The organism is Pseudomonas sp. TE36184, from assembly GCF_054060055.1.
The window spans coordinates 2344483-2459825 of sequence record NZ_JBSSCU010000001.1 but is presented as its reverse complement, the minus strand read 5'-3'; the positions used below and the strand labels follow the sequence as shown (position 1 = coordinate 2459825).

Here is a 115343-nt window from a genome sequence, read left to right as displayed (position 1 = left end):
TAGAACTTGGCCAGGGTCAGTTTCAGCTCGCCATGGTTCAGCGGCTGGATGGTCTGCACGGTGCCTTTGCCGAAGGTCTGGCCGCCGATGATCAAGGCGCGGTGATAGTCCTGCATGGCGCCGGCGAAAATCTCCGAGGCCGAGGCCGACAGGCGGTTGACCAGCAACGCCATCGGGCCTTTGTAGAAGGCGCCCGGGTTCTCGTCTTCGAGCACGTCGACACGGCCGTCAGCGTTGCGCACCAACACGGTCGGACCCTTGTCGATAAACAGGCTGGTCAGCTCGGTGGCTTCCTGCAGGGAGCCGCCGCCGTTGTTGCGCAGGTCGATGACCACGCCGTCGACTTTTTCTTTCTGCAGCTCGGTCAGGATCTTCTTAACGTCGCGCGTGGTGCTCTTGTAGTCCGGATCGCCGGCCCGGAAGGCCTTGAAGTCCAGGTAGAAGGCCGGGATTTCAATCACGCCCAGCTTGTAGTCCTTGCCATCCTGCTTGAGGTTGAGGACTTTCTTCTGCACGGCCTGGTCTTCGAGTTTCACCGCTTCACGGGTGATGGACACGATCTTGCTGGTCTGGTCGTTCGGCGCATTGGTGTGCGGAATCACTTCCAGGCGCACCACGCTGCCTTTCGGCCCACGGATCAGCTTGACCACTTCGTCCAGGCGCCAGCCGACCACATCGACCATCTCTTTGTCGGCCTGGGCCACGCCGATGATCTTGTCGGCAGGGGCGACCTGCTTGGTCTTGTCTGCCGGACCGGCCGGTACCAGACGCACGATTTTCACCTGGTCATTGTCGCTTTGCAGGACGGCACCGATGCCTTCCAGCGACAGACTCATGTTGATATCGAAATTTTCCGCGTTATCCGGCGACAGATAATTGGTGTGCGGATCGTAGGACATCGCGAAGGTGTTGATGTAGGCCTGGAAGATATCTTCGGCACGGGTCTGGTCCAGACGTGCCAGCTGATTCTTGTAGCGCTTGGTCAACAGCTCTTGAATGGCCTTCGGCTCTTTGCCGGCGATCTTCAGGCGCAGCACTTCGTCCTTGACGCGTTTGCGCCACAGGTCATCCAGGGCGGCGGTGCTGGTCAGCCAAGGGGCGTCCTTGCGATCCACCAGAAGGCTTTCCTTCTCGGTGAAGTCGAACTTGTCGATGCCTTTGTCCAATTCACCCAGGGCGAAGTCCAGACGCGCTTTGACGCGGTCCAGGTAACGCTTGTAGATGGTGAACCCGGGCTGCAGGTCGCCGCTCTTGAGGAAGTCGTCGAACTGGGTCTTCCACTTGTCGAACTCAGCGATGTCGCTGGCCAGGAAGTAGCTGCGCGACGGGTCCAGCAGCTTGAGGTAGCTGTCATAGATGATCACCGAGCGAGCGTCGTCCAGCGGCGGCTTGCTGTAGTGATGACGCTTGAGCAACTCGACGACGTTAAGGCTGGCAATCACCTCATCGCGATCAGGCTGAAGATTGTCCCAGCTGTTGGCTGCGAACGTATTGGTCGACATCGACGACAAGCCGAGACCAATGAAAAGAGCTAGGGCGGTGCTGGGGAACAAATGCTTCATGCTGATTCGACGCGGGGGCAATTGATAACGCATATTAGGCCGTCTTTGAAGTCGCCGGTTCCATTTGGGCCGGTCGCATAATGCAAAAAGCCCGGCGATACAGCTACGGGCTCAGTCCAGACTCACTATGGAGGCACTGTGAAAGCATTGCAAGGCGTTGAAGGTCATGTGGAGTGGTTGGAAGAGCCAAGTCCTACATGCGATGTAGGTCAGGTTCGCATTCGGGTGGCGGCTGCGGGCCTCAATCGTGCCGATTTATTGCAGCGTGCGGGGCTGTATCCGCCGCCGCCGGGCGTCAGCAAGGTGTTGGGCCTGGAGTGTTCCGGGGTGATCAGCGAGGTCGGCGCGGGTTCGTCCTGGCAGGTCGGCGACCGCGTCTGCGCGCTGCTGGCCGGCGGCGGCATGGCCGAGGAAGTGGTGGTGGACGCCCGTCACGTGCTGCCGGTGCCGGAAGGCCTGTCGTTGATCGAAGCGGCGGCATTGCCCGAGGTGTATAGCACCGCGTGGTTGAACCTGTTCCAACTGGCGGGCGTCAAGCCCGGCGAGAAGGTGTTGCTGCATGCCGGCGCCAGTGGCGTGGGTTCGGCGGCGATCCAGTTGTGCAAGGCATTCGGCAGCCCGTGCTGGGTCAGTGTCGGCTCGGCGGATCGGTTGGCCTACTGTGAAGCCCTCGGCGCCCAGGGCGGCGTGGTCCGCACGGACGGTATCGAAGGGCTGCGGGATTTCGGGCCGTTTGACGTCATCCTCGACCCGGTCGGCGCCAGCTACGCGGCGCTGGACCTCAAGTTGCTGGCCCTGGACGGTCGTTGGGTGCTGATCGGCCTGATGGGCGGGCGCGAGGCGCAACTGGACCTGGCGCAGGTGCTGGGCAAGCGAGTGCAACTGCTGGGCTCGACCCTGCGCAGCCGTGACGATCAGTTCAAGGCCGACCTGTTCAGTGACCTGAGCCAGCATGTCTGGCCGTTGTTTGCCGAAGGCCGCTTGAGCCCGCAACTGGCCAAGACCTTCCCGATCAACGATGCCGAGGCGGCGTTTGCGGAGCTGGCGACCAACCAGATTTCCGGCAAGTTGGTGTTGGTGATCGACGACAGCCTGACCTGATCCCGAATTGGAATGTGGTCAATGTGGGAGGGGGCTTGCCCCCTCCCACATTTGGATCTTGGTCGAATCAGGCCCAGCGGTGGACCGGCCAGCCGGCTTTTTCGGCGTGCTCGCGCAATACCGGGTCGGGGTTCACCACCTGCGGGTTATCCACCTTCAGCAGCAGCGGCAGATCATTGCGCGAATCCGAATAGAAGTACGCGCCTTCCAGGGTTTCTCCTTCCTGCTCCAGCCATTCGAGCAAACGGGTGATCTTGCCTTCGCGGTAGGTCAGGACGCCGACAGTACGGCCGCTGTACACGCCGTGGCTGACATCCAGCTCGATCCCCAACACTTCGTCGATGCCGATACGCGCCGCAATCGGCGTGACCAAGTGGGTGCCCGACGCGGAAATCACCAGCACCCGGTCGCCGTTCGCGCGGTGGCGGGCGATGGTGCGGGTGGCGTCGCTGTAGATCAGCGGTTCGATCACGTCCTCGACCCAGGGCTCCACCAGGTGCTCGATCTCCTCCGGCGTGCGGCCGATCATCGGCTCCAGGCTGAAGTCCATGAACTCTTCCATGGCCAGCTTGCCCTGGCTGTAGGCGTCCATCAGTTCGTTGTTCTTGCGCATGAACGACTCGGGGTCGACCCAGGCCAGGCGGCCCATCTGCTCACTCCACAGGGTGGCGCAGTCGCCGTGGATCAGGGTGTCGTCCAAATCAAAAATTACCAATGCCATCCGTCACACTCTCTTAAAAAATCACTGCTGCTCAGGCTACTTCACACAGTGCGCTCGGGTCGATGGAAAGTGCCAGGCGCTGGCCGTCGGGGTGCAGATCGTCCGCCGAGCGGTTGAGCACGTCCACCACCAATTCCACGCCGCGCGCTTCGATACGGTAGCGAATCACGTTGCCCAGCAGGCTGTGGCTGCGCACCAGGGCGTCGAGTTCGCCGCTGCGGCTCAGTTCGATGGCTTCCGGGCGAATCGCGATGCGCCCGCTGATCGGCCGTTGCAGCAGTTGGCTGGCCTTGTCCGCGTCGAGCAGGTTGTAGTTGCCGATAAACCCGGCGGCAAACACATCCACCGGCGCGGTGTAGAGGGTTTCGGCATCGCCGCTTTGCACGATCTTGCCCTGGTTCATCAGGAAGATCCGGTCGGACATGGTCAGCGCTTCTTCCTGGTCATGGGTCACGAAAATCGTGGTCAGGCCCAATTCGCGCTGGATCTGGCGGATCTGCTCGCGCAGGTGCTTGCGGATGCGTGCATCCAGCGCCGACAGCGGTTCATCCAGCAGCAACAGGCGCGGGCGGGTCACCAGGGAGCGGGCGAGGGCCACGCGCTGGCACTGACCGCCGGACATCTGGTGCGGGTAGCGCCCGGCCAGCTCCTTGAGCTCCACCAGTTGCAGCACGTCCTGCACGCGTTTGTGGCTGTCGTCGGCGTTGACCTTTTGCATGCGCAGGCCGAAGGCGACGTTTTGTTCCACGGTCATGTTGGGGAACAGCGCATAGCTCTGGAACACCATGCCGATCTGCCGTTTCTGCGGGCTCAAGGGCACGATGTCGTGGCCGTCGAGGAGGATCTGGCCACTGTCGACCGAGGTCAGGCCGGCGATGCAGCGCAGCAAGGTGGACTTGCCGCAGCCGGACGGGCCGAGCAGGGTGACGAATTCGCCCTTGGCGATCTCGCAGTTGATGTCACTGAACACCGGGGTGCCGGCGTAGCCTTTTTGCAGGTGTTGGACGCTGACGAAGCTCATTGGCTTTTGTCCTTGTTCAAGATGTTGGCGGCCCAGGTCAGCACCAGCACAAAGAAGAAATAGGAAATGACCACGGCACTGGTGAAGTGGCCGCTGCTGTTGCGCATGTTGTTCAGGTACACCTGCAGGGTTTCGTAGCGCGTGCCGACGAGGATATTGGCGAACACGAACTCACCGAACAGGAACGAAAACGACAGCAGCAACGCCACCATCAGGCCCTTGCGCAGGTTGGGCAGCACCACCAGGATCGCTGCCTGCCAGGTGCTGGCGCCGAGCAGTTGCGCGGCGTCCATCAGGTCGCGCAGGTTGATGGCTTGCAGGTTGTTGGTGATCGCGCGGTACATGAACGGCAGCGCCACGGTGAAGTAGCAGCCGATCAGAATCCACGGCGTCCCCACCATCGCCAGCGGCCCGGAGCCATAGAGTTGCAGCAGGCCCACCGACGACACCACCGGCGGCACCGCGAACGGCAGCAGGATCAGGATGTTCATCAACGCGTCGAGCCTGGGGAAGTGGTAATGCACCACGAACAGCAGCGGCAGGATCAGCACCACCGACAAAATCAACGCGCCCACGCACACCAGCAGGGACTGGCCGAAAGCCATCAGAAAGCGCGGGTCGCTCCACAGTTGCACGTACCACTTCACGGTAAAGCCGGCCGGCAAGATCGTCGCCGACCAGCTGCTGGCAATGGAGTAGACAAAGGTGCCGATCAGCGGCAGCACCAGGATCGCGAACAACAGGTACACCACCACCCGGTGGTAGAGAGAGGCCGGGCCGGCTTCAGCGCGAGACATGGTAGCTCCTCTTGAGCAGCAATTGATGGACCACGGTGACCACGGTCATCAGCGCCACCAGCACCACGGCCAGGGCGCTGGCCATGTTCGGGTCCAGGGAGATGTCGCCGGACACCATCGCCGCGATCCGGATCGGCAATACGTTGAAATTGCCGGTGGTCAGCGCGTAGACCGTGGCGTAGGCGCCGAGGGCGTTGGCCAGCAGGATCACGAAGGTGCCGAGCAGCGCGGGGGTCAGCACCGGCAGGCCGATGTGGCGCCAGAACTGCCAGCCGTTGGCACCCAGCAGGGCGGCGGACTCGCGCCAGTCTTCGCGCAACGCATCGAAGGCCGGGTAGAGCAGCAGCACGCCCAGCGGGATCTGGAAGTAGGTGTAGAGAATGATCAGGCCGGTCTTGGAGTACAGGTTGAAGTCCTGAATGATCCCGGCCTGCTTGAGCATGATGGTGATGCTGCCGTTGAAACCGAGCAGGATGATGAAGGCAAAGGCCAGGGGCACGCCGGCGAAGTTGCTGGTCATGTTGGCGAAGGCTGTGACGAAGTTGCGCAGCGGCGAGTCCACGCGGCGCAACGAGTAGCTGCCGAGCACCGAAATGATGATGCCGAACACGCTGGAGTAGAAGCTGATCTCCAGGCTGTACTGGATCGCCTGCAGGTAGAACTTCGAACTGAAGATTTTGCTGAAGTTGGCCAGGCCCCAGCCGAACTCTTCCGATTGCAGGCTGTTGATCATCACCCACGCCAGCGGGGCAATTTCAAACACGATGAAGAACAGCGCGAAGGGCATCAGGCAGAGGATCGCCAGCCATTTGCTGCGGGTCATGGCACTCACTTCAACAGCTCCCGGCAGACAGGTTTGTCGTGGGGCACGCCCAGCAACGCGCAGACGGTGCCGCACAGCTCGGTTTGCCTGGGCGTGGCGTCGGGATCGAAGGTGAAGGCCGAGCCGATCACGAACAGCGGCACTTCGCGTTCTTCCGGCAGCAGGCCGTTGTGGGAGCGGTCGTTGTTCATGCCGTGGTCGGCGGTCACCAGCACCTGATAGCCGGCGTCGAGCCAGCCTTGCAGGTAGTCGGCCAGGAGGATGTCGGCCGAGCGTGCGCTGTTGCGGTATTGCGCGCTGTCGAGGCCGTGCTTGTGGCCGGCGTCGTCGATGTTCATCGGGTGGACGACCAGCAGGTTCGGCGCGTGTCTGCAGCGCAGGCTTTCGGCGTCGGCGAACAGGTGCGAATCCGGGTAGTGGTCCTGCCAGTAGAAGTGCCCGTGCTGGATCGCCAGGGTCTTGTCGTCGGTATGCCGGTCACGGGCGGCGATAAAGGGCGTGCGGTTATACAACTCGCTGACCCAGTGATAGGCCGCCGCGGCGGTGGTGAGACCGGCGTCGCGGGCGTAATGGAACAGGCTGCGCTGGTTGGACAGGCGCGACACATGGTTGTGGGTGATGCCGCTGTCGATCGGCGGCACGCCGGTGAAGATGCATTCGTAGAGCGGCCGGGAGAGTGACGGCAGTTCACATTCGAGTTTGTAGAGGGCTGCGCGTCCTGCGCCGACGTAGGCTTGCAGATGCCCCATGGCATGACGGGCAACCTCGAAGTTCAGGCCGTCGAGCACCACAAGGATGACGTTGTGCTTCATAGGGGGAGACGCTCCGCAACAGATGGGTTTGGATCGGGTTTGCGGTTGGGACCGGAACAAATGTGGGAGCAGGCAAGCCTGCTCCCACACTGACCGCATCTACAGCTCAGGCATTACTGCATATTGATGATGACTTCTTCCTGCCACTTCTGCGGCAGTGCCTTGGAGCTCTTCTCCCAGGCGGCGGCATCCTTGATCGGGGTGACGTGCTTGTATTGCTCGTTCGGCAGCAGCTTGTCCTGCACTTCCTTCGGCAACGTCAGGTGTTCGGCGCGAATCGGCCGCGCATTGCCCTTGGCCAGGTTGATCTGGCCGGCGTCGCTGAAGATGTATTCGCGGGCCAGTTTGGCGGCGTTCGGGTGCTTGGCGTATTTATTGATGATGGTGGTGTAGCCGGAAATCACCGAACCGTCCGATGGGATCAGCACCACGTAGTCATCCGGGTTGGCCATCTTGGCTCTGTAGCTCAAACCGTTGAAATCCCAGACTACGCCGACTTCCACTTCGCCCTTTTCCATGGTGGCGATGGTCGGGTTGGCGAGGGACAGGCGACCTTGCTTGGCGATGTCGGCGAACATCAGCAGGGCCGGCTGCAGGTTTTTCTCGTCGCCCTTGTTGGCGATGGCGGCGGCCAGCACACCGTTGGCGGCTTGGGCGGCGGTGCTCACGTCACCGATGGAGACCTTGTATTTGCCGCTCTTCAAGTCAGCCCAGCTGGTTGGTACGTCCGAGCCGTGCAGCAGCTTTTTGTTGACGATAAAGGCGATGGTGCCGGTGTAGGCCAGCGCCCAGTTGCCGTCTTTATCTTTCGCCCAATCCGGGACCTGGGCCCAGGTGCTTGGTTTGTAAGGCTGGACCACGCCCTGTTTCACCGCGATCGGGCCGAAGGCCGCGCCGACGTCGCCGATATCGGCACTGGCGTTGTCTTTCTCGGCGGCGAACTTGGCGATTTCCTGGGCCGAGCTCATGTCGGTGTCGATGTGCTTGAGGCCGTAGGTCTTGGCCAGGTCATCCCAGGTGCCTTTCCAGTTGGCCCAGTCATCGGGCATGCCGACGCTGTTGACGGCGCCTTCCGCTTTTGCGGCGGCTTCGAGCGTTTTTAGATCGGTATCAGCGGCCATGGCGGCGGTGCACATGGCAATGGTCGAGCCTAACAGTGATGCCAGGAAAAGCTGTTTCATCCGAAGCTCCTTTGGGCGTTTTCAACGCGGCGTTTTATATGAACGTTAGCGGTGGTGTTGGTCTAGGTCAGCAATACCTGAGCCAATCTAGGCGGGATGGATGACAGTTTCATGTCGATGTCGTTTTTGAAGCGCCGATGTCGCTCGGCGCAGGTTTAGCGTAGACCATGCCCAAGCGCCCGCAGGCCTTGGACTTGGCCGACGGATTGCAGGGTTTGTCACGAGGCTCGACCGGGGTTGTCATCTGTCGGTCATCTGCAATGCCTAGGCTGGCATGCAGTAATACAAGCCCATTTAATGAGCGGTTTATGCACCTGAACGGTGCTGGTCTAGTCCAGATAGGTAACGTTGATGCGTGATGAGGCAATCAAGGCGGTGACATCCATCGGCCTGGCGCTGCAAGAGCAGATCGACCATGGCCTTTTGCCGCCAGCCAGCAAACTGCCCGCCGAGCGCAAGCTCAGCGAGTTGTTTGGTACCACCCGGATTACGGTGCGGGAAGCCTTGTTACAACTGGAGGCCCAAGGCCAGATCTATCGCGAGGAGCGCCGTGGCTGGTTTGTCTCGCCGCCGCGCCTGGCCTACAACCTGATGCAGCGCAGCCACTTTCACGCAATGGTCAACGATCAGGGCCGCGTGGCGTCGACCGAGGTGATCAGCGCGCGGCTGCAACCGGCATCGGCGGCGGTGTGTGCGTGGCTGCAATTGCCGGCGCTGTCCAGCGTGATCCAGATCTGCCGCCGGCGCAGGATCGATGAGCGCCTGGTGTTGTATGTGGAGCACTACCTGAACCCGCAGTATTTCCCCGGGATTCTGGCCTGCGACCTGAACCAGTCGATGACCGAGCTGTATGCGCGCAAGTACGATTTGCACTACGGGCGGGTACGCTTCGAGATTGTGCCGACCTCACTGCCGGTGGAAGCCGCCGCCGCGTTGCGCGTGTCGGTGGGCAGCCCGGGCTTGCGTATCGCCCGGGTCAACTATGACCAGCATCAGCGTTTGATCGACTGCGACCTGGAGTTCTGGCGGCATGATGCCATCCACGTGGGCGTGGATGTCATGGGCTCAGCGTCTTGATCAGTTGATCCACATTGCTTTCCAACGCCGTCACCGGGTCGGCGCCGTCGACGTTCAAGACCAGCAGTTGCGCGCCGCCGGCCGTCACCGCGGTTTGCACCGCCGCGCTTGGCGGGCGATGGTGCAGCACCACGGCCACCTCGTTGTCCTTCAGGCGGGTGCTCAGTTGCTGTAAGGCCTCGGGCGTCCAGTCGGCATCTGGGCGTGCGTCGGTGTCGAGCACTTCCAGGTTCAAGCTGCCGAGCAGATACGCAAAGTGATCACTCAGGCTGACCACGCTCAGGTTATCCGCCTGGGCCAGCCGTGCTTCGCTGTCGGCGGTGAGCTTGAGCAGGCGCAGCTTGAGGGCGGCCAGGTTGGCGTCGATTTGCGCCTTCGCGCCCGGTGCCAGGCGGCTCAGGTCGGCGGCCATCACATCGGCCATGCGCCCCATATTGTTGCTCGATTGCCACGGCTGGCTGTTCAAGCCATCGCTGACGCCCGGTTGCACGGCGATCCCCGGCAGGCCACCGTCCACCGGGCGCGCGGCGTCCACTTCGACGATGCGGATATTGCTGCGTCGCGCCACCGGGTACAGCGGGTCGTCGGCCCACAGCGAACGCAAGCCGATGACGGCATCGGCATCCATCGCCAACGTGCTCAAGGCCGGCGCGCCACGGCCGGTGAAGTAGGACACCTGCCGCGAACCGGGCAGGTTGGCCGGCGCGGCGCGTTCGAGCTGTACGTCGCTGCCTTTAAGCAGCAGCTCCGCCAGGCCATAGGTAATGGGCAACGAGGCGAGGACCTTCACAGGCTTTTTCGCTTTGGTCAGCGCGGCGTGGCCCAGGCCTTGGTTGACTTTGAAACTCTTCGGATCAAAACCGTCGACGGCCAGCGCTGACGCGCTGGTCAGGCAAGCGATGGCCAAGGCCAGTGAGCGAAAGACAGGGTGCATTATCCAAGATTCCCTTTGAGGCTGGGCACGGTGCCGCGCGCGATGGCGGCGAGGGCGAAGGCGATACCGGCGACCAGGATGATCGCGGCGCCGGAGGGGATGGGCAGGTCGAAGATGATCGGCAGCAGGATGCCGCACAACGTGCTGACGGTGGCAATCGCCACGGAGACCCAGAAGAAGCCTTTGAGCGACTGGCTCAGCAAGCGTGCCGCCGCCGCCGGAATCACCAGCAGCGCGCCCACCAGGATCGCCCCGATGACCTTGACCGCTGCGACGGTGATCAATGTCACCAGGATCACGAACAGGTAATCCAGGGTCTTCACCGCCACCCCGCGTACCGCCGCCAATTGCGGGTTGAAGCTGGCGAGCATGATGCGGTTGTACAGCGGCAGGGCGAGGGCCATCACCAGCGAACCGACAATCGCCAGCACCAGCAGATCGTTGCCATTGACCGTCAACACCGAACCGAACAGCACGTTTTCCAGGATGTGAACGTTGATCTTGCCCGCCAGTATCAACAGCAGGCTTGCGCCCAACGCCAGGGACACCGAGAGGAACACGCCGATCAAGGTATCCGGCGCCAGGCCGGTGCGGTTGCGCAGGTAATTGAGCAGGATGCCGAACAGCAGGCAGTAGCCGAACAGCGCGCCATAGGGCCCGGTGTAGGGTTCGCCGAGCAGAATGCCCACGGCCACGCCGGTCAGCGCGGCATGGCCGACCGCTTCGGAGAAAAACGCAAAGCGCTTGACCACCACCAGCGTCCCCAGGCCGCCCAGCACCGGGCCGATCAGCAGGCCGGCGAGCAGGGCGTTGACCACAAAACCATAGGCCAGCGCCTCCGGCAGGTAACCGGAAGAGGCCCAGCCCTGGACCATCAGGCGAAACGCTTCATAACTCATGGCGCCAGGCTCCGAGGATGGGTGGAGAACAGGGTCAGCAGGCGATCCGGGGTCAGTGCCGCTTTGGGTGTGGCGTCGAACAGCACGCGGCGGTTCAGGCCGGTGACGCGGTCGGCGAGGCGGCCCACGGCGTCCAGGTCGTGCTCGATCCACAGCACGGTGATCCCGGCGCGGCGCCAGTCATCGAGCAGACGTTCGAACACCTGGATACCGGCTTCATCGAGGGCCGACATCGGCTCATCCAACACCAGCAATTGCGGGGCCGGGATCAGCCCCTGGGCGAGCAGCACGCGCTGACGTTCACCGCCCGACAACGCGCCCATGCGCCGTTTGCGTTTGTCCTGCAGGCCGACCCGTTCCAGGGCCTCGCCGATGGCGCCGGCGTAATGCCTGGACAGCCCGAGAAACGCCGGGCGCCGCTGACACATCGCCGCCATGAAGTCATCCACGGTCATCGGCAGGCCGCGGTCGAACTCCAGCGCCTGGGGCACATAACCAATGGTGCCGGGCGTGTCCGGCCACGTCAGGCGCAGTTGCCCCTGGTGCGGCGTTTGCCCCAGCAGCGTTTTGATCAGCGAGCTTTTCCCACCACCGTTCGGGCCCACCAGTGCATGGATGCTGCCCGGCTGCACCTGGAAGCTCACGTCATCGAGGATCACGGTGCGGCCCAGGGTCAGCGACACCTTGTCGAAGTCGATCGTCGGGCCGACGCTGACCATGCTCAAGCGTTGCGCCGCCGTCATGCCCCCGACTCCTGAATCGCCCGCACCACCGTGTTGAGGTTGCCGGTCATTTCCACTTCGTACTTTTCAGCGCTGTATTCGCCGTAGGAGATATGCGACAGCGGGTATAGCCGGACCCCGGATTCACGCTGGATGGTCTCGACGTAGGTGGACGGGAAATCCATCTCCGAGAAGATCACTTTCACATCCAGGGCGCGCAATTCATCGATGGTTTTCTTCAACTGGCTCGGGCTGGGTTCGATGCCGTGGGCCGGCTCGACCACGGCGGTGACTTCCAGGCCGAACTCGCGCAGCAGGTAGTCGTAGGCTGCGTGGACCGTGGCCACGCGCAGGTCCGGGTTGGGCGCGCGGGTCAGCTTGGCCAGGGCCTCGGCGCGCATCTGCCGCAGGCGCTTGCCGTAGGCGCGGGCGTTCTGGGTGTAGGTCTTGGCGTTGTCCGGGTCGAGCTTGCCCAGTTCGCGGGCGATGTTGTTGACCTGGGCAATCGAGGCACTGATCGACAGGAAGGTGTGCGGGTTGACCACCTTGCCGGCGCCGCGCGCGGCGTTGCCGGTGGCGGCCAGCAGCGGCACGTTGGCGTTGGCTTCGATCACCGGGATGTGCGGCCGCTCGCTGGTGGCGATCATGCGGTCGGCGAAATCGTCGTGGCCGACCCCGTTGAGCACGATCACATCCAGGGTGCCGATGCGCTTGATGTCGTCGGCGCGCGGCTCGTAGGCATGTGGGTTGAAACCGGCCGGAATCAGCGGCACCACCTCGGCCTTGTCGCCGACGATGTTGGCGACGTAGCTGTAGTAAGGATGCAGGGTGATGCCGATCCGCAGGCGCTTGGCTGCCTCGGCGTTGGCCAGCGGAGCGAGCAGCAGGCTGATCAGGCTGACCAGCAGCAGGCGTACAAGGGGCGATGAAATAGACATGGGCAATCGGTCTTCTCGGTCTTCTCGGTCAGTGACGGTGCTGGCGGGTCACGCCGGCGTCGAATTGCGCGACCACTTGCTGCCAGCCGGCCGCGATCAGCGCCTGGTCGGTGAGGTCGGCGGGGGCGGCCAGGTCTGGGCGGCGGTTGAGCCAGATGTCCGGCTCGGCGCCCGTTACCCGCATCAGCAGCGAGCCGCTGGTGGCCGGTGTCTGGCTCACGCCGAGGTAGGCCGACGGCGCCAGCAACTGCCAGCGATGATCGCCACGGCTGACCGAGCTGGCGTCCTGGGCAAAGGGCGCAAAGCCTTCTTCGGCCAGTTGCGCGGGCGTCGGCAGCACGCTGTGTGCCTGCTGCAGCCAGTGGATTTCATCCAGGGTCACGCGCAGGTCGGCGTAGATGCCTTGCTCGGCGGCGCTGAGGTCGCGGCGCGCGTCCAACTGGTGGCTGGGCACGGCAACCACGGCCTGGGTTTCACCGTGCAGGGCCACCACCGTACCGGCCACCGCCAGAATGATCAGGCACAGCAGCAGGACATAGAGGGTTTCGTGCCCGGCCCCGGCTGGGCGTACCACCTGTGTCGTACTCATTGGGACGGGATATCCGCTTGGTCGATTTCAACGACGTGACCGGGGCCGGCATCGAACAGCACGTAGAACTCGGCTGAGGGCTTCTTGAAGGTCAGGGTCGAGTCCGCGCCGAGCTTGCCGGGCACGAGGATGGTTTCGTCGTAGCCGATCACATCCAGGGTCACGCCGGGGGCGCCGCTGCCGTCGGAAAAACCGCCGGTGCATTGGATCTGTTCGCCGGGGATTTCCTTGCATTCGCACATCGGGTTGTGGGCCACGGCTGTGGGACAGAAACCGACGCACAGCAACAACGTGGCGCAGGCGCGGCTCAGGCGTATCAATGTCATGGTTTGACTCCTTGCTTGTTCAGCCAGGCAATGGTGGCAGGCGAGGCCTGGCTCAGCGCAATGGAACCCTGGTGCATCGTGCCGTCCCAGCCTTCCATGGTGACCCACAGTTCGGCGTCGGCCGGCGTGCGCTCGGGCACCGGCAGCAGCGCGCCCATGCGGTACGGCGTGCCGAAGAAGATCACCCCGGCGGCGCGCAGGCTGCGCGGTTTGCCGATACGCAGGTAGGTTGCCTTGACCTGCTCGGCGCAGTTGGCGCACAGGGCGGCATTGAAAAATTTCATCGGGCCGGCCGGGTCCGGGCGCGGGCCTTCGTTGCGGAACTCGGCGAGGGTCAGGCTCCAGGGCCCGACCTGCACCTCGCCGGCCACCCGCTCGCCGATGCCGCTGTCACCGCGAAACAGCGCGGCGTCGGCAAAGTACTTGGGCATGAAGCCCAGGGGCACCAGCAACAGCAGGACGTTAAGGTGGAACCGCCATTTCAGCCACACGGCGCGCAGTGGCGAAGGCGTTGCGGCAGCGACCTTGCTCATTGGTTGCCCTCCGTCATTTCAGCCTGCAGGGCCACGACCGCTGCCGCCTGGCGCGGCGCCTTGTGGCTGCGCTTGAGGGCATGGAGGGTGGCCAGGGCGGTGCGTTTGGTCCAGATCAGCAGGCCGCTCAACACCATCATGCTCAACACCAGGCCGAAGAATGCCCAGATCAGCTTGATCCACAGCCCGCCAAAGTCGCCGGTGTGCAGCGGGCGCATGGATTCGGTGACGAACTCCAGCGTCGAGCGGTTGGACAGCAGGTGCGAAACCGCCACTTCGCCGGTGTAGGGGTTGATCTGTGCGGTCTGGAACATCAACGGGTACCAGCCCCGCCCGCCGATCTGCAGATGGCTGTAGGCATTGAGTGGCAGGAACACGAAGCTGGTCTCCAGCCCCGGAATCCGTTGGCTGGCGATTTCGATCGCGTCGTCCAGGGCAATCATCGGCGCCGGCACGCCGGGGGCGGACGTCGGTACGTTCTCCCGGGCGATCACCGGCACGATAGGCTCGCTGGAGATGGAAATCTGGTTATCCCCCAGGATCGCCTGAATCAGGAACCAGGTGCCGGTGATGGAAATGACCGCGATGAACCAGATCGACCAGATACCGCTCAGGCGATGGAAGTCGCCCCAGAAGATCCGCGCGCCATGGCGGATTCGCAGGGTCGGGCGCAAAAAGCCCTTCCAGAAGCGCTTGTACACCACCAGCCCGGTGATCAACGACGCCAGCAACGGCAGGCCGAGCGCGGAGACCAGGTACCAGCCCCAACTGAACCCATTGGTGAATGGCACCAGCCACCAGCCGTGCAGGGCGCGGGTGAATTGTTTGAAGTCGAACGCCGGGCTGATGCCCTGGATCGCCCCTGTGTAAGGGTTGACATAGACCTCCACCGAGCGCCCGTCGGGGTAGCTGAGGGTGACACTCAGGGCGAAGTGCGACTCGTCCGGGCGGATGATGGATTGCACGATCACCAGGGGCTCTGCGCGTTTGATGGCGTTGATCACCTGGTCATAGCTCAACGGTTCGGCGTCGTCCGACGGCTTGCTGGCGCGGATTTCCGGGTTGGCCAGCCAGACGATTTCCTGGCTGACCACGGCCAGGGTGCCGGTGACGCAGACGATCAGTACAAAAAACCAGATGGGTAATGCCAGCCAGCTGTGTACGAGAAACCAGAGTTTTGAGCGCGACTTCTTCGACATGTGAATGGGAGTCTTGATCGGAGGGGGGCAATGAGGGCCCGGAAAAGGCCAGTCGTAGCTTTTGCTGACGCGACAGGCTGTATCTAAGTTAAGACGGATGAGAATGAGAAATCCCTAACCCAGATATGAAAGCAAATGTTTCAGGTTCACATTCGGGGCGCTGAGGCCTCGGTGCTGGGCAGCCCCCGTCTCAAGCCGACCCTCGATCAAACAGTGGCAGCGGGCCTGCCCGCGATGGCGCTCGGTCAGGCACCGCCCGACATCCCGCCATCGCGAGCAAGCCCGTTCCCAGGCTCAGCCTTGCTTGAACAGCGCTTCGGCGCGCTGGCGGATTTGTGCTTCGTTCAGATTCTCCTTGCGGGAGGCCAGGAACCACACATGACCGAACGGATCTCTCAGCGTGGCGGAGCGGTCGCCGTAGAACTGGTCCTTGGGTTCGGAAATGGACAGGCCGCCGGCTGCGACCGCTTGTCGATACTGCGCGTCGACATCGTCCACATATAAATGCAGGCCGACGCTGGTGTGGCCATCGCGCGGGCTGCCGAAGGCCATTTCACCGCAGGGCGAGGCGAGCATGATCGCCGAGTCTCCGATACGCAGTTCAGCGTGGCCGACCTTGCCGTCGGGCATGTCCAGGCGCATGACTTGCGTGGCGTTGAAGGCTTTTTTGTAGAACTCGATGGCTTCGGCGGCTTTTTTCGACGCCCAGGTAGGGCGTGATGCTGTGATAGCCCTCGGGGATAGGTTTTACGCTCATATCATTCTCCCTGAATTGTGTTTATGAAGGGACAGCCCTTTCACTATAGGCCACGCCGGCCGTGGCTTGCGGGCAACCGACGAGGTGTTGCCCAGGCAACAGTGAACAGGCAGATCGTTCCGCCATCAGTGCTGCGGCGGGCGCCAGCCGCAGCGACACCACGGGGTTCAGGGCGCGGCGCTGTCCCAGGGGGTTAAGGTGAACATTTCCCACTGGGAGCGGTTTTTCAGCTGGGCTCCAACAACTGAGCCCCCGGCCCACGCTCACCGAGCAGGTCGCCCTGATTGCGCAACGGGCAGGCTTCCAGCGACAGACATCCACAGCCAATACAACCATTGAGCTTGTCGCGCAGGAGCATCAGCTTGTTGATGCGCTCGTCCAGATCTGCCCGCCACGATGCCGACAAACGCTGCCAATCTTTAGCCGTCGGCGTGCGTCCATCCGGCAGGGCCTGCAACGCTTCACCAATCGTCGCCAGCGGAATCCCCAGGCGCTGGGCGATCTTGATCACCACCACCCGGCGCAGTACATCGCGCGGGTAGCGCCGCTGGTTGCCGGCATTGCGATTGCTTTTGATCAGCCCCTTGGTTTCGTAGAAATGCAGGGCCGTGACCGCCACGCCGCTGCGGGCCGACAGTTGGCCAACAGTAAGCTCCTTGGTAACCATGAAAAACTCCGGATTAACCCTTGACCTTGACTTAACTAGAGGTTTTACCCTGCGTGGTATCGAATCACAAGATTCTGCCTACAGAGAAAGGGGAGTGTTCATGCAAGTATCAGAGAAGAATCGCAGTTTCACTCAATTGATCGAGTTTCAGGTCGAGCCCCAGCAACAGCTCGCCCTGGTCGCGGCGTTGTCCATCCAGAGCGAGCGCCTGGCCCAAGGGCACGGCGGCTTTCTCAATGCGAGTGTGCAGGTCAGCGATGACGGGCGGCGGGTACTCAATTACCTGCAATGGCGCTCACGCGAGGACGGCGAGGCGGCCTTCCAGTGCGTTGAGCACGGCGAGGAAGATTTCTGGACACTGATACGCGCCCACCAGGCCACGGCCGTGACCTTCGGTTCGTTCCAGGTGCTGCACAGTTTCGAGCGCAGCCATGACAATGCGTTGCACTGCCGTTTAAATGGATAGGTGCAGCATGCGCTCACCCTGAACGTTTTCCCCCGGGCGGCGCTTGTTCACCGCCAGTTCGCCGATCTTGATCAGGCGCGTGCGTGTGACGTTGCGGCTCAGGCCCAACAGGTTGGCGGTGTGGACCTGGTTGTAGTGGCTGAAGCGGTAGGCGGCACGCAGCAACGCGTCCTCGACTTTTTCATGCAGGGCACCGGCCTGTTCCTCGAACAGCTTTTGAAATGCCCGTTCCAGCAAGGCTTCGGCACTGTTGTCGGTGCCGTGCGGGCTGTCGTCCTGACGCTCGATGCGCAGGTTCGACAGGCGTAGATCGTCGCGTTCGATCACGCCATTGCGGCAGATCAGCAAGGTGTGGTGAATCACGTTTTCCAGCTCGCGGATATTGCCTGGCCAGCTGTAGTTTTTCAGCTTGTGTTCGGCCTCGCGGCTGATGGTGACCGGGCCGTAGCCCAGGCGCTGGCTGTAGGCTTCGATGAAGTGTCGGGTCAGCGGCAGGATATCGCCGGGACGCTCGCGCAACGGGCTGAGTTCCAGGCTGACCACGTCGAGACGGTAGTAGAGGTCTTCACGGAAGTGCCCGGCGTTGATGGCTTTTTCCAACTGCACGTTGGTCGCCGCAAGCACGCGCACATCGATGGGAATGCTCTTGCGCGAGCCCAGGCGCACCACCTCCCGCTCTTGCAGTACGCGCAATAACTTGACCTGGATCGCCATCGGCAAATCACCGATCTCATCGAGGAACAAGGTGCCGCCGTCGGCCTCTTCGAACCAACCGGCCTTGGCGCTGAGGGCGCCGGTGAAGGCGCCTTTTTCATGGCCGAACAGCTCGGCTTCCACCAGCGATTCGGAAAACGCCCCGCAGTTCACCGCCACGAAGGGCCGGTTGCGTCGTGCGCTGAGGTTATGAATGTGGCGCGCCACCAGCTCTTTACCGGTCCCGGTTTCGCCGATGATCAACACGCTGGCTTCGCTGGGCGCCACTTGCTGGATATGGTCGAGCAGTGCCTGGGATTTCGGGTCTTCGAAGACCTGGGCCGTGGCGCGGATCGAGGTGGCGAGGGCGGGCGAGGGCGGTAAGGTTAAAAGCTGCATGGGCACCTCTTTATGAATAGAACGTAGGAGTCGGCAGGGACTGGTTCAACGCCCAGTCCCCCAGTTCGTGGAGTTTGTAGTCCACCGGGTCGTGCAGGCTTTGCGTGCGCAGGTTGCGCCAGTGCCGGTCCAGGCGCAGTGACGCATGGGTGGAGCGCGCGCCGGTGACTTCAAACAGGCGGCTGCACAACTCCAGGCCCTGGCGGCTGGCGGCGACCTTGGCGGTGGCGATGGCGATGGCCAGTTGGCCGCGTGCGTTTTCGCTGAGGTTCGGCCCCTGGGCCCAGGCTTGATCGAGCAGCGCGGCGGCGCGTTCCACCAGCAGGCGCACACCTTGCAGGGCCACCCAGAATTCGCCGTAGTGGTGCAGCACGTAAGGGTCTTGGCGCACATCCTCGGCGGTGGATTTATGCCACGCACGGGTTTCGGTGAGGGTGTAGTTGCGCGCTTCATCAAAGGCACCTTCGGCTATGCCGAGGAACATGTGCGTGAAGGTCAACTGCGCGATCAGTGGGCGCAGGCAGGCGAACGGTGTGCTCAGAGGGCCCGGGTCGAGCAGCAATTCCGACTCCTCGACGCGCACCCGTTCGAAACTGGCGCTGCCGCTGTCGGTCTGGCGCTGGCCGATATTGTTCCAGTCGTTGTGCAAGGTGATGCCGCTGCGCCCGCTGGGGATGGCGGCGATCAGCAACTTGCCGCCGGCGCTCTCATCCACCGCCGAGGCGATCAGCATTTCCGAGTCGCTGGCGCCGGAGCAAAAGCTCTTCTTGCCGGAGAACTCACGCCAACCGCCGAAATCCTTGACCTGCGTGCGCGTGTCCAGCGGGTTGAGGGCGTTGCCCCAGAACCAGTTTTTGCGTGCGGTCTGTTCGAACCACGGCTGCCATTGGTCCGGCCGCGAAAACAGGCGCACCGTAGCGAGCATCAGGTGGTGAAAACCGAAGACATGAGCGATGGAGCTGTCGACCTTGGCGAATTCACGCACGATGGCCAGGGTGTCGCTCCAGCGCGCACCAAGGCCGCCGTATTGAGTGGGAATGCTCAGGGCCAGCAGACCGCTTTGGCGCAGGGCATCCCGTTCGGTTTTTGGCGTGCCGCCGCGCTCGTCGCGTTCGACGGCGGTGAGGGCGAATTCGGCGGCGAGCTGTCTGGCGGTCTGCAAAGGTGAGGGCAGGACGCTGTGGGGGTTGGCTGTCACGCGGTGTTCCTCATAGGGCTCTAATGCCGTGTGCTGTCTATTGGGCAATGCAGATCAACGGTGCGATCTCAGCATTCTCAGGCCTTGGCCGGCAGCACATCATTGGCAATCATCTCGCCAAACGGTCCGGTGAGATTGGTGACACCGCGCCCGGCCAGGCTGGCGTAGGGTTCCGGCAATAGCGGGAACACCAACTCGGCGAAGCGATAGGCTTCTTCGAGGTGCGGGTAGCCGGAAAAGATGAAACTCTCGATGCCCAAATCCGCGTATTCCTTGATCCGCTCGGCCACTTGCCGCGGGTTGCCTACCAGCGCCGTGCCGGCACCGCCACGGACCAGGCCGACACCGGCCCACAGGTTGGGGGCGATTTCCAGGTTGTCGCGGCGCCCGTCGTGCAAGGCGGCCATGCGGCGCTGGCCTTCGGAATCAAAGCGCGAGAAGGATTTTTGCGCGGCGGCGATGGTCTCGTCGCTGATGTGTTCGATCAGTTTGTCGGCGGCTTTCCAGGCGTCTTCTTCGGTCTCGCGCACGATCACATGCAGGCGGATGCCGAACTTCACGGTCCGCCCGTGGCGCGCGGCCCGTTCACGTACATCCGCGAGTTTTTCGGCGACGGCGGCGGGTGGTTCGCCCCAGGTCAGGTACACGTCCACCTGTTCGGCGGCGAGGTCGTGGGCGGCGTCGGAGGAACCGCCGAAGTACAGCGGTGGATAAGGCTTCTGCACCGGTGGGTAAAGTGCCTTGGCATTCTGCACACGCAGGTGTTTGCCTTCGAAGTCCACCGATTCGCCCTGCAATACGCGGCGCCAGATCTTGAGGAATTCGTCGGAGACTTCATAGCGTTCGCGGTGGTCGAGGAAGCTGCCGTCGCCGCGGTTTTCGTCGGGGTCGCCGCCGGTCACGACGTTGATCAGCAGGCGGCCGTTGGACAGGCGATCCAGGGTCGCCGCCATGCGCGCCGACACTGTGGGCGAGATGATGCCAGGGCGAATTGCCACCAGGTAGCGCAAGCGTTCTGTCAGCGGCACCAGCGCCGAGGCGATTACCCAGGAGTCTTCGCACGAACGCCCGGTAGGAATCAACACGCCGTAGTAGCCAAGGCTGTCAGCGGCCTGGGCGACTTGCTTCAGATAATTGAGGGTGACCGGACGGGCACCTTGGGTGGTGCCCAGGTAATGACCGTCGCCATGAGTGGGCAGAAACCAGAAAACATCCATGACGAATCCTTAAGCGATTTTCAACAGTGAGGGGACGTGCGCGGCGAACAAAGGGGCTGCGCGTTCTGCCGCAAGGCGAATACGGCCTTTCAAGGCTTCGTTGGTGATTTGGTAATCGGTGAAATCGGCTTCGGTGGCATATACGCCGATCGGCAAGGTCAGGGCCTGGAAGAAGCTGAACAGCGGGCGCAACTGGTGATCGAGTACCAGCGCGTGACGTTCGCTGCCGCCGGTGGCGGCCAGCAGCACAGGGGTGTCGATCAGCGAGTTAAGGCCAACCAGGTCGAACAGATGCTTGAGCAGGCCTGGATAAGAACCGCGATAGACCGGTGCGGCGACGATCAGCAAGTCGGCCTGTTCGATGGCCAACAGTTGGGATTCGACCTCGGCCGGCAACTCATCGCGCGACAGTGCGCCGCCCAGTGGCCGGGCGATGTCACCGAGTTCGATCAGGGTCGTCTGGATCGGCAACAACGTTGCCAGTTCGGCCAGCACGGCCTGGGTCAACACCAGGGTACGGGACGGGCGCCAGGTTCCGCCGGAGAGGGCAACGACATTCAGGGGACGGGTCATCAACAGTTCCTTTTTCAACAGTGGCATAGCAGGGGAAGTGAGCCGGTCTGAGCAAGAGCTGTACCAACGGCTGCAGGCCTTGATCCGCCTGGGCTGCGGGCTCACTGCTGAAAAACGTTGCTGTTGTCTGCCTGGTGTTTTGTTGAATGGCTGTTGCCTGCGCAACAGTTGCCTGGCGAACAGTGTCGAATTCGCGTGGAGCCATTTATAGAGGGTTATGTTTATTCCGTAAATGAACGTATTTCCATATTTATAGATCTTAAAGGAATATAAGGGTGGCGCTGATGAGGATGTGGCGACGGGTGATAGCGACTATCACGGATGGTGATTTTTCACTGTCCAGGGTCGGGAGTAGCCTGTGTTCATTGACTTGAGACCTTCTTCGCAGAGCCGTCGCCATGAACCGATTTTTTGCTGTTTCCTTATTACTCGTCACTTCTGTCGTTGCCGGTTGTGCGACCCATCCTTCGCCTGAATTACGTCCTTACACGGCGCAAGAAACCCGGGAACTGGCGCTGGAGGCGTTGAGCCGTCGCGGCTTGTCGTTTGACGAATATCAACGCCAGCGGGCTGCCCTGACCGGTCAGGCACAACAACCTTTCAGTTTTGCTCACCAGGGCGAAATGAACGCCGAACGTAATGTGACCCTGCATGGCCGCCCCAGTTGAGCCGGTGCTCAGTGGCAAAAAGCCCGAGGTTTCTCAAGAAGCCTCGGGCTTTTTGTTTGCCATGGCGCTATGTCAGCCTGTTAAGCTGAATTTCAGGAGCGTTCCTACGCACATTTACCTCAAGTGGTCCTTTTTTAATGGCATTCGATCGGGTAAACCTGACGACCTCTGTTCCGGTCGATGCCCCTGAGACGTTGCTCTCGGGAACCTGCTCTGCGAGTCCCTAAGGTTATGAATAAACGTCCGTTGTATTTCGACTACGCCGCCACCACCCCGGTGGACGAGCGGGTCATCCAGGTGATGGTCGAGTGTCTGGGCTTGCACGCCAATTTCGGTAACCCTGCGTCCAGTTCCCACGCCTTCGGCCAAGCGGCCCGGCAAACGGTTGAACAGGCGCGTCGCCAGGTGGCCGAGCTGGTCGGTGCCGAGCCGGAGCAGATCGTCTGGACGTCCGGCGCGACGGAGTCCAACAATCTCGCGATCAAGGGGGTGACTCAAGCGCGGGGCTTGGCGGGTGGGCATATCATCACCAGCCAGATCGAGCACAAGGCTACGCTGGACACCGCGCGGCAGATGCAGGAGGCCGGAGTGGCGGTGACCTACCTGGCGCCGGACGCCGATGGGTTGATCAGTGCCGAGGCGGTGAGTGAAGCACTGCGTGAGGACACCTTCCTGGTATCGCTGATGTTGGTGAACAACGAGTTGGGCACCCTCAACGACATCCCCGCCATTGGCGCGCGGGTGCGTGACCACGGCGCGTTGTTGCATGTGGACGCGGCACAGGGCGCGGGCAAGGTGGCGATCGACCTGGCGCAATGGCCGGTGGATTTGATGTCGTTTTCCGCGCACAAGGTGTATGGCCCCAAGGGGATCGGCGCGCTGTATGTCGGGCCGCGGGCGCAGCGGAAGGTGTTGGCGCAGATTCACGGCGGTGGCCACGAGGGCGGCTTGCGCTCCGGTACACTGGCAACCCACCAGATTGCGGGCATGGGCGCGGCGTTCGCCTTGGCGGCGCAGGCGTTCAGTGAAGAGCAGGCGGCGATCGTGGCCTTGCGCCAGCGCCTGCTCGATCAACTGGCGTCGGTCGTCGGTGTGCGTCTCAATGGCAGCGCCACCCAGCGCATTCCCCACACCCTCAGCCTCACCTTCGGTGAAGGCGAGTTCAACGCCGCGGCCTTGAGTGCGGGCATTGCTTTTTCCGCCACCTCGGCCTGCAATTCGGCGAGCAATGCGCCCTCCCATGTGCTGCTGGCGCTGGGGCATGATGCCCGCAGCGCCGGTCGAACCATTCGCTTGAGCCTGGGGCGGTTCACCACCGAGCAGGATATCGACCAGGCCGTGCAGTTGATCAAGGCCGCCCTTGCCAGTGCGCCGGCGTTCTGGGCGGTCTGATTCTTCATTCGTAATCCATAACAATTATTCGTGGTTAGCAGGAGACACAATGAGTACGCAGCCTTTGACCCATGGAACGGTTCCCCAGCGCCTGGCGCATACCCGTGAATTGATGCGCCGCGAAGGCATTCATGCCTTGCTGGTGCCGTCCGCTGACCCGCACCTGTCCGAATACTTGCCGGGCTACTGGCAGGGGCGTCAATGGTTGTCGGGCTTCCACGGCTCGGTGGGGACGCTGATCGTCACCGCGGATTTCGCCGGTGTCTGGGCCGACAGCCGCTACTGGGAACAAGCGACCAAGGAACTCAAGGGCAGCGGTATCGAGTTGGTGAAGCTGCAGCCGGGTCAACCTGGCCCGCTGGAGTGGCTGGCCGAACAGACGCCGCAGGGCGCCGTGGTGGCGGTCGACGGTGCGGTAATGGCCGTGGCGTCGGCGCGTACCTTGGGCGGCAAACTGGCGGAGCGCGGTGCTCGCCTGCGTACCGACATCGACCTGCTGAATGAAGTCTGGAGCGACCGCCCGGCGTTGCCGAATCAGCCGATCTACCAGCACCTGCCACCGCAGGCCACCGTCAGCCGTGGCGAAAAACTCGCTGCACTGCGCGCCAGCTTGAAAGAAAAGGGCGCCGACTGGCACTTCATCGCCACCCTGGATGACATCGCCTGGTTGTTTAACCTGCGCGGTGCCGATGTATCGTTCAACCCGGTGTTTGTGTCCTTCGCCCTGATCAATGCGCAACAGGCCACGCTGTTTGTGGCGCTGAGCAAAGTCGATGCCGCGCTGCGGGCGGTGCTTGAGCAGGATGGCGTGACCTTGCGCGATTACAGCGAAGTCGCCGATGCCCTGCGCGCGGTGCCATCGGGCGCGAGTGTGCAGGTTGATCCGGCACGCGTGACCGCCGGTTTGCTGGAACACCTGGACGCCAGCGTCAAGCTGGTGGAAGGGCTGAACCCGACGACGCTTGCCAAATCCCGCAAGAGCCTGGCCGACGCGGAACATATCCGCCTGGCCATGGAGCAGGATGGCGCGGCCTTGTGCGAATTCTTCGCCTGGCTGGAGAGTGCGCTGGGCCGTGAACGCATCACTGAACTGACCATCGACGAACACCTGACTGCCGCACGTACCCGCCGTCCCGGTTATGTGTCGCTGAGTTTCAACACCATCGCTGCGTTCAATGCCAATGGCGCGATGCCGCATTACCACGCCACCGAAGAAGAGCATGCGCTGATCGAAGGCGATGGCCTGCTGCTGATCGACTCGGGTGGCCAGTACTTGGGCGGTACTACCGATATCACGCGGATGGTGCCTATCGGAGCGCCGAGTGATGAACAGAAGCGTGATTGCACCCGCGTGCTCAAGGGGGTGATCGCCCTGTCCCGTGCTCATTTTCCCAAGGGCATTATGTCGCCACTGCTCGATGCCATCGCGCGCGCGCCGATCTGGGCCGAAGGTGTGGACTACGGCCATGGCACGGGGCACGGTGTAGGTTATTTCCTCAATGTGCATGAAGGTCCGCAGGTCATCGCCTACCAGGCCGCTACTGCGCCGCAAACCGCGATGCAGCCGGGCATGATCACCTCCATTGAACCGGGTACTTACCGTCCGGGGCGTTGGGGCGTGCGTATCGAGAACCTGGTGTTGAATCGCGAAGCGGGCAAGACCGAGTTCGGTGAGTTCCTCGAGTTCGAAACCCTGACCTTGTGCCCGATCGACACCCGTTGTCTGGAGCCGTCGTTGCTGACGGCGGAGGAGCGCCAGTGGCTCAATGCGTACCATGCCGAGGTGTGTCAGCGTTTGAGCCCATTGCTCAGTGGCGCTGCGCTGGAGTGGTTGCAGGTACGCACCGCGGCTATTTGATCGGTCGCTGCTCGGCAAGTGCCGCTTGCGATTTACGCGCAGGCGGCCGGTCGCAGCGTCGCGAAGGGCTGCGCGGGGTCGAGGCGTTCGGTGGGCGCTGCGGAGCAGTCGGAAGTGGACTGCTCGGGCCGCTATTTACAGATGACGATCATGCTCCGGCTGGTGTAACCAGCAGGGTTGAGGCCGAAGGGGTAGTCCCCAGGCTCCTCGGAGTTGTCACCGGACTTGGCGATAACCCGGTAGCCCTTGGCGCCGCATGAGTTGACTGCACTGATGTAGCACTGGTCCCAGGAGGAGGACAGCCCGGAACAGTTGATATGCAACCCTTTTTTGCCCCGTTTCACTTCTGTCTTGGTGGTCGCGGCACAGCCAGCAATGGCCACGACCATTAACAGTATCAAAATTCGCTTCATTCCCATCCTTAATAGCCGCTTCGAAAAAATTGCCTGAAGCTGGCTTTACTCGCTCTCGATTGTAGCGTTCGCGCTGTCCTTGTCGAAACTCTCCATGAATGACATTTGTTTGCGGCCTAAACATGGCCCAAATGAGCGGCAAATACCAGAGTTACCGTCAAAGATGATTAATCGGCTGGTACTAGAGGTTTGGCCTCGTTTCGCATGGTCAGCGTGGCGCCAACGGAGGCCAGGATAATGCAGGAGATGGCCAGCCACTGTGCGAGCGACAAATGCTCCTGCAGGAAGAACAGGCCCGAGAGCGCACCGAATGCGGGCTCGATGCTCATCAAGGTGCCGAAAGTACGGGCGGGCAGGCGAGTCAGCGCGACCATCTCCAGGGTGTAGGGGAGCGCCGTGGACAGGATGGCGACGCCGATGGCAACTGGAATCAGCGCAGGCGTCAGCAATGCCGCGCCCGCATGAACGATGCCGATCGGTGCGACGAACAAGGCGGCGATCATGACGCCGAGGGCAGCAGTTTGCACGCCGTTGTCATTCCCTGCCTTTTGGCCGAACAGAATGTAGAGCGCCCAGCAAACACCTGCGCCTAGTGCATAAGCCGCACCGACCAGGTCGATCCCCGTGCTGGCTTCTCCCGTGGGGATCAATAGCAGAAGACCGACAACTGCGAGGGCGATCCACAGAAAGTCCACCGCGCGGCGCGATGCATAGAGGGCGACGGCGAGCGGCCCGGTGAACTCCAGGGCTACCGCAATACCAAGAGGGACTGTGCGCAGCGACATATAGAAGAGGAAGTTCATGCCGCCTAACGCCATTCCGTAAACAATCACGGTGCGCAGGGATTTGGCCGTCAGCGTCGCCCGCCATGGGCGCAATATCAGCAACATGATGATGCTGGCGAAAATCAGGCGCAGCGTGGTGGTGCCTTGAGCGCCGACGATAGGGAACATGGTCTTGGCCAGCGAAGCGCCGGACTGGATGGAAGCCATGGCGATCAACAGCAGGCCGACAGGAAACAGTGCCGAGGCCAGGCTGCGAGGGGAGGTGGTCATTGGGGTGTTCGTCCGAGGTCATATTTGAGTAGCAAAGAGCCCTATGATGCTTAAGTGTGTGTCGCTGAGCAATATATTGCTCAATTATCAGTTTTCTACCTTCTATATAGAGTGGATTGGGAGGTTTTCCGCTGTTTGATAGAAAAACCAAATTAAAGGTTGACGGCAAATCCTGGACGTCTATAATTCGCCCCACTTCCGGCGCAGTCGAAACGGAAAACTCCTTGGTAAACAAAGAGTTACACGAGATTCGACAGCGACCTGCTTCAGTTCATCGAAGCCTGGAAGGAGTTGGTAGAGCAGGGTTGTTTGGCTCTATTAACGTTTCGATCTTCTCGGTCGAAAGCGGAGAAAAAGAGGTGTTGACAGCAGCGTGTAACGCTGTAGAATTCGCCTCCCGCTAACGAGAGATCGGAAGCGCAAGTGGTTGAAGTTACAAAGGAAACTTTGAAAACTTCTGAAAGTAATCACTTGACAGCAAATGAGGCTGCTGTAGAATGCGCGCCTCGGTTGAGACGAAAGATCTTAACCAACCGCTCTTTAACAACTGAATCAAGCAATTCGTGTGGGTGCTTGTGGAGTCAGACTGATAGTCAACAAGATTATCAGCATCACAGGTTGCTACGCGAGAAATCAAAGATGTAACCAACGATTGCTGAGCCAAGTTTAGGGTTTCTTAAAAACCCAAAGATGTTTGAACTGAAGAGTTTGATCATGGCTCAGATTGAACGCTGGCGGCAGGCCTAACACATGCAAGTCGAGCGGTAGAGAGAAGCTTGCTTCTCTTGAGAGCGGCGGACGGGTGAGTAATGCCTAGGAATCTGCCTGGTAGTGGGGGATAACGTTCGGAAACGGACGCTAATACCGCATACGTCCTACGGGAGAAAGCAGGGGACCTTCGGGCCTTGCGCTATCAGATGAGCCTAGGTCGGATTAGCTAGTTGGTGAGGTAATGGCTCACCAAGGCGACGATCCGTAACTGGTCTGAGAGGATGATCAGTCACACTGGAACTGAGACACGGTCCAGACTCCTACGGGAGGCAGCAGTGGGGAATATTGGACAATGGGCGAAAGCCTGATCCAGCCATGCCGCGTGTGTGAAGAAGGTCTTCGGATTGTAAAGCACTTTAAGTTGGGAGGAAGGGCAGTTACCTAATACGTGATTGTTTTGACGTTACCGACAGAATAAGCACCGGCTAACTCTGTGCCAGCAGCCGCGGTAATACAGAGGGTGCAAGCGTTAATCGGAATTACTGGGCGTAAAGCGCGCGTAGGTGGTTAGTTAAGTTGGATGTGAAATCCCCGGGCTCAACCTGGGAACTGCATTCAAAACTGACTGACTAGAGTATGGTAGAGGGTGGTGGAATTTCCTGTGTAGCGGTGAAATGCGTAGATATAGGAAGGAACACCAGTGGCGAAGGCGACCACCTGGACTGATACTGACACTGAGGTGCGAAAGCGTGGGGAGCAAACAGGATTAGATACCCTGGTAGTCCACGCCGTAAACGATGTCAACTAGCCGTTGGGAGCCTTGAGCTCTTAGTGGCGCAGCTAACGCATTAAGTTGACCGCCTGGGGAGTACGGCCGCAAGGTTAAAACTCAAATGAATTGACGGGGGCCCGCACAAGCGGTGGAGCATGTGGTTTAATTCGAAGCAACGCGAAGAACCTTACCAGGCCTTGACATCCAATGAACTTTCTAGAGATAGATTGGTGCCTTCGGGAACATTGAGACAGGTGCTGCATGGCTGTCGTCAGCTCGTGTCGTGAGATGTTGGGTTAAGTCCCGTAACGAGCGCAACCCTTGTCCTTAGTTACCAGCACGTCATGGTGGGCACTCTAAGGAGACTGCCGGTGACAAACCGGAGGAAGGTGGGGATGACGTCAAGTCATCATGGCCCTTACGGCCTGGGCTACACACGTGCTACAATGGTCGGTACAGAGGGTTGCCAAGCCGCGAGGTGGAGCTAATCCCAGAAAACCGATCGTAGTCCGGATCGCAGTCTGCAACTCGACTGCGTGAAGTCGGAATCGCTAGTAATCGCGAATCAGAATGTCGCGGTGAATACGTTCCCGGGCCTTGTACACACCGCCCGTCACACCATGGGAGTGGGTTGCACCAGAAGTAGCTAGTCTAACCTTCGGGGGGACGGTTACCACGGTGTGATTCATGACTGGGGTGAAGTCGTAACAAGGTAGCCGTAGGGGAACCTGCGGCTGGATCACCTCCTTAATCGACGACATCAGCTGCTCCATAAGTTCCCACACGAATTGCTTGATTCATTGAAGAAGACGATAAAGAAGCAGCCCGAAATTGGGTCTGTAGCTCAGTTGGTTAGAGCGCACCCCTGATAAGGGTGAGGTCGGCAGTTCGAATCTGCCCAGACCCACCAATTTTGTGTGGGAACCTGTAGAAATACGGGGCCATAGCTCAGCTGGGAGAGCGCCTGCCTTGCACGCAGGAGGTCAACGGTTCGATCCCGTTTGGCTCCACCACTACTGCTTCTAGAAGTTGAAAGCTTAGAAATGAGCATTCCATCGTGATGATGGTGAATGTTGATTTCTAGTCTTTGATTAGATCGTTCTTTAAAAATTTGGGTATGTGATAGAAAGATAGACTGAACGTTACTTTCACTGGTAACGGATCAGGCTAAGGTAAAATTTGTGAGTTCTCTTAATTGAGAAATTCGAATTTTCGGCGAATGTCGTCTTCACAGTATAACCAGATTGCTTGGGGTTATATGGTCAAGTGAAGAAGCGCATACGGTGGATGCCTTGGCAGTCAGAGGCGATGAAAGACGTGGTAGCCTGCGAAAAGCTTCGGGGAGTCGGCAAACAGACTTTGATCCGGAGATGTCTGAATGGGGGAACCCAGCCATCATAAGATGGTTACCTTACACTGAATACATAGGTGTAAGGGGCGAACCAGGGGAACTGAAACATCTAAGTACCCTGAGGAAAAGAAATCAACCGAGATTCCCTTAGTAGTGGCGAGCGAACGGGGACTAGCCCTTAAGTGGCTTTGAGATTAGCGGAACGCTCTGGAAAGTGCGGCCATAGTGGGTGATAGCCCTGTACGCGAAAATCTCTTAGTCATGAAATCGAGTAGGACGGAGCACGAGAAACTTTGTCTGAATATGGGGGGACCATCCTCCAAGGCTAAATACTACTGACTGACCGATAGTGAACTAGTACCGTGAGGGAAAGGCGAAAAGAACCCCGGAGAGGGGAGTGAAATAGATCCTGAAACCGTATGCGTACAAGCAGTGGGAGCCTACTTTGTTAGGTGACTGCGTACCTTTTGTATAATGGGTCAGCGACTTATTTTCAGTGGCGAGCTTAACCGAATAGGGGAGGCGTAGCGAAAGCGAGTCTTAATAGGGCGTCTAGTCGCTGGGAATAGACCCGAAACCGGGCGATCTATCCATGGGCAGGTTGAAGGTTGGGTAACACTAACTGGAGGACCGAACCGACTACCGTTGAAAAGTTAGCGGATGACCTGTGGATCGGAGTGAAAGGCTAATCAAGCTCGGAGATAGCTGGTTCTCCTCGAAAGCTATTTAGGTAGCGCCTCATGTATCACTGTAGGGGGTAGAGCACTGTTTCGGCTAGGGGGTCATCCCGACTTACCAAACCGATGCAAACTCCGAATACCTACAAGTGCCGAGCATGGGAGACACACGGCGGGTGCTAACGTCCGTCGTGAAAAGGGAAACAACCCAGACCGTCAGCTAAGGTCCCAAAGTTATGGTTAAGTGGGAAACGATGTGGGAAGGCTTAGACAGCTAGGAGGTTGGCTTAGAAGCAGCCACCCTTTAAAGAAAGCGTAATAGCTCACTAGTCGAGTCGGCCTGCGCGGAAGATGTAACGGGGCTCAAACCATACACCGAAGCTACGGGTATCACGTAAGTGATGCGGTAGAGGAGCGTTCTGTAAGCCTGTGAAGGTGAGTTGAGAAGCTTGCTGGAGGTATCAGAAGTGCGAATGCTGACATGAGTAACGATAATGGGTGTGAAAAACACCCACGCCGAAAGACCAAGGTTTCCTGCGCAACGTTAATCGACGCAGGGTTAGTCGGTCCCTAAGGCGAGGCTGAAAAGCGTAGTCGATGGAAAACAGGTTAATATTCCTGTACTTCTGGTTATTGCGATGGAGGGACGGAGAAGGCTAGGCCAGCTTGGCGTTGGTTGTCCAAGTTTAAGGTGGTAGGCTGGAATCTTAGGTAAATCCGGGATTCTAAGGCCGAGAGCTGATGACGAGTCATCTTTTAGATGACGAAGTGGTTGATGCCATGCTTCCAAGAAAAGCTTCTAAGCTTCAGGTAACCAGGAACCGTACCCCAAACCGACACAGGTGGTTGGGTAGAGAATACCAAGGCGCTTGAGAGAACTCGGGTGAAGGAACTAGGCAAAATGGCACCGTAACTTCGGGAGAAGGTGCGCCGGTGAGGGTGAAGGACTTGCTCCGTAAGCTCATGCCGGTCGAAGATACCAGGCCGCTGCGACTGTTTATTAAAAACACAGCACTCTGCAAACACGAAAGTGGACGTATAGGGTGTGACGCCTGCCCGGTGCCGGAAGGTTAATTGATGGGGTTAGCTAACGCGAAGCTCTTGATCGAAGCCCCGGTAAACGGCGGCCGTAACTATAACGGTCCTAAGGTAGCGAAATTCCTTGTCGGGTAAGTTCCGACCTGCACGAATGGCGTAACGATGGCGGCGCTGTCTCCACCCGAGACTCAGTGAAATTGAAATCGCTGTGAAGATGCAGTGTATCCGCGGCTAGACGGAAAGACCCCGTGAACCTTTACTATAGCTTTGCACTGGACTTTGAATTTGCTTGTGTAGGATAGGTGGGAGGCTTTGAAGCGTGGACGCCAGTTCGCGTGGAGCCAACCTTGAAATACCACCCTGGCAACTTTGAGGTTCTAACTCAGGTCCGTTATCCGGATCGAGGACAGTGTATGGTGGGTAGTTTGACTGGGGCGGTCTCCTCCTAAAGAGTAACGGAGGAGTACGAAGGTGCGCTCAGACCGGTCGGAAATCGGTCGTAGAGTATAAAGGCAAAAGCGCGCTTGACTGCGAGACAGACACGTCGAGCAGGTACGAAAGTAGGTCTTAGTGATCCGGTGGTTCTGTATGGAAGGGCCATCGCTCAACGGATAAAAGGTACTCCGGGGATAACAGGCTGATACCGCCCAAGAGTTCATATCGACGGCGGTGTTTGGCACCTCGATGTCGGCTCATCACATCCTGGGGCTGAAGCCGGTCCCAAGGGTATGGCTGTTCGCCATTTAAAGTGGTACGCGAGCTGGGTTTAGAACGTCGTGAGACAGTTCGGTCCCTATCTGCCGTGGACGTTTGAGATTTGAGAGGGGCTGCTCCTAGTACGAGAGGACCGGAGTGGACGAACCTCTGGTGTTCCGGTTGTCACGCCAGTGGCATTGCCGGGTAGCTATGTTCGGAATAGATAACCGCTGAAAGCATCTAAGCGGGAAACTAGCCTCAAGATGAGATCTCACTGGGACCTTGAGTCCCCTGAAGGGCCGTCGAAGACTACGACGTTGATAGGTTGGGTGTGTAAGCGCTGTGAGGCGTTGAGCTAACCAATACTAATTGCCCGTGAGGCTTGACCATATAACACCCAAGCAATTTGCGAACTCGAAAGAGACCAGATTGCGGTGTGTGAAGACGAAACGAACCGAAAGTTCGACTCTTACAAAACACCGAAAGCTATCACATACCCAATTTGCTGAAGCGAGGCCAGCTGGCCACGACTCAGTACCCGAATTTCTTGACGACCATAGAGCATTGGAACCACCTGATCCCATCCCGAACTCAGCAGTGAAACGATGCATCGCCGATGGTAGTGTGGGGTTTCCCCATGTGAGAGTAGGTCATCGTCAAGATTAAATTCCAGAACCCCTGTTTGCTCGCGCAGACAGGGGTTTTGTTTTGGGCGGTCGGAAAGGGTCAAGTGGCTCGCCCCCCCTCGGTACTCGACAAAATTGCGCAGTTATTTCTGAACCAGACCACTAGAATAGGTACCTAACTTTGTTTTGGGCGGTCGGAAAGGGCGCCTCATTGCGGTGGTCTTCAGTGCTTCCTTGGCAGTGTCTACTAAAGGCTTTTGTATCGCTCTCCTCAAGCTGCAAGATCGTACAAGAGCGCTCGACCCTTCCTTCGATAGTCTGACAACTCTCACCTACCAGAGGATCTGTCATGACTCAGCAGCACCCAGCACAACCTGTCAATCTCGCGCAAAAGGCTTCGCTCATCAGTGAACAGTGGAGCCCGAGAGTCGTCGCCGAGATGAACGACTACCAGTTCAAGGTTGTACGCATCGAAGGCGAGTTCATCTGGCACTCACATCCAGAAACCGACGAGGCGTTTTTCGTGCTTGAAGGGACACTGCGCATCGACCTTCCGGACGGTCCCGTGTATGTGGCACCGGGTGAGCTGTATGTCGTTCCTCGCGGAATAGAGCATCGGACGGCCGCCGAAGGCGAAGCCAAATTGATGATGATCGAACCACGCGGCATCTTGAACACCGGCCATGAAGGGGGAGACCGCACCGCCATGAACGACCTGTGGATCTGAAATCCCCCTGCTGTTCGAGGCCACCGTTGCCATCTGGTAACAGTAGCCTCATCCCCTGATGCTCGGTGCCGTCTGACTCAACGGCACCACACGGCTCTTCCCAGGTACCGTTGGGGAAATCGATGCAAAGTGTTTCTGCATTTTTGTTATGGTGCAGCACATTTTCACAAGGATTGAGCTTTTATCCGCAGGACGCGGCGTCGACCTTTTTCAACGAGATGCTGTAGAAATGCCTCAACCAATACCGATCAAAGACCACGAAAACGAAAACCGCCTGGTCAACAAGCGCCTGCTCGCCTGCGCCTTGTTGGTGATCGGCATCACCTGCGCCCTGGTGGGCCGCCTGTATTTCCTGCAGGTCGTGCAATTCGAGTATCACTCGACGATTTCTGAAAACAACCGTGTCCACGTACTGCCCATCACACCGACTCGCGGCTTGATCTATGACCGCAATGGCGTCGTGCTGGCCGACAACCGTCCAAGCTACAACCTGACCATCACCCGCGAGCGCACCACAGACCTCAAGGGCGAACTGGACGCGATCGTCAGCCTGCTGCACCTGCCGGCAGAAGACCGTGCCGTATTCGACAAGGCGCTGAAGCAGGCGCGGCATCCTTTTGTTCCGGTTACGTTGTTTTATGAGCTGACCGAAGAACAGATCGCCGAACTCGCCGTCAACGAATTCCGCCTGCCCGGTGTAGACGTCGAACCGCAATTCGTCCGCCACTACCCCCTGGGCGCGCATTTCGCTCACTCCATCGGTTACGTTGGCCGCATCAACGAAAAAGAATCCAAGGCCCTCGACTCGGTGGAGTACCGCGGCACGCAGTCCATCGGCAAGACCGGCATCGAGCGTTTCTACGAGTCAGAACTGCATGGTCATGTCGGCTATGAAGAAGTCGAGACCAATGCACAGGGGCGCGTACTGCGTGTGCTCAAGCATACCGACCCGATCCCCGGCAAAAACATCGTGCTGAGCCTCGATGTCAAACTCCAGGAAGCGGCGGAAGAGGCGCTGGGCGATCGTCGTGGCTCCGTGGTAGCCCTCGACCCGCAAACTGGCGAAGTACTGGCGATGGTCAGCAAACCCAGCTTCGACCCCAACCTGTTCGTCACGGGCATCAGCTTCAAGGAATACGCCGCCCTGCATGATTCCATCGACCGGCCGCTGTTCAACCGCGTCCTGCGCGGTCTCTATGCGCCGGGTTCGACGATCAAGCCGGAAGTGGCCATCGCGGGTCTCGACAGCGGGGTAGTGACGGCCCAGACCCGCGTGTTCGACCCCGGTTACTACCAATTGCCTGACTTTGACCACAAATACCGCAACTGGAACCACAGCGGCGACGGTTGGGTGGATATGGACGCCGCCATCATGCGCTCCAACGACACCTATTTTTACGACCTGGCCCACAAGCTCGGCATCGACCGCCTGCACGACTACCTGGCCGAGTTCGGCCTCGGCCAGAAAGTCTCCCTGGACATGTTCGAAGAGTCGGCCGGCCTGATGCCGTCCCAGGCCTGGAAGCGCGCGACCCGGCGTCAGCCCTGGTTCCCGGGCGAAACGGTGATCCTCGGCATCGGCCAGGGTTATATGCAAGTCACGCCGCTGCAACTGGCCCAGGCCACTGCGTTGATTGCCAACAAAGGCGTGTGGAATCGGCCGCACCTGGCCAAGACCATCAACGGCGTGGCGCCGGTGGACGAGCACCCGATGCCCAACGTGGTCCTCAAGAACCCGCGTGACTGGGAGCAGGTCAACCACGGGATGCAACTGGTGATGCACGACCCGCGCGGGATCGCCCGGGCGGCCGCGCAAGGCGCGCAATACCGCATCGCCGGCAAGAGTGGTACCGCGCAGGTGGTGGCGATCAAACAGGGCGAGCGCTACAACCGCGACAAAACCCAGGAACGCCACCGTGACAACGCGCTGTTTGTCGGGTTTGCGCCAGCGGAGCACCCCCAGATCGTGATTTCGGTGATGATCGAAAACGGCGAGGCCGGTGGCCGCGTCGCAGGCCCGGTGGTGCGCCAGATCATGGACGCCTGGCTGCTCGACCACGAAGGCCACTTGAAGCCGCAATATGCGACGCCGAGCAAAGCCCCCGGCGACCCCCACGTCTGACTCATACCTGCCATTCGTCCCACTGCTGCACGCCCTCATGCGCCAGCCACGGCACATCGTGGGCCGTCCAGATATGCGCGGTGGGCCTGATGCCCGGATCATCGTCCAGCGTCGCCACCCGCACAATCACATGGGGCTGATGCCCGCGCTCGGCCATCAGGTGTGAGCCACAGCGCGAGCAGAAGCGCCTGAATTTGCCTGGCGAGGATTCGAAGGCCGCCAACAGTTCTTCGCCCTGGGTCCAGCGAAAGTGCTCACGCATTACGCCGGCGGTGCTCACAAACGCTGCCGCATGCACCTTGCGACAGCTGTCGCAGTGGCAGTGGCTGATGGGCATGTCCAGGCTGTCCACCTGGTAGCGCACGGCTTTACAGAAGCAACTTCCATTCAACGGGTCAGTCATAACCTAAGGGCCTGGACAACAACGGGGGCATCATCATCGCGCAGAACCCAAGGTTGCGCATTAGTCGATGTCGCCTACTGTCAATGGAGGAGGTGACGTATGCACGTATCAGATCGTATAGAACGGAAAGTCCTACTGAACGCTCCACGCAAAAAAGTGTGGGAGGCACTCACCGATGCCGAGCAATTCGGCCGCTGGTTTGGCATCGCCCTCAAGGGCAAGACCTTTGTCGCCGGGGAAACGATCGAAGCGCCGATCACTTACCCAGGTTACGAACACGTGATCTGGAAAGCCAAGATCGAACGCATCCTGCCGCAGACGCGGTTTTCTTTCTCGTGGCACCCCTTCGCCGTCGAAAAGGGCTTCGACTACGACAAGGAAACACCGACGCTGGTGGAGTTCACCGTTGAAGACCGCGCCCCGGGCATTCTGCTGCGGGTCGTTGAATCCGGCTTCGACGCAGTGCCCGAAGCCCGCCGCCTGAAAGCCTTCAAAATGAATTCCCGCGGCTGGGACGAGCAAATGCGCAATATCGAAGGCTACCTGAGCCACTTCCACCAAGGCATCGCCTGAGGCGATTGCGCTCTGTGTGCGTTAACGTGCCGCGTTTGGCCGGATGCCGGGTAGAATCACGCCCTGAACGTGATTCCTGAGGTGCGGCACGGTGGATTTACAGCAGGGTTTTGTCCTGACCCGGCATTGGCGCGACACCCCGGCGGGGACGCAGGTCAGCTTCTGGCTGGCCACCGACCAGGGGCCGCGGCTTATTCGCCTCCCTGTGCAAAGCTCGGTGATATTCATCCCCGAAGCCCATCGCAAGCCGCTGGATTGGCTGCTCAAAGACGAGCGCGATATCGAATTGCGCCCGCTGGCGCTGTGCGATTTCCATCACCGCAAGGTATTAGGCCTCTACACCCGCCAGCATCGGCAACTGATGGACCTGGAAAAGCGCCTGCGCGCCGCCGGTGTCGATGTCTACGAAGGTGACGTGCGCCCGCCCGAGCGCTACATGATGGAGCGTTTCATCACCGCCCCCGTGTGGTTCGACGGCACGCCCGACGCCAGCGGCGCGCTGCTCGAAGCGCAGATGAAACCCGCCCCCGACTATCGTCCGCCGCTCAAACTGGTGTCCCTGGACATCGAGACCACCGCTCAGGGCGATCTGTATTCCATCGCCCTCGAAGGCTGCGGCGAGCGCCAGGTGTATATGCTCGGCCCGCCGAACAAGAGCGACGCGGTGGACTTCAAGCTCGACTACTGCGACACCCGCGGCCAATTGCTCGAACGCCTCAACCAGTGGCTGGCCACCCATGACCCCGATGCGATCATCGGCTGGAATGTGGTGCAGTTCGACCTGCGCGTGCTCCACGAACATGCCCAGCGCCTCAACGTGCCGCTCCTGCTCGGCCGCGGCGAAGAGCCCATGACCTGGCGCGAACACGGCAGCCGCAATCATTACTTCGCGGCCGCGGCGGGGCGGTTGATCATCGACGGTATCGAAGCGCTGCGCTCGGCCACCTGGAGTTTTGAATCCTTCAGCCTGGAAAACGTCGCGCAAACCCTGCTCGGCGAAGGCAAGGACATCTCCACGCCGTACCAGCGCATGGACGAGATCAACCGCATGTTCGCCGAGGACAAGCCGGCCCTGGCGCGTTACAACCTCAAGGACTGCGAACTGGTCACGCGGATTTTCGCCAAGACCGAGCTGCTCAAGTTCCTGCTCGAACGCGCCAGCGTCACTGGCTTGCCAGCCGACCGCAACGGTGGCTCCGTGGCCGCATTCACCCACTTGTACATGCCGCTGATGCACCGCCAGGGCTTCGTCGCGCCGAACCTGGGCGACAAACCGCCCCAGGCCAGCCCCGGCGGGTTCGTCATGGATTCACGCCCCGGCCTCTACGAATCGGTGTTGGTGCTGGACTACAAAAGCCTCTACCCGTCGATCATCCGCAGCTTCCTGATCGACCCTGTAGGCCTGGTCGAAGGCCTCAAGCACCCCGATGACAGTGCGTCGGTGGAAGGCTTTCGCGGCGCACGGTTTTCCCGCACCCGGCACTGCCTGCCCGCCATCGTCGCGCGCATCTCCGAAGGCCGCGAAGAGGCCAAGCGCGAACACAATGCACCGTTGTCCCAAGCGCTGAAAATCATCATGAACGCCTTCTACGGCGTGCTTGGCTCCAGCGGTTGCCGCTTCTTCGATACGCGCCTGGCGTCCTCGATCACCCTGCGCGGCCATCAGATCATGCGCCAGACCCGCGAACTGGTCGAAGCCCAGGGGTATGAAGTGATCTACGGCGACACCGATTCGACCTTCGTCTGGCTCGGCAGCGCGCATTCCCAGGAGGACGCCCGCCGCATCGGCCAGGCGCTGGTGCAGCACGTCAACGATTGGTGGCGCGCGCATTTGCACAACGCATTCGGCCTGCACAGCGCGCTGGAGTTGCAATACGAAACCCACTTCACGCGCTTCCTCATGCCGACCATTCGCGGCGCCGAGGAGGGCAGCAAGAAGCGGTACGCCGGGTTGGTGGTGCGCGGCGATGGCAGCGAAGAGATGGTCTACAAGGGCCTGGAAACCGTGCGCAGCGACTGGTCGCCCCTGGCCCGGCAATTCCAGCAGGAACTCTACCAGCGCATCTTCCACCGCCAGCCCCATCAGGATTACGTGCGCGACTACGTGCGGCGCACCTTGAGCGGCGAATTCGACGAGTTGCTGATCTACCGCAAGCGCCTGCGCCGCCGGTTGGACGACTACGAGCGCAACGTCCCGCCCCACGTGCGCGCCGCGCGCCTGGCCGACGACTACAACGACCGCATGAACCGCCCGCGTCAGTACCAGCGCGGCGGTTGGATCAGCTACGTGATCACCGTCAACGGCCCGGAGCCGCTGGAAGTGCGCCAGGCCCCGATTGACTACGACCACTACGTCACGCGGCAATTGCAGCCGGTGGCCGATGCGATTCTGCCGTTTGTGAATGACGACTTCGGCACCCTGGTCGGCGGGCAAATGGGCCTGTTCTGAAGTACTTGCCTCGCGTGGCTAAGCGTCTACGCTGTTGGCGTGCTCGGCAACTGCTACATGACATTCAGGAGGAACCCCCATGTACACGCTCTACGGCACCGACGACTCCGGCTCATGCATGATTGAAATTGCCCTGCCGCGTTGCGCGGTGCCGTGGCATCGGGTGGACGCCAGCTCCTGGCAGGACGGCGAAGGCAGTGCAGCGCTCGCACGGATCAACCCGCTCAAACAGATCCCCACGTTGGTGACGCCCGACGGCCAGGTGCTGACGGAAAGCGCGGCGATCCTGATCCACCTGGGCCTGGAATTCCCGGCCGCCAACCTACTCGCCGGCAACCGCGGCCAGATCCTCCGCGGCCTGGTGTACATCGCCGCCAATTGCTACTCGGCGATAGGCATCATCGACTACCCGCAACGCTGGCTGGGCAACGCCGATGAGGCGGCGCAAGCGCAATTGATCAGCGGCACGCGCCACTACCTGCACCAGGCCTGGAGGGTGTTCGCCGATCAGTTTGCCGACCAATTGTTCGCCCCCGACCAACAGCCGAATGCCCTGGGCATCATGGCGGCGGCGGTGTCGCGCTGGGATGCGGCGCGAGAGGCGTTGCAAGCCTCGCGGCCGGCGTTCGCCCAGACCCTGGCCCGGGTGGACGCCGACCCGCTCGTCGCGCCGGTGTTCGCTCGGCATTGGCCGCAGCAATGACAGTGCCGCGTCCTATCGCCTGGCACGTCACGCGCTGGTGCGACGACCCCTATAGCCAAGGTGCCTACAGCGCAATGTTGCCGGGAGGCGATGTGAGCCTGCGGCGCCTGCTCTCGACGCCGATTGATAATCGTCTGTTCCTCGCTGGGGAAGCCTTCAACCACGATCATTGCGCCATGACCCACAGCGCTTGGGACAGTGGCATCCGCGCTGCGAATGCGGTGGCCGGCACCCGCGCCCGCAAGGTCATCGTTATCGGTGCCGGGTTTGCCGGCCTGAGTGCCGCACGTGCGTTGCAGGCGCAGGGTTTGGAGGTGCGCGTACTCGAGGCGCGCAACCGCATCGGCGGGCGCGTGAACAGTGTGGCCCTGGGTGACCATACGGTGGATGCGGGGGCCGCCTGGTTGCAGCACTATGCCCTCAACCCGCTGGCCCGACGTGCCGAGCAGTTGGGCCTGGAGCGACGGCCTACCGATTTCTCGCAACCATTGGCTGCCGCGTGGGACGGCCCCGTACCGGACATCAATGGCGCGTATGAACGCTTGAAACAGGCCATTGATCGTCATCAACCCTTGGCGCAGGGCATCGATCAATACCTTGCGACCCTCAATGCCCCCGAACGCCGCGCTGCCCGCTATGCCATCGACGCTAACCTGATCCTCGAAGCCGGGTTGCCCCTGGACCAGTTGTCGACGCATACGCTCGACGAGGAGGGCGTTGGCCACGGCGACCAGTTTCTGCCTCAAGGCTATCGGCAATTACTGGAAGACGCCGCCAGCGGCCTGAATATCCACCTCAATCACCCCGTGCAGCACGTTGCCTGGGACGAGCACGGCGTGTGGGTCGATGGCCTCAATGCAGATGCCTGCATCTGTACGGTGCCGATACCGGTACTCAAACACCTGCACTTTACGCCAGGCTTGCCGACGGCTTACCGAGAGGCCCTGGCGTTTTTCACCATGGGCCGCCTGGAAAAGGTCGTGCTGCAATTCGACCAGCGCTGGTGGCCGGTTTCCCGCGATGGTTATCTGCGTTGGTACGATCGCCCTGCCAATTGGGGGGAGTGGCTGGATTTGACCGATGCCGTGGGTGCGCCGCTGATTGCCGGGTTGATCGCCGGTGATGCGGTGGACCGGCACTATCGAGGCAAGCTTGACGAGCAGATCGCACTGCAAGCCTGCGAAAAACTTGCGGCCTGGGCCTGCGCAATCAAAGGAAACAATGACTGCTAGCACTCGTCACCCCTTGCGTAGCCGGCGTCCTGACCTACGCTTTCTCAAGGCGGTGTAGGAATCATCCTTGAATTTGGCTGTCGCAGACATGAAACTCAAGAACCCTGCATGGAATTCAAAGGAGGTACGCATGCTCATCCGGTCGCTGACCCTGGCTACCTTGATGGCTTTTACGGGGCCGTTGTTGGCTGCTGATGATATCAACCCGCTCAAGCAGGATTTGGGCAAGGCCCGGCCGCTGGTGGTGGTGGAGCTTGATTCCGGCAATGACACATTGGCCAAGCTCAAGAAACAGCTGGACGAGCCTGCCACCAAGCAGTCCTTTGAAGAGCGCGGCATGGTGTTGTACACCGTGAAGTTCGGCAGCATCGGTGCCGAAGGGGAGAAGTTCGCCAAGGACCCCAAGGACAACAAGAGGCTTGCCCCGCCTGAAACCAACGCGCTGATCCGCGCCCTCAAATTAGGCGCCGGCAGCGGCACCAAAGTGATCCTGGTCGGCAAGGACGGCGAGAAGAAAGTCGAGAAGACCGTGCCGCCGGATACCCTCAACTTGAGCGAGTTTTTCAGCGCCATCGACCAGATGCCGATGGCCGAGAAAGAAGCGGCTGCCGTTGCGGAACCCGAACCTGTCGCCCCCGCGCCAGGCAAGAACGCCAAGCCCGCCAAACCGGCGAAGCCCGGCAGCAAACCGGCCCCTCAGCCATTGGATGACTGAGGCTTATCCTTCGGCGGGCGCGCGCCCATAGATATCGTCGAAGCGCACAATGTCGTCTTCGCCCAGGTACTCGCCGCTCTGCACCTCGATCATCACCAGCTCGATGCTGCCGGGGTTGGTCAGGCGGTGTTTGTGCCCGGCCGGAATGTAGGTGGACTCGTTGGCGTTGATCAACAATTCCCGCTCGCCATTGGTGATCTGCGCGGTACCGCTGACCACCACCCAGTGTTCGCTGCGGTGGTGATGCATCTGCAACGACAGTGACGCCAGCGGCTTGACCACAATGCGCTTGATCTTGAAGCGCGCACTCTCCTCCAGCACCGTGTAGGTGCCCCATGGCCGCGTCACCGTGCGGTGCAGGTTGTACGCCGGATGGTTCTGGCGCTTGAGCTCGGCCACGATGTGGCGCACATCCTGGCTGCGGTGGGCATCGGCGATCAGCAGGGCGTCGGCGGTGTCGACGATGATCAGGTCGCGCACGCCCACCACGCCCAATACCCGCCTGGGCGAGTCGATGTAGCAGTTGTGGACGTCATGCAGAATCGCTTCGCCATTGACCTGATTGCCCTGGGCATCGCTGGGGGTGAGCTGGCGCAGGGTTTCCCAGGAGCCGATATCGCTCCAGCCGATATCGCAGGGCACCACGGCCACCTGCGTGGACTTCTCCATCAGCGCCACGTCGATGGACAGGTCCGGCGCGCCGCCGAAGCCATCGGCATCCAGTTCGCGCTGGCGCGAGGTCGTATTCTGCAGGCTCTGGCTGTGCGCCAGCGCGGCCTTGGCGGCCGCCAGCACCTGCGGGGCGTGGGTGGTCAGCTCGTTCACCAGGGTGCTGGCCTTGAAGCAGAATATGCCGGCGTTCCACAGGTGCTGGCCGCCGTCGAGGTAGCCTTGCGCGGTGGCCAGGTCGGGTTTTTCGACAAAGCGTTTGACCCGGTTTCCCGCACTCAACGCGGCGCCTTGTTCGATGTAGCCGAAGCCGGTTTCCGGGCGATCAGGCTCAATACCGAAGGTCACCAGGTAGCCGGCTGCGGCCAGCTCGCGGGCCTGGCTCACGGCCGCGGCGAACGCGCTTTCATTGAGGATCAAGTGGTCGGCGGGCATCACCAGCAACGGTGCGTCGTCGCCGAAGTGCTCCAGCACATGCAGCGCCGCCACCGCCATCGCCGCTGCCGTGTTGCGGCCGAAGGGCTCCAGCAACAAGTCCAGGGGCAGGCGGGCTGTGTTCACCAGGCGGTAGTCATCCAGCGTGCGAAACAGCAGGTCACGGTTGGTGACCGTCAGCACGTTTTCCACCCCGGGCAGGCGGCTGGCGCGCAGGAAGGTTTTCTGCAGCAGGCTCTGGCCATCGCGCATACGCATGAACGGCTTGGGCATGTTCTGCCGGGAGACTGGCCACAGTCGGGTACCCGAACCGCCGGAAATGATGCAGGGAATTAATCCGTCGTGGGTATTCATCAATAAACTTCTTGGGGGGAAAGGGCAGCCCGCGCTTCGGAATCGAGCTTCGTCGCAATCGCGCTGCCCCGTATCATCGGCGACCCGCCGCGCAGCGGCAACTGCGACGCGTATCAACCCAGGCGCGCTGCCGCCCGCGCAGTGATTTCTGCGCGGACCTTGCGCGACTCGGCCGTGCGTTTGTTGGCCTCTTCCAGCACGGCCTTCGGCGCGGTATCCGGCCGGCCGGCATTGAACGGTGGCGCCGGGGCGTATTCGATCTGCAACTGCACCAATTGCGCTGTTGCTTCGTCGTACAGCTCAGCGGCCAGGGTCAGGGCGAAGTCGATCCCCGCAGTGATCCCACCGCCGGTGAGCAGGTTGCCGTCACGCACCACGCGCGCCTGAACCGGAATGGCGCCGAGCGGGGCGAGCAGGTCGTGGTAGGCCCAATGGGTGGTGGCCTTGCGCCCGCGCAGCAAACCGGCCGCACCGAGCACCAGCGAACCGGTGCATACCGAGGTGACATAACGCGCGGTGAGCGCCTGGACCCTGAGGAAGTCGAGGGTCTGCGGGTCTTCCATCAACGGGCCGACGCCGCTGCCGCCAGGGACGCAGAGCACATCCAGGTGTGGGCAATCGGCGTAGGTCATGGTCGGCGTGAACACCAGCCCGGTGCTGGAGGTGACCGGCGAAAGGTCTTTCCACACCAGGTGCAACTTCACATCCGGTAGCGAGCCCAAGACGTCATAGGGGCCGGTGAGGTCCAGTTGCTGGATGCCGGGGAACAACAGAAAACCGATCTGCAAGGTCATGAATGAAGCTCCGATAAGGGGTGGACGGTTTCACTCTAGAGGCCTAGGCTTTGGCGAATACGCCATTGAACCCACGAATCACGCCAAACATGCCGCGCATCATTCATGTACTCGCTTTTGATAATGCCCAAGTGCTCGACGTGACCGGGCCCTTGCAGGTGTTCGCCTCGGCCAACGACCTTGCGCGCCAGCGCGGTGCGCCGTTGCCCTACGCGGTTTCGGTGATCGCCGCCCAGGCGGCGCCAGTGATGACCTCCGCCGGCCTGGCGCTGGTGGCCGAGCCGTTGCCCGCCGTCGACACGCCTTGCGACACCCTGCTCATCGCCGGCGGCTGGGGTGTCTACGGCGCCGCCGAAGACCTGGCGCTGGTGGACTGGGTGCGCGAAAAAGCCCGGTACACCCGGCGCATGGCCTCGGTGTGTACCGGGGCTTTTCTGCTGGCGGCCAGTGGCTTGCTCGACGGCTGTCGCGTGGCGACGCACTGGACACGCTGTGAAGAGCTGGCGCGCAAGTTCCCGGCGCTGACGGTGGAGGCCAACCCGATTTTCATCCAGCAGGGCACCGTGTGGACGTCGGCCGGTGTAACCGCCGGGATCGACCTGTGCCTGGCCTTGGTGGAACAAGACCTGGGCCGCGCCGTGGCCCTGGAAGTCGCGCGGCACCTGGTGGTTTTCCTCAAACGCCCCGGTGGCCAATCGCAGTTCAGCGTGACCTTGTCATTGCAAAAAGGCGACAGCCGCTTTGCCGAGTTGCACGCGTGGATCGCGGAGCACCTGACCCTCGACCTGACCCTCGCCACCCTGGCCGCCCAGGCCGGCATGAGCGAGCGCAGCTTCGTGCGTCACTACCGCGCCGAAACCGGCCAGACCCCCGCGCGCGCGGTCGAACTGATCCGCGTCGAAACCGCCCGCCGGCAACTGGCGGACAGCAGCACACCGATCAAACGCATCGCCGTGCAGTGCGGGTTCGGTTGTGAAGAGACCTTGCGGCGCAGCTTCCTGCGGGTCTTGTCAGTCACGCCGCAGGCTTATCGCGAGCGCTTTTCGCCAGCGGCCTAGGCGAGCAATTCCAGGAGTGCCTCAAGGGTCGCTTGCGGCGCTTCCTGAGGGATATTGTGGCCGACGCCGGGCAACACCTGCCGCCGATAGAAGCCGCTGAAGTGCTGCGCGTCGTCATCCTCCAGCGGCGGCGGGCCCACGCCATCATCGGCGCCGCACAGCGAAATCGTCGGCACCGTGATCGGCGGTTGCAGCGCCAGCGCCTGTTCGATGGGCGCCAGTGCGGGATCGCCCGGTGCGTACATGAAGCGGTGACGGTAGGAATGAATCACCACGTCGACAAAGTCCGGGTTATCGAACGATGGCGCGCTCTGGCCATAGAGGCTGGGGCCTGCCGCCCAGGAGGGCGACCACAGTGACCACAGCAATTGGCAAAACGCCCGGCGATTGGCGGTCAACCCATCCACGCCACGCTGGGTGTGGAAGTAGTACTGGTACCACAACCGATGCTCCGTCTCTGGCGGCCTGGGCTCGAGCGACTTGGCAATGTCCTGGATGTTGTAGCCGTCCCCGCTCACCAACCCGCGCACGCGCTCCGGCCACAGTGCCGCGACAATACAGGCGGCACGCCCACCCCAGTCGTAGCCCGCCAGGGTGGCCCGCGGGATACACAGCGCATCCATGAACTCCAGCAGGTCCTTGGCCAACGCTGCCTGTTGCCCGGAGCGCATCACCTGCGCGTTGATAAACCGCGTCGGGCCATAACCACGCAGGTACGGCACCCACACCCGACAACCGCGCTCGGCCAGGGCCGGGGTGATATCGTCATAGCTGCGAGGGTCGTAGGGGAAGCCATGCAGCAGGATCACCGGTTCACCGTCGACGGGGCCGTGGGCTTCATACGCCACATCGAGCATCGAGGTGCGTACATAAAACAGCGCAGGGGCGATGGGCATGATGGGCTCCTATCGGGTGGGCGATGACTGCCGATGACACTACCGCCGATCCATTAACGCCACAAGGCTGAGAGGGTCGTGGGCCAAGAGTGTCCGGCGTTCAGGTTGCCCGACCCACCGTCATCGTGGCCTCGCTGACCCTCGACGGGTGGCGTTCAAGGCTGCCACACCGTCTTCGCGCCGCTCAACTTGCGGTCCAGAAACGTTGCCGCGCTGATCAGTGCCAAATGGCTCAACGCCTGCGGCGTATTGCCCAGGTGGCGCGCCTGGTTGTCGAACTCTTCGGCGTACAACCCCAGCGGGTTGGCGTAGCGCAGCAACTGCTCAAACTCCAGATGCGCCTTTTCGACCTGCCCGGCGCGGGCCAGGCATTCGACGTACTAGAACGAGCAGGCGGCAAACGCGCCTTCGGTGCCTGGCAGGCCGTCGATCCGGCTGTCGTCGTTGCGATAGCGATAGACCATACCGTCGCGCACCAGGCTTTTCTGGATCGCTGCCAGCGTCGAGAGCCAGCGCGGGTCGGTGGCGGCGACGAAGCGCATCAGCGGCATGAGCAGCATCGAACCGTCCAGCGCGGTGCTGCCGGTATGCTGCACAAAGTGCCCGCGTTCTTCGTTCCAGAAATTGCCCCAGATATCCGCGTAGATCGCCTGGCGCGTCTGGTCCCAGCGCGCGAACGGCGCCGGCAGCGAGCGTTTGGACGCCAGGCGGATCGCACGGTCCAGCGCCACCCAGCACATCAGCCGCGAGTGCAGGAAGTGGTGCTGCTCGCCGCGCATTTCCCAGATACCCACGTCTTTGCGGTTCCAGATATCACAGACCTGATCCGCGAGTTCGACCGTGTGTTTCCAGCCGTCGTGGGAAATGGCTTCGCCGTATTTGTTGACCAGATAAATCGCGTCCATCAACTCGCCGTAGATGTCCAGTTGGACCTGGTCGAACGCCTCATTGCCGATACGCACCGGCGTCGCGCCGCCATGCCCGCGCAAGTGCGTCAGCTGAGTTTCGGGCAGTTGCTGGCGGCCGTCGATGCCATACAGGATGTTGATCTTGACGGGCTGGTCGCTGCAGTCGCTGACCCGCCCTCTGAGCCAACGCATGTAGTGATTGGCTTCGTCGACAAAACCCAGGCGCATGAACGCGTAGACCGTGAACGAGGCGTCACGGATCCAGGTGTAACGGTAGTCCCAGTTGCGCTCGCCGCCGGGCGATTCGGGCAGGCCGAAGGTGGCGGCGGCGATGATTGCGCCATGTTTGCGCGAGGTCAAAAGCTTCAGGGCCAGGGCCGAGCGGTTGACCATTTCGCGCCAGCGCCCGCGGTAGTTCGATTGCGCGATCCAGCCGCGCCAGAACGCCAGGGTGTGCGTCAACGCCAGGTCGGTGCAGCTGCTGTCGACGCGCGGGTCGTCCTGCCCGCCGAGGACGAGTTCGGCGCCTTCCTCCTGGGCCAGGACGAAGCTGGCCACTGCGGCGTTGTCTTCGACCTGCAGTGCGTGGCTGCTCGACAAGCGCAGACCGGGCTGGCCGTGGGCGGCGAAACACACCGTGCCGTTGTCGAGGCTGGCGTGGGTGGGCGCGCGCGCATAGTCATGACGCACGGCGCAGCGCAGGTGGATCGTCACCTGGCCGCTGACTGCACGCACGCGGCGAATCAACAGGGGCAGGTCGTCCTCCTCACCGATGGTCAACAGGTCAGTGATTTCCACCACGGCGTCATCGCTGAGCCAGCGGGTCTGCAGCACGTTGGTGTCGGGCAGGTAGATCTGTTCGCGGCGGGCGTTGGGCAGGTCTGGCGTGAGCTGGAAAATGCCGGCGTCGGGCGTGTCGAGCAGCGCGCAGAAGATCGACGGGCTGTCGAATTCCGGCCAGCAGAAAAAGTCGACGCTGCCCTTGTCGTTCACCAGGGCGGCGCTGCGCATGTCGCCGATGATGCCGTGGGCGTCGATGGCGCTCTGTGGCTCGTGCTTGAAATCAACCATTGCCGCCGCCGGTCAACAGGGCTACTTGTTGCTGCCGCGAGAGATGCATCCGTTACCCACCGTTGAGTTGCGTTCAGTTAGCTGACTGGCGGGGCAGGGCACAAGTTCACCGAAAACACCACAACTTGGCTGGCGCTCGCAGTAAATGACACACCACTCGCCAGCAGAACCCATTCACTTCTCCCATTGCTCAAGCAGAATCGAAACAAATTTCTCCGCCGCTGGGGATAACGAGGCTCCACGACGGTAAACCAGTCCCAATGAACGGTTCACAATGGGCTCTATCAACGGGATGCTGACCAACGTCGGATGATCCACGGCAGGCATCGCCAGGCTCGGCACGGCCGAGACGCCGAGGCCGGCTTCCACCAGGCCCAGCGACGTCGAAAGGTGTTGCACCTCATAGAACCACTGCGGGCGCCAGCTCAAGCCCGATAACGCATGATCGAGCAACATCCGGTTGCCGCTCAGGCGTCCGACGCCGATCAAGCGGTAGTTGCTGAGTTCAGACCAGGTCACCGCGCTACGTTCCGCCAGTTCATGATCGCGTCGACATGCCAATACAAAAGGCTCGTCGACCAATGGCACAAATTCTATGTCGGGGTGCTGGCCGCTCATCATGTTGATGCCGAAGTCGGCTTCTCCGCGCAGCACGGCCTCCAGGCCTTCGTTGGCGCTGAGATCGAGCAGGCGGATACGGATTTGCGGATAGCGCTCGTTATAGAGGCGGATGACCGAAGGCAGGAAGTAGAAAGCTGCGGTCGGGATGCAGGCAAGGGTGACCCGTCCGCTCTGTCGCTCTGCCAGCTCTCGGATGTTGAGTATCGAGTCGTCGAAGTCGTCCAGTAGGCGGCGTGCCTTGGGTAGAAAGTCCCGACCAACGCTCGTGAGACTCACCCTTCTGGTGGTGCGATCGAGAAGGGCTGTTCCCAAGCCTTCCTCCAGTTTTTTCATCCTCCGGCTCAGCGCCGGCTGGGACAGGTGCAATGCATCGGCAGCCTCGTGGAAGCTCCCGAGTTCGGCGATTTTAACGAACGATCGTATGTCATTTAGCTCATATTGCATTTTTTATAACTCGATGGAGGAGGGCGGCGGCGTTCAATCATCCTAGGTTTGTCATTCGTTAAACGCAATAATCAGGCTGATATTTGCATTGGAAACATTTTTTAAAGCCTGCGACTCTTGCCTCAAGAGCATTAATCAACCCGATTGATCAATAAGAGTCAGTGGTCATGCAACGAATTCCTTGTGTGCTTATGCGCGGCGGTACGTCCAAGGGGCCAGTATTTCTCGCCTGGGACCTGCCTGATGCGATCGAACAGCGTGATGAGCTGCTGCTCAACCTGATGGGCTCCGGCCATGAGCTGGAAATTGACGGCATTGGCGGTGGGAGCCCGCAAACCAGCAAGGTCGCCATCGTCAGCCCATCGCTGCACCCGGACGCGGATGTCGACTATTTGTTCGTGCAGGTCATGGTTTCCCAGCGTCGAGTCGATACCGCGCCCAATTGCGGCAATATGCTTTGCGCCGTTGGCCCGTTTGCGGTCGAGCAGGGGCTGGTCAAGGCGTCTAAAGGCCTGACGCGTGTGCGTATTCGCAACCTCAACACGGGGACGTTTGTGAACGCAGACGTACACACTCCCGAAGGGACTGTCAGCTACGAAGGCGACACTGCCATCGATGGCGTGCCGGGGACTGCCGCTCCCGTGCAACTGACCTTCCTGGATGCCGCGGGCAGCAAAACCGGTAAGCTGTTCCCGACGGGGCAGACTCAGGACCTGATCGACGGTGTCCCGATGACCTGCATCGACATGGCGATGCCGATGATGATCATCGAGGCTGGCCAATTGGGTAAACGTGGGGACGAAAGCCCTGCTGAGCTGGATGCCGACAAAGCGTTCCTGGGGCGCCTGGAGTCTCTGCGGCTGCAAGCCGGCCTGGCAATGGGTTTGGGCGACGTCAGTGATAAAGTGATCCCCAAGCCCGTACTGGTGTCGCCGGCCAAGGCGGGCGGCACCCTTCAGGTGCGCTATTTCATGCCGCACAACTGCCACCGGGCACTGGCGATTACCGGCTCTATCGGCTTGGCCACCGCGTGCGTCAGCGAAGGCAGCGTGATTGCTCAATTGCTTGGCGGGGTGAGTGAGCCGCGCTTGAAACACGTTCGAATTGAACATCCAAGTGGCGCAATAGACGTTGTACTGTCCTACACCGGGGCTCAGGGTGAGACAATTCGCGCTTCGGTAGTGCGTACATCGCGCAGGTTGTTCTCCGGTTATGTCTACGCCGCGGCTTCCCAACGACTTGCCGGATAACGTCCTTTAGTCATTGTCGTTTCTGCATCAGCACAATTCTAAAAATGGGTGATGCCATGAAGTTTGTAAAATCGCTCTACGTCCAGATTCTCTTCGCCGTGCTGTTGGGCGTGCTGGTCGGGCATTTCTGGTCACAACAGGCCATAGCCTTGAAGCCGCTGGGTGATGCCTTCATCAAGCTGATCAAGATGATGATCGCTCCCGTGGTGTTCTGCACCATCGTCACCGGTATCGCCGGCATGAGCGACAAGCGCTCCCTCGGGCGTTTGTTGAGCAAGACCCTGTTGCTGTTCCTGGGCCTGACCGTGATCAGCCTGATCATCGGCCTGGTGGCGGTCTATCTGTTCAAGCCCGGTGTGGGCATGAACATCGACCCTACCCAATTGAGCACCAAGGGGCTGTCGCACTACACCGATTCTGCGGCGAAGCTGGGCGTGGTCGAGTTTTTCATGCACATCATCCCCGACACGTTCATCGGTGCTTTCAATAAAGGTGAGGTGCTGCCGGTTCTATTCATTGCGGTGCTGTGCGGGTTTGCGCTTTCGGCCATTGGCGAGCGCGGCAAGCCGCTACTGGATGTACTGGAGTCCGCTTCGCACATGGTCTTCAAGATCTTCTCCTACCTGATGCGCTTTGCGCCGATCGGTGCCTTTGGGGCCTTGGCGTTCACGGTCGGGCAGTACGGCATTACCTCGTTGGGCTCGTTGGCCAAGCTGATCATGACGCTGTACATCGCCTGCGCATTCTTCGTGTTTGTGGTGCTGGGGAGTATTTGCCGCGCGCATGGCTTCAGTCTGTGGAAGTTGCTGCGCTACTTGCGCGAAGAATTCCTGGTGGTCCTCGGCACGTCGTCCACCGAGCCGGTAATGCCGCGGATGTTGGAAAAACTCCAGGCCCTGGGTTGCAACAAAGGCGTGGTCGGGCTGGTGCTGCCCACGGGTTACTCGTTCAACCTCGACGGTACGGCGATCTACCTCTCGCTGGCGGCGGTGTTCATTGCCCAGGCCTGCAACATCGACCTGAGCCTGACCCAGACCGTGACCATGCTGGCAATCATGCTGCTGTCCTCGAAAGGCGCCGCCGGTGTCACCGGCTCCGGTTTTGTCGCACTGGCGTCAACGTTGACGGTCATTCACGACATTCCCTTGGCCGGCCTTGCCCTGCTGATCGGTATCGACCGCTTCATGTCGGAAGCCCGGGCCTTGACCAGCCTGGCCAGCAATGCGGTGGCGACCGTGGTGATGTCCCTCTCGGAAAATGCCTGCGATCGCGAAGTACTGATGCGGACGCTGGACGGCAAACCTTCCCCCATTGCCATCTCGGCCCAGGCCCAGAACCCGGACTGGGATGGTGTGACGGTCACGGACCGCGTCTGACCGGTCGCGGCTGCGCCCAGACACCTTAAACACCTCAAATAAACACTCCCCGCCAGGCACAACTGGCGGGCGCGGACTCGTGCGCCTGTGCATCGGCCCCGTTACTTATAAGAACAAGAGAACTGACTTATGCTCGCATTGCTTGGCTTGGCCATGGTGGTGGTTTTCACCTTCCTGATAATGACTAAACGGCTGTCGCCGATTGTCGCCCTGACGCTGGTTCCGATTGTGTTTGCCGTGATTGGCGGTTTCGGCGGCACTACCGGCAAGATGATGCTCGACGGCTTGAAAATGGTCGCACCGTCGGCCGCGCTCCTGCTGTTCGCGATCCTGTTTTTCGGCTTGATGATCGACGCCGGCCTGTTTGACCCGCTGATTCGCAAGATCCTCAAGCGCGTCAACGGCGACCCGATGAAAATCGCTGTCGGCACCGCGTTGCTTTCGCTGGTGGTGGCATTGGACGGTGACGGCACCACCACCTACATGATCACCTGCGCAGCCATGCTTCCGCTGTATAAGCGCATCGGCATGAACCCGATGATTCTGGCGACCATTTCCATGCTTTCGCTGAGCATCATGAGCGGCATGACCCCCTGGGGAGGGCCCGCGACCCGCGCGATTGCGGCACTGGGCCTGGATGCCGGGGCCTACTTCGTACCCTTGCTGCCGACCATGATCGGCGGCGCGATGTGGGTGGTGTTCACCGCGTTCCTGCTGGGCCGCGCCGAGCGCAAGCGCATCGGTAACATTCAACTGGAGAGCGGCGGCGGTAACTGCTACATCAACGCAATACTCGAGGACACGCCGCACAAGCGCCCGAAACTGGCCTACGTCAACCTGCTGCTGGTCATCGCGGTGATGGTCGCGCTGGTGATGGGGATCATGCATTCCGCGATCCTGTTCCTGATCGGGTTCGTCCTGGCGCTGATGATCAACTATCCGCAACTGGACATTCAGAAGGAACGCATCCTTGCCCATTCGGGCAACGCCATGACGGTCGTATTGTTGGTGTTTGCCGCGGGCATCTTTGCCGGGATTTTCTCTGGCACGAAGATGGTCGATTCTCTCGCGCAGACACTGGTTGACTGGATTCCGCCGTCCTGGGGGCACCTGTTCCCGCTGGTCGTGGCCGTTACCAGCATGCCGCTGACGTTCGTCCTGTCCAACGATGCCTACTACTTCGGCGTGGTGCCTATCCTGGCCAACGCCGCCGCGGCCTACGGCATTGATCCGCTGGAGATCGCCCGCGCATCGATTCTGGGGCAACCGGTGCATCTGATGAGCCCGTTGGTCGCCTCGACCCTGTTGTTGGTCGGGATGGTTGATCGCGACATCGGCGATTTCCAGAAAGCCACCGTCAAGTGGGCCGTGCTCACCTCATTGGTCATCACGGTGCTGGCTTTGTTGACCGGGGCGATCAGTCTCTTCACCTGATTCAACCCAACCTCCTGTTTTTCACTGACGCGCCTCACCCGCGAGGCGCGCGATCTCCTGCACGCCAAATAACAACAATGAGTAGTTTGCTATGAACACTGTACATACCCAACGGGTGCTGTTTTCACTGCTTGGTTTGTTGCCGCTGGCCAGTGCCAGCGCCGAAGGATTTATCGATGACAGCAAGCTCAAGCTGCAATTGCGCAACGTCTATTTCAATGAAAACTTTCGCGACGAGCATGGCTTGAGTGCCCGATCGGCCAGGACCGCCAAGAGCGAACGCACCGAATGGGCCCAGGGATTCCTGCTGGATTACCAGTCGGGATTCACCCCAGGCACCGTTGGGTTTGGGGTGGATGCCCTGGGCCTGCTCGGGGTCAAGCTCGACTCCGGACGTGGCCGCAGCGGTACAGGCTTGTTGCCGGTTCACGCTGACGGGCGTGCGGCCGACGAGTTCGCCAGCCTGGGCATGACCGCCAAGGCCCGACTGGCCAAGACCACGCTCAAATATGGGACCTTGCTGCCCAAGACACCGGTACTGATCTACAACGATGCGCGTCTGATGCCGCAAACCTACCAAGGCGCACAGATCAACAGCCTCGACATCGAGAACCTCAGCCTCACCGGGGGCCACCTCGATCGATTCAAGCTGCGTGACTCCACCGACAGCATGCCGATTGTGCCCGACGGCTATAGCGGCGCTGAATCCGGGGACTTCAGTTATGCCGGCGGAGAATACAAGCTGGGGAAAAACCTTCGCCTGAGTTACTTCTACGGCGAACTGGAGAACTTCTACCGGCAGCATTTTGCCGGCATCCAGCACGATCTACCCCTGGGCGGCGGCGTGCTGACCAGTGATTTGCGCTACTTCAACAGTGTCGATAGCGGCTCTGCCTACGGCGGCAAGATCGATAACAACATGCTCAGTGGGCAACTGTCCTACGCCATTTCCGGGCATACCTTCGGTGGCGGGTATCAGACCCTCAGCGGGGATGCCGGGTTGCCATACATCAGTGGCGCGACCGTCTATTCGTTCAGCAACGCCGGTATCGGTAAGTTCATCGAAGAGGACGAGAAGACCTGGATGCTCAACTACGGCTTCAACTTCGCCGCCCTGGGTGTCCCTGGCCTGACCTTTTCCACGCGTTACCTGAGCGGTAACGACGGTAAGTCCAACACCACGGTCAAGGAATGGGAACGCGATGCCGAACTGGCCTATGTGGTGCAGCAAGGCACCTTCAAAGGCCTGGGAGTGAAGCTGCGCAATTACGTCTACCGCTCGGATTTCTCCCGTGGTCGTGACAGTAATCGGATCTACTTCACCTACGACATCGCGCTCTGGTGATCCACTGCTCGCGGCCACGCGACATTCGCGGGCCGCTTTTGCATCGGCGGCTTCATAGGATCGGGGTGAAGGAATCAAATAATGTCGTTCAAAACCAAAATACTGTTGCTGACCTTATTGCCGGTGCTGTTGTTTGCGCTGGTTTTAGGGTTGAGCGCGCGCAGCACGTTGCAGGCCCAGGCCGAGCAGGAAGTCGCACAGACCCGCGAGCGGCTGCTCGAGGAAAGCCGCACCCGACTCAAGGATTACGCGAGCATCGCTCAGACGTCCATCACCGAACTGTATGAGCGGGCGGCTGCCGGGGACCTTTCCGGCCGAGCCTTGGCAATCAGCCGACTGTCCAACGTGAAGTATGGCGATGACGGGTATTTCATCGGCTATGACAGTCAGGTCGTGCGCCTGTTTCGCGGTGACAGCAGCGAAGGCGTCGGCACCAACATGAGTGATCGCAAAGACATCAACGGGAAGTACCTGAACCGCGAGATGGTCGAAGCGGCCAAAAACCAAACGCACTTCGTCACCTATTCGGGTGGGGTCGTCAACACCGATAAGGTGGTGCCCAAGCTCGCTTACAGTTTCTATTTGCCCAAGTGGGACATGGTTGTCGTCACCGCGGTCAATCTGGACAGCATTGAAACCCAGGTCGCCAACGTGCGGGCCGATGTCGAGCTGCGCATACACCACTTGATGCTCAGCATTGCGCTTATCGCTGGCGCGCTGATCGGCATCATCGGGGCACTCGCGCTTCTGCTGGTCAAGCGCAGCTTACGACCCTTGACCTTAATCCGCGCTCACCTCGATGAAATCGCCGCGGGCGAGGGGGATCTGACGCGGCGGCTGCCGCTTGTGAGTCGCGACGAACTGGGGCAACTGGCCGGTTCGTTCAATGCCTTTATCGAAAAGATTCACAGCCTGGTCAGCCAGATCGTCGCGATGAGCGAACAGTTGACCGGGTCTGTCAGCCATGTGGCCGAGCAGAGCCGGCAGATTGACCGGGCCATGGATCGGCAGCGCCTGGAAACCGACCAAGTGGCCGCGGCGATAAACCAGATGTCATCGGCGGCGCAGGAAGTCTCGGCCAGCGCGCACAATGCGGCAAGCGCAGCGGTCGAGACAGACAGGCAGTCCCGTCACGCCAGGCAGATCGTCAACGGCAGTATTGCGCGCATTCAGGCACTGACGGTCGAGCTGGATGAGAGTGGCCTGTCGATGCAGAATCTGCAAAACGACGTGACGTCTATCGTCACCGTGCTGGACGTCATTCGCTCGATTGCCGAACAGACCAACCTTTTAGCCCTCAATGCAGCCATCGAAGCCGCGCGTGCCGGTGCGGCCGGGCGCGGGTTTGCCGTGGTTGCCGATGAAGTGAGGGCGTTAGCCAGTCGCACTCAGCGCAGTACCCAGGAAATCCAAGCGATGGTCGAGCGTCTGGAGAGCGCTACCGGCGGGGTGGTCACGGCCATGCACCAATCCACCGAAGCCGCCCAGGGCGCTAACGCCGAGGCCGACCAGGCGGGTGAGTTTCTGGGCAACACGGTCGAGCTGATCGCCACGATCAATGCAATGAACGCGCAAATCGCAAGTGCCGCGGAGGAGCAAACCGCGGTGGCTGAAGAGATCAACCGCGGAGTGCATCAGATCGCACGCGCCATCGACGCGGTTGCCAACCAGACGCAGCAGGGCGTCCAGACCGTCGATGAGTTGTATGCGATCGGCAGCCGCCTGCAAGGCTTGCTGGGGCAATTCAAAATCTGAGGCTGCCCTGTAGGGGGCGATAGGGTGGCCTGCATCGACATCATGCGTGATCACTTTCTCACGCAATAATGAAAATCATGAAAAAAGGCCCTTCTCTTAAGAAAAATCACGCTTGTGTGAATTTCTATAAATTCATTTTTATCAAATACTTATATTACTTTGTAATGATATTTAATTGCTTAGCCAAAAAATTGGCTTGTAGCATGTTGTAAAAGTTTCATGTTTGACAAATTGACGCCAATACATTGTCAGAATAGCATTCCCGGAAATGATGGCTCTTAGCCATCCTTCATTGGGGTGTTTATGTACGGCTCAAAACTCAGGATGAGTGCCTTTGGGGTGCTGGCGTTGGCGGGGGTTGCTGCCTCATTCATGGCTGAAGCTGCATCCAATCCCGGCGACACCGACCTGATTCGCGACCGTCAGGACCGCCTCCTCGAAGAACAACGCCAGCGCCTCGACCAACTCAAGGAATTACCCGGCAAAACCCCATCACCGGTGGCGCCTGCAGCCCCGGTTGACAGTCGTTGTTTCCTAATCAAGACCATCGAACTCACGGGGGCAGACGCGCTTTCCGCCGGCGAACGCGAACGCCTGCTGGCACCCTATATTGGCCAATGCCTGGGCGTAGCGCAGCTCAATGCTCTGCTTAAAGTCATCACCGAGCGCTACATCGAAAAAGGCCTGGTCACCAGCCGTGCCTATTTGCCGCAACAGGATCTGTCCAGCGGCATCTTGAAGGTCCAAGTGGTGGAAGGCCGGCTCGAAGGCTTGAAGGGCGCCGATGGCAGTGGCTTTTCCGAGCGCCAGTTGGCCCAGGTGTTTCCGGGCAGGTCGGGGGAGTTGCTCAACCTGCGGGAAATCGAGCAGATGGTTGATCAGCTCAACCGCCTGCCATCGAACCAGGCGCAGATGGAACTGGCGCCGGGCAAGGAAGTTGGCGGCAGCGAAGTATTGGTCAAGAACACCCCGCAAAAGCCCTGGCGTGCCGGTTTGTCCTACGGCAACGACGGCCAGCGCAGCACCGGTCGCCAACAGGCGGGTACGAGCTTGGACTGGGACAACCCGCTGGGGCTGTCCGATCAACTCTCCCTGCGCGCCGGGCACGATGTGGTCAGTGATACCAGCAAGAATTCGCGTAACGCGATGCTCAATTACAACCTGCCGTTCGGTTGGTGGAACCTCACCTACAGCTACAACGAAAGCGAATACCGCTCCCTGGCCCTAGCCAACGGTTTCAGCTTCAAGCAAAGCGGCGACAGCCAGAACCACCAACTACGCCTTGAGCGTGTGATCTATCGCGATGCCGTGAGCAAAACCTCGCTGAGCAGTGGCGTGTCGTACCTCAGCACCCACAACTACATCGAAGACAGCAAGCTGGCGCTGAGCAGCAACCGCATCAGCGAAGCCCAGTTCGGCATCAACCATGGCCGGCGCATCGGCGGGGGTTTTCTCAACGTCGACCTGGGCATGCAAGACGGTATCGGCGCCTTCGATGCCCAAAGCAATCGTGACGTCAAAGCCGGCCAGCCCGACGCGCGCTACCGCAAATACACCGCCACCCTCAGCTATTTGCAGCCGTTCAAGCTGGGCGATGAGTCATTCAGTTTCAGCAGCCTGATGACCGGGCAACACAGTGAAGACGTGCTGTTCAGCCCACAACGCACCAGCCTTGGCGGTCTGTCGTCGATTCGCGGCTACCAGGACCAGTCCCTCACCGGTGACAGCGGTGGTTACTGGCGCAACGACCTGCGCTGGACACGCCCGGTGACCTGGAACTGGATGCACACCGTGTTTGCCGAGTACGGCAGCAGCATTGGCTATGACCAGGGCGTGATCAGCCACGGGCGGTACAACCCTGACCAGCACGGGCGCATGACCAGTGACGCGCTGGAGTTGTTTGCCCGCGGCCCCAACGTGGCCGCCACCGTGACCTTTGCGCACTCCCTGGAACGACCCGACGCGATCACCGAGCGTGAGGCGCCGATCTATTTCCGTCTGGATTTCTTCCTCTAACTTTTTCGCCTTTGTGCATCGAGACTTGACATGGACGTCCGCCAATTCGCCTTTCTTGCGCGCCAACCTTCTGCGGCCCTGAAAAACCGCACGTCGTTTCTGGGGCTGCCCAAGCGCGGGTTGGCGCTCATCCTGGTTAACGCCATGTTCTGGCAACCGTTGCTGGCACAGGCGGATGGCATCGTCGTCAATGCCCCCGGCACCACACTGGCGCAAGCGGGCAACGGCGTGCCCATCGTCAACATCGCGGCGCCGAATGCGGCGGGCTTGTCCCATAACCAGTTCCATGACTACAACGTCGGCGCGCAGGGCCTGATCCTCAACAACGCCACGGATCGCACCCAAAGTACGCAACTGGGCGGGATCATTGTCGGCAACCCCAATTTCACCGGGCAGGCCGCCAGCACCATCCTCAACGAAGTCAACGGCGGCAGCCCCAGCCAGTTGCGCGGCTACACCGAAGTGGCGGGGCAGGCGGCCCATGTGATTGTCGCCAACCCTTACGGTGTGAGCTGCAATGGCTGCGGCTTTATCAACACGCCGCAGGTGACGCTGACCACCGGCCAGGCCGTGATTGAAAACGGCAAGGTCAGCCGCTACCAGGTGGACCAGGGCGGTGTGTCGGTTGACGGCGACGGATTGAACGCGAGCAACGTGGGCCAGTTCGAAATCATCACCCGCGCCGCGCACATCAATGCGCAGATTCAGGCGCAAAAGCTGACCGTTGTTGCCGGTCGCAATGACGTGGACGCCAGCACCTTGAATGCCGCCGCACGGGCTGCGGACGGCAGTGCTGCACCGGCACTGGCTATCGATTCGTCGGCGCTGGGCGGGATGTACGCCGGCACGATCAGGCTGGTGGGCACTGAGGCGGGCGTGGGGGTAAAACTTGCCGGCAACATGGTGGCCGGTGGTGATATCCGGATCGACGCCAACGGGCACCTGAACCTGGGGCAAACCTCTGCCGGCAATGCACTGAATGTGACCGCCCAAAGCCTGGAAACCCAAGGCGCGGTATATGCCGGTACGGATCTGGCGATCAAGGCCCAGGGCGACCTGAGCAACACCAACAACCTGGCAGCCCGTGACAGCATCACGCTGGACAGCGGCGCTCGCCTGAGCAACAGCGGCATTATTGAAGCGGGCGTCAATGCCGACAACAGCCGCAATGCCAACGGCGATGTGCGCCTGACCGCGCAAACCCTCGACAACACCGGTAACACCATCATCGCCAGCCGTGACCTGACGGTGAATGCGGCTGCGCTGGTCAATCAGCACGGCACCCTCAGCGCCGGGCGTCAGGCGCAGGTCAGTGCCGATCAAGTCGATAACACGAATCAGGCTCGGATAATCAGCGCCGGCAGCCTGGGGCTGACGGCCAGCCAGTTGCTCAACAACACTGGTGGGCTGTTGAGCGGCACCGGCAATCTCAACGGCACGGTGGGCCAACTGCTCAACAACGCAGGCGAGCTGTCGAGTGTTGGCCAGGTCAGCTTGCAGGTTGCGTCTCTGGATAACGTTGCCGGCCTGGTGTCGGCCGGGCAGGTGTTGAGCCTCAACGCCAGCGGCGCGCTGAATAATCAGGGCGGGCGGATAGCGGCGGGGCAGGCGGTGCAACTCACCGCAGGCGCACTGGACAACAGCCAAAAGGGCGCGCTTACCAGCCAAGGCACGCTTGACCTTGCAAGCGGCCCGGTCAACAACAGTGCCGGCGGCCAAATCTCCAGTACCCAGGGGCTGCACGCAAACCTGGGTAGCCTTGACCAGCATGACGGCGGCCGTTTCTACAGCACCGCCGACATGAGCCTGAACCTCAACAGCGGCCTGCTGGACAACCGCAACGGGCTGCTCAACGCAAGCGGCCAGTTGACCCTCAAGGGTCTCAACACCGTTAACAACCATCAGGGCGAAATTTCCAGTGCACACGGCTTTTCGCTCGCCGCCAATAGCCTGGATAACGGCGCGGGCAAGCTGCTCAGCGATCAGGCCCTGACAGTGCAGATCGCTCAAGTGCTGAACAACGGTGCCGGGGTGATTTCTGCCAACGGTTTACAGGTCGCCGTCGGCAGCCTGGACAATACCGCCGGCCGGGTAGCCAGCCAGTCCGATGTGAGCCTTGACCTCAATCGTGGCCAACTCACCAACCTGGGCGGCGTGATCAACGCGCCGGGGCAGTTGCTGCTCAGTCATTTGAACGGCGTCGATAATCGCAACGGCGAGATCTCCAGTACCACCAGTTTCAGCCTGCTGGCCGACAACCTCGACAACAGCAACGGCAAACTCCTTAGCGCACAGGCGTTGACAGTGCACATTGCCCAGGCCCTGGAAAACGCCAAGGGGCTGGTGTCCGCACAGGCGCTGGAGGTGCATGGCGCCAGCCTCGGCAACGTCGGCGGCACCCTCAGTGCCACGGGCGGCTTGGCCGTGCAGGTCGACGGTGGGCTGGATAACCGCAACGGGCAGATCCTCGCGCACACGGCTTCGGTCACTGTGGGCGCCTTGGATAACCGTCAGGGCCAGGTGCAGGGTGACGCAAACCTGAGCCTTGTCGGCGCTGGAGCCATCGATAATCGCCAGGGCACCCTGGCGACCGGCCAGGCGTTCGACTTGAGCGCGGCGAGCCTGGATAACACCAATGGCAGCCTGACCAGCAACGGCCAACTGACGGCACAGATCGCCGGGCAACTGCTCAACCAGACTGGCCTGTTCGCCGCTACCGGCGACCTGCAACTGAGCGCCGCCAGCCTGGACAACCGGAGCCTGGGCCGCATCATCGGCAAGGCCAACACCCGCCTTGCCGTCGGCCAGTTGGACAACCGCGGCGGCGAAGTCTCCAGCGTTAACGACCTGAGCGTGACCGGTACCGGCGTCGACAACAGCCAGGGCGGTCACCTGCTGGCCGGCGGCGCGCTGCAACTGACGCTTGATCGCCTCGATAACCAGCTCAAGGGCATCCTCAGCGGGCAGCACACCGTCAGCATCAACGCGGGCAGCCTGGACAACAGTGGCCAGGGCAGCGTGTATGCCAAAGACGACCTGTCATTGCTGCTGCGCAATCAGTTCAATAACGGGCAGGGCGTGGTACGCAGCGACAGCCGCTTCAGCGCGCAAATGGGCAACCTGATCAACGATGGCGGGCGCATCAGCAGTGCCGGGCCATGGGCGCTCACCAGCCAGAGTGCGGTCAGCAACAAGGGCGGCGAACTGCTCAGCGCCGCCGGTTTGATGCTGACCAGCGCCAGTCTGGATAACAGTGTTGCCGGTCACCTTATCGGGGACGGCGCGGTGCGCGTCGTCACCGGTGCGTTGAACAACCAGGGCGGGCGGCTGACCAGCGCCGATCGCCTCGACCTCAGCGCCGCTCAGGTGGACAACAGCGGCGCCGGCCGCATCGCCAGCACTCAGGCGCTGAACGCCAGCGTTACCGGCCTGGACCAACACGCTGGCGGCCAGTTGTACAGCACCGCCAGCCTGACTCTGGACCTGAACCACGGGCTATTGAACAACGCCGGTGGCCTGATCCACGCCCCGGGCGCGTTGCTGCTGAACCATCTCGACAATGTGGATAACAGCGGCGGCGAAATCTCCAGCGCGCAGGCCTTTACCTTCGCCGCGCAGAACCTCGACAACAGCGCCGGCAAGCTGATCAGCGACCAGGCGCTGACCCTCACGGTCGCGCAGCTGCTGACCAACCTCAACGGTGAAATTTCGGCGGCTGGGCTCAAGGCGCAAGCGGGCACACTGGATAACACTCACGGCTTGCTGAGCAGTTCAACGGACCTGGGATTGACCGTGGCCGGCTACCTTGTCAACGACAACGGCGAGGTATCGAGCGCCGGTGCCAGCGTGGTCAATGCCGCGACGCTGAGCAATAAGCGCGGGCAAATGCTGGGCGATAACAGCCTTGACCTGAACGTCAGCGGGGCACTGGGTAACAATGGCGGCACTCTCGGCGCCGGCCAACGCTTGCAGGTCAAATCCGCCAGCCTCGACAACAGCCAGTCCGGCAGCCTGGTCAGCGACGGCAGCTTGAGTGCGACCGTTGACGGCCTGCTCGACAACCATGCGCAAGGCAGCGTGCAGGCCAAGGGCGCGGTGGACATCCAGTCCGCCAGCCTGGACAACCGCACCGGGGCGATTCGCACCAACGGGAATCTGAACCTGCACACGGGCCAGGTGGACAACCGCCAGGGCGTGATCAACAGCAAGCAGGCACTGGGCTTCGTGGGTCAGTCGCTGAATAACAGTAACGGCTTGACCAGCGCCACCGGCCCGGTGCAGTTGGCGTTCGATACCGTCAGCAACGACAAGGGACGTATCGCCAGCCAGGGCGATCTCGACGCAACTCTGGGAGCGCTGACTCAACAGGGTGGTGAGCTGGTGGCCCAGGGCAACCTGACGCTGAATGCCAACACCCTCGACAACCGCAACGGTGGGCTGGTTGCGGCTACAAAAGCGCTGAAACTCAGTATCGACAGCGTCGACAACCGCGTGGGGGAAATTTCCAGTCAGCAAAGTGTCTCGCTGAGCGGCCAATACCTGGATAACAGCGGCGGCAAGTTGCTCGCTGCAACTGCACTGGAACTGGCCGTTGCCCAGGTGATCAACCAGGCCAAAGGGCTGGTGTTCGCTCAAGACGCGCACCTGGTGGGCACGCGCCTGGACAACACCCAAGGCAGCGTGGCGGCCCAGCACTCGCTGGCCATTCAACTGGCTCCGGCCATGTTGCCGGGCGCCAGCCTGATCAACGCCGGCGGCACCCTCAGCAGCGAAGGCGGCCTGACGCTGCTCGGCCAACGCCTCGACAACACCGGCGGCAAGGTGTCCAGCGCCGGCCTGCTGAGCGTGACCAGCGCTGGCGACCTGTTGAACCTGGGCGGCACCTTCGACTCGGCGCAAGGCCTGGCACTTTCCAGTGCCAGCCTCGACAACAGCCAGCAAGGCCTGATCAAAAGTGACGGTGCCTCCAGCATCACCACCGGCCAGTTCAACAACGCCACGGGCGGGCAGCTCACCAGCACCGGCAAGCTCGACCTCACCGCGGCCCAGGTCAACAACGGCGGGCGTATCGCCAGCGCCGATGTGTTGAGCGCGAACGTCACCGGGCTGACCCAACAGAACGGCCAATTGTTCAGCAACACCCAACTGAACCTGAACCTCAACGGCGGCGACTTGAGCAACAGCGGCTTGATCAATGCGCCAATCCTGCTGCTGAGCAACCTGGGCAACCTCAGTAACCAGGGCGGCGAAATCTCCAGCCAGAATGCGTTTTCGCTGGCTGCGCGCAGCCTGGACAACAGCAACGGCAAACTCATCAGCAATCAGGCCCTGACCCTTGCTGCGGACCAGCAACTGGGTAACGTCAACGGCCATATCAGCGCCGTGGGTTTCACTGCGCGCAGCACGCAGCTGGATAACACCGACGGCATCATCAGCAGCCATGATGGCGTGGACATCAGTGCCCGTGACCTGCTCACCAACCTGCGCGGCAGCCTGGTCGGTGACGGCTCGCTGCTGCTGACCACCGCCAGCCTGGACAACCGCGCGGGGCAGGTCGCAGGCAAGGCTGACACAACGCTCAATGCCGGCGTGATCAACAACCAGAAAGGCCAGGTGATCAGCACCGATACCTTGCACCTGCGCGGTGCCAGCCTGGATAACCGCACCGGCCTGGTCGGCGCGACCAACGCGTTGAAACTGGATGTGGGCAGTGTCGACAACCGCGCGGGCGAGTTAAACGGCAGCGCCGATGTCAGCGTCAACGGTCAACAGCTGAACAACAGCGACGGCGGCAAGCTGTTCGCCGCCAACGCCCTGAGCCTTGTCGTTGACCAGTTGCTGAACCGTACCCTCGGCCAGCTCAACGGCCAACGTGTGACCCTCACCGGCTCAACGCTGGACAACAGCGGCGGCAAGGTTTTCAGCCAGCAACCGCTGGTGCTGAACCTCACCGGTGATGTGAACAACACCCAAGGCCTGTTGAGCAGCGAAAGCCAACTGACCCTCAATGCTGCCAACCTCATCAATGCCCAGGGCAGCGTTTCCAGCGCGCAAGACCTCACGCTGGGCCTCAGCGGCCAGGTCAACAACCTTGGCGGCGAACTGGTGACCGACGGCGCCCTGAACCTGCACAGTGCCGGGCTGGGTAACGGGCAAGGCAACATCAGCGGTAAAGGCGCGGTGGCGCTGGTCACGGGTGACCTGACAAACCAGAGCGGCAGCATCAGCAGCGGCGACACCCTGAGCCTCACCGCAGGCCAACTGAGCAACGGCGGCAGCATTGGCAGTCACAACGCGCTGACCGCCAGCGTGACCGGCCTGGACCAGCAAGGCGGCAAGCTGTTCAGCAACGGCGCCTTGACGCTCGATGTCAACAACGGCCTGTTGAGCAATACCGACGGCTTGATCAATTCGGCAGGCCTGCTGCAACTGAACCACCTCACAGACGTCACTAACCACAACGGTGAAATCTCCAGCGGCCAGGCGTTCACACTTGTCGCGCAGAACCTCGACAACAGCAACGGTAAGCTGCTGAGTAACCAATGGCTGACCCTGCGCGTCAACCAGGCCCTGAGCAACATCAAGGGCCTGATCGGCGCTGCCAGCCTCGACGCCCACGCCGCCTCGGTGGACAACAGCAACGGCACCCTGAACAGTCGGGGTGACCTGCAACTGACCAGTGATGGCCTGCTGAACAACACAGGCCTTGGCTTGATCCACAGCCAGGGCAACCTGAACCTCACGGCGGGCAGCCTGAATACTGGCAGCGGCGGTGAAGTGTCAGCGCTGGGCACTCTGGACCTGAGCACCAGCGCGTTGACCTCGGCGAACGGCAGGGTGACAGGTGAGCAACGCGTCACGCTGGACCTGAACAATGGTGACCTGGATAACCACGGCGGCCTGATCCTCGGCAAAGGCCCGCTGGCTATCAACCACCTGCGTGACCTCAACAACCAAGGGGGTGAAGTCTCCAGCCAGCAGAACCTGGTACTGGCCGCGCGTGCGCTGGACAACAGCGCCGGCAAGCTGATCAGCAGCCAGGCATTGACCCTGGGCGCCGCCAACCTGATCAATGCCAACGGCCTGGTGTCGGGCTGGCAGAGCCTCGGTTTTGCTGGCGGCAGCCTCGATAACCGCAACAACGGCACGTTTTCCAGCCGCAGCGGTGCGATGGCGGTGAACCTCACGGGGGCGCTGCTCAACAGTGGCGCCGGGGCGCTGGTCAGCCAGGGCCGCCTGGATATCAGTGCGGCCAGCCTCGACAACAGCGGCGGCGGGATTCTGTCCAGCGCCGCGGGGCAGGGCCTGACAGTCAGCGGCCTGCTCAACAACAGCGGCGGCGGTTTGATCGACAGTGGCGCGACCCTGGACGTGCAGGCGGCGACCCTGAGCAACGACGCCGGTGCGCTCAACGCGCAGCAAGCGCTGGCGGTCAATGCCAATGACCTGGGCAATGCGGCTGGCACCTTGGCCAGCAACGGCGCGATGACCCTGAACCTGCTGGGCAACCTCACCAACACCAACGGCAAACTGGCCAGCGCAGGCCCGTTGCTGTTGCAGCGCGCCGCCCAGGTCAACAATCAGGGTGGGCAGATTGTCAGCCAGAACCTGCTGAGCCTGTTTGCCGGTGCGATCGACAACAGCCAGCACGGCACCCTCGCAGGCACCGGCAGCGTGGCGATCAACGCCAGTGGCGCAGTGCAAAACAATGCCGACGGTTTGATCTACAGCCAGGGCGCCGACGTGCAATTGCAGGCCGCCGGGCTCGCCAACAGCCGCGGCGTGGTGCAGGGCCAGAACGGCCTGACCCTGAACATCAGCGGCGACGTGGATAACCAGAGCGGCAAACTCATCGCGCAAACCGGTGACCTGACGCTCAACGCCAACAACCTCGACAACCGTGGCGGCACATTCGCCAGCCTCAACGGTGCGTTGCAGGCCCAAATAGTGGGTGTGCTGCGCAACGGCTATGACCTGAACAACAACCGCCAGGGCGGCACGGTGCAGGGGCAGCGCCTCAACCTGCAGGCGGCGATGTTTGATAACTACGGCGGGCGCGTTTCCGCCCAGGGCGGCGATGCGCTCGTCACCACCGGCAATTTCGACAACCGCAACGGCGGGCTCTACGCGACGGGCCTGGTGAGCGTCAGCGGCAACGACTTTGATAACAGTGGCGATAACGACGGCCAGATCGCCGGCCAACAGATCGACCTGAGCCTGCGCGGCGCGCTGAATAACCGCCTGGGCGTCGTCGAAAGCCAATCCACCCTCAAGGTCAGCGCCGCCAGCCTCGACAACGGCAACGGCCGCTTGCGCGCCCTGGGTAATGCGGGCACCACCGAGTTCGCCATCGGCGGCCTGCTGGATAACACCAACGGTGTGCTCGAAACCGCCAACAGCAACCTGATACTGGGGGCCGGCAGCCTGCAGAACGTCGGCGGTAGCGTGCTGCACGTCGGCAATGGCAACTTCACGATCGCGCCGAGCAACCTCAACAGCGTGGGTGGCAGCCTGGTGACGCGTGGTGGCCTGACCATCGCCCAGGACACCTGGACCAACAGCAGCGTGATCCAGGCCGGGCGCCTGACGGTCAACGTCAATACCCTCAACCAGACCGCCGACGGCCAATTACTGGCAAGCAGTGCGTTGACCGGTACCGGTGAAAACTGGTCCACCAATGGCTTGATCGCCAGTGACGGCAGTCTCGACTTGCACCTGGGCGGCACGCTCAACGGCGCAGGGCGCATCACCAGTCAGGGCGACCTCAGTCTGAGCGCCGCGCAATTGAACCTGAGCAACACCGCCAGCGTGGCCGGCGGCGGCCTGACCAGCGCCAACATCACGGGCACCCTGAACAACGCCGGGCGGCTGACGTCCGCCAACGACCTGATCATCAATGCCGGCGCGATAAACAACACGGCAACCCTTGGCAGTGCTCAGAAGCTCACCGCCACCTCCGGCGCACTGCTCAATGACCATGGTCTGATTTTCAGCGGTGGCGACATGAGCCTGCGCGTCGACACGCTGACCAACAGCTACGCCGACGTCTACAGCCTGGGCAACCTGAGCATCGACCGCGACGGGCAGGGCGGCCTTGCCACGCAGATACTCAACAGTTCATCGAGCCTGCAAAGCGACGGCAATATGAGCCTTGCCGCCAGCACGATCCAGAACGTGCGTGCGGTGCTGACCACCAGCGCAGGCGGCATCTACACCGCCTCCATCACTGAATTCCCGTGCATCGAAGGCCCGAACTACGCGGGTGATTGCAGCGGCAAACAGAACCACTTGTGGCAAATCGATCAACGCGAAAAACTCGAAGTGACGGCCTCCAGCGCCGCCTCGAGCATCACCGCCGGGCAAAACCTCAGTATTGCCGGCGGCGATGTGGTCAATGCCAGTAGCACCATTGGCGCGGGTGGCAACCTCGGCGTTGTCGCCAACAACCTGACTAATAGTGGCGTTGAAACCGGCGAAACCGACACCTGGCGCCTGTTCGTGTCCGAGCGTACCCGGCATCCCGAGATGTGGTACGACGCGGCCGCCGCGTTCAATAACCGTTACTCCGTCGGCGGCGCTGCCTACAACGCCAGTGACCTGAGCGGCCTGGCCGGTGCCATGGCCGGGTTTATCGGTATCACCGAGGCTGAGCGCACGGTATTGCGCCGAGTCACCCAGATCAGTGCCGGTGACCAGACCTACGCGGGTGTGATTCAGGCGGGTGGCGCGGTTAACGTCAAGGCCCAGGCCAATATCGACAACAGCGTGGTACGCCCAGGCTTTACCTATGTAGGCGCAGGCGCCAAGACCGGCACCGGTGCGGCGGGTGCCAGCGGTGCGGGCACCTTCTCCACGCGCATTACCGTCAACGGGCAACTGCCGCCCGACCTGGCCCAACGGCAGATCAACCCCCTGACCTTGCCGGGCTTCAGCCTGCCCACCGGGCAAAACGGCCTGTTCCGCCTGAGCGGGCAGGGCAGCAGTGCCCCGGCGCAGGGTAACAATGCGCCGGGCTGGTCGGTGAGTGGCGCCAGTCTGCAACTTGACCAACATCAGATCACCGCACCCACCCATCAGGGCCGGGTGATACAGATAAATGCCCCGACTCAGGACGCCGCCGGCAGCCTTCAACTGAACTTGGCTACCCGCCAGGCCAGCGGCATCGGCGCCAGCAGCAGCGGTGTGGGGACCATTGGCGATGGCGGCGGCGCCAGCATCCAAACCCCTGGCCGCAGCAGCGCCGCCGATGCCAGCCAAGTGGTCGCAATCGGCACACAGAACGCCGGCGGTGGCGCGGCATCGTCTGCGGTCGTTGCATCCCACCCGAACCTGGACCTGCCGGCGCAAGCCACTGACCACGGCAGCACCGTGGTCGTGAACGCTCCGTCGATTCCCGGTGTGACCCCAGTGGCCCCGGCCGCAACCACCGGCGACAAACCGTCCCCGGTGGCCAGCCAGAGCATTGCTCGTGTGCAGGGCCTGCCGGGCACGCAGCCCGTGTCGCAGCCGCAGAAATACCTGATCGAAACCAACCCGGTGCTCACCGACCTCAAGCAGTTCATGAGCTCGGACTATCTACTCTCCGGCCTCGGCTACAACCCTGACGACAGCGCCAAGCGCCTCGGCGACGGCCTCTATGAGCAACGTCTGGTCGAACAAGCCGTGGTGGCCCGCACCGGCCAACGCTTCATCGACGGCCAGAACACCGACTCGGGCATGCTCAAGTACCTGATGGACAACGCCATCAGGAGCAAACAGCAACTCGGCCTGAGCGTGGGTGTGAGCCTCACCTCAGCCCAAGTCGCGGCGCTGACCCACGACATCGTCTGGCTTGAAGAAGAGCAAGTAAACGGCGAAAACGTCCTGGTGCCCGTGGTGTACCTGGCCCAGGCGAATAACCGCCTGGCCCCGGACGGCGCGTTGATCGCCGGTAACGACGTCAACCTGATCGCCGGCCAGAACCTGGACAACGTCGGCACCTTGCGGGCTAGCAATAACCTGTCGGCCCAGGCCGGCAACGACCTGACCAACAGCGGCCTGATCCAGGCCGGTAACCGCCTCAATCTGCTGGCCGGTAACACCATCGTCAACACCGCCGGCGGCATCATCGCCGGTCGCGACGTGAACCTGACCGTCACCCAAGGCGACATCCTCAACGAGCGCAGCGTCACCAGCCACGACAGCAGCAGCGGCTACCGCACCGAGCACACCGACTCCGTGGACAGTGCAGCGCGCATCGAAGCTGCGAACAACCTGAGCCTGCAAGCCGGCCGCGACGTAAACAGCGTGGGCGGCGTGATGAGCAGCGGCGCCGACACCACGCTCAAGGCCGGGCGCGACGTCAACCTGATCTCTGCCGAAGGGACCAACAGCAATACGGTGAGCGGGCTGTTCAAGAACAGCAGCGTGACCCAGTACGGCAGCCGCGTGGATGCCGGCGGTGATTTAAGGGTACAGGCGGGCCGGGACATCAGCGCGGTGGCGAGTGAGATCGATGCCAAGCGTGATGTGACGATGTCGGCGGTGGGCGATTTGTCACTGTCGTCGGCAGCAGACGAGTCCCATGCCTCGTTTACGTCGAAGAAGGTCAAGAGCAAAGAGGACCATGTGAGCCAGGTCTCCACCACGGTTAAAGCCGGTGGTGACGTGGCGCTGAGCGCCGGACAGGACCTGGCGTTGACGGCGAGCCGGGTGACGGCGGGGGATGAGGCGTATTTGTATGCCGGTAAAGACCTGAACCTGGCGGCGGCTGAAGACAGCGATTACTCGTATTACTCGAAAACGAAGAAGGGGTCGTGGGGTAAGAAAAGCTCGAAGATGAGCGAGAGCGAAAATGATGTGGCTGTCAGCTCGTCCGTTGATGCCGGGAAAAAAGTCTCACTTTCCGCAGGCCAGGACTTCAATGCCGAGGGTGCCAAGGTCAGCAGCGGCGATGCATTGCAGGTCAGTGCCGGGCATGACGTTAATTTGGACACGGCGGATAACTACACCAGCCAGGCTAATGCTTCGTCCAAGAAAGGCTTGTTTTCCAGCAAGAGCAGCAGCTCGTCGTCTAGCCAGTCAACGGTAACCAGCACCGAGTTGCAAGGCAACAGCATCACCGTGCAGGCCGATAATGACGTCACCATGAACGCCGCCGCGCTGAAAGCACAGCAGGCGGTAAAACTGAGTGCTGGCCGGGATATCGAGATCGGCACGGCTGAGCAGCAGCAAACGGCGAGTCAATCCAGCCAGTCCAGCAAGTTTGGGTTCAATATCGTCGCCGCGCCGTCGCTGACCCAAAAAGCCCAGTTGGGGCAACAGAGCGGCAGCCAGAGCATCGGTACCAGTATCAGTGCCGGTAGTCTGGATATTCAGAGCGGTCGCGATACCGCCGTACGTGGCAGCACGCTGGTGACGGACAACGGCCTGCGAATTGATGCCGGGCGCAATCTTGACGTCGTCAGTGCCGAAGACCAGAGCGCCTCCAGTAGCAAGTCCAGCAGCAAGAAAGTCGGTGAGATCGGTTCATGGTGGCAGGACGCGATGGGCGTCGCCCAGCTCAAAGACGCTGATAAAAACGCCAGCACCCGACAAGCTGGAAGCCAGGTCGCCTCCCTGGGGGGCGACGTAAGCCTGGCCGCGGGCGAGCATTACAATCAGGTTGCCAGCCAGGTCATCGCCCCTAAAGGCGATATCTCGATTACCGCCAAGGATGTTGATATCCAGGCTGGCTTCGACGTGCTGAATGCCAATCACACGGCAAGTGCCAGCCGTACCGCGATTGGCGGGAGCATCGATATCCCGTTGCTCGACGCTGCGCGCGGCGTTCAAGGGGCCGTCGAATCTGCGGGGAAAACATCCGATCCACGGATGCAAGGATTGGCAGCCGCCAACGCCGCAATGAGTGGCAAGAAAACCTACGACGCCGCGCAGGACGTGTTGAAAAATGGTGTCGGCTTCAAGGTCAGCGTCAGCCTGAGTAACAGTGAAAGCCACAGCGACAGTAGTCAATCCGGTCAGAACGTGGTGTCCAGCAGCTTGGCTGCTGGGGGAGACATTAATGTCACTGCCACGGGTGCAGGCAAAGACAGCACCCTCAATGTTGTGGGTAGCCGCATCGATGCCGGGCATGACGTCAATCTGAAAGCAGATGGCGACATCAATCTGTTATCGGCCCAAAACACCGCCGTGCAAAAGAGCACCAACGGCAACAGCGGTGGCAGTGTCGGCATCGGCTTAACAGTCGGCGGCACGCAGAACGGCCTCTCGCTGGACCTGGCTGCGAACAAAGGCATGGGCATGTCCGACGGGCATGACGTCACGCAGACCAATACCTCGATCAAAGCCGGCAACAAAGCCAGTCTCGACAGCGGCAACGATACCAACCTCAAGGGCGCAGTGGTGACTGCCAAGCAGGTACAGGCCGATGTCGGTGGCGACCTGAACCTGTCCAGTCTTCAGGACACCAGCAAGTTCAGCTCTAAACAAGTCGATGCAAGCGTCGGCGTCAGCATCTGCATTCCACCGTTCTGCTACGGCGTCAGCGGCACCGCGTCGTTCAACCAGCAGAAAATGAACAGCGACTACGCCAGTGTCAGCGAGCAAACCGGTATCAAGGCGGGGGATGGTGGCTTCCAGGTCGATGTAAAGGGCAATACCGACCTTAATGGCGCCATCATTGCCAGCTCGGATCAGGCGGTGAAAGACGGGAAAAATACGCTTTCCACCGGCACGCTCACCAGCTCCGACGTCAAGAACAAAGCCTCCTACGACGCCAGCAGCATTGGCCTGAGCGGGGGCATGGGCGAACACATCGGACGTGCTGCCGACGGCTCGCAAAAAGCCGGTGCGCCGGGCACTCCGGTGCCGAACAACGGCAAGGTCAGCGCCAACGCCCCGATTGCCTTGCTGGCCAGCGGCGATGCGAGCAGCGTCACTCAAAGCGGTATCAGCGGCGCGACGGTCAAGATCAATGATGACGCCAAGCAACAGGCGCTGACGGGGCAGACGGCTGCTGAAACAGTGGCTGCGATCAACACCGACGTGTCCAGTGATCGTGATGGCAGCAACAAGCTCAAGCCGATTTTCAACCCGCAGGAGATTCAGGCTGGGTTTGATATTACGGCGAAGTTTGTGCAGAACGTTGGCGTTTACCTGGAGGATCGGGCCAGTGAAGCGGATGCCAAGCTTAAACAGGCCGACAAAGAGCACGCGGATGCTAAAGATGAGACCTTAAGCTATGAAGATAGAGACGCTCATCTCAAGAAGGCCCAGTTGCTTGAGCAGCAGGCAAAGGACATTTCTAACAACTGGGGAGCAGGCGGAACCTATCGACAGATTGCAACGGCTTTAGTCGCCGGTGCTAGCGGTAACGTCACTGGCGGTAGTTCGCAGTTTGCTCAGAACATGTTTGTCAATTACGTCCAGCAGCAAGGGGCTGATTACATTGGCAAACTGGTCATCAATGGCCTGAAAGAAGGCAGCCCTGAACATGCGGGCTTGCACGCCATTCTGGGTTGTGCAGGTGCTGCTGCCAGTCAACAGAGTTGCTCTGCTGGCGCTTTGGGTGGTTCGGCCAGTAGTGTGTTGGCAGGACTCTTTAACGAAACCGATCCGAACGAAACCAAAGAAGAGCGTGAAGCCAAGCGCAACATCATTGCGTCTGTGGTGACCGGCATTGCTGCGATGAGCAATCCGAACGGCGCGGCGACAGCCACCAACGCTGCGATAGCAAACGTCGATAACAATTGGTTGGCGACCCAACAAATTGTTCAAATGACGAAAGAGCTTGCAGAAGCCAAAAGCACGCCTGAAGTCGTGGCGGTCTTCGGGAAATGGTTAGCCATTTCCGGCAATCAAGACTTGATTACAGGAACTGCGTTATTTAATAGCTTCAAAGACAGCATGGCGGGCTCGGGTGTAGACGTCCTTAACAGCGCGGTTGGGGTGCTACGGGATCCCGTTGCAACTGTTGACGCTATGCGCGAGTTTGCAGAGTCAGCTGATGGTAAAAAGCTGCTGGGTGCCGCTGCCGATACCTTTAAATCGCAGATTAGTCAGATTCGTGAAGCCCTCGTTGTGGGTGGCGATGAAAATGCCGAAAACCTCGGCAAGCAGCTAGGTGAGGCCGTCGCGCTATATGCCCAACTGATTGCTACCGGTGGTGCGGGAGGTGCTGCAAAGGAATCTTGGTTGCTCTCTAAAGCCGGTGTCGAGGTCACCAGCAGCGGAATCAAAGAGATCGCTGCTGGTGTCAAAGCGACTGGGGGAATCGAGGCGAAGCTGGCTAAACTTGAGAAGATTGGGCCGGATCCAGATGTGCCATCTGTCGCTCCAGTAGAATCACCGAATCATGTGTTGGTGGACAGCGCTAAATACGTTAAGAGTTCCACTATTGAAGCCAACACTACGGTGCAGCTCACTGAAAGCGTGCGCCTCAAGGATGATAGCGTTATTCCAAAGGGCAGTATTGTCACGGTTAGTGATGATGCGATGAAGGTTGTTTACCCAGATGGGACGAGTGAGCTAGTCTCCTACTCGAAGGTAACCACAAAACCTTTGGAACTGCCTGGTCCAAAAGCTACTGGTGGCGCTGCCGGAAAGGGAGACGAGTTTATCCCTCCAGGAATGGATCGCCCATTCCGTCCTGTTAACCCAGAGTTTCCGCCGAGCAAGTCTGTTGTCGATGCAATGGAGAGCCCGCAAATTAAAAACATGGTGGGTTGTTCAGGAGCAGATTGTTCAGATATTGCAAGCAAATTGTTTGATGCTTCTGGTGGTAAAGGAAAGATTATTGAAGTTCGTCCGTCGAAAGCTGGCGATTTAAATGTTTATGAGAATGGAATTAAAGAGCCGGGTCAGTTTTATCACCAAGTCTATACTGATGGTCGATATGTTTATGACCCACGGCTATCGTCCAACCCTATCCCCAAAGGGGACTGGGAGCAGCATATTAAAAATATCAACCCAGGTGGGATATCGATCTCTGATAAGCTGAAGGGGTTAAAGTAATGGGTGTGACTAGGGTTTTAGATTCGGAAGGTGAGCTGCTAAATATTCTTCATGACTTGAGTGCACTTGAGTGGAGGAAATACAGGCAACGCAATCCAGAGGTCTGGATGGGTGATCATTTTGAAAGAGAGGACCGCTCAAGATTCCCTCCATATATAGCTTTTCGATTTAAAAAAGAAAATGAATATGTTATCTCTACTTTGAAGGAGGTGGTTGGTTCTTATATAGGCTTGATTTCTTGGGTGCTGATAGGTTGTGAGCGTTATGCGTCCTCTGGCATGAATTGGGTAGTTGAGCCTGTATATATTAAGGAGGTAGAGGCTAAAGCCCAGTCTTTAGGGCTCTCTTCTGAAAGCTATCTTGCTAAGTATGAACCTGAGTTTGGCTCTATTGCCTTTGAAGACTTGGCTGGGTTGACTGAATATATTCGTAAAAAATTCTCAGAGTTGAATATCTCCAGCCAATAAACTGTAGAGGTCTTGGCTTGATTTGGCACTTTCGACACCGGCCTTGCGCCGGTATTTTTGCATACTATCTGAATACTATCTGCAGTCAAGCAACGGCGAAAAATACAGGCACGCTATGGATGTATACATCCGGTGCCAAAGGGGAGCCCTTTGAATCCCGAAAAGCCGCCTCTACGAGTCGAGTGATAAATCTGAGTGAACCGTCGGACAGGAAATGTTTTGTGGCCACCGCCTGCACGCAGTCGGTGTCCCCAAAAACCTGATCAGGGCTGCGCCCCGATACCCCGCTGGAGTAGCGTATTTCAGAAGTTCGAGTTTTCCTCGATTAGTGCGAGTTAGATCAATTTAGAGAAATTTAGAGAAATTTAGAGCGACTTAGAGCGATTTAAAGAGATTTGTCTCGAGCACAGAGCCTGCGGCTAATTTGGTGAGGCACGTTACCGACTGTTTACAAATGAGCTGCGCCATTCGTAACCAGTCGACCGTACCAAAGGGGAAACCCCTTTGAACCCCGAAGCCTAACGCGCTGCGCTTGTTGGCCCCTGGCGGTCCGATGGCTTCGCCACCGAACCGCCAGGGGCTTTTTGTCAGCGGCTGATTTGGGTCGTCCAGGGTGTGCTGTGACGGGCTCAAAACCCGCGTCGGGGTGGTTTTGTTCAGCGACCGCGAATCAGCTAGGCCGACCGGCTCGCAGGCCGCGTCCTGTCTGGCGTTGCGCGTGTAGACAACGAAATTCGCGTCGGGTGATACTGTTGGTGCAAAAGCAACTGGCGGGGCGGTAGACCGTGCTACTACTGGGATTGAGTGGGGCAAGGGTATTCAAGGTCAAGGAATGCCTTGGGAGGATTACCTTGGGACGCAACTGCCAGCAGGCTCTCGACTACCGCCTAACTTCAAGACGTTTGACTTTTTTGACGAAACCACTGGTATAGCGACCAGCGCCAAAACACTTGATACGACGACTGCTGCCAAACTTGCTAATCCGAGCCAAGTATATTCATCGCTCAAAGGAAATATTGATGCCGCTGCTAATTTTTCTGAATCTGGCTTGAAGGGTGTGACAGTTACTTCAAGTCAAATTACCGCTCGCGAATTACAAGTTGCCATTCCTGAAGCCACGACTAGCGCTCAATGGGAACAAATCAATAGAGCCATTGAATATGGTCAGAGCAAAGGCATTACGGTAAAAATTACCAAGGTGAATTAAGATGAACGATGTCGTGAAAACAGCCTGGGCGGATGCAGGAGTCAATAAGGAATTTATTTACGTTAAAACTTATTCTGGCTATCGGAGTAGTCGAGCTGATCCACAGGGTGTCGAGCATCACGCCAGCCCTGAAATCAGTGATCAAGAGTTAGGTGTTGTGGTATTGGATGCGTTGGCCCATAGCCGATTTGTGCTTCCCGAGCCGCGTAAGGATGTTTGGATTCATCCTGAAGCTACTTTTGATATGGAACTCTACGACTACAACCTGACCAATCAACGATATGATCAATGGGTTGGCAACACTTTGGAGCGCTATGGCTACAAGACCAAGCGTGCTTTATTTAAAGATATGAAAAAATGCAGTATCGAAAGTAAGAGTGATCAGATCACTATTCGCCCCAGCCATCACGAAAAGCTAGAAGCCTGGAGTGGTAAGGGACTAAGTGAGAGTGACTATGTCATTATCCCCAGCGGTAGTAGTCCTTCCGATGTAGGTGCGGCCTTACGCTTGGCTTTTAGTCGGTGCACCTAATGTGTAGAGGTTTCGAGTTGATCTGACACCGGCCTCGTGCCGGTGTTGTTTTATCTGCTTACTGCAAAACCTCCCGTCCTTCGCTGCTCGCTTTAGTCGTGGCCTGAGCGATCAGGGCATCGAGCATCTGCGCCACAAATTTCTGCTGGCTCTTAGGTAGCTGGTCGATGGCTTCCAGTTGCTGTTGCCATTTCGGAGCAGGGCCACGCTTACGCACAGTGGTTTCCTGCTGCTGACCAAACAGTTCTTCGAGTGTGGTCGAAAGCAGCCGGGCCAGCTCTGGCAACGCCGCTACCTGGATACGCCGCTTGCCGGACTCATAGGCTTGGATAGTCTGCGGAGACACGCCCAGCCGTTCAGCCAGTTGGGTTTGGGTGATGCCGTGTTCTTTGCGCAGGCGGGCAATGCGTTCGCCCAGGGTAATGAAAAAATCACGTTCTTCGCTGGTGATGCTCATAGCTGTCGTCGACGAGATCTGTAATAGGACAGCTATTAACGTACTCCCGTGGAAAAGGGGACAGATTTATTTATAGAATTGAAAAAGTCCAAGCAGCGGCCTTCCTGGATGAGTCAGCGCTGTTACGACGATGCGCCAGAGACACTGACAGTACCTGAACTGAAAACCGGCGGAAAAAACCTGGTGACGCCCTTGAGCTGTCCGCAGCAAGTACCGAAAGCAGCTCTCGAATCGCTGTATAAGGGCCGATGGCATGTTGAGCTGGATCTACGCAATCTCAAGACAACGTTGAGACTTGAAATGCTGAGCTGCAAGACACCTGGCATGGCCGTCAAAGAGCTATGGATTTATCTGCTGGCGCACAATCTGATTCGGATGATCATGGCCCAATCCGCTCTGTTAGCGGATTGTTTACCGCGAGAACTGAGCTTCAAGCATGTCTTCAGCTGTGCCTTGCGTTGAGGCTGTATGGGGCTGGCGAATACGGCGATGAGTTGTTGAGTCTGCTCGAGTTGATTGCTTGCAAACGTGTTGGAAACCGGCCTGGCAGGATGGAGCCTCGTGCTTTAAAACGAAGATCCAAGCCTTACCCCATGCTGATGCAAGCACGTCGATCGGCAAGGGCTGAGGTGCGGAGAAATGGGCACCCGAAGACGGTTAAGTAAGTGCCATTCGAAGCTGAGCCCTATTTTACGGTCGAACTGATCGCCACGATCAATGCAATGAACGCGCAAATCGCGAGTGCCGCGGAGGTGCAAACCGCGGTGGCTGAAGAGATCAACCGCGGAGTGCATCAGATCGCACGCGCGATCGACGCGGTTGCCAACCAGTCCAGACCGTCGACGAGTTGTATGCGATCGGCAGCCGCCTGCAAGGCTTGCTGGGGCAATTCAAAATCTGAGGCTGCCCTGCAGGGATACCGCGCTTATCAGGCGTTGACCGTCACCGCGTTTTGCTTGCGATACAAGATCGTCGTCGCCGTGAACCCGCACAACGCCGCAAACATCAGCCAGTAGGCCGGTGATGCCTTATCGCCGGTTACTTGCACCAAAAGGGTGGATACGGCGGGTGTAAAGCCGCCAAACACTGCAGTCGCCAAGCTGAACGCCAGGGAGAACCCGACGACCCTGACGTTCTGTGGCATCACCTCAGTCAGCGCGGCGACCATTGCGCCGTTGTAAATGCCAAAGAAGAACGAGAAGTACAGCAGCACGCTGAGGAGTCGTTCGAAGCTGGCCGCGGCGGCCAGCCAATGCATGGCGGGGTAAGCGGTGCATAGGCACAACAAAGAGATCGCCAGCAATAACGGGCGCCGGCCGATACGGTCGGAGAGTGTGCCGCCGATGGGCAACCAAATGAAGTTGCTCAGGCCGACGAAGAGCGTGACCACCAGGCTGTCGGTGGTGCTCAGGTTCAGTACCGAACGGCCGAAAGTCGGGGTGTAGACGGTGATCAGGTAGAACGTGGTGGTGGTCATCGACGCCAACAGACCGCCAGCCAGTACCGTGCGCCAGTTGTCGCGCATTGAGCGGAACACTTCATTGGCCGTTGGGTGATGCTTGCGTGCTTTGAACGCCTCGGTTTCCTGCAACGAACGGCGAATGATGAAGATGAACGGGATGATCACGCAGCCGATAAAGAACGGGATGCGCCAGCCCCAGGCAGCTACCTCGGCGGCTGCCATGGACGCGTTGATCGTGTAACCCAGCGCTGCCGCAAGAATGATCGCCACTTGTTGGCTGGCCGATTGCCAACTGGTGTAGAACCCGCAGCGGCCCGGCGTGGCGATTTCAGCCAGGTACACCGAAACGCCCCCCATCTCCGCCCCGGCGGAGAAGCCCTGCAACAGTCGTCCCATCAACACCAATACCGGTGCTGCCACTCCGATGCTGGCGTAACCGGGCACGAGCGCAATCAATACCGTCCCGGCCGCCATGATCGACAGCGTTACGATCAGGCCCTTGCGCCGTCCCACCTTGTCGATGTACGCCCCCAGCACGATAGCGCCCAGCGGACGCATCAGGAACCCGGAGCCGAATACGGCGAAGGTCATCATCAGCGAAGCGAAGTCGCTGGTGGCAGGAAAGAACGTCTGGGAGATGTAGGTCGCGTAGAACCCGAACAGAAAGAAGTCGAACTGTTCGAGAAAGTTGCCGCTGGTGACCCGCAGGATGGCGCCCAGTTTCGAACCCTTGGACGGGGTGTTTTGTGTTGTTGTTTTCATTATGGCTACCGTGGTGATCAATCTTGTTTTTGGAATGACGGTCTTGACGATCAGTCGCTTGCGGCGTTGATGGGGTTGGGTTGACGTTTTTCGATGGAGTATTTGAGCAGCGCGGCGCTGCGGAAGATGCCGTGGGCGAATTTGCTGTAGGGCATGGTCAGGAAAAAAGCCATGACCAGGCCGAGATGGATCGCCAGCAACAGGCCCAGGGCCATGCTTTCGCGAAACGCCAGGAGTGCCAGGCCGCTGGCGCTGACGAGAAACAACAGTGCGATGAAGCCGCGATCCATGGGCTTCTGCTGTTCATCGCCGTGTTCGGCGTTGCGCCGCAGGTTCAACCACAAGAGCCCCGCCGGGCCGACCAGCAACCCGAACCCGCCGACGATGCCGAGCATCACCGGCACGCTCAAGACGGGGTAGGGCGCCGACCAGCCCAGCAGGAAATGGTAGAGCGTGGCCACGCCGGTGGCGGCGAAGCACAGCATGAAGCCGTAGAAGGTGAAGTGATGGAAGCGCCGCCGCCACAAGGTGAATCGATCATCGGCGTTATTGCAGCCCTCGCCGTGGCCACCATCCAGGTACTTGAGCGTGGCCACATTGGCGCTCGCTTCCAGGGCCGCCGATGTTGTTTGCTCGCGGGAGGCCTCGACCGGCGAGACATTGCGCCAAAAGCGCCGCACGCCGATCGCCAATGCAAGCACCGCGAAACCAAACACTGCGCCGAACATCAGCGCCAGCGTGTTATGCGGGAAGATCCCGTAGAAATTCCCCCCGGGCATTGCCGTGAACAGATTGCCCATCATCATCAACGTCAGGCAGAGGAACAGCGCCAGCCCCGCGCCGGATGCCAGCGCCAGGGTCAGCCCGTTGCGCCGGTATAACGTGCCCATCGCTTGCGGCCAGGCGTACTCGGCATACGTGTCGAGGCGGACTTTGGCCATGGCCTTGGGCACATTGATCGCAAATTCATGCGGTGCGGCGTACTGGCAAGCATGCAGGCACGCGCCGCAGTTATGGCAAAGGTTCGCCAGGTAATGGATGTCCGCCTGAGAAAATTCCAGGCGTCGGGTCATGGCCGGGAATACCGCGCAGAAGCCCTCGCAATAACGGCAGGCATTGCAGACCGTCATTTGTCGCTGGACTTCGCTTTCATCAAGGTTGAGGACGGGAATCAGCGTGCCCGGCGCCTTGGGATCAAACAGCTGCATGTTGCGGCTCCTGGGATGAACGGGTGATGAAACCGGCCGCGGCGGCGGCTTGCACGCCGGCAATGCGACCGAATGCGGTGCCGATGGCCATGCCGATGCCGGCGGTGTAGCCCTTGCCCAATACGTTGCCAGCCATCATTTCTCCGGCGACGAACAGGTTCGGGCTCGCCTGGCCATTGAAGCGAACGGCGGCGGTAGCGTCGGTGGCGAGGCCTAAATAGGTGAAGGTCACGCCCGGCTTGAGCGGGTAGGCGCAGAAGGGGGGCTTGACCAATGGGCGGGCCCAATGGGTTTTGGCGGGCGTCAAACCTTCGGTGCGGCAATCGTCCAGGGCGGTGTGGTCGAACGTACCGACGCGGCAGGCCGCGTTGTAGGCCTGGATGGTGCTGACAAATGGCGTCACCGGGAGCTTCAGCTGGCGCGCCAGGTCTTCCAGCGAGTTGGCTTTGGTGCCCGGAAACACCGGCGGCATGAACCGACCGATGGCCTGTTGGTCGATGATCGAGTAGGCCTGTTGACCGGGCTGCCCCGCGACCAGGCGCCCCCAGATCGCATAGCGCTTGGGCCAGAAATCCTCGCCCTCGTCATAGAAGCGCTCGCCGTCGCGATTGACCACCACGCCCAGCGATACACAATCGATACGCGTGCAGATGCCGCCGTCATATAACGGTGCGCGGGCGTCGATGGCCACCATGTGCGCCTGGGTCGGGTCGCCGATAAAATCGGCGCCCAGTTGCTGCATGCGCCGCAGCAGTACGCCGGTATTGAAGCGTGTGCCGCGAATCAGAAAGTTGTCCGAAGGCCACTCGCCGCGCTCGTTTTGCCCCCACGCTTCACGCAGCCATTCGCGGTTGGATTCGAACCCGCCCGCCGCCAGCACGCACGTCCTGGCCTGGATACGTTCGGCGGGCAGACGTTGCCCTTCGGCATCGCGCGCGCTCAGGTGGGCCGCGACAAATGTTCCCCCGTTCAATTCGATGTCGGTCACTTGCGCGTTGTAGCGGATGTTCACGCCCAACCGCTCGGCGCTGCGGTAATACGCATTCACCAACGCCTTGCCGCCGCCCATGAAAAACGCGTTGGTGCGCGCGACATGCAGCGCGCCGGACAACGACGGCTGAAAATGCACGCCATGGGCGCGCATCCAGTCACGGCAGTTCGATGAGGCGCGGATGACCAGACGAGCGAGCTTCTCGTTGGTCATCCCGCCGGTGACTTTCAGCAGATCCTGCCAATACTCCTCTTCGGGGTAGGCCTCGACCAATACATCCTGGGGCGCGTCGTGCATGCAGCGCAGGTTGCGGGTGTGTTGCGAGTTGCCGCCGCGCCAGGCTTTGGGCGCGCCTTCAAGCAACATCACGCTGGCGCCGGCCTCTCGGGCCATTAACGCCGCGCACAAGGCGGCATTGCCGCCGCCAATGACTAATACGTCGATCATCATCACTCCTCGATCGCGAGGAGGCGTGAACGAAGGGCTCCTCGCGAGTGGCGAGACCTTAGGGCAGCGAGCGTTGGGTCGAAAGGCGCGTTAGTGGTTGGGGTGTTTAGTTTTCGTAAAGGCTTTGCGGGTTGCCGCTGGCCCTGAAGCGCGGGCGAGGGCGGCTGGAGATCAGGGCGTGATGTCTTCGATCCACGAGGCGCCCGGCCATTGATGATCGATCACCAACTGCCGCGCCACATCGGTGATGACCAGCCGCGCCGCGAGTGCCGCGGGCGCCAGCTCATCATCCGGCAGTGTCGCCAACAGGTTTCGCCGGCCGACATGAGCATCGGCGATTTCCACCACCGAAAGCCCCGACTCGCCTTTAAGCGCCACCGCCGCGCCGGGCTGGATGGTGGCCGCGTGGCCGGCGCGTACAGCGTTCATCAACACGGCCAGGCCATCCACCTCCATGATGATGTTGGGCGTCAACCCCGACCGCTCGAACGCCGCCATCAGCGTTGAGCGCAAACCGTGTTGCGCACTCGGCATCACCAGTGGCAGTTGCCCCAGGTCCGCCATTTGCACAGAGCTTCCTTGCGGGGCATCCGGCAAGTGCGGCGAGCAGATGACAAACAGTTTCTCGTCAAGCAGCGGCGTCACGCTCCAGCGCTTGCCCCCTTCAAGTTGAAATAAAATGGCCAGATCGATCTGCCGGGCATTGAGTTGCGTGGCCAGATGCCCGGACAGCATCTCGATCAGGTGCAACTGAATATCCGGATACCGCGCGCGCATCGCATTGATCAAGGGCAGGGCAAGCACCGTGGCCGTGGTGGGCGGCAAGCCCACGGTGACATACCCGCTCATCCGCCCACGGTGTGCCGCCAGGATCGCATTCTCGGCTTGCCTCAAGCACAACTGCGCATGGTGCAGGAACGCCATGCCGGCCGGGGTCGGTGTGACGCCGGTGGTCGTGCGGTTCAGCAGGCGGGTCGAGAGTTCGCTTTCGAGTTTGGCGATCTGCTGGCTCAGCGCCGACACGCCCACGTCCAGCTCAAGGGCTGCGCGGCCCAGGCTGCCGTGTTCGACAATGTTGACGAAATAGCGCAGTTGTCTTAATTCCACGCGTTACTGCTCCACTTCAAATGGGTACCTGCCTGTGTAACGGTGGGTCGGGGAACGTCAGCCACCACGCACCGAGCGGGCGAGGCGGCGCGTGGTCAGCCTGAGAGGTAACGCGTCGGCAGTCAACTTCCAGCGTTGGGTTCGCTGCTGGCCGGCGTTGTTGGCGTGCGCCAATTCATAACATGCGGCGCAGCACGTCGCTACGAGGGTCTTTGTCGTAGAAGCGGTGCTTGAGCGCACCGGCGATGTGCAACAGGATCAGCCCGAGCAAGGTATACGCAAGTACCTTGTGCAGCCACTGGAAGACGACGAACCAGTCGTCATTTTTCGCCAGCAGCTCCGGCAGGTTGATCCCGAAAAAGAACACCCCGTCGCTCATCGTGTAGGTGCTCGACATCGAGTAACCCATCAGCGGCACGATCACGAGCAGCGCATACATCACGCGTTGCGCCAGTCTCGACACAAACCGCTCATGCTTCGCCAGCGTTCCCGGCGGCTGTGGCAGCCTGGGGCTGTGCAACCGCAGGGCGATCTGAACCAGCACCACCAGGAACGTCAGCACCCCGAAGGACTTGTGCCAGGGGTAATAGAGCTCGAACTTGCTTGCCACTTCGTCAGGCATGCCGGTCATATGCCAGCCGGCCCAGAGCAGGCCGGCGACGAGTGCGGCGCGCAGCCAATGCAACATGCGCAGGGACGTCGGATACCGATCGGTGCTCTGTTCGTCAGTCGGGTTCATCGTGGTCTCTCCATGGGTATCAAAGGCCTCAGCGGCGGCGGGGCGATCAGGCCCGGTTTTTTTTTCAGGTGGGCAGCAGCACGGTGATGACCTTCTCCTCGGTGTAGGCCATCGCGCCGCCGAAACCGCCCTCGCGTCCGATGCCACTGGTCTTGACACCGCCCCAGGGCAGGTTGGCATCCAGCGGGCTCCAGCAGTTGACACCCACGGCGCCGACCTTCACCGCCGCGGCCACGCGATGCGCGCGCGCCAGGTCGGTGGTCCACACCGTGGCCGCCAGGCCGTAGGTGGAATCGTTGGCCAGTGCGACAGCCTCTTCTTCGCTGTCGAACGTGATCACGGTGCCGACGGGGCCGAAGATTTCGTCGCGGGCGATCGCCATCTCGTTGTTGGCGTTGGCGAAGATCGTCGGCCGCACAAACCAGCCGCGCTCAGGCGTCGATACACCGCCGGCGAGCAGAGTAGCGCCTTGGTCGATGCCCAGTTGGATGTAACGGTTAACGCGATCGAATTGCGCTTTCTTGGCCACCGGGCCCATCTGTATGCCGGGTTCGCGCGGATCGCCGACCTTGACCGCTCGCGCCGCCTCGGCCAGCGCTGCGGCGAAACGCTCGGCAATGCCGCGCTGCACCAAAATGCGCGAGCCGGCGGCACAGACCTGGCCCTGGTTGGCGAACAACCCGAGGGTGCAACCGCGCAGCGCGTCGTCAAAGGGCGCGTCGTCGAAGACGATCTGCGGGCTCTTGCCGCCCAGTTCCAAGGCCACGTGCTTGAACAGCACACCGGCGGTGCGCTGGATCTCGCGTCCCGCCTCGGGGCTGCCGGTGAAGCTGATCTTGGCGACGTGCGGGTGTTCGCACAACGCACGGCCCACCTCGGCGCCGTAGCCGGTGACCACGTTGATCACGCCATCGGGGAAACCCGCTTCCTGAGCCAGCGCGGCCAGGTGCAGGGCGGACTGCGGCGTTTCTTCCGAAGGCTTGATGACCACGGTGCAGCCGGCGGCGAGCAACGCCGCGAGTTTCCAGACGGTGATCATCAGCGGCGAGTTCCAGGGCACGATCGCACCGACTACGCCCACCGGCTCGCGGACTGTGTACGAGAGCGTCTTGGTGCCGAAGTAGCCGCCAGTGGGAATGGTGCGCCCCTCCAACTGGTTGGCCCAGCCGGCGGCGGCACGCAGGTTGGCGACCGCGTTGGGGACGTCCAGCCGGCGCGGTTCGAGCGGCGAACGGCCGATGGCGTCGGCGTCCAGGTCGGCCAGCACGTCGGTGTCACGCTCTACCAGGTCTGCCAGTTTCACCAGCAGCCGCCCGCGCTGGGCGCCATCGAGCTGGCGCCAGGCGCCATGTTCGAGTTGGCGCTGCGCGGCGGCTACGGCGCGATCCACGTCTTCGGCCGTGCCGCGTGCGCAGCTGCCGTACACCTGTTCTGTCACGGGGTTGACCAGGGCAATGCGCCGGCCGTCGGAGGCTTCGACGCCAGTGCCGGCGATGAAGTGATTCAAATGTTCAGTCATGTTTGAGGCCTAAGTGATGGAGGACCGGTGTGAACCGCTCAAGCCTTGAAGGAGGCCAGTGCCTCGCGGGGCATCCGCGCAGTGCAAGGATTCAGGTATGCCGATCATCCCTATGGCGCGCCGCTTGCCGTTAGCCCGAATTGGCACTTGAGACGGCTGCCGTGAGCGCGCCGCCCCGCGAATTGAGGCGTGCACAAAGGAATGTGCAGGTTTTGCGCTATGTGCGAATATCGCCGGGAAGAATGCTCAAAAAAAAAGAATATTGGCAGAGGCTTTCGGCACCATGAAAAACCCGCTCATCAGCCACTTTCAAGATATCCATGTGCATGCGGCCACCATCGAGGAATGGAGCCAGGACTACAGTCAATTAACCGCGGGTTCGGCTGAGAGTTCGCTCATGCAACTGTCGACTGCCGGTTGCCATGTGTTTCGCGAGCAGATTAACCAGCGCGTCGTGCAACACGGCGCGGCGCCGCGAGGCAAGATGTGTTTTGCCGTGCCGATCACCGTGCCGGGTTCGGTTCGGATGCAAGGGCGGGAGGTGGACGACAGCAGCCTGTTCTTCCTTCACGGTGGCGAGGAGTTCATGTTCCATATGCCGATGGGCATGGAGTTGTTGTCCATCACGTTCGAGCGTGAATTGTTCGAGCAGGCACTGGCGCAAACGGCGTCGGCGAAGGAGGTCGGCCAGTTGCTGCGTCAGCCGGTGATCAGGGTGTCCACGCAGCGCGTTGCCGGCGCTCGTCGGCGCTTGCTGGCGATGTTCTCCCAGGCCCTGATGCACGAAGCGCTCGACAGCACGCGAGACCGCGAGCGGGAGCAGGCGTTGGAACAGGCCATGCTTGGCGAGCTGCTGCAACTCTTGACCGACCCGGCCTGTGACAAGCAGCAACGCAGCCCAAGTTCCACGGGCAGTTTCATCGTCGAGAAATGCCACCGTCTGGCGACGGCGCAGTTGAACAGCGTGCCCAGCGTGAACGACTTGTGCCAGCGCCTGCAAGTCAGTCGCCGCACCGTGCAGAACAGCTTTCGCGCGGTCGCCGAGACCACGCCCCTGAACTACCTGCGCTCCGTGAGGCTCAACGGTGTGCGCCGGACCTTGATGTCCACCCGCGCGTCGGAGCTCTCGATCGGCGATATCGCTGCCCAATGGGGCTTCTATCACCTCAGCCATTTCGCCGCGGAGTACCACGCGCTGTTCGCCGAGTTACCGTCGCACACCGCACGTGCCGCCATCGCCGTCTGCGCGCGGGCCTGACGATCCAGTTGTTACGGTGCTGCCGATCTGCTCACGGATAGTGCATGGACTGTCCTCTTTAGTAGCACATCGTCCGGACAGGATCGGATGGGCGACTGCGAAGTATCCGACGACTACATCTAAATCAATCACTTAAGTCGACAGGCCAGAACCTGGCACGCCTCGTGCATTTTTGAATTTATGGATAATTGGATACAAAAATGCAAAGGTACCGCCGAATGCAATTTGCCCCCGCTTACGTTGACCGTCAGCCCCTGACTGCCGAGGAAGAGGCCTACAACTTCCTGCTCAATGCCATTTGCGGCGGCCGCTACCGCAAGGGCGACCGCCTGATTGCCGAAGACATCGCCAGTGAAATCGGTATGAGCCGCATGCCGGTGCGCGAAGCGTTCCGCCGCCTGGATGCCCAGGGCCTGGTGACCTTGCGCCCCAACCGCGGCGCCATCGTCGGCGGCCTGGATATCGATGAGCTGCACGAAGTCTTCGAGATGCGCAGCGCCCTCGAAGGCCTGGCGGTGCGTGTTGCGGTCGGTCGTATCGGCGAGCGCCAACTGGCGGCCCTGGAGCGCTTGCTGGACGAAATGGACGACTACCGCGACGAAAGCGCCGTGTGGGTCAGCCGGCACCGCGCGTTCCATGAATACCTGTGCAGCCTCAGCGGCCGGCCGCGGCTGATGAAGCAGATTTCGGCGTTGTACTCACTGGTCGAGGCGCCCATGCGCTTGTGGTTGCAACACGGTGAGAAACCCCTCAGCGCGCGCCAGGAACACGCGGTGATCCTCGACGCCATCCGTGCCGGTGACGCGGCGCGCGCCGAAGCCGTGGTGCGCGAGCACATCGAAGGCACCGTGCCGGCGCTGATTCAATTCCTGCAATCGGAACAATAGAAGCGGGCCCAAGCCCGCCTGTGTGTTGACGTTGAGTCCTGCCCCCGTTATTCAACGAACTGGAGTGTCTGGTCATGCATAAACGCCGCGCCTTGCTGGTGGCTCTCTCTCTCGGCCTCTGTACCCCATGGGCCTTCGCTGCGCCCCAGGTGCCGGAGCGTCTGCAGAAAGTCGATAAGCTCATCTACTGCTCGGGGATGGATTCACCGCCCCTGGTGTCCTTCGACGAAACCCAGAAACCGCGCGGGCTCACCGTCGACCTCGGCGTGGAAATCGCCAAGCGCCTGGGCGACAAACAGGTGCAATGGCGGGTGATTCCGTTCTCCGGGCTGGTGCCGGCGTTGCTCGCCCAGCAGTGCGACATGATTGTCGATCAACTGTTCGACAAGCCCGAACGGCGACAGGTGATCGACATCGTCAACTACATGTATTCCAGCCAGTCGGTGGTGGTGCCCAAGGGCAACCCCAAGGGCATCAAGACCCTGGATGACCTGTCCGCGCACAAAGTGGCGGTGCTCAACGGTTCCACCATCAAGACCCTGTTGGACACCCACAACGACAGCCTGACCAAGGCCGGCAAGCCACCGATGAAGCTGGTGGTCTACAACACCGACACCGACGCGTTCCAGGCCCTGCGCATCAGCCAGGTCGACGCCTACGGCACCACCGTGGAAACCGCCGGTTACTACGCGGCCATGGCCCCGGACCTGTTCCAGGAAGGCGTGCCGGCGTTCAGTCGCATCCTCACTGGCCTGGGCATGCGCAAGGACGACCCGCAACTGACCGCCGCCGTGCAGCAGATCATCAGCGACATGCGCAGCGATGGCAGCTACGTGCGGTTGCTGGACAAATGGCATGTCAGCAGCGACACACTCGACTGAGGCAAACCTGCGATGAATTTCAATTGGGATGTGTTCTGGCAGTACCTGCTGCAGCCCAGCGGGGTGTACCTCACCGGGCTCTGGTTGACCTGCCTGATCAGCGTGCTGGCGATGCTGCTCGGCTGCGTGCTGGGGCTGGCGGCGGCGCTGTTGCGCTTGTCGAAGAACCCGCTGTTGCACCTGCCGGTACGCTTTTATGTGTGGTTGATGCGCGGCACGCCGTTGCTGGTGCAGATCGTGTTTCTGTACACCGCATTGGCGGCGGGCGGGATTTTCCGCTTCGAGGACATCGAGCTGTTCGGCCTGATCGTGCCCGGCAATATCCAGGCGGCCATCATCGCCCTGGGCCTCAACGAAGGCGCGTACATGGCCGAGATCATCCGTGCCGGTATCGGCGCGGTGGACAAGGGCCAATACGAAGCCGGGCGTTCCCTGGGCATGGGCTTCGCCAAGCTGATGCGGCGCATTGTGCTGCCCCAGGCCTTCCGGGTGATCGTGCCGCCGCTGGGCAACGAGTTCAACGTGATGCTCAAGAACACCACCCTGGTCAGCGTGATCGGTGTGCAGGAGCTGCTGCTCAGTACGCAGATGATCACCTCGGCGACCTTCCGCGTATTTGAGCTGTACCTGGTGGTCGCCCTCTACTTCTTGACGCTGACGACACTGTGGGGCTTTTTCCAACGCTGGCTGGAGACGCGCTTCAGCCAGTCCGACCGGCCCACCGCGCCGCCGACGGCGTCCAGCCGCCTGTTCGGGCGCAGCACCCTGAAACTGCTGAGGGGACGTTAACCATGGCGCACCAAAGTGAAGAACTGATCATCGAAGCGCTGGATATCCACAAGTCGTTCGGTACATTGCCGATTCTCAAGGGCATCTCGCTGCAAGTACGCCGTGGCGAAGTGGTGGTGCTGATCGGCGCCTCCGGCTCCGGCAAGACCACCTTTATCCGCTGCATCAATTTGCTGGAAGACATCCAGGGCGGGCGCATCCGCGTCAACGGTCGCGCCATGGGTTATTGCGAGCGCAGCGACGGCAGCCTGGTGCGCGATTCAGAGCGCAACATCGCCCGTCAGCGCCGCGACATCGGCATGGTGTTCCAGCGTTTCAACCTGTTCCCGCACATGACCGCGCTGGAAAACATCATCGAAGCGCCGATCCAGGTGCTCGGCACGCCGCGTGCGCAAGCGCTGGAACAGGCCCGTGGCCTGCTGGCGCGGGTCGGCCTGGCGGACAAGGCCAGCCATTACCCGTCGATGCTCTCCGGCGGCCAGCAGCAACGGGTGGCGATCGCCCGCGCGCTGGCGATGAAGCCCCAGGCGATGCTGTTCGACGAGCCCACCAGCGCCCTCGACCCGGAAACCGTCGGCGAAGTGCTGCAGGTGATGAAGGAACTGGCCGAGGAGGGCATGACCATGGTGGTGGTCACCCATGAGATGGGCTTCGCCCGTGAAGTGGCCGACCGCGTGGTGGTGCTCGATCAGGGCGAACTGATCGAGCAGGGCCCGCCGGAACAGATCTTCAGCCACCCCAGCCATCCGCGTACCCGAGCCTTTCTCAGCCGCGTGTTATGACTTTTTTTGAAGAGCCTTTGCCATGTTGAAATTTTCTGCTCACGAGTACCCTTATCCGTCGCAACGCCAAAGCGTCTTCGCCCGTCGCGGCATGGTCGCGGCGTCCCAACCGCTGGCCGCCCAGGCCGGGATCGAGATCATGCAAAAGGGCGGTAATGCCATCGATGCCGCCATCGCCACGGCGGCGGCGCTCACCGTGGTGGAACCCACCGGCTGCGGCCTGGGCGGCGATGCCTTTGCCCTGGTGTGGTGCAAGGGCCAGTTGCACGGCCTGAACGGCAACGGCCACGCGCCGGCCGCCTTGAACATCGAGGCGGTCAAGGCGGCGGGCCATGAGCGGATGCCGCTGTACGGCTGGACACCGGTCACCGTGCCCGGTTGTCCATCGGCCTGGGCGGAGCTGTCGCAACGCTTCGGCAAGTTGCCCTTTGCCGAACTGCTGCAACCGGCGATCAGCCTGGCGCGCGACGGTTTCCCCGTGTCGCCGGTGGTCGCCCATCAATGGCAGATCGCCCTGAATGAATTCAGCCCCCATCGCGACGCGGTGCTGGACGCCTGGTTCGACACGTTCCTGATCGACGGGCGCGCACCACAGGCCGGGCAGATCTTCCGCAACCCGGCCCAGGCCCACACGCTGGAAGAACTCGCCGCGACCCGCTGCGAAAGCCTCTATCGCGGCGCCTTGGCCGAGCGCCTTGACGCGCACTCCCGCGCCAGCGGCGGTTACCTGCGCGCCAGCGACCTCAAGGATTACCGCGCGCAGTGGGTGGCGCCGATCCATATCAATTATCGCGGCGTGGACGTCTGGGAAATTCCGCCGAGCGGGCAGGGGCTGGTGGCGTTGATGACGCTGAAGATCCTTGAAGGCTTCAGCTTCGATCACCGCGACAGCCAACAGACCTGGCACCGTCAGTTGGAAGCGATGAAGCTCGCCTACAGCGACGGCCTGCACTACATCACCGACCCCCAGCATATGCGTGTGGCGGTGGCCGATCTGCTGAGCGACGCCTACAGCACGCGCCGCCGCAGCCAGATCGGTGAACAGGCGCAGCCGCCCAAGCCCGGCGACCCCCACGCCAGCGGCACGGTATACCTGGCCACGGCGGACGCCGAAGGCAATATGGTTTCGTTCATCCAGAGTAACTACCACGGCTTCGGCTCCGGCGTGGTGCTGCCCGACAGCGGCATCGCCCTGCAGAATCGCGGGCAGGAATTCAGCCTCGATCCGGCCCACGCCAACTGCCTGGCCGCGGGCAAGAAAACCTTCCACACCATCATCCCGGGCTTTCTCACCAAGGACGGCCAGGCTCTCGGACCGTTCGGCGTGATGGGCGGCTACATGCAGCCCCAGGGCCATGTGCAGATGGTGATGAACCTGGTGGACTTCGGCCTCAACCCCCAGGCGGCCCTGGACGCACCGCGCTGGCAATGGCTGGGCGACATGAAGGTCGGCATCGAACACGGCGCTTCGCGGGACTTGGTCAATGCACTGGCGCGGCGCGGGCATAAGGTGCAGACCGACAGCGACCTGACCGACTACGGGCGTGGGCAGATCATTCTGCGCGACCCGGTCAGCGGCGTGCTGTGCGGGGGGACCGAGCCGCGGACGGATTCGCATATCGCCGTGTGGTGAGCCGCTGATCGAGCCCAAGGGCGCGGTTTCACTGCGCCTGCCGGCTCAGCTTGACCAGCAGCGCGGCCATCAACAGCAGTACCGCCATCGTCACCAGCACGACCACGAAGCCTGCATCAAACGCCGCACGGGCGAACGCCGTCAGCATGGCGGCGCCCTCGGGTGACAAGGTCTCGGCGACTTTCAGCGCGTCGTCGAGGCTCTCGAATGTCATGGGGTTTCGGCTCAGCCATGACGGGATCATCAGGCCTGTCGAGTACGCGTAGATCGCTGACAAGAGGCTGCCTGCCAGTGTCACGCCCACCGCACCGCCCAGTTCGAACGAGACTTCCTCAAGGGAGGCGGCCATGCCGGCCTTGTCGGCGGGCACGCTGAGCATGATAGTGCTCGACGCTGCGGTCAGTGCCGCCCCCATGGTCAGGCCCAGCAGCGCCAGGCTGACGATTTGCAGCGGCACTGCGGCGTTGTACAGCGACACATAGGCCAGCATCGCGGCGGCTGACAGCAGCAATGTCCAGAACAGCATGCGTTGGTTGCCCAGGCGCGGCAGGTAGTAGCCGGCAAGCGGGCCGGCGACGAAGGAACCCAGTGGCAGCGGCAGGATGAACAGCGCCGCGTCCAGCGGCGACAGGCCCAGCACCAGCTGCAGGCGCTGGCTGAACACCAGTTCCATGCCAATCAAGGCGGCGGCGGACACGAGCGCTGCAATCACGGCATTTCTGAATCCGGGCGTGCTGAACAACGACAGATCGAGCATCGGTTGCGTCGCTCGGCGTTGGCGCCGAATGAACAGTGTGAGGCAGAGCGCACCGAGCACGACCGCCACCAGCATGGCGTCGAAGGAGGGCACCCGTTTGCCGAGTTCCTTGACGGCATACGCCATGCTGATCAACCCGATCATCACCTGCAGCGAACCCAGCCAATCCCAACGTCGTTCGGGGTTTCCCGGGTGGTCGGGGATCAACAGCACGCCGACGAGCAACGCCAGCAGCACAATCGGCACGTTGATCAGAAACACCGAGCCCCACCAGAAATGCTCCAGCAACAGGCCACCCACCACCGGCCCGAACGCCGCGCCCCCCGAGGCCACCGAGGCCCAGATCCCGAACGCCATGGCCTGTTCGCGCTCGTCGGTGAACGTCAACCGGACCAGGGCCAATGTGGCGGGCATCATCATCGCTGCGCCGACCGCCAGGAACCCCCGCGCGCCGATCAATACGCTGGCCGAAGGCGAGAAGGCTGCGATCAGCGAGCACAGCCCAAATACACTCAAGCCCCCGATAAATAGCCGTTTATGCCCCAGGCGGTCGCCGAGCGTGCCCATGCCCAGCAACAGCCCGGCGGCGATCAGCGCATAGATATTGATGATCCACAGTTTCTGCGACGCCGTCGCACCGAGCTCGCGCGTCAGTGTCGGCAACGCGGTGTACAGCACGGTCATGTCAATCACGATGAGCAGCAATGCGCTGGAAATAATGGCCAGGATCAACCAGCGTCGCGAAGCGGTCATGGGCAGGGCTCGATGGGTAAAGTGTCGAAGGCCGGCCACTGTAGCTCAGTTGTGCTGCATTGCCCCTCACACACGGAAATGGCCCACCAGGTTCTGTTGATGGTTGGCCATTTCATGCAGTGAGTCACTGGCCCTGGAGGCCTCGTTCATGCGCGTGGTGAGTGTTTCGCTGATGCCTCGGATGTCACTGACACGCTGGCTGATATCGTCCACGACGGTGCTTTGTTCCAGGGCGGCGCTGGCGATCTGCTGGTTCATCTGCTCGATCACGTCCACGGCCTGGGAGATGTTCTGCAGCGCCGCACGCGTCTGTTGCACCTGGATCACGCTGCTGCCGGCTTGTTCGCGACTCAGTTGAGTGCTGTGTACCACCTCCTGGCTCAGCTGTTGCAACCTCTCGATCACGTTGCGCACCTGTTCGACCGAACTCTGGGTGTTGCTGGCCAGGTGCCTGACTTCATCGGCCACCACCGCAAAACCGCGCCCTTGTTCGCCCGCTCTGGCCGCTTCGATGGCCGCGTTCAAGGCCAGCAGATTGGTCTGTTGAGCGAGGGTGCAGATCACGTCCAGCACCTGGCTGATCTGGCTGCTGCTGTCGGCGAGGGCGTGTACCTGCTTGAGTGTGGCGTCCAGGCGCTGGTCGAGGTGTTCGATGTTGTGTACGGCGCTGGCGAAGACGGCCTGACCGGAGCGGCTCGCGCTTTCCGCGGCGCTCGCGGCGTCGGCGGCAGAGTGCGAGTGGCGCGCCACTTCCTGGGCACTGGCGCTCATTTCATGCAGCGCGGTCGCCGCCAGTTCCACTTCACGGTACTGGCGCTGCATGCCTGCGCTGACCTCCCGGGCAATGCCCGAGGACGTGTCGGCACTGGTGCGCGTGTCCCGCGAGGCGGATTGGATGTCGCGGATGATCGGCTGCAATTTGTCCAGGAAACGGTTGAAACCGTTGCTCAGTGCGCCCAGCTCATCGTGGCGAGCCACCGGCAGGCGTTGGGTGAGATCACCGTCGCCATCGACAATCGCATCGAGCAGGCTGGCCACCTTCAGCAGCGGGCGCGTCACGCCGTAGGCCGCCAGCCAGATCAGCAGCATGCCCAGGCAACTGGCGAGCAAACCGAGGCCCAGGTTGAGCCAATTGGCCTGGCGGCGTTGGGCATCCAGTTCGCTCTGCATCTGCCGAACGGGGGCCTGCGCCACGGCTTGCGGCACCTTCAGCTGCAACGTCCACGGTGGGCTGCCCGCCACGGTCTGGACGGCCTGACTGATGTCGATGCTGGCGCCCGAGACCTCGCCACTGCGCCCGGCCACCTGGCCCGAGTTTGCGACTATGCTGACTGCGCTGGCGCCCTGGTACAGATCCTGGCGCAGGTTGGCCGCGAGTTTCTGCAGGGTGTCGAGGCCGATGTCCATGCCGACCACGCCGATCGTCGTGCCGTTGGCGATCAGTGGAATCGAAATGCTACTCATCAGGACTTTGCGGCCCTCCACCTCGCTTTCATAGGGCGCCACCACACAGGTGCGGCCCTGGGCCTGCGGGCAGACGTACCAGGCGTTTTCCGGCTCACTGCCCGCCGGCGCATGGTTGGCGGTGATTTGCGGCTCGGTGAGTACTTCCTGGACCAACTGCCCCGGTTGGCTCTGCGACCAATACAGCGCGAACCGGCCTGTTTCGTTGCCTGCCAACGCACGTTGCGCGGTGAACTGCGCGTCGGCACCTGCCAGCGCATCGGGCAGCAACACCACGTACAGGCCGAGCACTTTGTCGCGCTTGAGCAGTGTCTGGCGAGTAATGTTCACCAGTGTCTCGCGCAGTTGTGTCGCCGAGAGGTGGCCATTGAGGGTTTGTTCGCGCAGTTGCAGGACCTGTTGCGCGAAGCCTTCGCCATACAGCGCCGTCTCATTGAAAAACCGCGCAACCTGCTGACCGTGGGCAACCGCCTGGGCCTGCAAGTGCTCCGTGGCCGCTTGCGCCAGCAACTGAGTGCTGCGTGCCTTGAGCAGTTCTGCACTTTGTTGATTCTGGTACAGCGAGGCGCCGGTCAATGCGGCGACAACGGCCAGCAGGCACAGCCCGCTCAGGAGTGTGATGCGCCATTGAATAGTCAGGTGAGCAAAAGGCATGGCTGGGGGTTCCTGCGCGTGAGGGCTCTATGGGCTGTAATAGCCTGGTGGGCGCCGTCGTTTCTTATTGTTGCTAGCCGACATCCGGGCATAGCACGGCGACCCTAGAGTGCAGGGATGAACATCCGGGGGGTTATCCCAAATCGGCGGGGAACGGTGCTGGACGCTGAACTGTTTTGGGGCGGTGCAGGCGATGCTACCGATTTGGGATAGCGAGGGGTTTGTAGGGGGGCATAGGATCGAATACAGCGTGCAAGCCAAAAAATAAAAGCGCTACCCGGTGCCGATAGAGCCTTGATCGGAGCCACCCCACAGCGACTGCCTCATACAATAAGGTCAATAACATGAGTGTATCTATTCAGGTCAACAGCTCCACGGAGTTGAAGCGAGGCGCCCTGGGTGTCGGCTTCATCATCTTTTTCGTGGTTTCGGCGGCGAGTCCGCTCAGTGTCATCGCCGGCGGTTTTCCGATTGGCATCATGCTGGGTAACGGTGCCGGCACCCCGGCGTTGCTGCTTCTCGCCTTGCTGGTGCTATTGGCGTTCTCGGTGGGTTACACCACCATGTCCCGGCACCTCACCAACGCTGGCGGTTTCTATGCCTTCACCTCGCGTGGCCTGGGCGGTTTGGCCGGGGGCTCGGCGGCGGTGTTGGCGATGTTTGCCTATAACATTCTCCAGATCGCCCTGTATGGCATGTTCGGCGGCGTGGTCAGCGGCACCATGGAGAGCTTGGTTGGCCTGGTGTTGCCGTGGTGGTCGTATTCGCTGATGGCGATGGCCAGTATTGCGGTCCTCGGTTATCGCAAGATTGATCTGTCGGCCCGGGTATTGTCGGTCGTGGTGATCGCCGAGTACCTGGCGATCCTCACCCTCGACTTCGCCATTCTCAAGAGCGGCGGTGACAGCGGGGTCAATCTCGACGCATTCAGCAGCCAGCATGTGTTCAGCGGTACGCCGTCGATCGGCCTGCTGTTCTGCTTCGCCGCCTTCATCGGCTTCGAGGCCACGACGATCTACGGCGAGGAAGCGAAAAACCCGCAGCGCACCATTCCGATTGCCACCTACTGTTCGGTGCTGTTGATCGGTGGGTTCTATGCGCTGTCGGTCTGGGCGATGGTGGTGGGCGTGGGCGCGGACAAGATCGTGCCGATGCTGCAGGCATTACAGGACCCCACGACCTTTATCTACGGCATGTCCGATCACTTCGTCGGGCCTTACCTGACCCAGATCATCCGCGTGCTGTTCATGGTCAGTATCTACGCCGGGCTGTTGGCATTCCATAACGCCGCCGCGCGCTACTTCTACGCGATCGGCCGTGACGGCCTGCTGCACAGTCTGCTGGGCACCACGCACCGCGTGCATCAGAGCCCGCATATGGGCTCGGCCTTGCAGAGCCTGATCGCGGCAGTGGTGGTGCTGATCTTCGCCGCCTTGGATGCGGACCCGATCCTGCAACTGTTCGCCTGGTTCTCCAACCTCGCCACCCTGTGCGTGATTTTGTTGATGGCGATGACCTCGGTCGCGGTGTGTGTGTATTTTCACCGGCATCCCGAGCTCAACGTCAGCGTTTTGCGCGGGCGCATTCTGCCGGGGATCTCCTGCCTGGCATTACTGATGGTGCTGGTACTGGCGGTGGCGCATTTCGATGTGCTCACGGGCGCCAGCAAGCTGTTGTCGTACAGCCTGTGCGCCGTCATCCCCCTGGCCCTGCTCGGCGGCATCTTTCTCGCCGCGCGCTTGCGCAAGGTATCGCCCCAGCGGTTCCTGGCGTTGGGCAGCCACAAGCTCTAAGGCATCAACCCGGTACAACTCTACTGCGAACTGTGCGCTTGTCGGTGTCCGACAAGGCGTGCCTGCGTTAAAGGAAAATTGCACATGCACCATTACACGATGCTGATCAACGGGGTTCAGGTTGCCGGTGAAAACGGGCAGTTTGACGTGATCAACCCAGCCACCGGCACCGCATTCGCACAGTGCCCGGCCGGTTCCCTGGCGCAACTGGACCAGGCGGTGGCGGCTGCCCAGGCGGCCTTCAAAACGTGGCGGCACAGCACTCACGCGCTGCGTTGCGAGCGCCTGCTGGCGATTGCCGAGGCGATCGAACAGGATGCCGACGCCCTGGCCCGGTTGATCGTTCTCGAACAGGGCAAACCGCTGGAGCTGGCGTTGTCCGAAGTCATGGGCGCCGCCGCGTGGACCCGCTATGCCGCCGCGCAACAGATCCCCGTGGAACTGGTGGAAGAAACCCCCACCCAGCGTGTCGAGTTGCACCGCAAGCCGCTGGGCGTGGTGGCTTCCATCACACCGTGGAACTGGCCGGTGATGATTGCCGTGTGGCACATCATGCCGGCGTTGCGTGCCGGCAATTGCGTGATCAGCAAACCCTCGAGCCTGACGCCATTGAGCACCTTGCGCCTGGTGGACATCATCGCTCGGCATCTGCCCCACGGGGTGATCAATTGCGTGACCGGTGAGCAAGGTTTCGGCAGCGCGATCACCTCCCACCCCGGTATCCAGAAGATCGTCTTCACCGGCTCGACCGCCACCGGGCAAAGCGTGATGCGCGGCGCTGCTGGCAACCTCAAGCGATTGACCCTCGAACTGGGCGGTAACGATGCCGCCATCGTACTGCCGGGCACGCCGGTGGAAGAGGTCGCCGAAGCGATTTTCCAGGCAGCGTTCCTCAACATGGGCCAGACCTGTGCGGCCCTCAAGCGTTTGTACGTTCATGAGTCCCAGTACTCGGCGTTTGCCGATGCACTGACGCGCATCGCCGCACGCCAGGTCGTCGGTGACGGCCTGGCGCCGGGGGTCACGTTTGGTCCGGTGCAGAACCTGGAGCAACTGCAACTGGTCGAGGCACTGGTCGCCGATGCGCGCGAACACGGCGCGCGGGTTTTGTGCGGCGGCGCACGCCTGGAGCGTCCGGGGTTCTTTTATCCACCCACGCTGGTCGCCGATGTCACGGACGGCCAGCGGCTGGTCGACGAGGAGCAGTTTGGCCCGGTGTTGCCGTTGATCGCCTATCAGGATGTGGAAGACGTGCTGCGTCGCGCGAATGCGGGCGACATGGGCTTGGGCGGCTCGGTCTGGGGGCCGGACGTCGAACAGGCGACGGCGTTGGCCAGTCGTCTGGAAAGCGGCGTGGCATGGGTCAACTGCCATGCCCGCATCCAGCCGAACACGCCGTTCGGCGGCAGCAAGATGTCCGGGTTCGGTGTCGAGTTCGGCCTTGAAGGGCTGCTGGAATTCACCGGGCAACAGCTGTTGTTTGTCCACAAGCGTGACGCTGAGTAAGGGCCTGAGCCATGTACGAAAAATACAAAACTGCGCAGAAGAAATTCTGGCATCCGATGAGTTCCAGCGCCCCGGCGCAGCGTGCCAAGACCTTGATCATTGCCCGTGGCGACGGCAACTACATCACCGACATCGACGGCCAGCGCATGCTCGACGGCGTGGGCGGCCTGTGGAACGTCAACATCGGGCACAACCGTGCGTCGGTCAAGGCCGCGATTGCCGCGCAACTCGACGAACTGGCGTATTACCAGACCTTCGACGGCATTGCCCATCCGCGGGTGTTCGACCTGGCCGAGCGGCTGACGTCGATGTTCGCCCAGGAGCAGATGACGCGTGTGCTGTTCAGTTCCGGTGGCTCCGATGCGGTGGAGACCGCACTGAAAATGGCCCGCCAGTACTGGATCGCCAGCGGCGAGCCGGGGCGCACGCGCTTTTTGTCCCTGCGCAACGGTTATCACGGCGTACACATGGGCGGCACGTCAGTGGGCGGCAATGGGGTTTATCACTACAACCACGGGCCGTTGTTGGCCGGATGCCATTTGCTCGACACCCCATGGTTGTATCGCAACCCTTGGGACTGCCGGGACCCGCAAGCGCTGACCGCACACTGCATTCGCCAGCTTGAAGATCAGATCGCCTTGCTGGGCGCGCAGACCATCGCCGCGTTGATCGCGGAACCGGTGCAAGGCGCCGGTGGCGTGATCGTGCCGCCGGACGACTACTGGAAGCGCCTGCGTGAGGTGTGCGACCGCCACGGCATTCTGTTGATCGCCGACGAAGTGGTCACCGGTTTCGGTCGCTCGGGCTGCATGCTCGGCAGCCGCGGCTGGGGTGTCGCGCCGGACATGCTGTGCCTGGCCAAAGGCATCACCGCCGGTTATATCCCGCTGGGCGCAACGATGTTCAATCAGCGCATCGTCGACGCGATTGAGCACGGCGAAGGCTTCAGTAACGTGATCATGCACGGCTACACCTACAGCGGGCATCCGACCGCCTGCGCGGCCGCTCTGGCGGTGCTGGATATCGTCGAAGCCGAGGACCTGCCGGGCAACGCCGTCAAGGTCGGCGGGCAATTGCTCGAACAGCTGCAAGCACTGACCGAGCGTTACGCCGTGGTCGGTGAAGTGCGCGGCAAGGGCCTGATGATTGCCCTCGACCTGGTGGCGGACAAAACCACCCGCGAACCGCTGAACCCGGCGGCCGGGCAGCCTTTGCGGATCGCTGACGCGGCACGCCGCGCCGGGGTGCTGGTGCGGCCGATCGGCAACAAAATCGTTCTTTCGCCACCGCTGACCCTCACGGGCGGGGAGGCCGAATTGATCGTCGCGGCGCTGGACACCGCGCTCGCCGCTTGCGGCTAGCCCTTGCGAGCCTGGCGCAGCGCGGCTGCGCCAGTGTTATGCGAATACCTAAGACAGCCTTTGAAGGTGCACCTCAAGGAGTTTCAACCATGCGGTATCCATCCCCTCCCTTTCGCCGCAGCACCCTGGCTGCCACATTGGCGCTTTGCGCCGTCGGCCAGGCCCATGCCTATGAGGTTTACAGCGACGAGAGCCGGCATCTGAACGCCGATATGACCGCCGTATTCGGTCAGTTCAACAGTCGCAAAAACTATGACGGCGCCCCGGGCGGTTCGACCTGGCGCGAAGGCTTCATCAAATACGGCTTGAGCGGCGACCAGGCCCTGGCAGGCAAAGGCACGGCCTATGGCGCGTTCGCGCTGGTCAGTTCCGCGACCTGGGGCGACGGTGATCCGGCCGGCAATACCCTCGGCACCGAACACACCACGAAAATTGAAGACGCTTACCTCGGGTGGCGTTCCGGCGACCTGTTTCCGGCACTGGGCAAGGACGGTGTGGATATTTCCGGTGGGCGCCAGGTGGTCAAGATCGGTCGTGGTTTCCTGATCAACGACGACGGGCCGAACCTGGGCAAGGGCCCGGCGGATGGCGCGCTGAACCGTGGTGGGGCCTTTTACCTGGCGGCGCGGCATGCCTTCGATCAAACCGCGGTCCTGCGCCTGGGCGGGCAGGAGGGCGTGCATGGCAGCGTGTTGTGGCTCAAGTCCGACAACCGCGCCCAGGCTGAAACCGAACTGGCCGCCGGCACCCTGGATTACACCGCCAAGCCTGGCACTCTGGGGTTGACCTGGGTGCATGGCATCGATGTGAACGAGCGCTGGGCCAGCGATTTTCAGCGCCAGCGCAAGGGTATGAACGTCTACAGCGTGCGCGGCGAAGGCGATGCCGGGCTGCCGAACGTCAGCCTGGCATTCGAGTATGCCTGGCAGGACAAAGACGCCGGGCCTGAAAAAGCCTGGTACGGCGAAGCCGGCTACACCTTTGCCGACATCGCCTGGGCGCCGAAGCTGACCTATCGCTATACCCGTTATTCGCAGAAGTGGGATTCGCTGTTTACCGGGCTCAGCACGGGTTACGGCACCTGGTTCCAGGGCGAGGTGGCCTCCAACTATGCCGGCCCGTTCAACAGCAACACCGGTATCCATCACGTCGGTCTCAAGGCAACGCCATTGGAGAACCTGACGGTCGGCGCGCTGTACTTTGACTTCGACACGTTGCGCAAAAACAATGCGCTGAACCTCGATGCGCGGGAGCTGGACGTCTACGTCGAGTGGGCCGTCAACCCGCACCTGATCGTCACGCCGCTGATCGGCCTCTACAAGCCGAAGCAGGACTCCACCAGCGGCGGCAACCAGACGGTCGGCAATGGCACCAACCTGTACAGCCAATTCACGGTCGCGGTGCCATTCTGAGGTTGACGGCCGTCGCGTTCCTGACCCTCAGGACGCGGGGGCGCTCGGTGGGTTGCGCATGTTTTCGGCAATTCGCCGTGTGGTGTCTATCACCATTTCGATCACGGTTTCCTGACGCAGCAGCTTGAAGCTCTGGCTGCTGCCGACGGCGGACAGACTGCCGACCACCTCGTCCATATCCGGCCGGATGATGGGCGCGGCGATGCCGGTCAGGCCCAGGTTGAGTTCGTCGTGGGTCAGGCAGTAGCCGTCCTTGCGGATCTTTTTCGCGGCCTTGGAGAAGCTGGCCCAGTCGTATGGGCTGTCCGGGTCGTTGGCCATGTGTTCTTCGAACAGGCGTTGCAAGCGTCGACCTTTCTGAAAGGCGATCAGCACCTTGGATTGCGCGCCGCGAAAAAACGGCAGCGGGTGTCCGCGGCCAAAGGAGAAGTGGTAGGTGTCGCTGGGTTCGGCGATGTAGGTGTTGATGATGCGCCCGTCATAAAAAACGCTGGCGAACACGGCCAGGCCGGTCTGGGCGGACAGTTCGTGCATCAGCTCGCGCCCGGCGAGGAGGATGGGGTCGTACTGGCGCATCATCCAGTCCAGTTCGATCACGCGCGGCCCCAGGCCGTAGCTGCCGGCATCCACGCGGGTCAGCAGGCCGGCGTCACACAGGTCCTTGACGTAGCGATACACGGTGGCGCGCGACAGGCCCATGCGCTCGGCGATGGTGTCCGGATCGATCTTCAACGTCTGCGGACCGAACAGGTCCAGGACACTCAACAACTTGCTCAGACTGCTCATTTCGTTCCTAGAAAAGGGGATGGCACGCGGGTGAGCACTATAGGCACGCCCGCCCGCGCTGAAAAGACGGCCGGCCCGATGGGGGGCCGTCACGCCACACTATCGCAGTTAAGCGAAAAAGCAATCGTCGCAGCACTTTTCATAACCGATTAATTGGCATTTATCTCATAAGTAGAGATAAATGGTAAAAAACAGCTTGTTTGATGTGATTTTATGTGTGATAAATCTCATCAAAGAAGATGCTCAAGCGAGAGGGCTGATAATGAATGGTGCGCAACTGATAGTGAATGCGGCAGCGGCAAGCGGTATCGAGTACTGCTTCGCCAACCCGGGAACCACGGAGATCCCGCTGGTGGCGGCCATGGCCAGCGCGCCCGCCCTCAAGCCGGTGTTGTCGTTGTTCGAAGGCGTCTGTACCGGAGCGGCGGACGGTTACGGCCGCGTCGCCGGCAAGCCCGCGATGACGCTGACTCACCTGGGCCCGGGGTTTGCCAATGGCATCGCCAACCTGCACAACGCGCGGCGCGCCAACACGCCTATCGTCAATGTGATCGGTGACCACGCCTCATGGCACGTCAACTACGACCCGCCCCTGGCCAGCGATATCCAGGCCCTGGCCGGCACCGTGTCCGGCTGGGTTCGCACATCGCGCACCGCCTCGGCGATCGGTGAGGACCTGCAGGAAGCCGTGCGTGCCGCCTGGCAAGCCAAGGGCCAGATCGCCAGTCTGATCCTGCCGATGGACCTGCAAGCCGCCGCGGTGACGCACAACGGTGTGTTCACGCGGATGCAGGCGCCGATCCGCCGCTTTGCCGGCGACCGTATCGAAGCGGTCGCGCAGGCCTTGCGTGATGGTCAGCGGCTGGTCTTCATCGTCGGTGATCAAGGCTTGTCGGTTGCCGGCCTGGAAGCGGCAGGGCGTCTGGCGCAATTGCCCGGTGTGCGGCTGTTCGCCGAAACCTTTCCCCGGCTCAGCTACCGGGGCGGCGGTCTGCCGGACCTGGACCGCCTGCCGTACTTCCCGGAAGTGGCCATCGAGATCCTCGAGCAGTACGACAAGGTGGTCTGTGCCGGTGTCCCGGAACCCATCAGTTACTTCGGCTACGAAGGTATTCCGTCGCGGCTGGCCGAACGTGAGCGCTTGCTGTCGCTGGCCGACGTCGGCGACGACGTGGCCGGGGCGTTGACCGCGCTGGCCGACGCGCTGAATGCACCGGCTTATGTGCCGACCCCGCGGGGGATCGAGCTGCCGCCAGGCGAGGCCGCGTTGACGCCGCAGTCGGTCGGCCAAGTGCTGGCCGCAGCGCTGCCGGACGACTGCATTGTCTCGGTCGAAGGGGGCACTTGCGGCTATCCGTTTTTCACCGCCTCCGCCAGTGCGGCGCGGCACCGTGTGTTGACCAACACCGGCGGCGCGATTGGCCAGGGCATTCCGGTCGGGTTCGGCGCCGCGCTGGCGGAGCCCGGTACCCGGGTGTTTTGCCTGCAATCGGACGGCAGCGCGCAGTACACCATTCAAACCCTGTGGAGCATCGCCCGCGAGCAATTGCCGGTGGTGATCCTGATCGCCGCCAACCACCGCTACGCGATCCTGCAGAACGAACTGCGCCGTTTCGGCATGACCGAACTCGACCCGCAAGCCCTCAGCCTGACCGTGCTGGACCGTCCGCGGATCGACTGGAAAGCCCTGGCCACCGGCTACGGCGTGCCGGCCCGTACCGTACACACCAATGCCGAACTGCAACGGGCGCTGGCCAATGCCGCCGCCGATGCGGGCCCTTGCCTGATCGAAATGGCACTGTGAAGGAGTCGATGATGAATCAGCTTGACGTGTTACCCGCCGTCCAGGCGTTCCTGTCTCAACCCGGCCGTCTGTTCATCGGCGGTACCTGGCAAGACGCGGCCAGCGGTCGCCGGTTCGCGGTGGAAAACCCGGCCACCGAAGAAACACTCACGGAAGTCGCGCGCAGCGACGAGCGCGATGTGGATGCCGCCGTAGCCGCCGCCCGCGCCGCATTCACGGGGGCTTGGGCGCAGCAGTCACCGGCCCAGCGCGGCGTGTTGCTGTTTCGCCTGGCGGACTTGCTCGACCAGCACCGCGAAGAGCTGGCGCAACTGATCACCCTGGAAAACGGCAAGCCGATTACCAACGCACGCGCCGAGGCGGCCAGCGCGGCCAGCATCCTTCGTTACTTCGCCGGTTGGCCGACCAAGATCGAAGGCAGCACGCTGCCGGTATCGCCGGCCAGCGGCGCACCGATGCTCAACTACACGTTGCGCGAGCCGGTGGGCGTCTGCGCCTTGATCGTGCCGTGGAACTTCCCGTTGAACATGTGCGTGTGGAAGCTCGGCCCGGCGCTGGCCACCGGCTGTGTGGCGGTGCTCAAGCCCGCCGAGCAGACGCCGCTGGTGGCGATCCGGCTGGTGCAGTTGATCGAGGCGGCGGGCTTCCCGCCGGGTGTGGTCAACCTGATCACCGGCCTGGGCGCCGAGACCGGCGCACCGCTGGCGCAGCATCCTGACGTGGACAAGATCGCCTTCACCGGCTCGACCCAGGTCGGGCGGCTGATCGCCCAGGCGGCCACCGGCAACATGAAGAAGGTCTCGCTGGAGCTGGGCGGCAAATCACCGAACATCATCTTGCCCGACGCCGACATCGTGCGCGCCGCCAAGGGCGCCGCCGATGGGATTTTCTACAACCAGGGCCAGGTGTGTACGGCGGCATCGCGCCTGTACGTACACGCCAGCGTGCTGGATCAGGTGCTCGAAGAATTGCAGCGCCACGCTGCCGCCCATGTCCTCGGCAACGGCCTGGACCCGGCCAACAGCATGGGCCCGCTGGTGTCCGCGCGGCAGCTGGATACGGTCAAGGGCTACCTGCAGCGCGGCCAGGAGGAGGGCGCCGAACTGATTTGCGGCGGCGGCCGCCCCGAGCACCTGGAACGCGGGCACTTCATCCAGCCGAGCGTGTTCCTCGATCGTGCCGAGCGTGCCTGCGTGGCCCGCGAAGAGATCTTCGGCCCGGTGCTCACCGTCATGAGCTGGACCGACGTCGATGACCTGGTGTTGCGCGCCAACGACTCGCCCTATGGCCTGGCCGCCGGCCTGTGGACCCGCGACTTGCGCTCGGCGCACCGCCTGGCGGCGCAGCTCCAGGCCGGTTCGGTGTGGATCAACTGTTGGAACGTGGTCGATGCGGCTTCGCCGTTCGGCGGCTACAAGCAATCCGGCTGGGGCCGGGAAATGGGCAAGAACGTTATCGACGCCTACACCGAGACCAAAAGTGTGTTTGTCGATCTCGGCTGAACAGAATAATCACAAGAGGAACTGCTATGGATCTGGAATTGAAAGGCCGCGTGGCAATCGTCACCGGAGGTGGCATGGGCATCGGCAAGGAAGTTGCGCGCTTTCTGTCCGAAGAAGGCTGCAAGGTGGTGATCTGCGCGCGGCGCATGGCGTTTCTCCAGCTGGCCGCCGAAGAGATCAGCGCGCAGACCGGCAACGAAGTACTGCCGCTGTTCTGCGACACCAACGATATGTCGGCCGTGTCGGAAATGGTCGCCGCCGCGCACAAGCACTTCGGCCGCATCGACATCCTGGTCAACGGTGCCGCGGCGCCGTCGGGCGTGGTGCGCAATGACATCGAGCATGCCGGCGACGACGAGTTGCTGTCGGACCTCAACACCAAAGTGATCGGCTACTTCCGCTGTGCCAAGGCCGTGACCCCGCACATGAAGGCGGGCGGTTTCGGTCGCATCATCAACATCGGCGGCCTCACCGGGCGCAGCAGCAAAGTCCTCTCGGGGATGCGCAACCTGGCGATCGCGCACATGACCAAAACCCTGTCCGACCAGTTGGGCGCGTTCGGCATCACGGTCAACCTGATCCACCCGGGCGTGGTCGACACCCCGCACATCCGCGAGCTGTACGAGCGCGAAGGGATCAAGCAGGGCAAGACCCCGGAGCAGGTCGAGCAGGGCTACATCGACGCAACGCCGATTCGCCGCACGCTGGCGCCCATTGAAATGGGCTGGCTGATCGGCTTCCTGGCGTCCCCCAAGGCTGGCGCGGTGACCGGTGAATCCATCGGCATCGACGGCGGCCTGACCCGTGGCATCTTCATCTGAGGAGTAACTGCGATGAGTAACGGAACCCTATTAGTCGCCACCGTCGGCCAGGCCGTGATCCGTAGCGCCGACGATGGCCGCAGTTGGCATCGTCTCGGCCTCGGGCAGGATCTGGAGTTCGATGCGATCACCCGTTCGCTGAGCTTTCACCCCGGTACGCCGGACGTGATTTATGCCGGCACCGACATTGGTTTGTGCGTCAGCCACGACACAGGCGGCCATTGGCAGCAGGTCGACACGCCGTTCAACGGGCAGACCGTGTGGAAGGTGGCGGTCGACCCGCAGGATGCTCTGCGGATATTCGTCGGCACCGGTGCGCCTTCGCGCGCCGAGCTATGGCGCACCCTGGACGGCGGCCTGAGCTGGGATCGCGCGCCGGTGGAAATCCCGGAGTTCTGTGACGGCGTCAGTCGTCCACGGTTGCTGGCCTTCGCCTACGACCCCACCGACCGCAACCAGGTGTGGTTCGGCCTCGAGGAGGGCGGGCTGTTCCATTCGCGTAACGGCGGCGAAAGCTGGATGCGCGTCGATGATCGGCTGCTGTGGGACTTCAACTCGGACATTCACAACATCCTGGTCCTGCCCAATCACGGTGAGAAAGTCATCGTGGTGGTTTGCGTCAATGCGGTTTACCGCAGCCTCGATGAAGGGCTGACCTGGACCGGCATCGTCGCCCGCGAAGCGTTTGGCCTGTATTACGCGCGCGCCATGAGTGCGCCATTGGGCACGCAGGATACGCTGTACCTGAGCATCTCCGACGGCACGCCGGGCACCACCAGCAAGATCCTGGTCTCCCATGATGCCGCGCTCAGTTGGCAGGTGTTGCCGCTGCCGCAACAGCCCAATTCCTGTGTGTGGGCTATCGCCTTCAACCCGGCGAACCCTCGGCAAATCGTCGCGGGCACCAAGTACGGCCATTTGTTCACCTCCGAGAACGGCGGTGACGGCTGGCAGAAGCAGTGGCGCGAATTCAGTGAGATCGCTGACGTGCTGTGGACGCCCGCCGTGGCGCAGATCAAGGCGGGGCATCAATCCATCGTCAAGAAAAACTGAGGTAGTGCGTGATGAAAGTCGAAGTCCTTCGTACTCACTTATCGCTATGGGTGAGTGATCCAGATGTGTCAGCACTTTGGTACGCCGACATCCTGGGTATGCACGAAAGTGCCCGTGGCGAGAGCTGGGTGATGATGGCGTTTGGCACCAAGCACCACGACATTGCGTTGATTCGTGCCGAACCCGGCGCCCATCAGGGCGGGTTGGGGTTGCAGCACTACGGATTGGAAATCGCCGGCGACATGACCACCCTGCGCCAGCTCTACGGCATGTTGCTGAGCAAAGGCGTCGAGGTGGTGAAAATCACCGATCACGAAATCGGCCATGGCGTGTATTTCCACGATCCGGATTGTAATCGCATGGAATTCTTTCTCGAGACCGAGCACGACGACGCACTTGGCAAGGCCCGCTTCAAGGCCGCCGGCGCGCCGAGCCGGAACTTTAAACTCGACCCACTTTGAATAGAGGCAGCTCTGATGAAAACCGCGAATTTCGCCAGCTATCACATCCGTAAATGGTACAGCTTCATTGAAGAAACCCTGGCCAACGAAACCGGCCAGTTGGCCGATGGCGAACCTGTGTACAAGTACGCCATCGCTGCAGTGATTGCCAACCCCTATGCCGGCCGCTTTAGCCAGACGCTGGATGCATTGGTGGACGACTCGCCGTTGCTGGGCGAAGAGTTCGGCCGGCGCATCAACGCACTGGCCGGCGAGCACGAGATTGTCAGCTACGGCAAGGCTATCCTGGTGGGCACCGAGGGCGAGTACGAGCACGGCAACGCGTTCCTGACCAACCCTGCCGCCGATCCGATCCGTGTCGCGCTGGGCGGTGGCAAATCCTGGGTGCCGTCCACCGGCAAACGTGGCGGTCCGGGTTCGACCATTGACGTGCCATTGGCTCACAAGGATGCGCTGTATGTGCGCTCCCATTACGACAGCATGTCGCTGATGTTCGGTGACGGTCCTTCGCCGGACGAGATCGTTGTGATCTGGGCCTTCGCCACGCGCGGACGCCTGCATGCACGGCTCGGCGGTTTGCAGGCGGCGGATGTGCAAGGTCTCGACGGGCTGCACTGAGCCCGGGCGCAAGGCCTTGCGTGGCATCCGATCAAAACCACAACAAGAAAGCGGTGACTAGCGATGAAGCAGGACAAAACCCAGGTGGTCATTGTCGGCGGCGGCCCGAACGGGATCACCGCCGCACACTATATGGGGATGTACGGTATCGACTGCGTCGTCCTTGAACTGGCCGACGGCATCCTGCCTTATCCCCGCGCAGTTGGCATGGATGATGAAGCGCTGCGCGTGCTGCAGGGGATCGGCATTGCCGAGCTGGCCGCACGTGACATGATCTGCGATGTACCGCTGCGCTATTACAACGCGCGTGGCGTGTGTTTCGCCGAGGTCAAGCCGAGCGTCGCGCAGTACGGTTGGCCGATGCGGAACATCTTCATGCAGCAATTGCTCGAAGGCACCCTACGCGAACATCTCGTGCAGCACGCCAGCGTCCAATTGCGCCAGGGCCATGAACTGCTCGAACTGGAGCAGGACGAGCAGGGCGTGACCTTGCAGGTGCGCGATGCCCACGGCGAGCTCTACCAGTTGCAGGCGGACTATGTGATTGGCGCCGACGGCGGGCGTTCCACCGTGCGCAAACAGTTGGGCGTCGAACTGCTCGGGCTCACGCATCCGCGCAAATGGGTGGTGGTCGATACGGCCAACGACACCCTGGATGCGCCGTACACCGCCCTGCATGCCGATCCGCAACGGCCCTTCGTGTGCATCTACCTGCCTTATCAGCAGCGGCGCTGGGAGTTCATGCTGCTGGAGGGCGAAGACGAAGCGAAGATGTGCGACGAGGCGACGATTCGTGAACTGATCCGCGGCCATATCGGCGCGGCCGTGGATCAGTTGAACGTCATCCGGATCCGCGCTTACACCCACCACTCCCGCGTTGCGGCGCGGTTCGTCCAGGGGCGGGTCGCGCTGGTCGGCGATGCGGCGCATATTTCGCCGCCCTGGGCCGGGCAGGGGCTCAATTCCGGCCTGCGCGACGTGGCCAACGTGGCCTGGAAACTGGCGGCGATCATTCAGGGCCGCGCGGCGCCGTCGATCCTCGCCAGCTACGACCAGGAACGCCGCGGCCACGCCACCGAGCTGGTGGCGCTGGCCGACAACATGGGCGCCGTGCTGGGGTTGACCAACCCGCTGATGGCCGGCGTGCGCGACTGGCTGTTCCAGGCGGTCAACAGCGTCGACAACCTGCGCTCGCACCTCTTGGAATTCAAGTTCAAACCCAAGGCCACCATCACCCAAGGCCTGGTCTATCACGAGCGTGCCGAGCTGCGCGAAGACGATCTGGTCGGGCAACTGTTCGTGCAGCCTTATATCGAAGATGCCCAGGGCCAACGTCGGCGCCTCGACGACATGCTGGGCAACTCGTATGCCGTGCTGGGTTACCGTACCAATCCCCGGGCGCCACTGAGCGAGGACATGGCCGCGTATTGGGCGCGTTGGAACACGCGCTTTATCCAGGTCAACCGTTCGCGCAGCGGCGTGGGGCGCAACCAGCCGCTGACGGCGATGGACGCGATCAGTGTGGAGGACGTGGATAACCGGCTGGGCGAGTGGTTCTCCAAGGTGCGCGACTGCATCGTCGTGGTGCGTCCGGACCGCTTTGTCGCGGCCATTACCACCCCAGAGCGGCTGGACGGTGTATTGCGCAAGCTGGCGGAGCAACTGTCATGAGCACGCCCGACGATGTACTCGGCCAACTGCGCCAAGCGAGGCTCAGCGCTCATGCCATTGCACCTTTGGCACCGCAGGCGCTGGACCGGCAGCAAGGCTACGCGCTGTTGCGCCAGACCCTGGAGCGACGCGTGGCCGCCGGGGAGAAACCGAGCGGCTGGAAGGTCGCCTTCGCTGGCCGAGCCGCGCAAGCACGCTTTGCTCTCGACGAACCGGTGTACGGCGGCCTCACGGATGCGATGCAGGTCGAGCCGGGGAGTGCGGTGCCGTTGGCGCGGCTGATCCAGCCCAAGCTGGAGGTCGAACTGGCGTTCGTCTTCGGGCACGCGCTGGCGCCGGGGGACTACCGCGACCAGGACATTCTGACGGCCATCGCCGAGGTGGCGCCCGCGTTCGAAATCGCCGACTGCCGGTGGCAAGGCTGGCGTTTCGGGCTTGGCGCCTTCCTCGCCGATAACGCGGCGGCGGGGCTTTACTGTGTGGGGCCGAGGTCGCCGTTCGAGCCGCAACAGCATGCCTGCGTGCCCTATCGTCTGGAGCACGAAGGGGTTCACCTGGGCAGCGGCGATACGCAGGCTCGGGAAGACAACCCCCTGTTCAATCTGTGCTGGTTGGTGCGCCGGCTCCTGGCGGACGGTCACCGTATCGAGGCTGGGCAGGTGGTGCTGTCGGGCGCGTTGCTGGCACCGATCGATATACAGCCGGGAACCTATCGTCTGCAGATGCTTGGCACGGAACTGGCTTTGGTTTTCCAGGCGGACACTGTGCCCGTGTGAATGCCAGCTGCCGTCAGGGATGACTGAGCCCCCTTCAGGCCAATGACCAGACACAGGCCGCCGAGGAACGACGAATATGCTCGCTGAAGTCCGAACCTTCAATGATCCTCAACAGCACGCCGGCTCGATCCAGGGCTGGCAGCAGATCTACGACCAACTGGGCCGTGGCTGCCTCACCAGTGAACTGCGCCAGTTGTCCTGCGATCGCTTCCAGATTTTCCAGGAGGTGCTGGACAAGCGAGTGGTGCAGCATGGTTCCTCGCCCAAAGGCCGGTTGTGCGCCGCCATGTCATTGGGCAGCTCGCCGGTGGTGCAAGGGCAGCAAGTGGACGCGCAGAGCGTGGTGCTGCTGCGCGATTCAGAGGAGTTCGTATTGCATGCCCCGGAAGGCACGCATTTTTTCGCGATCAACGTCGACGCGGTACGCTTTGCCAAACTGGCGGCTTTCGAATTATCCGGCGAGCAGCTTAAACGCCTGACCACCGTGTCTCAGCTGCGTGTGGATGAGGCGTTACTGCTGCGTATACACCAGCGTATTCACCCGTTGTTTCGTCACCTTTTGGAACATACCGACGCGATCAGCGCCGTTTCGGAAAAGATCCTGGAAGATGAGCTGCTCGGCACCTTCCTGGACCTATTCACCCATGCCAGCGACGAGGTGCGTTGCCGGCGCGGCAATTTCGCCGTCAGTGCCTACCTGGTCCGGCGTTGCCAGGAGTTGATCGTTGCCAGTGGCGATACCCCGTTGAGCATCCTCGACCTGTGCGAGCAATTGCGCGTCAGCCGCAGGACCCTGCAGAACAGTTTTCAGGCGGTGACCGGCCTGCGCCCGGTCGAGTACCTGCGCAATCTGCGCCTCAACGCGGTCCGGCGGCGGTTGATCGCGACCGCGGCCAGCGAGAAAAACGTCGGTGAGGTCGCCGTGGCCATGGGCTTTTTTCACCTGAGTCACTTCGCGGCGCATTACCGCGAATTGTTTGGCGAGTCGCCCTCGGAAACGCGCAGGGCCGAGCGCTGATGCGCGATCAGTCTGCCGCTTCGCCAAGCCCGGGGTTCACGCGCTTGCCGATGTCCTTGAGCCGCGCCAGTTGGTCGATCATCGAGGGGGCTTCATCCAGGCAACTGACGAAAGTCCACAGGTAAGTCATCACCGCATAGATATGCCCGGCTTTTACGGCCGGCGACAATGCCAGTTGCGTGATGGCAACCACAAACAGCAGCGCCGCCAGGATGCCAATGAACAGGAAGGCGATGGCCTCACGGTCCGACAAGCGGATGCGCAGTCGCGACAGCAGGTGATAATGACGGTGCAGGGTATGCGCGCCGACGGCTTCCACCATGCCGATTTCCTTTTCCAGGCGATTGTTCAAGCGCTCATGCAAGCGCTGGTTACGCCGGGCGAAGCCGGGCATCACGGTGACGCACAGCAGCAGCGCGAGCAGGCATGCCACGCCAACCCATGGCTCGATCACCAGCAACATGCCGGCCGCGCCAATGATCGAGACCAGCGCGGTGGCGATGATCGGCACGTGCTTCTCGAAAAAGTCGACAAAGTCCCGCGCCAGCACCACCCGCGCCGCCGCCTTGGACGTGCTCTGGCGTTCCAGGCGCTGATTGAGGATCACCGGCACCGCAAGATCGGCGTAGATGCGCGTAAAGGTGCGCGTATCCAGCGCGCGCCGCGCCGCCCCCACCACCCAGAACCCCAGCACCACGCCGGCATAGAGCAATGCGCTGGCGGCATCGCCACGGATGATTGAGTCCACGGCAAACCCGGCAAACAGCGGGTAGGCGAGCAGCAGTGCATTTTCCAGCGCCACCAGCGACAAGGTCGCGAACAGCTTGCCGGGGTAGGCCCTGGCAATGGCCTTGAGGGTCTGGCTGGCGGATTGCTGACCGAGCTTTTTGCTTTCTTCGAGCACAATCCTAGGGGTTACGGACGGCATGGGCCACCTGTCGAGCGCATCATGGGAGGATAGATACCGCGGGCGACGCCGAGCAGATAGCGCGCCTCCTCGGTCATCAATAACAAATTGATCTGCACTTCTTCGATAACGATTTCCAGGGCGATCAATATGCAAATGGCCGGCGCTGCAATCAGCCAGTGACAATAAGACTGTGTGATCAACGACGCGCACACACCAATCAACCACAACGCCAATACGCAATGCGGCGCGTACTTCTGCAGGGGAATCCAGAAGCGCTGCAACTTTCGCAGTTTGAGTGTGTAGAGCGTCAGTGACGCTTCCAGCTGTTTGGAGTCAACAAGGGGGCGAGCGGAATGCAGAGTCGGCATAACAATTGTCCGCGTAAAACATTGAACGTCATTTGCCAGGTGTTGCTTCATTATCCCGGCGCCCGTGGCCTGGAAGGGTTTGATTGAACCAGGCAAGATTGATTGCTGTGACTTCGACCCATTCGCCCTGAGTTGGCATCCTTTCGCAGCTCTTGAACGCGATACAACGTCCTTGTGAGTTCAATAAGGCAAAGTGGCGATATTTCGTGGCTCTATTAACTATAAAAATAGAGAGGCGCATGCCATCACCTTTGTCGGTTTGAATATTCAAGCGGGTTTGGCGTTATATGCAGTTACACCTCAGTAGACTCCGTGTAGGTATCCAGGCTTTGCGTTGTTGTTGGCCAACTGAGTTCAAACACGGTGCCGCCATTAATCGATGTCCGACAGCTCACCGTGCCGCCATGGGCGATGGCAATCGCGCGCACCACGGCCAGGCCCAGCCCACTGCCTCCCTGGGCACGGGAGCGAGAACTTTCGCCGCGCTGGAACGCATCGAAAATATGCGTCGCGAACGCATCGTCCACCCCCGGCCCTTCATCCGTGACTCTCAGGAAGTTGCGCGAGCGTTGGCTGCCGAGTTGCACCCAGACGTTGCCCGGCGTCGCATGCCGGCGGATGTTGTCCAGCAGCGCCAGCAACGCCTGGCGAATCCGCGCGCGGTCACAGCGTATCGGGCCTTTGAGCAGGTCCAGGTGCAGCACGAAGCCGGCGCTGCGCAAGCTCGATTCGAACAACCGTGCTTCGGCTTCCAGGTCGGCGGCCAGGTCGGCGTAGTCGGGTTCGAGCTTGAGGTAGCCGCTGTCTCCCAGGCCGACCACGCGCAAGTCTTCAACCAGGCGCGTCAACCCTTCCACTTGCGTCAGCAGGCTATAGAACTGCGCGGTGTCCGGTTCGAACACACCTTCGGCCAGCCCCTGCAGGCGGCCGCGCAAGATGGTCAGCGGCGTGCGCAACTCATGGGCGATCGCTGCGTTCCAGAACGCCTGTTCTTCGGCCATGCGTTTCAGTCGGTTGGCCATGCTGTTGAAGTCATCCACTAATAAGGCGGCTTCGCCCAAGGATTGATCCGGCGCCACTGCGCGGGCATCCAGGTCGCCATCGGCCAGCCTGCGCAGGCTGGCCGCCACCGAGTTCAAGGGCATCAGAATGCGCCGGGACAACTTGATCGCCGCTGCGACGCCGACACCCAGGCTGACGCAGGTGATCAGGCTCATCCAGGCCCACTCCATGCCGCTGGGCAGCCACTCATCCATTTCCGCGTCGCTCAGCGGAGCAAACGACCACAGCAACCCATAAAAGACATAGGTCCCGACAATCGCCAGGGTTATCACACACAGGACCACGGCCGACATCGACAGGATAATCTGCCGACTCAAGCTGTTGGCGCCTTTCATGGCAGGCTCCCGAACCGGTAGCCGACCCCGCGGATACTGGCCGGTACGCCTTGCAGTCCGAGGTCCTCGATTTTCCTGCGCAATTTGCTGATATGGCTGTCGACCGTGCGCTCCAGGCTGTCGCTCTCGGGCGAACAGAGGGCCAGCAACTCGGCGCGGCTAAACACGCGCCGGGGCGCCTTTGCCAATTGCGCGAGTAACTTGAATTCGGTCACGGTCAGGTTCAATGGGTGTTTCTGCCCATCGATGCTGACGCTCACGTCATGGTTGTCGATGTCGATTTCGAAGGCGTCCACGCGCAGCACGCTGCGCCCCGTCAAATAGCCATTGTCGATGCAGCGGCGCAGCACCGCCTGGGTTCTGGCGACGACCTCGGCCGGGTTGAACGGCTTGACGATGTAATCGTCGGCGCCAATACGCAGCCCCATGAGTTTGTCCACGTCCTGGTCCTGTGCGGTCAGCATGATGACCGGCGTGTTGCCGCGGTGACGAACCTCCGCCAGTACCATCCAGCCATCCAGTTTCGGCATCAGTACATCGAGCAGCACCAGGTCGGGCTTGAGCGTTTGATGCAGTTCGAGTGCGCGACGGCCATCCTGCGCATGCGCGGTTTGAAAGCCGGCGCGTTTGAGATAGGCCGTGAGGATATCGGCGATTTCCGGTTCGTCTTCGGCGATCAGGATCAGTGCCTGATTAGCGGTTGATGCAACGAGTGATTCGGTCATGTTCTGCTCGGTCGATGTGCCCTGTGCTACCGGGCCATGCTGCAACGGCGCGCGGTTTTCTGGCAACGGGTTGGATGATGCACGGCAAGCATGCACTTTCAGCGTAGGTTTTATGGAGAAATGATGGAGACGCAGGTTTATTTTTCGTCGCGCGGAGGAGGGGGGTGAACGCTGCCTGATGCGGCGCGTTCAGGCGAAGCTGATGCGGTCGCTGTAGGCGTTCTGCACAATCTTGCGCTGGTAGTCACAGGGCGTCGTACTGACCAGCTTCTTGAAGTCGCGCAGGAAGTGTGACTGATCGGAGAAGCCCAGGTCCAGCGCCAGTTCCGAGAAGGATACATCGTGCTGGGTGTTCAATGTTTCCAGGGCCGCCTGGCAGCGAATGATGCGACAAAAGATCTTCGGCGACATGCCGGTGTCCTGGCTGAACTGGCGATGGATGGTGCGGCTGGTGTAGCCGCTGAGGTCTTCAAGCTGCTGAATGCGCAGGTCACCGCGATGCACCAGGGCCTGTTGAATCACCATCGCCGTCAGTTTCGAGGTCCTGCCCATCAGGCGCGGGGCCAGGTAGTCATTGAACAGCCTCATCTGCTCTTCCAGCCGTGGGGTTTGCACGATGTTCTCGAACATGCGCTGGGCAAACCCCGAGACCTTGAGCAGATCCAGCTCCTGTTCGGTCAGGTCCGCGGCCAGCACATTGATGAAGCCTGGAATGACCCCCGGTGAAAAGCGCACGCCAAAGTAGTGATGATGCTGGTGCAGTTCGACGCGCTGCGCCTCCAGCGGCGTGCCGCAGATCC

At 61.3% G+C, this 115343-nt stretch carries 85 protein-coding genes, 2 tRNA genes, 3 rRNA genes and 5 pseudogenes (2 of these 95 only partly in view); 50 read left to right on the top strand and 45 right to left on the bottom strand.

All coding sequences use genetic code 11. The features are described 5' to 3' along the window. Positions 1–1562 carry the 5' portion of a carboxy terminal-processing peptidase gene (locus tag ACVWZP_RS10690; RefSeq protein WP_169850794.1) on the bottom strand. It extends 520 nt beyond the left edge of the window, so 1562 of the gene's 2082 nt are visible here — the first part of the coding sequence; it begins with the start codon at positions 1560–1562; its stop codon lies beyond the left edge, outside the window. A gap of 138 nt (positions 1563–1700) precedes the next feature. On the opposite strand from ACVWZP_RS10690, the gene ACVWZP_RS10685 reads away from it, so the two are divergent. Further along, complete coding sequence (locus ACVWZP_RS10685) at positions 1701–2663, top strand: zinc-binding dehydrogenase (protein ID WP_026140008.1); 963 nt, start codon at positions 1701–1703, stop codon at positions 2661–2663. 67 nt (positions 2664–2730) lie between these two features. On the opposite strand, the gene ACVWZP_RS10680 is transcribed toward ACVWZP_RS10685, so the two are convergent. From ACVWZP_RS10680 to ACVWZP_RS10655, 6 genes are all read right to left on the bottom strand, one after another. Next, positions 2731–3384, bottom strand: a complete 654-nt coding sequence (locus ACVWZP_RS10680) for an HAD family hydrolase (protein ID WP_017846889.1) — start codon at positions 3382–3384, stop codon at positions 2731–2733. 31 nt (positions 3385–3415) lie between these two features. After that, positions 3416–4405 carry an ABC transporter ATP-binding protein gene (locus ACVWZP_RS10675; protein ID WP_057005837.1) on the bottom strand — a complete coding sequence of 330 codons (990 nt, stop codon included), beginning with the start codon at positions 4403–4405 and terminating at the stop codon, positions 3416–3418. Beyond that, positions 4402–5202: an ABC transporter permease gene (locus tag ACVWZP_RS10670; RefSeq protein ID WP_017846891.1), complete on the bottom strand. Its 801-nt coding sequence runs from the start codon at positions 5200–5202 to the stop codon at positions 4402–4404. The genes ACVWZP_RS10675 and ACVWZP_RS10670 overlap by 4 nt, the downstream gene beginning before the upstream one ends. Next, positions 5189–6025: an ABC transporter permease gene (locus tag ACVWZP_RS10665; protein WP_164887057.1), complete on the bottom strand. Its 837-nt coding sequence runs from the start codon at positions 6023–6025 to the stop codon at positions 5189–5191. The genes ACVWZP_RS10670 and ACVWZP_RS10665 overlap by 14 nt, the downstream gene beginning before the upstream one ends. A gap of 5 nt (positions 6026–6030) precedes the next feature. Next, on the bottom strand, positions 6031–6837 hold the full coding sequence (locus ACVWZP_RS10660) for an alkaline phosphatase family protein (protein ID WP_057005836.1): 807 nt from the start codon (positions 6835–6837) through the stop codon (positions 6031–6033). 113 nt (positions 6838–6950) lie between these two features. Further along, positions 6951–8018, bottom strand: coding sequence for an ABC transporter substrate-binding protein (locus tag ACVWZP_RS10655; protein ID WP_046384141.1), 1068 nt, complete (start codon positions 8016–8018; stop codon positions 6951–6953). 351 nt (positions 8019–8369) lie between these two features. Between ACVWZP_RS10655 and ACVWZP_RS10650 the strand changes: the two genes are divergently transcribed. After that, positions 8370–9095, top strand: coding sequence for a UTRA domain-containing protein (locus ACVWZP_RS10650; RefSeq protein WP_017846895.1), 726 nt, complete (start codon positions 8370–8372; stop codon positions 9093–9095). Here the strand turns inward: ACVWZP_RS10650 and ACVWZP_RS10645 are convergent. The 10 genes and pseudogenes from ACVWZP_RS10645 to soxR all read right to left on the bottom strand — a co-directional run bounded on the left by ACVWZP_RS10645 (position 9076) and on the right by soxR (position 16659). Next, entirely contained in the window at positions 9076–10029 is a 954-nt protein-coding gene (locus ACVWZP_RS10645) for a metal ABC transporter solute-binding protein, Zn/Mn family (RefSeq protein ID WP_426124439.1), read from the bottom strand. The two genes, ACVWZP_RS10650 and ACVWZP_RS10645, sit on opposite strands and share 20 nt — an antisense overlap. Then, the gene (locus ACVWZP_RS10640; protein WP_017846897.1) at positions 10029–10928 is read right to left on the bottom strand and encodes a metal ABC transporter permease; all 900 of its coding nucleotides are present in this window, start codon (positions 10926–10928) and stop codon (positions 10029–10031) included. Before ACVWZP_RS10640 ends, ACVWZP_RS10645 begins: the two co-directional genes overlap by 1 nt. Continuing rightward, positions 10925–11671 (bottom strand): metal ABC transporter ATP-binding protein, encoded by a 747-nt coding sequence (locus ACVWZP_RS10635; protein ID WP_057005834.1) that lies wholly within the window; start codon positions 11669–11671, stop codon positions 10925–10927. Before ACVWZP_RS10635 ends, ACVWZP_RS10640 begins: the two co-directional genes overlap by 4 nt. Continuing rightward, on the bottom strand, positions 11668–12588 hold the full coding sequence (locus ACVWZP_RS10630) for a metal ABC transporter substrate-binding protein (RefSeq protein WP_046384138.1): 921 nt from the start codon (positions 12586–12588) through the stop codon (positions 11668–11670). Before ACVWZP_RS10630 ends, ACVWZP_RS10635 begins: the two co-directional genes overlap by 4 nt. 28 nt (positions 12589–12616) lie before the next feature. Then, entirely contained in the window at positions 12617–13177 is a 561-nt protein-coding gene (locus ACVWZP_RS10625; protein WP_426124436.1) for a DUF6162 family protein, read from the bottom strand. Then, entirely contained in the window at positions 13174–13503 is a 330-nt protein-coding gene (locus ACVWZP_RS10620) for a hypothetical protein (RefSeq protein WP_046491045.1), read from the bottom strand. The genes ACVWZP_RS10625 and ACVWZP_RS10620 overlap by 4 nt, the downstream gene beginning before the upstream one ends. Continuing rightward, entirely contained in the window at positions 13500–14036 is a 537-nt protein-coding gene (locus ACVWZP_RS10615) for a hypothetical protein (protein ID WP_017846902.1), read from the bottom strand. Before ACVWZP_RS10615 ends, ACVWZP_RS10620 begins: the two co-directional genes overlap by 4 nt. Beyond that, entirely contained in the window at positions 14033–15235 is a 1203-nt protein-coding gene (locus ACVWZP_RS10610; protein WP_046384137.1) for a PepSY-associated TM helix domain-containing protein, read from the bottom strand. Before ACVWZP_RS10610 ends, ACVWZP_RS10615 begins: the two co-directional genes overlap by 4 nt. Positions 15236–15529: 294 nt before the next feature. Beyond that, positions 15530–15992: pseudogene (locus ACVWZP_RS10605) on the bottom strand (VOC family protein). Positions 15993–16218: 226 nt separating this feature from the next. Continuing rightward, positions 16219–16659, bottom strand: a complete 441-nt coding sequence (gene soxR / locus ACVWZP_RS10600) for a redox-sensitive transcriptional activator SoxR (protein WP_017846905.1) — start codon at positions 16657–16659, stop codon at positions 16219–16221. Between the two features lie 100 nt (positions 16660–16759). On the opposite strand from soxR, the gene ACVWZP_RS10595 reads away from it, so the two are divergent. Continuing rightward, positions 16760–17125, top strand: a complete 366-nt coding sequence (locus tag ACVWZP_RS10595) for an antibiotic biosynthesis monooxygenase (RefSeq protein ID WP_017846906.1) — start codon at positions 16760–16762, stop codon at positions 17123–17125. Here the strand turns inward: ACVWZP_RS10595 and ACVWZP_RS10590 are convergent. The 4 genes from ACVWZP_RS10590 to msuE all read right to left on the bottom strand — a co-directional run bounded on the left by ACVWZP_RS10590 (position 17114) and on the right by msuE (position 21205). Further along, entirely contained in the window at positions 17114–18217 is a 1104-nt protein-coding gene (locus ACVWZP_RS10590; protein ID WP_046384135.1) for a sigma-54 interaction domain-containing protein, read from the bottom strand. The two genes, ACVWZP_RS10595 and ACVWZP_RS10590, sit on opposite strands and share 12 nt — an antisense overlap. Before the next feature lie 10 nt (positions 18218–18227). Then, entirely contained in the window at positions 18228–19415 is a 1188-nt protein-coding gene (locus tag ACVWZP_RS10585) for an acyl-CoA dehydrogenase family protein (RefSeq protein ID WP_201022076.1), read from the bottom strand. A gap of 77 nt (positions 19416–19492) precedes the next feature. Beyond that, positions 19493–20632 (bottom strand): FMNH2-dependent alkanesulfonate monooxygenase, encoded by a 1140-nt coding sequence (ssuD, locus tag ACVWZP_RS10580; RefSeq protein WP_046384133.1) that lies wholly within the window; start codon positions 20630–20632, stop codon positions 19493–19495. Positions 20633–20641: 9 nt separating this feature from the next. After that, entirely contained in the window at positions 20642–21205 is a 564-nt protein-coding gene (gene msuE / locus ACVWZP_RS10575; RefSeq protein ID WP_169886149.1) for an FMN reductase, read from the bottom strand. Between the two features lie 398 nt (positions 21206–21603). On the opposite strand from msuE, the gene ACVWZP_RS10570 reads away from it, so the two are divergent. The 3 genes from ACVWZP_RS10570 (at position 21604) to ACVWZP_RS10560 (ending at position 25123) form a co-directional block, all read left to right on the top strand. After that, positions 21604–21873, top strand: a complete 270-nt coding sequence (locus ACVWZP_RS10570; protein WP_046384132.1) for a hypothetical protein — start codon at positions 21604–21606, stop codon at positions 21871–21873. 231 nt (positions 21874–22104) lie between these two features. Beyond that, positions 22105–23265 (top strand): cysteine desulfurase family protein, encoded by a 1161-nt coding sequence (locus ACVWZP_RS10565; protein WP_046384131.1) that lies wholly within the window; start codon positions 22105–22107, stop codon positions 23263–23265. A 49-nt stretch (positions 23266–23314) separates the two neighbouring features. Beyond that, the gene (locus ACVWZP_RS10560) at positions 23315–25123 is read left to right on the top strand and encodes an aminopeptidase P family protein (protein WP_017846913.1); all 1809 of its coding nucleotides are present in this window, start codon (positions 23315–23317) and stop codon (positions 25121–25123) included. Between the two features lie 131 nt (positions 25124–25254). Here ACVWZP_RS10560 and ACVWZP_RS10555 read toward each other — a convergent pair whose 3' ends face one another. Both ACVWZP_RS10555 and rhtA read right to left on the bottom strand, forming a co-directional pair. Next, complete coding sequence (locus ACVWZP_RS10555; protein ID WP_046384130.1) at positions 25255–25536, bottom strand: hypothetical protein; 282 nt, start codon at positions 25534–25536, stop codon at positions 25255–25257. Positions 25537–25703: 167 nt separating this feature from the next. Continuing rightward, on the bottom strand, positions 25704–26591 hold the full coding sequence (gene rhtA / locus ACVWZP_RS10550; RefSeq protein WP_057005828.1) for a threonine/homoserine exporter RhtA: 888 nt from the start codon (positions 26589–26591) through the stop codon (positions 25704–25706). Positions 26592–27287: 696 nt separating this feature from the next. On the opposite strand from rhtA, the gene ACVWZP_RS10545 reads away from it, so the two are divergent. The 7 genes from ACVWZP_RS10545 to mrdA all read left to right on the top strand — a co-directional run bounded on the left by ACVWZP_RS10545 (position 27288) and on the right by mrdA (position 35311). Then, positions 27288–28824: ribosomal RNA gene (locus ACVWZP_RS10545) — 16S ribosomal RNA — on the top strand. Between the two features lie 83 nt (positions 28825–28907). Beyond that, positions 28908–28984 (top strand) — tRNA-Ile (locus tag ACVWZP_RS10540). A gap of 27 nt (positions 28985–29011) precedes the next feature. Further along, positions 29012–29087 (top strand) — tRNA-Ala (locus ACVWZP_RS10535). Positions 29088–29334: 247 nt separating this feature from the next. Continuing rightward, a 23S ribosomal RNA gene (locus ACVWZP_RS10530) occupies positions 29335–32226 on the top strand. A 156-nt stretch (positions 32227–32382) separates the two neighbouring features. Continuing rightward, positions 32383–32498: ribosomal RNA gene (gene rrf / locus ACVWZP_RS10525) — 5S ribosomal RNA — on the top strand. Together the 16S, 23S and 5S rRNA genes with 2 tRNA genes alongside form the textbook arrangement of a ribosomal RNA operon. A 313-nt stretch (positions 32499–32811) precedes the next feature. Then, positions 32812–33189: a cupin domain-containing protein gene (locus ACVWZP_RS10520; RefSeq protein WP_046384128.1), complete on the top strand. Its 378-nt coding sequence runs from the start codon at positions 32812–32814 to the stop codon at positions 33187–33189. 229 nt (positions 33190–33418) lie between these two features. Then, positions 33419–35311, top strand: coding sequence for a penicillin-binding protein 2 (mrdA, locus tag ACVWZP_RS10515; RefSeq protein WP_079443257.1), 1893 nt, complete (start codon positions 33419–33421; stop codon positions 35309–35311). A gap of 1 nt (position 35312) precedes the next feature. On the opposite strand, the gene ACVWZP_RS10510 is transcribed toward mrdA, so the two are convergent. Next, positions 35313–35714: a GFA family protein gene (locus tag ACVWZP_RS10510; RefSeq protein ID WP_169881468.1), complete on the bottom strand. Its 402-nt coding sequence runs from the start codon at positions 35712–35714 to the stop codon at positions 35313–35315. Positions 35715–35813: 99 nt separating this feature from the next. On the opposite strand from ACVWZP_RS10510, the gene ACVWZP_RS10505 reads away from it, so the two are divergent. The 5 genes from ACVWZP_RS10505 to ACVWZP_RS10485 all read left to right on the top strand — a co-directional run bounded on the left by ACVWZP_RS10505 (position 35814) and on the right by ACVWZP_RS10485 (position 41386). Next, positions 35814–36287 carry an SRPBCC family protein gene (locus tag ACVWZP_RS10505; protein WP_046384125.1) on the top strand — a complete coding sequence of 158 codons (474 nt, stop codon included), beginning with the start codon at positions 35814–35816 and terminating at the stop codon, positions 36285–36287. 91 nt (positions 36288–36378) lie between these two features. Continuing rightward, positions 36379–38736 carry a DNA polymerase II gene (locus ACVWZP_RS10500; protein ID WP_256822681.1) on the top strand — a complete coding sequence of 786 codons (2358 nt, stop codon included), beginning with the start codon at positions 36379–36381 and terminating at the stop codon, positions 38734–38736. A 79-nt stretch (positions 38737–38815) separates the two neighbouring features. Next, positions 38816–39439: a glutathione S-transferase family protein gene (locus ACVWZP_RS10495; protein WP_108525729.1), complete on the top strand. Its 624-nt coding sequence runs from the start codon at positions 38816–38818 to the stop codon at positions 39437–39439. Next, positions 39436–40671, top strand: coding sequence for a flavin monoamine oxidase family protein (locus tag ACVWZP_RS10490; RefSeq protein WP_177032468.1), 1236 nt, complete (start codon positions 39436–39438; stop codon positions 40669–40671). The genes ACVWZP_RS10495 and ACVWZP_RS10490 overlap by 4 nt, the downstream gene beginning before the upstream one ends. A gap of 130 nt (positions 40672–40801) precedes the next feature. Further along, positions 40802–41386 carry a DUF4174 domain-containing protein gene (locus ACVWZP_RS10485; protein ID WP_457369725.1) on the top strand — a complete coding sequence of 195 codons (585 nt, stop codon included), beginning with the start codon at positions 40802–40804 and terminating at the stop codon, positions 41384–41386. Between the two features lie 3 nt (positions 41387–41389). On the opposite strand, the gene ACVWZP_RS10480 is transcribed toward ACVWZP_RS10485, so the two are convergent. Together ACVWZP_RS10480 and inhA are read right to left on the bottom strand one after the other, a co-directional pair. After that, positions 41390–42844: a mannose-1-phosphate guanylyltransferase/mannose-6-phosphate isomerase gene (locus ACVWZP_RS10480; protein ID WP_126588505.1), complete on the bottom strand. Its 1455-nt coding sequence runs from the start codon at positions 42842–42844 to the stop codon at positions 41390–41392. Between the two features lie 113 nt (positions 42845–42957). Beyond that, on the bottom strand, positions 42958–43638 hold the full coding sequence (gene inhA, locus ACVWZP_RS10475; RefSeq protein WP_057004860.1) for an isonitrile hydratase: 681 nt from the start codon (positions 43636–43638) through the stop codon (positions 42958–42960). 89 nt (positions 43639–43727) lie between these two features. On the opposite strand from inhA, the gene ACVWZP_RS10470 reads away from it, so the two are divergent. After that, the gene (locus tag ACVWZP_RS10470) at positions 43728–44696 is read left to right on the top strand and encodes a GlxA family transcriptional regulator (RefSeq protein WP_232566448.1); all 969 of its coding nucleotides are present in this window, start codon (positions 43728–43730) and stop codon (positions 44694–44696) included. Here ACVWZP_RS10470 and ACVWZP_RS10465 read toward each other — a convergent pair. From ACVWZP_RS10465 to ACVWZP_RS10455, 3 genes and pseudogenes are all read right to left on the bottom strand, one after another. Continuing rightward, positions 44693–45592: an alpha/beta fold hydrolase gene (locus tag ACVWZP_RS10465; RefSeq protein ID WP_128192054.1), complete on the bottom strand. Its 900-nt coding sequence runs from the start codon at positions 45590–45592 to the stop codon at positions 44693–44695. The two genes, ACVWZP_RS10470 and ACVWZP_RS10465, sit on opposite strands and share 4 nt — an antisense overlap. Positions 45593–45747: 155 nt before the next feature. Then, positions 45748–47571 (bottom strand): annotated as a pseudogene (locus tag ACVWZP_RS10460) (glycoside hydrolase family 15 protein). Positions 47572–47745: 174 nt separating this feature from the next. Continuing rightward, on the bottom strand, positions 47746–48636 hold the full coding sequence (locus tag ACVWZP_RS10455) for a LysR family transcriptional regulator (RefSeq protein ID WP_017846929.1): 891 nt from the start codon (positions 48634–48636) through the stop codon (positions 47746–47748). 167 nt (positions 48637–48803) lie between these two features. Between ACVWZP_RS10455 and ACVWZP_RS10450 the strand changes: the two genes are divergently transcribed. From ACVWZP_RS10450 to ACVWZP_RS10405, 10 genes are all read left to right on the top strand, one after another. Next, on the top strand, positions 48804–49886 hold the full coding sequence (locus tag ACVWZP_RS10450; protein ID WP_046384115.1) for a 4-oxalomesaconate tautomerase: 1083 nt from the start codon (positions 48804–48806) through the stop codon (positions 49884–49886). A gap of 44 nt (positions 49887–49930) precedes the next feature. Continuing rightward, on the top strand, positions 49931–51262 hold the full coding sequence (gene dctA / locus ACVWZP_RS10445; protein ID WP_046384114.1) for a C4-dicarboxylate transporter DctA: 1332 nt from the start codon (positions 49931–49933) through the stop codon (positions 51260–51262). A 129-nt stretch (positions 51263–51391) separates the two neighbouring features. Continuing rightward, positions 51392–52696: a CitMHS family transporter gene (locus ACVWZP_RS10440; protein ID WP_046384113.1), complete on the top strand. Its 1305-nt coding sequence runs from the start codon at positions 51392–51394 to the stop codon at positions 52694–52696. 91 nt (positions 52697–52787) lie between these two features. Next, positions 52788–54041, top strand: a complete 1254-nt coding sequence (locus ACVWZP_RS10435) for an OprD family porin (protein WP_046384112.1) — start codon at positions 52788–52790, stop codon at positions 54039–54041. 81 nt (positions 54042–54122) lie between these two features. Next, complete coding sequence (locus ACVWZP_RS10430) at positions 54123–55796, top strand: methyl-accepting chemotaxis protein (protein WP_457369724.1); 1674 nt, start codon at positions 54123–54125, stop codon at positions 55794–55796. 324 nt (positions 55797–56120) lie between these two features. Then, positions 56121–57812 (top strand): ShlB/FhaC/HecB family hemolysin secretion/activation protein, encoded by a 1692-nt coding sequence (locus ACVWZP_RS10425; RefSeq protein WP_457370392.1) that lies wholly within the window; start codon positions 56121–56123, stop codon positions 57810–57812. A 30-nt stretch (positions 57813–57842) separates the two neighbouring features. Then, positions 57843–73805: a hemagglutinin repeat-containing protein gene (locus ACVWZP_RS10420; RefSeq protein WP_457369723.1), complete on the top strand. Its 15963-nt coding sequence runs from the start codon at positions 57843–57845 to the stop codon at positions 73803–73805. Next, entirely contained in the window at positions 73805–74272 is a 468-nt protein-coding gene (locus ACVWZP_RS10415; RefSeq protein ID WP_126588497.1) for a hypothetical protein, read from the top strand. The genes ACVWZP_RS10420 and ACVWZP_RS10415 overlap by 1 nt, the downstream gene beginning before the upstream one ends. Positions 74273–75104: 832 nt before the next feature. Next, entirely contained in the window at positions 75105–75479 is a 375-nt protein-coding gene (locus ACVWZP_RS10410) for an endonuclease toxin domain-containing protein (protein ID WP_082107787.1), read from the top strand. Position 75480: 1 nt separating this feature from the next. After that, positions 75481–76011 carry a contact-dependent growth inhibition system immunity protein gene (locus ACVWZP_RS10405; protein ID WP_046384108.1) on the top strand — a complete coding sequence of 177 codons (531 nt, stop codon included), beginning with the start codon at positions 75481–75483 and terminating at the stop codon, positions 76009–76011. 58 nt (positions 76012–76069) lie between these two features. On the opposite strand, the gene ACVWZP_RS10400 is transcribed toward ACVWZP_RS10405, so the two are convergent. Beyond that, complete coding sequence (locus ACVWZP_RS10400; protein ID WP_046384107.1) at positions 76070–76468, bottom strand: helix-turn-helix domain-containing protein; 399 nt, start codon at positions 76466–76468, stop codon at positions 76070–76072. Positions 76469–76531: 63 nt separating this feature from the next. Here ACVWZP_RS10400 and ACVWZP_RS10395 point away from each other — a divergent pair. Both ACVWZP_RS10395 and ACVWZP_RS10390 read left to right on the top strand, forming a co-directional pair. Then, positions 76532–77133: pseudogene (locus tag ACVWZP_RS10395) on the top strand (transposase); the annotation flags it as partial. Between the two features lie 33 nt (positions 77134–77166). Continuing rightward, positions 77167–77334: pseudogene (locus tag ACVWZP_RS10390) on the top strand (methyl-accepting chemotaxis protein); the annotation flags it as partial. 62 nt (positions 77335–77396) lie between these two features. On the opposite strand, the gene tcuC reads toward ACVWZP_RS10390, so the two are convergent. From tcuC to ACVWZP_RS10360, 6 genes are all read right to left on the bottom strand, one after another. Further along, positions 77397–78692, bottom strand: coding sequence for an MFS transporter (gene tcuC / locus ACVWZP_RS10385; protein WP_108525711.1), 1296 nt, complete (start codon positions 78690–78692; stop codon positions 77397–77399). A 50-nt stretch (positions 78693–78742) separates the two neighbouring features. Next, positions 78743–79900 (bottom strand): tricarballylate utilization 4Fe-4S protein TcuB, encoded by a 1158-nt coding sequence (tcuB, locus tag ACVWZP_RS10380; RefSeq protein ID WP_017846941.1) that lies wholly within the window; start codon positions 79898–79900, stop codon positions 78743–78745. Next, positions 79887–81338 carry an FAD-dependent tricarballylate dehydrogenase TcuA gene (tcuA, locus tag ACVWZP_RS10375; RefSeq protein ID WP_457369722.1) on the bottom strand — a complete coding sequence of 484 codons (1452 nt, stop codon included), beginning with the start codon at positions 81336–81338 and terminating at the stop codon, positions 79887–79889. The genes tcuB and tcuA overlap by 14 nt, the downstream gene beginning before the upstream one ends. Positions 81339–81509: 171 nt before the next feature. Then, positions 81510–82445, bottom strand: a complete 936-nt coding sequence (locus ACVWZP_RS10370; RefSeq protein WP_017846943.1) for a LysR family transcriptional regulator — start codon at positions 82443–82445, stop codon at positions 81510–81512. Positions 82446–82620: 175 nt separating this feature from the next. Then, positions 82621–83184: a cytochrome b gene (locus ACVWZP_RS10365; RefSeq protein ID WP_046384104.1), complete on the bottom strand. Its 564-nt coding sequence runs from the start codon at positions 83182–83184 to the stop codon at positions 82621–82623. Positions 83185–83248: 64 nt separating this feature from the next. Further along, positions 83249–84703 carry an aldehyde dehydrogenase family protein gene (locus ACVWZP_RS10360; RefSeq protein WP_457369721.1) on the bottom strand — a complete coding sequence of 485 codons (1455 nt, stop codon included), beginning with the start codon at positions 84701–84703 and terminating at the stop codon, positions 83249–83251. A 283-nt stretch (positions 84704–84986) separates the two neighbouring features. Between ACVWZP_RS10360 and ACVWZP_RS10355 the strand changes: the two genes are divergently transcribed. From ACVWZP_RS10355 to ACVWZP_RS10330, 6 genes are all read left to right on the top strand, one after another. After that, positions 84987–85961, top strand: coding sequence for a helix-turn-helix domain-containing protein (locus tag ACVWZP_RS10355; protein WP_046384102.1), 975 nt, complete (start codon positions 84987–84989; stop codon positions 85959–85961). A 218-nt stretch (positions 85962–86179) separates the two neighbouring features. Further along, on the top strand, positions 86180–86848 hold the full coding sequence (locus ACVWZP_RS10350) for a GntR family transcriptional regulator (protein ID WP_046384101.1): 669 nt from the start codon (positions 86180–86182) through the stop codon (positions 86846–86848). A gap of 74 nt (positions 86849–86922) precedes the next feature. After that, entirely contained in the window at positions 86923–87729 is an 807-nt protein-coding gene (locus ACVWZP_RS10345; RefSeq protein WP_169881459.1) for an ABC transporter substrate-binding protein, read from the top strand. Positions 87730–87741: 12 nt separating this feature from the next. After that, on the top strand, positions 87742–88518 hold the full coding sequence (locus tag ACVWZP_RS10340) for an amino acid ABC transporter permease (RefSeq protein WP_046384099.1): 777 nt from the start codon (positions 87742–87744) through the stop codon (positions 88516–88518). Between the two features lie 2 nt (positions 88519–88520). Next, positions 88521–89300, top strand: a complete 780-nt coding sequence (locus tag ACVWZP_RS10335; RefSeq protein ID WP_457369720.1) for an amino acid ABC transporter ATP-binding protein — start codon at positions 88521–88523, stop codon at positions 89298–89300. Positions 89301–89322: 22 nt separating this feature from the next. Continuing rightward, a complete protein-coding gene (locus tag ACVWZP_RS10330) occupies positions 89323–90933 on the top strand; it encodes a gamma-glutamyltransferase family protein (protein WP_232566455.1) in 1611 nt (536 codons plus the stop codon). Between the two features lie 28 nt (positions 90934–90961). Here ACVWZP_RS10330 and ACVWZP_RS10325 read toward each other — a convergent pair whose 3' ends face one another. The 3 genes and pseudogenes from ACVWZP_RS10325 to ACVWZP_RS10315 form a co-directional block, all read right to left on the bottom strand. Continuing rightward, entirely contained in the window at positions 90962–92443 is a 1482-nt protein-coding gene (locus ACVWZP_RS10325; protein ID WP_288081795.1) for an MFS transporter, read from the bottom strand. Between the two features lie 66 nt (positions 92444–92509). Beyond that, positions 92510–93265: a methyl-accepting chemotaxis protein gene (locus ACVWZP_RS10320; RefSeq protein WP_370737511.1), complete on the bottom strand. Its 756-nt coding sequence runs from the start codon at positions 93263–93265 to the stop codon at positions 92510–92512. Positions 93266–93367: 102 nt separating this feature from the next. Then, positions 93368–94561: pseudogene (locus ACVWZP_RS10315) on the bottom strand (PDC sensor domain-containing protein); the annotation flags it as partial. A 344-nt stretch (positions 94562–94905) separates the two neighbouring features. Between ACVWZP_RS10315 and ACVWZP_RS10310 the strand changes: the two are divergent. The 4 genes from ACVWZP_RS10310 to ACVWZP_RS10295 all read left to right on the top strand — a co-directional run bounded on the left by ACVWZP_RS10310 (position 94906) and on the right by ACVWZP_RS10295 (position 100633). Then, a complete protein-coding gene (locus ACVWZP_RS10310; protein WP_457369719.1) occupies positions 94906–96354 on the top strand; it encodes an APC family permease in 1449 nt (482 codons plus the stop codon). Between the two features lie 84 nt (positions 96355–96438). After that, positions 96439–97860 carry an aldehyde dehydrogenase family protein gene (locus ACVWZP_RS10305; protein WP_288081791.1) on the top strand — a complete coding sequence of 474 codons (1422 nt, stop codon included), beginning with the start codon at positions 96439–96441 and terminating at the stop codon, positions 97858–97860. A gap of 11 nt (positions 97861–97871) precedes the next feature. Then, positions 97872–99221, top strand: coding sequence for an aminotransferase class III-fold pyridoxal phosphate-dependent enzyme (locus ACVWZP_RS10300; RefSeq protein ID WP_457369718.1), 1350 nt, complete (start codon positions 97872–97874; stop codon positions 99219–99221). 89 nt (positions 99222–99310) lie between these two features. Further along, complete coding sequence (locus ACVWZP_RS10295) at positions 99311–100633, top strand: hypothetical protein (RefSeq protein ID WP_457369717.1); 1323 nt, start codon at positions 99311–99313, stop codon at positions 100631–100633. A gap of 27 nt (positions 100634–100660) precedes the next feature. Here the strand turns inward: ACVWZP_RS10295 and ACVWZP_RS10290 are convergent, their stop codons facing one another. Beyond that, on the bottom strand, positions 100661–101419 hold the full coding sequence (locus ACVWZP_RS10290) for an IclR family transcriptional regulator (RefSeq protein WP_457369716.1): 759 nt from the start codon (positions 101417–101419) through the stop codon (positions 100661–100663). Between the two features lie 262 nt (positions 101420–101681). Between ACVWZP_RS10290 and ACVWZP_RS10285 the strand changes: the two genes are divergently transcribed. The 9 genes from ACVWZP_RS10285 to ACVWZP_RS10245 all read left to right on the top strand — a co-directional run bounded on the left by ACVWZP_RS10285 (position 101682) and on the right by ACVWZP_RS10245 (position 111143). Beyond that, positions 101682–103223, top strand: coding sequence for an acetolactate synthase large subunit (locus ACVWZP_RS10285; protein WP_046384090.1), 1542 nt, complete (start codon positions 101682–101684; stop codon positions 103221–103223). Positions 103224–103234: 11 nt separating this feature from the next. Beyond that, a complete protein-coding gene (locus tag ACVWZP_RS10280; RefSeq protein ID WP_201022091.1) occupies positions 103235–104725 on the top strand; it encodes an aldehyde dehydrogenase family protein in 1491 nt (496 codons plus the stop codon). Positions 104726–104751: 26 nt separating this feature from the next. Next, positions 104752–105546 (top strand): SDR family NAD(P)-dependent oxidoreductase, encoded by a 795-nt coding sequence (locus ACVWZP_RS10275; RefSeq protein WP_017846967.1) that lies wholly within the window; start codon positions 104752–104754, stop codon positions 105544–105546. Between the two features lie 12 nt (positions 105547–105558). Then, positions 105559–106599, top strand: a complete 1041-nt coding sequence (locus tag ACVWZP_RS10270) for a WD40/YVTN/BNR-like repeat-containing protein (RefSeq protein ID WP_046384088.1) — start codon at positions 105559–105561, stop codon at positions 106597–106599. An 11-nt stretch (positions 106600–106610) separates the two neighbouring features. Further along, entirely contained in the window at positions 106611–107060 is a 450-nt protein-coding gene (locus ACVWZP_RS10265; RefSeq protein ID WP_046384087.1) for a VOC family protein, read from the top strand. A 15-nt stretch (positions 107061–107075) separates the two neighbouring features. Continuing rightward, positions 107076–107678, top strand: a complete 603-nt coding sequence (locus tag ACVWZP_RS10260) for an amino acid synthesis family protein (protein WP_046384086.1) — start codon at positions 107076–107078, stop codon at positions 107676–107678. Between the two features lie 63 nt (positions 107679–107741). After that, complete coding sequence (locus ACVWZP_RS10255; RefSeq protein WP_046384085.1) at positions 107742–109349, top strand: bifunctional 3-(3-hydroxy-phenyl)propionate/3-hydroxycinnamic acid hydroxylase; 1608 nt, start codon at positions 107742–107744, stop codon at positions 109347–109349. Then, a complete protein-coding gene (locus ACVWZP_RS10250) occupies positions 109346–110125 on the top strand; it encodes a 2-keto-4-pentenoate hydratase (RefSeq protein WP_128192040.1) in 780 nt (259 codons plus the stop codon). The genes ACVWZP_RS10255 and ACVWZP_RS10250 overlap by 4 nt, the downstream gene beginning before the upstream one ends. A 76-nt stretch (positions 110126–110201) precedes the next feature. Further along, on the top strand, positions 110202–111143 hold the full coding sequence (locus tag ACVWZP_RS10245) for a helix-turn-helix domain-containing protein (RefSeq protein WP_046384083.1): 942 nt from the start codon (positions 110202–110204) through the stop codon (positions 111141–111143). A 7-nt stretch (positions 111144–111150) separates the two neighbouring features. On the opposite strand, the gene ACVWZP_RS10240 is transcribed toward ACVWZP_RS10245, so the two are convergent. From ACVWZP_RS10240 to ACVWZP_RS10220, 5 genes are all read right to left on the bottom strand, one after another. Further along, a complete protein-coding gene (locus ACVWZP_RS10240; RefSeq protein ID WP_046384082.1) occupies positions 111151–112071 on the bottom strand; it encodes an ABC transporter six-transmembrane domain-containing protein in 921 nt (306 codons plus the stop codon). Beyond that, the gene (locus ACVWZP_RS10235; protein ID WP_057004881.1) at positions 112059–112421 is read right to left on the bottom strand and encodes a hypothetical protein; all 363 of its coding nucleotides are present in this window, start codon (positions 112419–112421) and stop codon (positions 112059–112061) included. The genes ACVWZP_RS10240 and ACVWZP_RS10235 overlap by 13 nt, the downstream gene beginning before the upstream one ends. A gap of 293 nt (positions 112422–112714) precedes the next feature. Beyond that, positions 112715–113818 (bottom strand): ATP-binding protein, encoded by a 1104-nt coding sequence (locus ACVWZP_RS10230; RefSeq protein ID WP_046384080.1) that lies wholly within the window; start codon positions 113816–113818, stop codon positions 112715–112717. Then, complete coding sequence (locus tag ACVWZP_RS10225) at positions 113815–114543, bottom strand: response regulator (RefSeq protein ID WP_046384079.1); 729 nt, start codon at positions 114541–114543, stop codon at positions 113815–113817. The genes ACVWZP_RS10230 and ACVWZP_RS10225 overlap by 4 nt, the downstream gene beginning before the upstream one ends. Positions 114544–114732: 189 nt before the next feature. Then, positions 114733–115343, bottom strand: the 3' portion of a protein-coding gene (locus tag ACVWZP_RS10220) for an AraC family transcriptional regulator (RefSeq protein ID WP_026140022.1). Its footprint extends 217 nt past the window's final position; 611 of the gene's 828 nt are visible here — the last part of the coding sequence; the start codon falls outside the window, past its right edge; it ends in the stop codon at positions 114733–114735.

Bases quoted from the DNA above. Each gene is read 5' to 3' on its own strand.
- ssuD (WP_046384133.1), bottom strand. From the start codon at position 20,632: ATGGATGTTTTCTGGTTTCTGCCCACTCATGGCGACGGTCATTACCTG.
- ACVWZP_RS10320 (WP_370737511.1), bottom strand. From the start codon at position 93,265: ATGCAGCGCCAGTACCGTGAAGTGGAACTGGCGGCGACCGCGCTGCAT.
- ACVWZP_RS10610 (WP_046384137.1), bottom strand. From the start codon at position 15,235: ATGTCGAAGAAGTCGCGCTCAAAACTCTGGTTTCTCGTACACAGCTGG.
- ACVWZP_RS10330 (WP_232566455.1), top strand. From the start codon at position 89,323: ATGTTGAAATTTTCTGCTCACGAGTACCCTTATCCGTCGCAACGCCAA.
- ACVWZP_RS10240 (WP_046384082.1), bottom strand. From the start codon at position 112,071: ATGCCGTCCGTAACCCCTAGGATTGTGCTCGAAGAAAGCAAAAAGCTC.
- ACVWZP_RS10680 (WP_017846889.1), bottom strand. From the start codon at position 3,384: ATGGCATTGGTAATTTTTGATTTGGACGACACCCTGATCCACGGCGAC.
- ACVWZP_RS10265 (WP_046384087.1), top strand. From the start codon at position 106,611: ATGAAAGTCGAAGTCCTTCGTACTCACTTATCGCTATGGGTGAGTGAT.
- ACVWZP_RS10420 (WP_457369723.1), top strand. From the start codon at position 57,843: ATGGACGTCCGCCAATTCGCCTTTCTTGCGCGCCAACCTTCTGCGGCC.
- ACVWZP_RS10345 (WP_169881459.1), top strand. From the start codon at position 86,923: ATGCATAAACGCCGCGCCTTGCTGGTGGCTCTCTCTCTCGGCCTCTGT.
- ACVWZP_RS10565 (WP_046384131.1), top strand. From the start codon at position 22,105: ATGAATAAACGTCCGTTGTATTTCGACTACGCCGCCACCACCCCGGTG.
- ACVWZP_RS10450 (WP_046384115.1), top strand. From the start codon at position 48,804: ATGCAACGAATTCCTTGTGTGCTTATGCGCGGCGGTACGTCCAAGGGG.
- ACVWZP_RS10625 (WP_426124436.1), bottom strand. From the start codon at position 13,177: ATGAGTACGACACAGGTGGTACGCCCAGCCGGGGCCGGGCACGAAACC.
- tcuB (WP_017846941.1), bottom strand. From the start codon at position 79,900: ATGCAGCTGTTTGATCCCAAGGCGCCGGGCACGCTGATTCCCGTCCTC.
- ACVWZP_RS10640 (WP_017846897.1), bottom strand. From the start codon at position 10,928: ATGAGTTATGAAGCGTTTCGCCTGATGGTCCAGGGCTGGGCCTCTTCC.
- inhA (WP_057004860.1), bottom strand. From the start codon at position 43,638: ATGACCTTGCAGATCGGTTTTCTGTTGTTCCCCGGCATCCAGCAACTG.
- ACVWZP_RS10665 (WP_164887057.1), bottom strand. From the start codon at position 6,025: ATGACCCGCAGCAAATGGCTGGCGATCCTCTGCCTGATGCCCTTCGCG.
- ACVWZP_RS10295 (WP_457369717.1), top strand. From the start codon at position 99,311: ATGCGGTATCCATCCCCTCCCTTTCGCCGCAGCACCCTGGCTGCCACA.
- ACVWZP_RS10340 (WP_046384099.1), top strand. From the start codon at position 87,742: ATGAATTTCAATTGGGATGTGTTCTGGCAGTACCTGCTGCAGCCCAGC.
- ACVWZP_RS10270 (WP_046384088.1), top strand. From the start codon at position 105,559: ATGAGTAACGGAACCCTATTAGTCGCCACCGTCGGCCAGGCCGTGATC.
- ACVWZP_RS10410 (WP_082107787.1), top strand. From the start codon at position 75,105: ATGCCTTGGGAGGATTACCTTGGGACGCAACTGCCAGCAGGCTCTCGA.
- ACVWZP_RS10310 (WP_457369719.1), top strand. From the start codon at position 94,906: ATGAGTGTATCTATTCAGGTCAACAGCTCCACGGAGTTGAAGCGAGGC.
- ACVWZP_RS10365 (WP_046384104.1), bottom strand. From the start codon at position 83,184: ATGAACCCGACTGACGAACAGAGCACCGATCGGTATCCGACGTCCCTG.
- rhtA (WP_057005828.1), bottom strand. From the start codon at position 26,591: ATGACCACCTCCCCTCGCAGCCTGGCCTCGGCACTGTTTCCTGTCGGC.
- tcuC (WP_108525711.1), bottom strand. From the start codon at position 78,692: ATGAAAACAACAACACAAAACACCCCGTCCAAGGGTTCGAAACTGGGC.
- ACVWZP_RS10405 (WP_046384108.1), top strand. From the start codon at position 75,481: ATGAACGATGTCGTGAAAACAGCCTGGGCGGATGCAGGAGTCAATAAG.
- ACVWZP_RS10400 (WP_046384107.1), bottom strand. From the start codon at position 76,468: ATGAGCATCACCAGCGAAGAACGTGATTTTTTCATTACCCTGGGCGAA.
- ACVWZP_RS10620 (WP_046491045.1), bottom strand. From the start codon at position 13,503: ATGACATTGATACGCCTGAGCCGCGCCTGCGCCACGTTGTTGCTGTGC.
- ACVWZP_RS10290 (WP_457369716.1), bottom strand. From the start codon at position 101,419: ATGAGCAGTCTGAGCAAGTTGTTGAGTGTCCTGGACCTGTTCGGTCCG.
- dctA (WP_046384114.1), top strand. From the start codon at position 49,931: ATGGGTGATGCCATGAAGTTTGTAAAATCGCTCTACGTCCAGATTCTC.
- msuE (WP_169886149.1), bottom strand. From the start codon at position 21,205: ATGACCCGTCCCCTGAATGTCGTTGCCCTCTCCGGCGGAACCTGGCGC.
- ACVWZP_RS10430 (WP_457369724.1), top strand. From the start codon at position 54,123: ATGTCGTTCAAAACCAAAATACTGTTGCTGACCTTATTGCCGGTGCTG.
- ACVWZP_RS10300 (WP_457369718.1), top strand. From the start codon at position 97,872: ATGTACGAAAAATACAAAACTGCGCAGAAGAAATTCTGGCATCCGATG.
- ACVWZP_RS10635 (WP_057005834.1), bottom strand. From the start codon at position 11,671: ATGACGGCGGCGCAACGCTTGAGCATGGTCAGCGTCGGCCCGACGATC.
- ACVWZP_RS10505 (WP_046384125.1), top strand. From the start codon at position 35,814: ATGCACGTATCAGATCGTATAGAACGGAAAGTCCTACTGAACGCTCCA.
- ACVWZP_RS10305 (WP_288081791.1), top strand. From the start codon at position 96,439: ATGCACCATTACACGATGCTGATCAACGGGGTTCAGGTTGCCGGTGAA.
- ACVWZP_RS10285 (WP_046384090.1), top strand. From the start codon at position 101,682: ATGAATGGTGCGCAACTGATAGTGAATGCGGCAGCGGCAAGCGGTATC.
- ACVWZP_RS10630 (WP_046384138.1), bottom strand. From the start codon at position 12,588: ATGTCTATTTCATCGCCCCTTGTACGCCTGCTGCTGGTCAGCCTGATC.
- ACVWZP_RS10660 (WP_057005836.1), bottom strand. From the start codon at position 6,837: ATGAAGCACAACGTCATCCTTGTGGTGCTCGACGGCCTGAACTTCGAG.
- ACVWZP_RS10355 (WP_046384102.1), top strand. From the start codon at position 84,987: ATGAAAAACCCGCTCATCAGCCACTTTCAAGATATCCATGTGCATGCG.
- ACVWZP_RS10360 (WP_457369721.1), bottom strand. From the start codon at position 84,703: ATGACTGAACATTTGAATCACTTCATCGCCGGCACTGGCGTCGAAGCC.
- ACVWZP_RS10560 (WP_017846913.1), top strand. From the start codon at position 23,315: ATGAGTACGCAGCCTTTGACCCATGGAACGGTTCCCCAGCGCCTGGCG.
- mrdA (WP_079443257.1), top strand. From the start codon at position 33,419: ATGCCTCAACCAATACCGATCAAAGACCACGAAAACGAAAACCGCCTG.
- ACVWZP_RS10480 (WP_126588505.1), bottom strand. From the start codon at position 42,844: ATGAATACCCACGACGGATTAATTCCCTGCATCATTTCCGGCGGTTCG.
- ACVWZP_RS10280 (WP_201022091.1), top strand. From the start codon at position 103,235: ATGAATCAGCTTGACGTGTTACCCGCCGTCCAGGCGTTCCTGTCTCAA.
- ACVWZP_RS10455 (WP_017846929.1), bottom strand. From the start codon at position 48,636: ATGCAATATGAGCTAAATGACATACGATCGTTCGTTAAAATCGCCGAA.
- ACVWZP_RS10670 (WP_017846891.1), bottom strand. From the start codon at position 5,202: ATGTCTCGCGCTGAAGCCGGCCCGGCCTCTCTCTACCACCGGGTGGTG.
- soxR (WP_017846905.1), bottom strand. From the start codon at position 16,659: ATGGTTACCAAGGAGCTTACTGTTGGCCAACTGTCGGCCCGCAGCGGC.
- ACVWZP_RS10325 (WP_288081795.1), bottom strand. From the start codon at position 92,443: ATGACCGCTTCGCGACGCTGGTTGATCCTGGCCATTATTTCCAGCGCA.
- ACVWZP_RS10595 (WP_017846906.1), top strand. From the start codon at position 16,760: ATGCAAGTATCAGAGAAGAATCGCAGTTTCACTCAATTGATCGAGTTT.
- ACVWZP_RS10570 (WP_046384132.1), top strand. From the start codon at position 21,604: ATGAACCGATTTTTTGCTGTTTCCTTATTACTCGTCACTTCTGTCGTT.
- ACVWZP_RS10425 (WP_457370392.1), top strand. From the start codon at position 56,121: ATGAGTGCCTTTGGGGTGCTGGCGTTGGCGGGGGTTGCTGCCTCATTC.
- ACVWZP_RS10645 (WP_426124439.1), bottom strand. From the start codon at position 10,029: ATGCACCCTGTCTTTCGCTCACTGGCCTTGGCCATCGCTTGCCTGACC.
- ACVWZP_RS10590 (WP_046384135.1), bottom strand. From the start codon at position 18,217: ATGCAGCTTTTAACCTTACCGCCCTCGCCCGCCCTCGCCACCTCGATC.
- ACVWZP_RS10495 (WP_108525729.1), top strand. From the start codon at position 38,816: ATGTACACGCTCTACGGCACCGACGACTCCGGCTCATGCATGATTGAA.
- ACVWZP_RS10275 (WP_017846967.1), top strand. From the start codon at position 104,752: ATGGATCTGGAATTGAAAGGCCGCGTGGCAATCGTCACCGGAGGTGGC.
- ACVWZP_RS10260 (WP_046384086.1), top strand. From the start codon at position 107,076: ATGAAAACCGCGAATTTCGCCAGCTATCACATCCGTAAATGGTACAGC.
- ACVWZP_RS10250 (WP_128192040.1), top strand. From the start codon at position 109,346: ATGAGCACGCCCGACGATGTACTCGGCCAACTGCGCCAAGCGAGGCTC.
- ACVWZP_RS10615 (WP_017846902.1), bottom strand. From the start codon at position 14,036: ATGAGCAAGGTCGCTGCCGCAACGCCTTCGCCACTGCGCGCCGTGTGG.
- ACVWZP_RS10485 (WP_457369725.1), top strand. From the start codon at position 40,802: ATGCTCATCCGGTCGCTGACCCTGGCTACCTTGATGGCTTTTACGGGG.
- ACVWZP_RS10510 (WP_169881468.1), bottom strand. From the start codon at position 35,714: ATGACTGACCCGTTGAATGGAAGTTGCTTCTGTAAAGCCGTGCGCTAC.
- ACVWZP_RS10490 (WP_177032468.1), top strand. From the start codon at position 39,436: ATGACAGTGCCGCGTCCTATCGCCTGGCACGTCACGCGCTGGTGCGAC.
- ACVWZP_RS10415 (WP_126588497.1), top strand. From the start codon at position 73,805: ATGGGTGTGACTAGGGTTTTAGATTCGGAAGGTGAGCTGCTAAATATT.
- tcuA (WP_457369722.1), bottom strand. From the start codon at position 81,338: ATGATCGACGTATTAGTCATTGGCGGCGGCAATGCCGCCTTGTGCGCG.
- ACVWZP_RS10520 (WP_046384128.1), top strand. From the start codon at position 32,812: ATGACTCAGCAGCACCCAGCACAACCTGTCAATCTCGCGCAAAAGGCT.
- ACVWZP_RS10435 (WP_046384112.1), top strand. From the start codon at position 52,788: ATGAACACTGTACATACCCAACGGGTGCTGTTTTCACTGCTTGGTTTG.
- ACVWZP_RS10230 (WP_046384080.1), bottom strand. From the start codon at position 113,818: ATGAAAGGCGCCAACAGCTTGAGTCGGCAGATTATCCTGTCGATGTCG.
- ACVWZP_RS10245 (WP_046384083.1), top strand. From the start codon at position 110,202: ATGCTCGCTGAAGTCCGAACCTTCAATGATCCTCAACAGCACGCCGGC.
- ACVWZP_RS10235 (WP_057004881.1), bottom strand. From the start codon at position 112,421: ATGCCGACTCTGCATTCCGCTCGCCCCCTTGTTGACTCCAAACAGCTG.
- ACVWZP_RS10555 (WP_046384130.1), bottom strand. From the start codon at position 25,536: ATGAAGCGAATTTTGATACTGTTAATGGTCGTGGCCATTGCTGGCTGT.
- ACVWZP_RS10335 (WP_457369720.1), top strand. From the start codon at position 88,521: ATGGCGCACCAAAGTGAAGAACTGATCATCGAAGCGCTGGATATCCAC.
- ACVWZP_RS10465 (WP_128192054.1), bottom strand. From the start codon at position 45,592: ATGCCCATCGCCCCTGCGCTGTTTTATGTACGCACCTCGATGCTCGAT.
- ACVWZP_RS10650 (WP_017846895.1), top strand. From the start codon at position 8,370: ATGCGTGATGAGGCAATCAAGGCGGTGACATCCATCGGCCTGGCGCTG.
- ACVWZP_RS10470 (WP_232566448.1), top strand. From the start codon at position 43,728: ATGCCGCGCATCATTCATGTACTCGCTTTTGATAATGCCCAAGTGCTC.
- ACVWZP_RS10350 (WP_046384101.1), top strand. From the start codon at position 86,180: ATGCAATTTGCCCCCGCTTACGTTGACCGTCAGCCCCTGACTGCCGAG.
- ACVWZP_RS10675 (WP_057005837.1), bottom strand. From the start codon at position 4,405: ATGAGCTTCGTCAGCGTCCAACACCTGCAAAAAGGCTACGCCGGCACC.
- ACVWZP_RS10255 (WP_046384085.1), top strand. From the start codon at position 107,742: ATGAAGCAGGACAAAACCCAGGTGGTCATTGTCGGCGGCGGCCCGAAC.
- ACVWZP_RS10655 (WP_046384141.1), bottom strand. From the start codon at position 8,018: ATGAAACAGCTTTTCCTGGCATCACTGTTAGGCTCGACCATTGCCATG.
- ACVWZP_RS10225 (WP_046384079.1), bottom strand. From the start codon at position 114,543: ATGACCGAATCACTCGTTGCATCAACCGCTAATCAGGCACTGATCCTG.
- ACVWZP_RS10440 (WP_046384113.1), top strand. From the start codon at position 51,392: ATGCTCGCATTGCTTGGCTTGGCCATGGTGGTGGTTTTCACCTTCCTG.